The sequence below is a fragment of the Rhodanobacter humi genome, from assembly GCF_041107455.1.
Taxonomy (GTDB): domain Bacteria; phylum Pseudomonadota; class Gammaproteobacteria; order Xanthomonadales; family Rhodanobacteraceae; genus Rhodanobacter_A.
In genome coordinates this window covers 2332796-2448138 of the sequence record NZ_JBGBPY010000001.1, presented here as the reverse complement: position 1 = coordinate 2448138, position 115343 = coordinate 2332796, and the positions used below count along the sequence as shown (strand labels likewise).

General features: G+C 69.6%; 93 protein-coding genes (2 of these 93 running past the window's edge). 44 read left to right on the top strand and 49 right to left on the bottom strand.

Features of this window, described 5'->3' with window-relative positions:
• The 5 genes from ubiE to AB7878_RS10640 all read left to right on the top strand — a co-directional run.
• On the top strand, window positions 1–150 hold the end of the coding sequence (gene ubiE / locus AB7878_RS10660; RefSeq protein WP_369494346.1) for a bifunctional demethylmenaquinone methyltransferase/2-methoxy-6-polyprenyl-1,4-benzoquinol methylase UbiE. The gene continues 603 nt to the left of window position 1, outside the view; only the last 150 of its 753 coding nucleotides appear in the window; the start codon falls outside the window, past its left edge; it ends in the stop codon at window positions 148–150.
• A gap of 10 nt (window positions 151–160) precedes the next feature.
• A complete protein-coding gene (locus tag AB7878_RS10655) occupies window positions 161–799 on the top strand; it encodes a TMEM175 family protein (RefSeq protein ID WP_369494345.1) in 639 nt (212 codons plus the stop codon).
• Between the two features lie 79 nt (window positions 800–878).
• On the top strand, window positions 879–1145 hold the full coding sequence (locus AB7878_RS10650; RefSeq protein WP_369494344.1) for a DUF2249 domain-containing protein: 267 nt from the start codon (window positions 879–881) through the stop codon (window positions 1143–1145).
• Complete coding sequence (locus AB7878_RS10645) at window positions 1145–1759, top strand: hypothetical protein (protein ID WP_369494343.1); 615 nt, start codon at window positions 1145–1147, stop codon at window positions 1757–1759. Before AB7878_RS10650 ends, AB7878_RS10645 begins: the two co-directional genes overlap by 1 nt.
• 133 nt (window positions 1760–1892) lie before the next feature.
• The gene (locus tag AB7878_RS10640) at window positions 1893–2513 is read left to right on the top strand and encodes a hypothetical protein (protein ID WP_369494342.1); all 621 of its coding nucleotides are present in this window, start codon (window positions 1893–1895) and stop codon (window positions 2511–2513) included.
• Between the two features lie 56 nt (window positions 2514–2569).
• On the opposite strand, the gene AB7878_RS10635 is transcribed toward AB7878_RS10640, so the two are convergent.
• From AB7878_RS10635 to AB7878_RS10625, 3 genes are read right to left on the bottom strand one after another with little or no spacing between them, the layout of a single operon-like run.
• A complete protein-coding gene (locus AB7878_RS10635) occupies window positions 2570–3259 on the bottom strand; it encodes a glutathione S-transferase N-terminal domain-containing protein (protein WP_369494341.1) in 690 nt (229 codons plus the stop codon).
• Between the two features lie 26 nt (window positions 3260–3285).
• A complete protein-coding gene (locus AB7878_RS10630; protein ID WP_369494340.1) occupies window positions 3286–3582 on the bottom strand; it encodes a cupin domain-containing protein in 297 nt (98 codons plus the stop codon).
• Complete coding sequence (locus AB7878_RS10625; RefSeq protein WP_369494339.1) at window positions 3579–4505, bottom strand: DMT family transporter; 927 nt, start codon at window positions 4503–4505, stop codon at window positions 3579–3581. The genes AB7878_RS10630 and AB7878_RS10625 overlap by 4 nt, the downstream gene beginning before the upstream one ends.
• A gap of 121 nt (window positions 4506–4626) precedes the next feature.
• Here AB7878_RS10625 and AB7878_RS10620 point away from each other — a divergent pair, with 121 nt between their 5' ends.
• The 5 genes from AB7878_RS10620 (at window position 4627) to AB7878_RS10600 (ending at window position 9846) form a co-directional block, all read left to right on the top strand.
• Window positions 4627–5121 carry an Lrp/AsnC family transcriptional regulator gene (locus AB7878_RS10620; protein ID WP_369494338.1) on the top strand — a complete coding sequence of 165 codons (495 nt, stop codon included), beginning with the start codon at window positions 4627–4629 and terminating at the stop codon, window positions 5119–5121.
• A 163-nt stretch (window positions 5122–5284) separates the two neighbouring features.
• Window positions 5285–6982 (top strand): acid phosphatase, encoded by a 1698-nt coding sequence (gene acpA, locus AB7878_RS10615; protein WP_369494337.1) that lies wholly within the window; start codon window positions 5285–5287, stop codon window positions 6980–6982.
• Between the two features lie 101 nt (window positions 6983–7083).
• A complete protein-coding gene (gene pip, locus AB7878_RS10610; protein ID WP_369494336.1) occupies window positions 7084–8037 on the top strand; it encodes a prolyl aminopeptidase in 954 nt (317 codons plus the stop codon).
• A gap of 43 nt (window positions 8038–8080) precedes the next feature.
• On the top strand, window positions 8081–9373 hold the full coding sequence (locus AB7878_RS10605) for a DoxX-like family protein (protein WP_369494335.1): 1293 nt from the start codon (window positions 8081–8083) through the stop codon (window positions 9371–9373).
• The gene (locus AB7878_RS10600; protein ID WP_369494334.1) at window positions 9370–9846 is read left to right on the top strand and encodes a DUF2269 family protein; all 477 of its coding nucleotides are present in this window, start codon (window positions 9370–9372) and stop codon (window positions 9844–9846) included. The genes AB7878_RS10605 and AB7878_RS10600 overlap by 4 nt, the downstream gene beginning before the upstream one ends.
• 10 nt (window positions 9847–9856) lie before the next feature.
• Here the strand turns inward: AB7878_RS10600 and AB7878_RS10595 are convergent, their stop codons facing one another.
• Window positions 9857–11989: a putative bifunctional diguanylate cyclase/phosphodiesterase gene (locus tag AB7878_RS10595; RefSeq protein WP_369494333.1), complete on the bottom strand. Its 2133-nt coding sequence runs from the start codon at window positions 11987–11989 to the stop codon at window positions 9857–9859.
• Window positions 11990–12195: 206 nt separating this feature from the next.
• On the opposite strand from AB7878_RS10595, the gene AB7878_RS10590 reads away from it, so the two are divergent.
• Both AB7878_RS10590 and AB7878_RS10585 read left to right on the top strand, forming a co-directional pair.
• On the top strand, window positions 12196–14052 hold the full coding sequence (locus AB7878_RS10590) for a M1 family metallopeptidase (RefSeq protein WP_369494332.1): 1857 nt from the start codon (window positions 12196–12198) through the stop codon (window positions 14050–14052).
• 57 nt (window positions 14053–14109) lie between these two features.
• On the top strand, window positions 14110–15096 hold the full coding sequence (locus tag AB7878_RS10585) for an alpha/beta fold hydrolase (RefSeq protein WP_369494331.1): 987 nt from the start codon (window positions 14110–14112) through the stop codon (window positions 15094–15096).
• A 154-nt stretch (window positions 15097–15250) separates the two neighbouring features.
• On the opposite strand, the gene AB7878_RS10580 is transcribed toward AB7878_RS10585, so the two are convergent.
• From AB7878_RS10580 to ttcA, 8 genes are all read right to left on the bottom strand, one after another.
• Complete coding sequence (locus AB7878_RS10580) at window positions 15251–16339, bottom strand: NHL repeat-containing protein (RefSeq protein ID WP_369494330.1); 1089 nt, start codon at window positions 16337–16339, stop codon at window positions 15251–15253.
• 200 nt (window positions 16340–16539) lie between these two features.
• Window positions 16540–16836, bottom strand: coding sequence for a hypothetical protein (locus AB7878_RS10575; RefSeq protein WP_369494329.1), 297 nt, complete (start codon window positions 16834–16836; stop codon window positions 16540–16542).
• 133 nt (window positions 16837–16969) lie between these two features.
• Window positions 16970–17278, bottom strand: coding sequence for a YciI family protein (locus AB7878_RS10570; RefSeq protein WP_369494328.1), 309 nt, complete (start codon window positions 17276–17278; stop codon window positions 16970–16972).
• Between the two features lie 103 nt (window positions 17279–17381).
• A complete protein-coding gene (locus AB7878_RS10565; RefSeq protein ID WP_369494327.1) occupies window positions 17382–17960 on the bottom strand; it encodes a methyltransferase family protein in 579 nt (192 codons plus the stop codon).
• 738 nt (window positions 17961–18698) lie between these two features.
• Complete coding sequence (locus tag AB7878_RS10560) at window positions 18699–19469, bottom strand: M48 family metallopeptidase (protein ID WP_369494326.1); 771 nt, start codon at window positions 19467–19469, stop codon at window positions 18699–18701.
• Window positions 19470–19600: 131 nt separating this feature from the next.
• Window positions 19601–20518, bottom strand: a complete 918-nt coding sequence (locus AB7878_RS10555) for a recombination-associated protein RdgC (protein WP_369494325.1) — start codon at window positions 20516–20518, stop codon at window positions 19601–19603.
• A 177-nt stretch (window positions 20519–20695) separates the two neighbouring features.
• Entirely contained in the window at window positions 20696–21898 is a 1203-nt protein-coding gene (locus tag AB7878_RS10550) for an amino acid aminotransferase (protein ID WP_369494324.1), read from the bottom strand.
• A gap of 63 nt (window positions 21899–21961) precedes the next feature.
• Window positions 21962–22780, bottom strand: a complete 819-nt coding sequence (gene ttcA, locus AB7878_RS10545; RefSeq protein WP_369494323.1) for a tRNA 2-thiocytidine(32) synthetase TtcA — start codon at window positions 22778–22780, stop codon at window positions 21962–21964.
• A 101-nt stretch (window positions 22781–22881) separates the two neighbouring features.
• On the opposite strand from ttcA, the gene AB7878_RS10540 reads away from it, so the two are divergent.
• Both AB7878_RS10540 and AB7878_RS10535 read left to right on the top strand, forming a co-directional pair.
• Entirely contained in the window at window positions 22882–23088 is a 207-nt protein-coding gene (locus AB7878_RS10540; RefSeq protein WP_077483207.1) for a YdcH family protein, read from the top strand.
• 11 nt (window positions 23089–23099) lie between these two features.
• Window positions 23100–23699 carry a GNAT family N-acetyltransferase gene (locus tag AB7878_RS10535; protein ID WP_369494322.1) on the top strand — a complete coding sequence of 200 codons (600 nt, stop codon included), beginning with the start codon at window positions 23100–23102 and terminating at the stop codon, window positions 23697–23699.
• A gap of 138 nt (window positions 23700–23837) precedes the next feature.
• On the opposite strand, the gene AB7878_RS10530 is transcribed toward AB7878_RS10535, so the two are convergent.
• The 3 genes from AB7878_RS10530 to AB7878_RS10520 all read right to left on the bottom strand — a co-directional run bounded on the left by AB7878_RS10530 (window position 23838) and on the right by AB7878_RS10520 (window position 29654).
• Window positions 23838–25085, bottom strand: coding sequence for a TIGR03862 family flavoprotein (locus AB7878_RS10530; RefSeq protein WP_369494321.1), 1248 nt, complete (start codon window positions 25083–25085; stop codon window positions 23838–23840).
• 108 nt (window positions 25086–25193) lie between these two features.
• Window positions 25194–26930 carry a proprotein convertase P-domain-containing protein gene (locus tag AB7878_RS10525; RefSeq protein WP_369494320.1) on the bottom strand — a complete coding sequence of 579 codons (1737 nt, stop codon included), beginning with the start codon at window positions 26928–26930 and terminating at the stop codon, window positions 25194–25196.
• 210 nt (window positions 26931–27140) lie between these two features.
• Window positions 27141–29654: a protease pro-enzyme activation domain-containing protein gene (locus tag AB7878_RS10520; protein WP_369494319.1), complete on the bottom strand. Its 2514-nt coding sequence runs from the start codon at window positions 29652–29654 to the stop codon at window positions 27141–27143.
• A gap of 744 nt (window positions 29655–30398) precedes the next feature.
• Here AB7878_RS10520 and AB7878_RS10515 point away from each other — a divergent pair.
• Window positions 30399–31790, top strand: a complete 1392-nt coding sequence (locus tag AB7878_RS10515; RefSeq protein ID WP_369494318.1) for a M20/M25/M40 family metallo-hydrolase — start codon at window positions 30399–30401, stop codon at window positions 31788–31790.
• A gap of 52 nt (window positions 31791–31842) precedes the next feature.
• On the opposite strand, the gene AB7878_RS10510 is transcribed toward AB7878_RS10515, so the two are convergent.
• The gene (locus AB7878_RS10510) at window positions 31843–32190 is read right to left on the bottom strand and encodes a DUF1161 domain-containing protein (protein ID WP_369494317.1); all 348 of its coding nucleotides are present in this window, start codon (window positions 32188–32190) and stop codon (window positions 31843–31845) included.
• 70 nt (window positions 32191–32260) lie between these two features.
• Complete coding sequence (locus tag AB7878_RS10505; RefSeq protein ID WP_369494316.1) at window positions 32261–33028, bottom strand: ArsR/SmtB family transcription factor; 768 nt, start codon at window positions 33026–33028, stop codon at window positions 32261–32263.
• Window positions 33029–33035: 7 nt separating this feature from the next.
• On the opposite strand from AB7878_RS10505, the gene AB7878_RS10500 reads away from it, so the two are divergent.
• Both AB7878_RS10500 and AB7878_RS10495 read left to right on the top strand, forming a co-directional pair.
• Window positions 33036–33668 (top strand): flavin reductase family protein, encoded by a 633-nt coding sequence (locus AB7878_RS10500; RefSeq protein ID WP_369494315.1) that lies wholly within the window; start codon window positions 33036–33038, stop codon window positions 33666–33668.
• 52 nt (window positions 33669–33720) lie between these two features.
• Window positions 33721–34437, top strand: a complete 717-nt coding sequence (locus AB7878_RS10495) for an SIMPL domain-containing protein (protein ID WP_369494314.1) — start codon at window positions 33721–33723, stop codon at window positions 34435–34437.
• 210 nt (window positions 34438–34647) lie between these two features.
• Here the strand turns inward: AB7878_RS10495 and hrpB are convergent, their stop codons facing one another.
• From hrpB to AB7878_RS10425, 14 genes are all read right to left on the bottom strand, one after another.
• Window positions 34648–37245, bottom strand: coding sequence for an ATP-dependent helicase HrpB (gene hrpB, locus AB7878_RS10490; protein ID WP_369494313.1), 2598 nt, complete (start codon window positions 37243–37245; stop codon window positions 34648–34650).
• A gap of 36 nt (window positions 37246–37281) precedes the next feature.
• Complete coding sequence (gene gspD / locus AB7878_RS10485) at window positions 37282–39705, bottom strand: type II secretion system secretin GspD (RefSeq protein ID WP_369494312.1); 2424 nt, start codon at window positions 39703–39705, stop codon at window positions 37282–37284.
• Between the two features lie 3 nt (window positions 39706–39708).
• Entirely contained in the window at window positions 39709–40425 is a 717-nt protein-coding gene (locus AB7878_RS10480) for a hypothetical protein (protein ID WP_369494311.1), read from the bottom strand.
• A complete protein-coding gene (gene gspM, locus AB7878_RS10475; protein ID WP_369494310.1) occupies window positions 40422–41090 on the bottom strand; it encodes a type II secretion system protein GspM in 669 nt (222 codons plus the stop codon). The genes AB7878_RS10480 and gspM overlap by 4 nt, the downstream gene beginning before the upstream one ends.
• Window positions 41087–42250 carry a PilN domain-containing protein gene (locus AB7878_RS10470; protein ID WP_369494309.1) on the bottom strand — a complete coding sequence of 388 codons (1164 nt, stop codon included), beginning with the start codon at window positions 42248–42250 and terminating at the stop codon, window positions 41087–41089. The genes gspM and AB7878_RS10470 overlap by 4 nt, the downstream gene beginning before the upstream one ends.
• Window positions 42247–43104: a type II secretion system minor pseudopilin gene (locus AB7878_RS10465; protein ID WP_369494308.1), complete on the bottom strand. Its 858-nt coding sequence runs from the start codon at window positions 43102–43104 to the stop codon at window positions 42247–42249. The genes AB7878_RS10470 and AB7878_RS10465 overlap by 4 nt, the downstream gene beginning before the upstream one ends.
• Window positions 43101–43739 carry a hypothetical protein gene (locus AB7878_RS10460; RefSeq protein ID WP_439653787.1) on the bottom strand — a complete coding sequence of 213 codons (639 nt, stop codon included), beginning with the start codon at window positions 43737–43739 and terminating at the stop codon, window positions 43101–43103. The genes AB7878_RS10465 and AB7878_RS10460 overlap by 4 nt, the downstream gene beginning before the upstream one ends.
• A 959-nt stretch (window positions 43740–44698) precedes the next feature.
• The gene (locus tag AB7878_RS10455; RefSeq protein WP_369494307.1) at window positions 44699–45109 is read right to left on the bottom strand and encodes a prepilin-type N-terminal cleavage/methylation domain-containing protein; all 411 of its coding nucleotides are present in this window, start codon (window positions 45107–45109) and stop codon (window positions 44699–44701) included.
• Window positions 45106–45525 (bottom strand): GspH/FimT family pseudopilin, encoded by a 420-nt coding sequence (locus AB7878_RS10450; RefSeq protein WP_439653786.1) that lies wholly within the window; start codon window positions 45523–45525, stop codon window positions 45106–45108. Before AB7878_RS10450 ends, AB7878_RS10455 begins: the two co-directional genes overlap by 4 nt.
• A gap of 94 nt (window positions 45526–45619) precedes the next feature.
• Complete coding sequence (gene gspG / locus AB7878_RS10445; protein WP_369495755.1) at window positions 45620–46048, bottom strand: type II secretion system major pseudopilin GspG; 429 nt, start codon at window positions 46046–46048, stop codon at window positions 45620–45622.
• 108 nt (window positions 46049–46156) lie between these two features.
• Entirely contained in the window at window positions 46157–47374 is a 1218-nt protein-coding gene (gene gspF, locus AB7878_RS10440) for a type II secretion system inner membrane protein GspF (RefSeq protein ID WP_369494305.1), read from the bottom strand.
• Between the two features lie 186 nt (window positions 47375–47560).
• Window positions 47561–49288, bottom strand: coding sequence for a type II secretion system ATPase GspE (gene gspE / locus AB7878_RS10435; RefSeq protein WP_369494304.1), 1728 nt, complete (start codon window positions 49286–49288; stop codon window positions 47561–47563).
• A 227-nt stretch (window positions 49289–49515) separates the two neighbouring features.
• Window positions 49516–51201: a PA domain-containing protein gene (locus tag AB7878_RS10430; RefSeq protein WP_369494303.1), complete on the bottom strand. Its 1686-nt coding sequence runs from the start codon at window positions 51199–51201 to the stop codon at window positions 49516–49518.
• Window positions 51198–51647 carry a post-PEP-CTERM-1 domain-containing protein gene (locus AB7878_RS10425; RefSeq protein WP_369494302.1) on the bottom strand — a complete coding sequence of 150 codons (450 nt, stop codon included), beginning with the start codon at window positions 51645–51647 and terminating at the stop codon, window positions 51198–51200. The genes AB7878_RS10430 and AB7878_RS10425 overlap by 4 nt, the downstream gene beginning before the upstream one ends.
• Before the next feature lie 456 nt (window positions 51648–52103).
• Between AB7878_RS10425 and AB7878_RS10420 the strand changes: the two genes are divergently transcribed.
• Window positions 52104–52901 (top strand): TatD family hydrolase, encoded by a 798-nt coding sequence (locus AB7878_RS10420; protein ID WP_369494301.1) that lies wholly within the window; start codon window positions 52104–52106, stop codon window positions 52899–52901.
• On the opposite strand, the gene AB7878_RS10415 is transcribed toward AB7878_RS10420, so the two are convergent.
• The 5 genes from AB7878_RS10415 to AB7878_RS10395 form a co-directional block, all read right to left on the bottom strand.
• Complete coding sequence (locus AB7878_RS10415; protein WP_369494300.1) at window positions 52898–53644, bottom strand: class I SAM-dependent methyltransferase; 747 nt, start codon at window positions 53642–53644, stop codon at window positions 52898–52900. The genes AB7878_RS10420 and AB7878_RS10415 overlap by 4 nt on opposite strands.
• A 110-nt stretch (window positions 53645–53754) precedes the next feature.
• Window positions 53755–54288, bottom strand: coding sequence for a pseudouridine synthase (locus tag AB7878_RS10410; protein WP_369494299.1), 534 nt, complete (start codon window positions 54286–54288; stop codon window positions 53755–53757).
• Window positions 54289–54306: 18 nt separating this feature from the next.
• A complete protein-coding gene (locus tag AB7878_RS10405; RefSeq protein WP_439653785.1) occupies window positions 54307–55182 on the bottom strand; it encodes a class I SAM-dependent methyltransferase in 876 nt (291 codons plus the stop codon).
• A gap of 60 nt (window positions 55183–55242) precedes the next feature.
• Entirely contained in the window at window positions 55243–55905 is a 663-nt protein-coding gene (locus tag AB7878_RS10400; protein ID WP_077481380.1) for an NYN domain-containing protein, read from the bottom strand.
• An 84-nt stretch (window positions 55906–55989) separates the two neighbouring features.
• Window positions 55990–56910, bottom strand: coding sequence for a LysR substrate-binding domain-containing protein (locus AB7878_RS10395; RefSeq protein ID WP_369494298.1), 921 nt, complete (start codon window positions 56908–56910; stop codon window positions 55990–55992).
• 103 nt (window positions 56911–57013) lie between these two features.
• Between AB7878_RS10395 and AB7878_RS10390 the strand changes: the two genes are divergently transcribed.
• The 4 genes from AB7878_RS10390 (at window position 57014) to AB7878_RS10375 (ending at window position 59000) form a co-directional block, all read left to right on the top strand.
• Window positions 57014–57223: a hypothetical protein gene (locus AB7878_RS10390; RefSeq protein WP_369494297.1), complete on the top strand. Its 210-nt coding sequence runs from the start codon at window positions 57014–57016 to the stop codon at window positions 57221–57223.
• 66 nt (window positions 57224–57289) lie between these two features.
• Window positions 57290–57655: a cupin domain-containing protein gene (locus AB7878_RS10385; protein WP_369494296.1), complete on the top strand. Its 366-nt coding sequence runs from the start codon at window positions 57290–57292 to the stop codon at window positions 57653–57655.
• Window positions 57656–57689: 34 nt separating this feature from the next.
• Window positions 57690–58004, top strand: a complete 315-nt coding sequence (locus tag AB7878_RS10380; RefSeq protein ID WP_369494295.1) for an antibiotic biosynthesis monooxygenase family protein — start codon at window positions 57690–57692, stop codon at window positions 58002–58004.
• 48 nt (window positions 58005–58052) lie between these two features.
• Window positions 58053–59000, top strand: coding sequence for an aldo/keto reductase (locus AB7878_RS10375; RefSeq protein WP_369494294.1), 948 nt, complete (start codon window positions 58053–58055; stop codon window positions 58998–59000).
• Here AB7878_RS10375 and AB7878_RS10370 read toward each other — a convergent pair whose 3' ends face one another.
• A complete protein-coding gene (locus AB7878_RS10370) occupies window positions 59001–60101 on the bottom strand; it encodes a TraB/GumN family protein (RefSeq protein WP_369494293.1) in 1101 nt (366 codons plus the stop codon). It lies immediately after the preceding gene.
• Window positions 60102–60349: 248 nt separating this feature from the next.
• On the opposite strand from AB7878_RS10370, the gene AB7878_RS10365 reads away from it, so the two are divergent.
• On the top strand, window positions 60350–60877 hold the full coding sequence (locus AB7878_RS10365) for a hypothetical protein (protein WP_369494292.1): 528 nt from the start codon (window positions 60350–60352) through the stop codon (window positions 60875–60877).
• Between the two features lie 205 nt (window positions 60878–61082).
• Here AB7878_RS10365 and AB7878_RS10360 read toward each other — a convergent pair whose 3' ends face one another.
• Window positions 61083–63311 carry an NADP-dependent isocitrate dehydrogenase gene (locus tag AB7878_RS10360; RefSeq protein WP_369494291.1) on the bottom strand — a complete coding sequence of 743 codons (2229 nt, stop codon included), beginning with the start codon at window positions 63309–63311 and terminating at the stop codon, window positions 61083–61085.
• 202 nt (window positions 63312–63513) lie between these two features.
• Here AB7878_RS10360 and AB7878_RS10355 point away from each other — a divergent pair, with 202 nt between their 5' ends.
• Window positions 63514–65508 (top strand): bifunctional 2',3'-cyclic-nucleotide 2'-phosphodiesterase/3'-nucleotidase, encoded by a 1995-nt coding sequence (locus tag AB7878_RS10355; RefSeq protein WP_369494290.1) that lies wholly within the window; start codon window positions 63514–63516, stop codon window positions 65506–65508.
• A gap of 6 nt (window positions 65509–65514) precedes the next feature.
• Here the strand turns inward: AB7878_RS10355 and AB7878_RS10350 are convergent, their stop codons facing one another.
• The 3 genes from AB7878_RS10350 to AB7878_RS10340 form a co-directional block, all read right to left on the bottom strand.
• Entirely contained in the window at window positions 65515–65952 is a 438-nt protein-coding gene (locus tag AB7878_RS10350) for a pyrimidine dimer DNA glycosylase/endonuclease V (protein ID WP_369494289.1), read from the bottom strand.
• A gap of 73 nt (window positions 65953–66025) precedes the next feature.
• Window positions 66026–67318 carry a c-type cytochrome gene (locus AB7878_RS10345; RefSeq protein ID WP_369494288.1) on the bottom strand — a complete coding sequence of 431 codons (1293 nt, stop codon included), beginning with the start codon at window positions 67316–67318 and terminating at the stop codon, window positions 66026–66028.
• On the bottom strand, window positions 67315–68049 hold the full coding sequence (locus tag AB7878_RS10340) for a c-type cytochrome (RefSeq protein WP_369494287.1): 735 nt from the start codon (window positions 68047–68049) through the stop codon (window positions 67315–67317). Before AB7878_RS10340 ends, AB7878_RS10345 begins: the two co-directional genes overlap by 4 nt.
• Before the next feature lie 397 nt (window positions 68050–68446).
• On the opposite strand from AB7878_RS10340, the gene AB7878_RS10335 reads away from it, so the two are divergent.
• The 7 genes from AB7878_RS10335 (at window position 68447) to AB7878_RS10305 (ending at window position 79065) form a co-directional block, all read left to right on the top strand.
• Window positions 68447–69598 (top strand): homoserine dehydrogenase family protein, encoded by a 1152-nt coding sequence (locus AB7878_RS10335; protein WP_369494286.1) that lies wholly within the window; start codon window positions 68447–68449, stop codon window positions 69596–69598.
• Window positions 69599–69630: 32 nt separating this feature from the next.
• Window positions 69631–70590 (top strand): homoserine kinase, encoded by a 960-nt coding sequence (locus AB7878_RS10330; protein ID WP_369494285.1) that lies wholly within the window; start codon window positions 69631–69633, stop codon window positions 70588–70590.
• A complete protein-coding gene (gene thrC / locus AB7878_RS10325) occupies window positions 70583–71917 on the top strand; it encodes a threonine synthase (protein ID WP_369494284.1) in 1335 nt (444 codons plus the stop codon). The genes AB7878_RS10330 and thrC overlap by 8 nt, the downstream gene beginning before the upstream one ends.
• 214 nt (window positions 71918–72131) lie before the next feature.
• Window positions 72132–73409, top strand: a complete 1278-nt coding sequence (gene tviB, locus AB7878_RS10320) for a Vi polysaccharide biosynthesis UDP-N-acetylglucosamine C-6 dehydrogenase TviB (protein ID WP_369494283.1) — start codon at window positions 72132–72134, stop codon at window positions 73407–73409.
• Window positions 73409–74461, top strand: a complete 1053-nt coding sequence (locus tag AB7878_RS10315) for an SDR family oxidoreductase (protein WP_369494282.1) — start codon at window positions 73409–73411, stop codon at window positions 74459–74461. The genes tviB and AB7878_RS10315 overlap by 1 nt, the downstream gene beginning before the upstream one ends.
• Window positions 74462–74825: 364 nt before the next feature.
• Window positions 74826–76199: a TIGR03013 family XrtA/PEP-CTERM system glycosyltransferase gene (locus tag AB7878_RS10310; protein WP_369494281.1), complete on the top strand. Its 1374-nt coding sequence runs from the start codon at window positions 74826–74828 to the stop codon at window positions 76197–76199.
• A 55-nt stretch (window positions 76200–76254) separates the two neighbouring features.
• Entirely contained in the window at window positions 76255–79065 is a 2811-nt protein-coding gene (locus AB7878_RS10305) for a hypothetical protein (RefSeq protein WP_369494280.1), read from the top strand.
• A 38-nt stretch (window positions 79066–79103) separates the two neighbouring features.
• Here AB7878_RS10305 and AB7878_RS10300 read toward each other — a convergent pair whose 3' ends face one another.
• A complete protein-coding gene (locus AB7878_RS10300) occupies window positions 79104–80174 on the bottom strand; it encodes a hypothetical protein (protein ID WP_369494279.1) in 1071 nt (356 codons plus the stop codon).
• A 161-nt stretch (window positions 80175–80335) separates the two neighbouring features.
• On the opposite strand from AB7878_RS10300, the gene AB7878_RS10295 reads away from it, so the two are divergent.
• From AB7878_RS10295 to AB7878_RS10235, 13 genes are all read left to right on the top strand, one after another.
• Window positions 80336–81250, top strand: coding sequence for a cupin-like domain-containing protein (locus AB7878_RS10295; protein WP_369494278.1), 915 nt, complete (start codon window positions 80336–80338; stop codon window positions 81248–81250).
• An 88-nt stretch (window positions 81251–81338) separates the two neighbouring features.
• Window positions 81339–88520: a hybrid non-ribosomal peptide synthetase/type I polyketide synthase gene (locus AB7878_RS10290; RefSeq protein WP_369494277.1), complete on the top strand. Its 7182-nt coding sequence runs from the start codon at window positions 81339–81341 to the stop codon at window positions 88518–88520.
• Entirely contained in the window at window positions 88517–94912 is a 6396-nt protein-coding gene (locus AB7878_RS10285) for a non-ribosomal peptide synthetase (RefSeq protein ID WP_369494276.1), read from the top strand. The genes AB7878_RS10290 and AB7878_RS10285 overlap by 4 nt, the downstream gene beginning before the upstream one ends.
• Before the next feature lie 123 nt (window positions 94913–95035).
• Complete coding sequence (locus AB7878_RS10280; RefSeq protein ID WP_369494275.1) at window positions 95036–98245, top strand: non-ribosomal peptide synthetase; 3210 nt, start codon at window positions 95036–95038, stop codon at window positions 98243–98245.
• 28 nt (window positions 98246–98273) lie between these two features.
• Window positions 98274–99356 carry a glycosyltransferase family 2 protein gene (locus tag AB7878_RS10275; RefSeq protein WP_369494274.1) on the top strand — a complete coding sequence of 361 codons (1083 nt, stop codon included), beginning with the start codon at window positions 98274–98276 and terminating at the stop codon, window positions 99354–99356.
• A 76-nt stretch (window positions 99357–99432) separates the two neighbouring features.
• Window positions 99433–100857 (top strand): O-antigen ligase family protein, encoded by a 1425-nt coding sequence (locus AB7878_RS10270; RefSeq protein ID WP_369494273.1) that lies wholly within the window; start codon window positions 99433–99435, stop codon window positions 100855–100857.
• A 10-nt stretch (window positions 100858–100867) separates the two neighbouring features.
• A complete protein-coding gene (locus AB7878_RS10265; protein ID WP_369494272.1) occupies window positions 100868–102418 on the top strand; it encodes an oligosaccharide flippase family protein in 1551 nt (516 codons plus the stop codon).
• Window positions 102415–103773, top strand: coding sequence for a phenylacetate--CoA ligase family protein (locus AB7878_RS10260; RefSeq protein WP_369494271.1), 1359 nt, complete (start codon window positions 102415–102417; stop codon window positions 103771–103773). Before AB7878_RS10265 ends, AB7878_RS10260 begins: the two co-directional genes overlap by 4 nt.
• A gap of 8 nt (window positions 103774–103781) precedes the next feature.
• Window positions 103782–104897 carry a glycosyltransferase gene (locus AB7878_RS10255; RefSeq protein WP_369494270.1) on the top strand — a complete coding sequence of 372 codons (1116 nt, stop codon included), beginning with the start codon at window positions 103782–103784 and terminating at the stop codon, window positions 104895–104897.
• Window positions 104894–106066 (top strand): glycosyltransferase, encoded by a 1173-nt coding sequence (locus tag AB7878_RS10250; RefSeq protein WP_369494269.1) that lies wholly within the window; start codon window positions 104894–104896, stop codon window positions 106064–106066. Before AB7878_RS10255 ends, AB7878_RS10250 begins: the two co-directional genes overlap by 4 nt.
• Complete coding sequence (locus AB7878_RS10245) at window positions 106063–106704, top strand: polysaccharide deacetylase family protein (RefSeq protein WP_369494268.1); 642 nt, start codon at window positions 106063–106065, stop codon at window positions 106702–106704. Before AB7878_RS10250 ends, AB7878_RS10245 begins: the two co-directional genes overlap by 4 nt.
• A complete protein-coding gene (locus AB7878_RS10240) occupies window positions 106701–107870 on the top strand; it encodes a glycosyltransferase family 4 protein (protein WP_369494267.1) in 1170 nt (389 codons plus the stop codon). Before AB7878_RS10245 ends, AB7878_RS10240 begins: the two co-directional genes overlap by 4 nt.
• Window positions 107867–109069 (top strand): hypothetical protein, encoded by a 1203-nt coding sequence (locus AB7878_RS10235; protein ID WP_369494266.1) that lies wholly within the window; start codon window positions 107867–107869, stop codon window positions 109067–109069. The genes AB7878_RS10240 and AB7878_RS10235 overlap by 4 nt, the downstream gene beginning before the upstream one ends.
• 1 nt (window position 109070) lies before the next feature.
• On the opposite strand, the gene AB7878_RS10230 is transcribed toward AB7878_RS10235, so the two are convergent.
• From AB7878_RS10230 to AB7878_RS10200, 7 genes are all read right to left on the bottom strand, one after another.
• The gene (locus AB7878_RS10230) at window positions 109071–109883 is read right to left on the bottom strand and encodes an alpha/beta fold hydrolase (protein WP_369494265.1); all 813 of its coding nucleotides are present in this window, start codon (window positions 109881–109883) and stop codon (window positions 109071–109073) included.
• The gene (locus AB7878_RS10225; RefSeq protein ID WP_369494264.1) at window positions 109880–110653 is read right to left on the bottom strand and encodes a serine aminopeptidase domain-containing protein; all 774 of its coding nucleotides are present in this window, start codon (window positions 110651–110653) and stop codon (window positions 109880–109882) included. The genes AB7878_RS10230 and AB7878_RS10225 overlap by 4 nt, the downstream gene beginning before the upstream one ends.
• Window positions 110650–111960 (bottom strand): outer membrane beta-barrel protein, encoded by a 1311-nt coding sequence (locus tag AB7878_RS10220; RefSeq protein ID WP_369494263.1) that lies wholly within the window; start codon window positions 111958–111960, stop codon window positions 110650–110652. The genes AB7878_RS10225 and AB7878_RS10220 overlap by 4 nt, the downstream gene beginning before the upstream one ends.
• A 76-nt stretch (window positions 111961–112036) precedes the next feature.
• Entirely contained in the window at window positions 112037–112804 is a 768-nt protein-coding gene (locus tag AB7878_RS10215) for a P-loop NTPase family protein (protein WP_369494262.1), read from the bottom strand.
• Window positions 112801–114345 (bottom strand): XrtA system polysaccharide chain length determinant, encoded by a 1545-nt coding sequence (locus tag AB7878_RS10210; protein WP_369494261.1) that lies wholly within the window; start codon window positions 114343–114345, stop codon window positions 112801–112803. The genes AB7878_RS10215 and AB7878_RS10210 overlap by 4 nt, the downstream gene beginning before the upstream one ends.
• Before the next feature lie 41 nt (window positions 114346–114386).
• Window positions 114387–115010, bottom strand: a complete 624-nt coding sequence (locus AB7878_RS10205) for an XrtA/PEP-CTERM system exopolysaccharide export protein (protein WP_369494260.1) — start codon at window positions 115008–115010, stop codon at window positions 114387–114389.
• Between the two features lie 224 nt (window positions 115011–115234).
• Window positions 115235–115343, bottom strand: partial view of a GNAT family N-acetyltransferase gene (locus tag AB7878_RS10200; RefSeq protein ID WP_369494259.1) — the 3' portion only. Its footprint extends 575 nt past the window's final position; the window shows 109 of its 684 coding nt (coding positions 576–684); its start codon lies off the right edge, out of view — the gene reads right to left on this strand; it ends in the stop codon at window positions 115235–115237.

The window sequence follows — 115343 nt, the reverse complement described above, 5'->3', positions numbered from 1 at the left end:
GACAGCTACCAGTACCTGGCCGAATCGATCCGCAAGCACCCGGGCCAGGCCACGCTGAAAGGCATGATGGAACGCGCCGGCTTCGGCAAGGTCGAGGTGCGCAACCTCTCGAACGGCATCGTGGCGATCCACCGGGCGTACAAGTTCTGAAGGACGACACATGAGCCAAGGAACGCAGCAACTGGAACGCCTGAAGGCTTTCTCCGACGCCGTGTTCGCCATCGCGATCACGCTGCTGGTGATCGAGGTGCACGTGCCGCGACTGGACACCCTGGACGATACCGCCTACCTCGCTGCGCTGGCGCACCTGATCCCGAGCTTCATGGGCTTCATGCTGAGCTTTCTCACCATCGGCGCATTGTGGATTGCGCACCACCGGCTGTTCGGCGTGCTGGACGGCTACGAGCCCCGCCTGATGTGGCCGAACATGCTGCTGCTGATGGTGATCGCCTTCATGCCCTTCGCCACCGCGCTGATGAGCTCCAATCCGCTCGCACGCGTGCCAGAGATGTTCTACTCGGCCACCCTGCTCGCCGCCGGGCTGCTGCAGTTGCTGCTGTTCCAGCTCGCGCTCCGGCCCGGGCGGGTGCGCGCCGGGGTACCGCCTGAGGAAGTCAACGCGCTGCGCTGGCGCGCACTGACGCTGCCCACGGCGGCTACCGCCGCGCTGCTGGCGGCGCCGCACATGCCGGGCAACAACAACTTCTTCCTGCTGACGATCCCGCTGCTCGCCCGCGTCTATGCCGCGATCGGCCGCCGCCGCGCCCTGCGGCGCATGAGCGCGGTGGCAGCCGACTGACAACGCGGTTGATCCAGGTCAGTGGTGCGCCGCGGTGCGCGGCATATGGTTGTGCTCCCTTTCCCGCGAGCACACGCCGATGTCCCCCGATACCGTTTTCGACCAGCACACCCACCTCTTCGACGCCCGCGGCGTGGCGCGGCGTTTCCGCCACTCGGCGATCTTCGGCGCGATCGGCGCGCTGCGCTCGGGCGAGACGATGCGCTTCGTCAACGACCACGATCCGATCCCGCTGATCGCCCAGCTGCGCGAACGCCTCGGCGAACACCTCACGGTGACCTACCGCCAGCGCGACGCCGACGCAGTGGTGATCGATTTCGGCATCACCGGCCTGCCGGAAGAGTGATGAAGCACCCCGCCTTTTTCGACGAGGCGCCGCGCATCGTCGTGCGCGATCCGCTGGCCGACCTGCTCGGCGCGGCCGAGGGCGGCCTGCTGGAATACCGCTACCTCGACGCGGTGCGCCTGGCCGGGCACTCCTGCCCCACCGTGGCCGGCGCGTGGCTGACCGCACGCGCGGCGCTGCGCGCGCTGTATCCGGACGAGCCGGCCGAACGCGGCGGCATCACGGTACAGATGCCGGCAGCGGAGGACGAAGGCGTCACCGGCGTGATCGCGCAGGTGCTCACCCTGGTCACCGGCGCCGCCGCAGGGAACGGCTTCCACGGCATAGCCGGCCGATTCGTGCGACAAGGATTGCTGGGCTTCGCGGATGCGCCGGACGGCGAGGCGGTCCGTTTCACCCGCCGCGACAACGACAAGTCGGTGGCGGTGGCGCTGGACCTCTCCAGCGTGCCGCCATCGCCGCAGGCACGCGCCCTGATGGGCGCCGCGATGCAGCCGAACGCCACCGCCGCGCAGCGCGCCGCGTTCGGCGTGGCCTGGCAGGACCGCGTGCGCCGGCTGCTGCTGGAACATGCCGACGATCCGGCCGTGCTGCGGGTCACTCCGCTAGCCTGAGCCGGGTCGTGCCCGCAGTTCGACTGGCGCCTGAACAGGTGCCGGTCGGCGTGTCGTCGGCCCGCTTGGCGCCCCGTTCTCCGCTCCAGACCGCCCGTGCAACGGGCGGCACCACGAGGAGGAGGAGAACACCATGCAGAACCATACGCAGAAGTGGCTGGTTGTCGGCCTGCTGGGCCTGTGCGGGCTGGGCGGCGTGACCGCCGTACAGGCGCAGAGCGCACCGGCCCAGAACGCGGCCAGCGACACCCAGCGCGACGCGAACCAGCAGCAGCGCATCGACCAGGGCCTGAAGTCCGGCCAGCTCAACACGCGCCAGGCGTCCAACCTGGAACAGCGCGAGGCGAACCTGGACCGCACCGAGCAGCGCGACATGCGCAACGGCCCGATGACCAAGGCCGAGAACACACAGATCCAGCGCATGCAGAACCGCGACAGCAAGGCGATCTACAAGGACAAGCACGACGCGATCAAGGGCAACCCGGACTCGGCCTCGTCGCGCCGCCTGCAGGCCGACGTGCAGCGCAACGCGAACCAGGAGCAGCGCCTCGCCAACGGCGTGAAGTCCGGCCAGCTCACCAACCGCGAGGACGCACGCATGCAGGGCCGCCAGGCGCACGTCGACCACATGGAACACGTGGCGGGCACCAACAACGGCCGCGTCGGCCCGCGCGAACAGAAGCGCATCCAGCGCGCCGACAACCGCGACAGCAAGCGCATCCATCGCGTCAAGCACAACCAGGCGAAGCGCTGATCCGCACTGGCGCCGGTCGTCGCGGACACAACCGCGACGACCGGCGCATCGGTGATTCAGGCCGCGCGCAGATCCTGCAGCCAGGTGCCGGCGCGATGCGCCTCGTCCTCGTGTTCCTGATCGCGCCACGTTTCGGCCAGTGCGGCGGCATACCACTCGCGCATCGCGGGCAGGTCGAGCAGATGCCGTGCATAAGCCATCGCGACCTCGCCGAGCTGCAATCCGTAACTCTGGATGCGGAACGCCACCGGCGCGTAGAACGCATCGACCGCACTGAACGCGGCGCCGGCGAGGAAGGGGCCGCCGAAGCGCGCCAACCCCTCGTTCCACAGCTCGTCGATGCGGGCGACGTCCTTGCGCAACGCCGCGCCGGGCGCCTCGATGCGCACGCGGACGCCGCAGTTCATCGTGCAGACGCTGCGCAGCTCGGGAAAACCGGAGTGCATCTCGGCGGCGGCGCAGCGCGCCCACGCGCGCGCCCGCACATCGGCCGGCCACACGCCGGGATCGCGTTCGGCCACATACTCGGTGATCGCCAGCGAATCCCACACCACGGTGTCGCCGTCGCGCAGGCAGGGCACCTTGCCGCTGGGCGAGAACGCGCGGAACTCGTCCCAGTTCGCGCCGACGCCGCCGAGGAACGGCACCAGCTTCTCGTCGAACGCGATGCCGCGCTCGCGCAGCAGCAGCCACGGCCGCAGCGACCACGAGGAGTAGTTCTTGTTGGCGATGTAGAGCTCGTACACGGCAACCTCCAGACCGGTGGAAATCTTCAGGTATCGACGATCAGCAACGTGCCAGTGCTACCCTCCGCCACGGCATGCGGCGTGCCCGCCTGCACCACGTAAAGCTCGCCGCCGCGCACGCTCACTGGCTGTCCGGCCACGGTCAGCCTGAGCACGCCGTCGATCACCAGCAGGACTTCGGTGCAGCCGTGGCTTTCCTCGGCATACGGCGCACCGTCCATGCGCAACAGCTTGAGTCGCGCCGTGCCGATGCCCGCCAATACGACGGAGCGCCATGCCTCGGGCAACTGCGCGGCCAGCGCGGAAAGATCGTGATGGCTCACGCACCCGGCTCGCATGTCGCCGCGCCTGGCGCGGGGCGGGGCTCTGGCGGAGAGCGCCGCGCGTTCGCCAGCACCACGCCGCCGATCACGATCGCACCGCCGACCAGCACCATCGCGCCGGGCACCTCGCCCAGCCATACCCAGCCGATCACGATGGCGATCGGCGGCGACAGGTAGATGAAGCTGGACACCCGCGAGGCGCTGGCGCGGTGCACTGCCACGTTCCACGCGAGGTAGCCGAGGAAACTCGGCGCGATGCCCAGCCACAGCAGCGCGGCAACGTGCGACCACGGCGCCGCCGCCAGTGCCTGCGGCAGGCCGCCCGTGAACGGCAGGCAGCCCAGGGTGCCCGCGAAGAAGGTGAAGGCGGTCACCGCCAGTGTGCTGGAGCGCGCGAACAGCGGTTTCTGCCCCACGAAATAGATCGCCGAGGCCAGCACGCAGACCAGCACCAGCAGCGCCTTGGGGTCCACCTCCACCTTCTGGCCGCTGGCCAGCACCACCAGCACCGTGCCGACCAGCGCCACGCCCAGGCCGACCCAGGTGCGCAGGCTCAAGCGCTCGCGCAGCCACAGCGCCGACAGCGCCGCGGTCGCCGCGGGCACCAGGCAGATGATGATGGAAGCCGTGCCGCTGGCGATGCGCGTTTCCGCCCAGTTGAGGCAGATGTGATAGGTGGTGAGGCCGATCAGGCCCAGCAGCACGAGCTGCGGCCAGTCGCGCCGCGCCGGCAGCGGCACGCGTTTCGCCGCCAGCAGCGCCGCGAAGCACAGCGAGCCGATCGCGAGGCGCGAGAACGCCACTTCGCCCGGCGTGAACGAGGCCAGCGCATAGGCGATCGCGGCATACGCCGACGACCAGGTGAGCAGGGCGATGGCGATGCAGACGAGAGCCCGCGCATCGAGGCGTTCGGTGGAAACCATGGGGCGGATTCTGTGCCGGGGAGTGCGCATCCTAGCCTTGCGGGCGATGCCGCGGAATAATGCATCAACAGGCCGACGGAATGTTTCGCCGTCGATCGAAATGAAACTGGAGCACACTGCCTTGGAATCGAAACCTGATCTGGACGCCAAGGACTGGCACATCCTGGAAGCCCTGCAGCGCGACGCGCGCCTCGGCTACGCCGAGCTGGGCCGCAAGGTGAAGCTCTCCGCGCCCGCTGTGGCCGAGCGCGTGAAGCGGCTGGAGGAAGCCGGCGTGATCACCGGCTATCGCGCGGTGGTGGAGCCGAAGCGGCTGGGCTACCGCATCGAGGCGATGGTGCGGCTGCGCTGCGACGGCGGCATCTGCGCGCGCATCGGCCAGATCGTCGCCGACATCCCCGAGGTGCTGGACTGCCGTCGCCTCGCCGGCGAGGATTCCGCCCTGCTGCGCGTGGTGGCGATGTCCATCGGCCACCTGGAAAGCGTGCTCGACCGCCTGCTGAAGATCCACGCCAGCGTCAGCACCACCACCCTGGTCGTGCTGCAGGCGCCGCACGCGAACCGCGCGCTCACCCGCGCGATGTGGGACGCCGCGCGCAAGCTGCCGCTGGACTGACGGGGGCGTGCATGCAGGCCCGCGTGCGGTCCGTCGATGAACCATGCCTGTCCCGTCGCGCCGACGCCTGTCGGCGTCATGTGAATGCGACACTTCCGTCGGAACATACGCCCACGCGCGGCGTGCATACTCTCCACCTCTCGCTGCTGACGAGTACGCCGCCATGACCGAGAAGCTGCCGCCCGTTCCGCCTGTCGCCACCGGCGACGCACCCGACGATCCCGCGCGCCGCCGGCTGCTGGGCGGCATCGCGCTGGCCGGTGCCGCGCTGGCCATGGGCGGCTGCAAGACCGCCGCGAACAGCCAGGCCGCGTACATCGCCGGCGGCACCGACGGGGCACTGGATGCCGCGCTGCGCAAGCACATCCGCCACGTACTGGTGATCTACGCGGAGAACCGCAGCTTCAACAACCTGTTCGGGGATTTCCCCGGCCTCGCGCAGCCGCTGTCCGCGCTGGCACCGGAGCGCTACCGCCAGCGCGACCGCGACGGCGGCCTGCTCGACAGCTTGCCGCCGATCTGGCACGGCCTGATGCCGCACAAGCAGGTGCTGGACGGCCGCGAGTACCAGATCGCCGAGGACGCGATCCGCGGCCTCGCCAACGCGCCGTTCGCACTCACCACGCCCGACGGCCAGCCGCTGCCGCAGGCGCTGGTCACCCGCGACCTGATCCACAGCTTCTACACCAACCAGTTGCAGATCAACGGCGGCAGGAACGACGGCTTCGTGGCCTGGGGCGACAGCGGCGCGCTGGTGATGGGCCGCTACGGCGACAGCGCGGACAAGCTCGCGCTGTGGCAGCTGGCGAAGCAGTACACACTGTGCGACAACTTCTTCATGGGCGCCTTCGGCGGCTCCTTCCTCAACCACCAGTACCTGGTCGCCGCGCAGCCGCCGTTCTTCCCGCACGCGGACCAGGGGCCGGCGAAATTCCAGATCACCGAACTGGATGGCGACGACCCCACCGGCATCCGTCCGAAGCTGGCCGAGGATTCGCCCGCCAGCGCGATGCAGGGCCGGCCGAAGTTCGCCTCGCGCATGGCGCTCACGCCCGACTTCTGGGCGGTGAACACGATGGGGCCACCTTATGCGCCGGCCTTCACCAAGGACCCGAAGAACCCGCTGCTGGCCGATCCCGCCGACCCCAGCACGCTGCCGCCGCAGGTGCACGCCACCATCGGCGACCGGCTGAGCGCCGCGGGCGTGGATTGGGCCTGGTACGCGGGCGGCTGGCAGCTGGCACTGGACGGCAAGGGCGTGCGCGGCACGCACGACAGCTTCCCCTACGGCCCCAACTTCCAGGAACACCACCAGCCGTTCAACTATTTCGCGGCCTTCGCGCCCGGCAGCGCCGCGCGCGCGCGGCACCTGCGCGACGGCGGCACCGGCAGCGGCGCGGCCAGCAACCGCCTCTTCGCCGACATCAAGCACGGCACCCTGCCCGCGGTGGCGTTCTACAAGCCGCAGGGCGACCTCAACATGCATGCGGGCTATTCCGACGTGGCCGCGGGCGATGCGCACATCGTGCAGATCGTCGAGGCACTGCAGCGGAGTCCGCTGTGGCCGCACACCCTGGTGGTGATCACCGTGGACGAGAACGGCGGCTGGTGGGACCACATGGCACCGCCCAAGGGCGACCGCTGGGGGCCCGGCACGCGCATCCCCGCACTGGTGGTCTCGCCGCACGCGAAGCGCGGCCACGTCGAGCACACCGTCTACGACACCGGCTCGATCCAGCGCTTCCTCAACCGCCGCTTCGGGCTGCAGCCGCTGCCCGGCATCGCGCTGCGCGACCAGGCGATGCGCGACGCGGGCGGCCCGGCGCCGGGGGACCTCACCGAGGCGCTGCAATTCGCCTGAATACAGACCGGTAGGAGCGCACCCTGTGCGCGATTGCCTTGTGTCCCGATCAGGGCAAGAGCATTCGCGCACAGGGTGCGCTCCTACATGAGGAGCATCCCATGCGCGAGCTGTACCCCGAGATCGAACCCTTCCGCACCCGCCGCATCAAAGTGGATGCGCGCCACAGCCTGCACGTGGAGGAATGCGGCACGCCCGACGCGCTGCCGGTGGTGTTCCTGCACGGCGGCCCCGGCGCAGGCATCGCGCCGTACCATCGCCGCTTCTTCGATCCGGCACGCTGGCATGTGGTGCTGTTCGACCAGCGCGGCGCGGGGCAGTCCACGCCGTTCGCCGACCTCGTCGACAACACCACCGCACATCTCGTCGCCGACATCGAGGCGCTGCGCGAGGAACTGGGCATCGAACGCTGGGTGGTGTTCGGCGGTTCGTGGGGTTCCACGCTGGCGCTGGCGTATGCCGAAGCGCACCCCGAGCGCGTGCTGGGCCTGGTACTGCGCGGCATCTTCCTCGCGCGACCGGAGGAGCTGCGCTGGTTCAACGAAACGGACGGCGGCGCGCAGTACATCTTCCCCGAGCGCTGGGCGCGCTTCCGCGACTTCATTCCGGAGGCCGAGCGCGGCGCGATGATCGAGGCCTACTGGAAGCGCCTCGACGGCGACGACGAAGCCATGCGCCTCGCCGCCGCGCAGGCCTGGAGCGCCTATGAGGGCGGCAGCACCACCCTGCTCCACGACCCGGACGCCGGCGGCGATTTCGACGACCCCCACAAGGCGGTGAGCCTCGCGCGCCTCGAAGCGCACTACTTCCGCCACGGCATGTTCCTCGAACCGGACCAGCTGCTGCGCGACGTGCCGAAAATCCGCCGCATACCCGCCACCATCGTGCACGGCCGCTACGACATCATCTGCCCGGTGAAGACCGCACTCGACCTGCACGCGGCCTGGCCCGAGGCCGAGCTGCGCATCGTGCTGGCCGGCCACAGCGCGGCCGATCCGGCCATCGTCGATGCACTGGTGCAGGCCACCGACAAGCTGGCGGATCGCTACGGCTGAGGCCGATGGCATACTCCCCGGCTGTTGCCAGAGAGGTCGAACGATGCGCGTGCTGGTCACCGGAGCCTACGGTTTCATCGGCGCGCATATCGTCGCGACGCTTGTCGCGGCCGGCCATGAGGTGGTTTGCGCAGTGCGCGGCGCACGCGTCGACTCGCGCTTTCCCGGCGTAACGGCCGTCGCCTGCGACATGGCGCGCGACCTGCGCAGCGAGGACTGGTTGCCGCGACTGGACCGCATCGACGCGGTGGTGAACGCCGCCGGCATCCTGCGCGAAAACGGCGCCAGCACGTTTGTCGCCATCCACGAACAGGCGCCGCTCGCACTGTTTCTGGCCTGCCAACAACGCGGCATTCGCAGGGTCATCCAGGTTTCGGCGCTGGGCGACCCTGCCGATGGCGAATTCGTCGCCTCCAAGCATCGCGGCGATGCGGCGCTGGCCGCGCTGGATCTGGACTGGCTGGTGCTTCGCCCGTCGCTGGTCTACAGCGCGCGCGGTTCCTACGGCGGCACTTCGCTATTGCGCGCGCTGTCGGCCCTGCCGGGGGCGGTGCCACTGCCGCAAGGCGGCGGACAGCACGTGCAGCCGGTAGCCGCCGAGGACGTGGGCGCCGCCGTGGCCGCAGCGCTGGAGCGACCGGCGTGCACCCGGCAGATCATCGAACTGGTCGGTCCCGAGGTGATGAGCCTGCGCGATTACCTCGCCGCCTGGCGCCGCTGGCTGGGCTTCGGCCGCCTCCGGGTCTGGTCGGTGCCGCTGGGCTGGGCTCGACTGGTCGCCGCGCTCGGCGATCGGTTCGGCGACGGCCCCCTGTGCCGCACCATGATGCGCATGCTAGAACGCGGCAACACCGGCGCGGCCGATGCATCGACACGCCTGCGCGACGAGCTCGGCGTCGCGCCGCGACCCTTGCTGCGCGCACTCGGCGAAGCGCCCAGCCAGGTACAGGATCGCTGGCACGCGCGCCTGTATTTCGGACTGCCGATGCTGCGCCTGCTGATGGCGCTGTTGTGGATCGCCTCGGGTGTCGTGGGCTGGACGGCAACGACCGACGAGGTGTCGGTGCTGACGATCGACGGCCCGCTCTCCGGCCACGCGGCGCTGGTGCTGGCACGACTCACCGGCGGCACCGATCTGCTGCTTGGCGTGCTGTGCCTGCTGCGCTGGCGTCTCCGGCGGGTGCTGGCGGCGATGCTGGTGATGCTGGCGGGCTACACGCTGGGCATCGGGTTGCTGTGGCCGGCGCAATGGCTGGCACCGTTCGGCGGGCTGGCCAAGAACCTGCCGCTGCTTGCCGCGCTGGCGCTACTGCTGGTCACGGAGGAGCGCCGGTGAATACCTACGTGCTGCTGAAGACCCTGCACATCCTCTCCTCGACCCTGCTGTTCGGCACCGGTCTGGGCACCGCGTTCTTCATGTGGTTCACCCACCGTGGCGGCCAGGTCGCCGCCATCGCCAGCGTGGCGCGGCTGACGGTGCGCGCGGATTTCCTGTTCACCGCGCCGGCGGTGATCGCGCAACCCGTCACCGGGCTGCTGCTGATGCGCGAGATGGGTTTCGGCTTCGGTGCGCCCTGGTTGCAGGCAGCCATTGCGCTGTACCTGCTCGCCGGTGCCTGCTGGCTGCCGGTGGTGTGGTTGCAATGGCGCGCATGCGAACTGGCGCAGGCGGCCTGGTGCGAGGGCACTCCACTGCCCGCCGCGTATTACCGCAGCATGCGCTGGTGGTTCGCGCTGGGCTGGCCGGCATTTCTCGCCGTGCTCGCCACGTTCTGGCTGATGGTGGCCAAGCCGGCGCTGTGGGGTTGAGCGTGGGCGATCAGGCCGGACGCAGCTCGTGTTCGCCCAGCCACCGGCGGAAACCGGCATCGTCCAGCGGGCGGCAGATCAGGTAGCCCTGCAGGCCGTCGCAACCCATCTGCTCCAGGGTCTGGCGCTGGGAAACGGTTTCCACGCCTTCGGCCACCGCGACGATGCCGAGCCGGTGGGCCACGTCGATGATGAAACCCGCCAGCGGCCTGGTGACCTCGGGCGTCAACTCACTGACGAAGGAGCGGTCGATCTTGAGCATGTCCAGCGGCAGCCGCTGCAGGTAGCTCAGCGCGGAGTAGCCCACGCCGAAGTCGTCCAGCGCGAGTTTGAAACCGGCCGCGACGAGTTGCTGCATGGTCGCCAGCGCGCTGTCGAAATCCTGCAGCAGCGCGCTCTCGGTCAGCTCCAGCGTGAGCCGCGCGGGCTCGATGCCCGCCGCGCGCACCTGCGCCTCGAACAGCGCGGCGAGCCGTGGCTGCACCAGTTGCCACGCGCTCACGTTCACCGCCAGGCGCCCGCGAAACGGCACGCCGTCGCGGTCCCATCCTCGGATGCTGGCGCAGGCCGCACCGACCACCCAGTTGCCGAGCGCGTGGATCAGTCCGGTTTCCTCGGCCATCGGGATGAACTCGGCCGGCGGCAGGTCGCCCAGGTGCGGATGGCGCCAGCGCAACAGCGCTTCGGCGCCCAGCAATTCGCCCCGCGGGCTGAGCTGCGGCTGGAAATGCAGGGCGAACTGCGCATCCATGCTGCCCTGCTCCAGTGCCGCGCGCAGACCGCGTTCCAACGTCAGGCGCGTATCGGCTTCCTGCTGCATCGGCGGCAGGAACAGGCGCACCGTGCCGCGACCGGCGGCCTTGGCCCGGTACAGCGCGATGTCGGCCCGGCGCAGCAGATCGGCCACGTCCTGCTCGCCGGCGGGGAATATCGCCACGCCGACGCTGGCACCCACGGCCAGCACGCGACTGCCCACGCTCACCGGCTCCGCCAGGCGCGCGAGCATGTCGGTAGCGACCTGCTGCGCCCGCGCCTGCATGTCGTCCGGCGTGCCCTGCAACCGTTCCAGCAGCAGCACGAACTCGTCGCCACCGAGGCGCGCAAGCACCGCTCCCGTCGGCACCACCGCGAGCAGGCGGTCGGCGATCGCCTGCAGCAGATGGTCGCCGACATGATGGCCCAGGCCGTCGTTGATGGTCTTGAAGTTGTCCAGGTCGATCAGCAGCAGTGCACCGTGCTGCCCACGCGCCAGCGCGTCGGCATGCCACTCGGCGAGGCGGTCCAGCAAGTGGGCGCGGTTGGGCAGGCCGGTCAGGCTGTCGTGGTAGGCGATGTGGCGCAGGCTCAACTCGGCTTCGCGGCGCGTGTGCGCCTCGGCCTCCAGATCCTGCCGCGCGCGCTCCAGCTGCATCGAGCGCTGGCGCAGCTGCGCCGCCAGCGACAGGCTCATCAGCAGCACGAAGGGCAGGAAGGCGAAGGCATCCAGGTACGGCGAGCGCACGCCGAGCCAGTCGATCGCGATGTCGCCCCACAGCAAGGCCGCGAACTGCACGAGCAGGCAGATGCCCAGCAACAGGGCCAGCATCGACTCGCCACGGCGGTACTGCCGCCACGCGCGCCACAGCGCCCACAGGAACATTGCGTAGCTCGCCAGATGGAATGCCCAGCCCCAGACCGAGATCGCACCGGTGACGCCATACAAGTACTCGCCCCAGGGCAGCACGTCGCCCAGTGTCGCCACCAGCTGCGTGTAGAACAGGGTGAACGGCATCACCCAGTTGAGCCAGAGGAACAGCAGCGTCAGCGCGCCCAGCACCAGCTTCGCGCGCCAGGCGATCGCCGTGCCGGTATAGGCGCCGATGAACACCACGAACGGCAGGAAGGACAGCGTCGACATCACTATCATCCAGCGCAGCGCGGTGGTCGCCTCGGCCAGGCCGCCGGCGGTGCGCAACAGCAGGTTGCCCAGCGCCAAGCCGGCGAGGCAGAGGCACAGCATCGCGTAGGAAAGATGGATGGTTTCGCGCCGGCGCCACAGGCCGATCACCACGAACTGCACGCCGGAAGCGAGCGCGATGCCGGTGGTGGCGATCAGCGCGGCGGTGAAGTAGCCGAACCCCATCGGATCCGCGTCGACCAGCATGCTTCCCTCTGCAAACCGTAAGCCACCGGGGCGCGACAGGCGGTGGCGTCCATGCCGGAAGCTTGCACCTTTTTGCCGTCGAGAAACAGCCGTCCCGGCGGCCGCGGGCGGGCCGTGCCGATGCCCGTCCGGGCCTTCCGCCACGGGCGGCCGCCGGCGCGTCGGTGGCATACTCCGCGCTTCCGTTTCCCTGCCGGAGCCGCTGCATGCGCCTGCTTCCCGTCCTCGCCCTCGGCGCCCTCGTGCTGCCGCTGGCCGCCCGCGCCAACGACCCCAACTCCTACGCCCAGCCCGATCAGGTGGTGGTGACCCACCTGGACCTCGATCTCAAGATCGACTTCCCGCACAAGCAGCTGGACGGCGTGGCCACGCTGAGGCTGGACTGGAAGAATCCCAAGGCGCCCGCCCTGGTGCTGGACACCAGCGCGCTGAAGATCGCCTCGGTCGAGGCGGTGGACGCGAACGGCAAGACCCTCGCGCTGAAGTACGCGCTGGCGCCGGCCGACAAGGAGCTGGGCAGCAAGCTCACCATCGAGGCACCCAGACACCCGGCGCAGGTGCGCATCCGCTACGTCACCTCGCCCGGCGCCACCGGCCTGCAGTGGCTGCCGCCCGCGCAGACGGCGGACAAAAAAGCACCCTTCATGTTCTCGCAGTCCGAATCCATCCACGCGCGCTCCTGGGTGCCGCTGCAGGATTCGCCGGCGATCCGCTTCACCTACGACGCCCACGTCAGCGCGCCGAAGAACCTCCGCGTGGTGATGAGCGCGCTGAACGACGCGAAGCATCCTCTTGACGGATTGTTCGATTTTTCCCAACCGCACCCGATTCCCTCCTACCTGCTGGCGATCGCCGCCGGCGACATCGCGGTGAAGGAAACCGGCCCGCGCTCGGCGGTGTATGCCGAGCCTTCGGTGGTGGACGGCGCCGCGCGCGAGTTCTCCGACACCGAGAAGATGATCGCCACCGCCGAGTCGCTGTACGGCCCGTATCGCTGGGGCCGCTACGACCTGCTGGTGCTGCCGCCATCCTTCCCTTACGGCGGCATGGAAAACCCGAACATGACCTTCGCCACGCCGACGATCATCGTGGGCGACAAGAGCCTGGTCAGCGTGATCTCGCACGAGTTGGCGCACTCGTGGAGCGGTAACCTGGTCACCGCCGCTGCCTGGCGTGACATCTGGTTGAACGAGGGCTTCACCACCTACGTGCAGGGCCGCATCACCGAGGCGCTGTACGGCCAGCGCCAGGCCACCGAGGAAGACCTGCTGGCGATCCGCGCACTGCAGAAAGACATCGGCGCGATGCCCGCGAACGCGCAGAAGCTCGCGCCCGACCCCAAGGGCCTCGGCGGCGACGACTCGCTCTCCGACGTGGCCTACAGCAAGGGCTCGTGGTTCCTGCGCACACTGGAGCAGAAGTTCGGCCGCCAGGACTTCGACGCCTGGCTCAAGGGCTACTTCGACCGCCACGCCTGGCACAGCATCATCACCGAACAAATGCTGGCCGACCTCAAGCCCAACCTGATCGACAAATACCCGGGCAAGATGAGCTGGGCCGAGGTGCAGGACTGGGTCTACGGCACCGGCATCCCGAAGGATGCGCCTATCCCCGACTCGCCGCAGTTCGACGCCATCGACAAGGAGCGCACCGCCTTCCTCGCCGGCATGCTGCCGGCCGCGAAGCTCGATGCCAAAGGCTGGAACACGCAGGAGTGGATGTACTTCCTCGACCGCCTGCCCGACGCGCCCAAGCTCGCCGACATGCAGGCCATCGACGCCGCCTGGCACCTCACCGGCACGCACAACGCCGAAATCGGCATGCGCTGGTACGTGCACGCCATCGCCGCCGGCGACAAGGCCGTGTGGCCCGCCGCCGCCGAGCACATGACCCGCATCGGCCGGCTCTACCTCACCCTGCCGGTGTACGGCGCGTTCGCGAAGACACCGGAGGGCCTCGCCTATGCCGAGCAGGTTTACGCCAAGGCAAAGGGCGGCTACCACCCGCTGACCCAGCAGGCGGTGGAGGCCTTTTTTGCCTCGGCAAAAAGGGCGCATAGGTAAACCCTGCTCTTTCCTCCGCATGCGGAGGACCACCCATTTCCGCGAACACTGACGCTCATGCCCAACACCAACCCCTCCACCCGCCCGCTCTGGCAGCGCATGCTGTTTCGCCGCCTGAAATTCCTCGCCATCGTGGTGGTGGCGCTGGTCGTGCTGCTGGGCGGCAGCTACCTGTTCGCGCCGCAGTGGCTGTTCCGCGCGAACATCGCGCGCGAGGCGATGGCCGCGCACCTGGAGAAGCACACGGTGCAGGCCGGCGACACGCGCTGGTCGTATTACGAGGGCGGCGAAGGCCCCACCATCGTGCTGCTGCACGGCTTCGCCGACAGCAAGGAGGTGTGGCTGGAGGTGGCCAAGCAACTCACGCCGCACTTCCACCTGGTCATTCCCGACCTGCCGGGTTGGGGCGAGTCCTCGCGCGACGTGAACGCGAGCTACAACATCGACGCCCAGGCCGCGCGCCTGCAGACCTTCGTGCAGACCCTGGGCCTGGGTCGCTTCCTGCTGGTGGGCCACTCGATGGGCGGCGCGATTGCAGGCGTCTACGCCGCCGAACATCCCGAGCACGTGGGCGAGCTGGCGCTGGTCGACGCGTTCGGGTTGAAGTTCAAGGAGAACGCATTCGCCCGCGAGACGCTGGCCGGCAAGGACCCGTTCGTGTTCTCCGATCGCGCCGGCTTCTGGCATGCCGCCGACCTGGTGTTCGACCAGCGTCCCGATATCCCCGGGCGCTTCGTCGACGTGCTGGTGGCGCGCAACGTGAAGGACCACGCCTTCATCGCCAAGGTGCTGGGCGAACTGCGCGAACCCTCGCAATACCTCGCCGTGCAGAACCGGCTCGACCAGCTGACCATGCCGGTGCTGGGCCTGTGGTGCAAGGACGACAAGGTGATCGACATCTCCGCGCTGGACAGCCTGCGCAACGGCCTGACGCACGCCAGCGCGATCAGCACCAGCACGCTCAACGGCTGCGGCCACATGCCCGAGCTGGAGAAGCCCGAGGAAACCGCGCAGATCCTCACCGCGTTCGCGCTGTCGCACTGAACCGCCGAGATTCGGAAGAGCGCGCCGCGCCCGTCTCCCTCTCCCCCAAGCATCGCTTGGGGGAGAGGGTCGGGGTGAGGGGGCGCTTTTCGCTTGTTAGGCTGGAGACATCGAACAAGCGTCGCGTGTTCCGATGTCGATCCATGCACGCGCCTCAGTAACCAAACGGCGGCGTCAGCCCGGTGAAATCGCCGATCTGCTTGGCGTCATAGGGTCCGTTGAGCTGGTCGTAGCCGCTGCCGGGCAGGTTCAGCGCGCCTTGCGTGAACACGGTCTTGCCCAGCATGTTGACCTCGATCACGCGGTCGTTGAACTGGTCGCTGATCAGGGTGTCGCCGTTGCGCAGCCGCACCGCACGCGTGGGCAGGGGCGTGGGGTTGCTGCCCGCCTCGGTGTTGGTGAAGTACTGCCACACCGGGTGGTCGTTCGCATCCACCTCCACGATACGGTTGTTGTTGGAATCGGTGATCAGCGTGTCGCCGTTCGGCAGGCGGCTGGCGAACGCCGCACCGCTCACTGTGCCCAGCGCGGTGAACTGCTTCACCAGCGCACCGGCCCGGGTGACCTCGATCACGCGGTTGTTGTTCTCGTCGGCGATCAGGACGTGGCCGTTGGCCAGCAGCTCGGCGCTGTTCGGGTTGTTGAGCTGGTTCGGCCCATTGCCGCTGACGCCAGTGGTGCCGTACTGCCACACGACCTGCTTGCGCAGGTTGACCAGGATGATGCGCTGGTTGGCCTGGTCGGCGATCAGCACGTGCGGTCCGTAGTGGCCGGGGAAACTGACCAGGAACAGCGCCTGCACCGGCGTGTTGAGCTGGTCCGGACCGGCGCCCGCCACGCCGGCCTGGCCGTATTGCCAGACGATGTCGCCGTGCGGATCAACCACGATCACGCGATTGTCGGGACAGCCGTTCACCGTGTCGCTGCAGCCGGGCAGCCCCGGCGGCGTGCCGGTGCCGGAGATCAGGGTGAGCGTGCCGAAGCGCTCGGCGTCGTTGGTGCCCACGATGCTGTGCGGACCCGGCAAATCGGAGCCGTTGCCGAACTGCCACACCACCTGGTGCGTCCGGCGATTGATCTCGACGACGCGGTTGTTGAACTGGTCGGCGACGAGGATGTTGCCGCTGTCGCCACCGCGGGCGAACGCCGGCTTCGCCTGCAAGCTGACCGCGGCAACGCCGGCCACGACGAGGGCGGTGGCGAGACGGCGCAGGATCGGCGCGGAAATCGGAATGCGTGACATGGAGGGTTCCTCCGTTCGGGTTGCGTGGCGAGACGAGGCCACGACGTCGCGCGCCAGCGCGCGACGCACGAGCAGGAGGCCTGTACGAGGGCGAGCGCAAACCTGCCGCGAACGCGGTCTCCCGTCCTTGCCGTGCTTGCCCATTCCGCCGTCACCGGACCGGCGGGATGGCAATACCGATCCCAGGGATCGCCCGATCCCTACATGTGTTCATGCCCGTTTCGGCCGTTTTGGTTCAATCGTGGCGCGCCGGCGTTGTCTTCCGTACCGGAACTCAGTGCGGACGGCACCCCTTGCTGCCGCAAGAATGTGCGCATCGCCGGGTCTTCGCACAGGCCGATCGCGCGCTCGCGGGCCGCATCCGCTTCGTCGCGGCGCTGCAGACGCGCGAGCAGGTGCGCGGCCAGCGCCCAACAGGGTTGGTAGTCGCGCACGGCCTCGGCCGGGATCGCCTGCAGTAGCGCCCAGCCGTGTTCCGCATCGCGTGCTTCGGCCACTGCGGCGGCACGGCCCACGAGGGTGCCGATGCGATGCTGTAGTGCATGGCATGGCTCCCGGTGAGGGCGGCGCCACCTCGCATCGCCCACGGCCAAGACGCGCCGCCGCCGGCCGTTTCGACAGCGCATGCCGCTAGTCGCGCGACGGCTCCGGCAACACGGCCTGCATCGGGTGGATCTCGAAGCGGAAGCCGATGCCGGCGCGGATCACCGGATCGTGGTCGATCAGCGCACCGGGCTCCCCGTCGTCCGGCAGTTGCAACACGGCCAGACCCCACGGGCCCGCCGGGTCGAGTACTGGCCCGAACACCACCACCTTGCCCTCGCGCATGCGCTCGCGCCAATAGCCCACATGCTCGTGCATCGCCGCCGCCTCGGCCGGCGTCATGTCGCCGGGGAACGTGGAACGCGGCGCCAGCAACCGACAGCAGTAATGCTTCATGTCCGGCATCGCTCCGACGGCCTGGGAAGAACCGTCCGAGCATGCGCCGCACGCCCTTGCCCGCACAAGTACGGATGGACGTCCATTCGCCTTGGTCGCGATGTCACACGATGCCGGGAATCAGCGCCTTGGTGCGCCGCATATAGTCCACGTAAGCAGCACCGAAACGCTCGCGCATCCAGACTTCCTCGTGGCGCAGCTTGAACCAGAACGCGGCGACAACCAGCGCCAGCGCCAGCAGGCCGCGCCACTCGCCGATCACCAGCGCCGTGCCGAGCAGGCCCAGCAGCATGCCGGTGTAGATCGGATGGCGTACCCAGCGATACGGGCCGACCACGACCAGCTCGTGATCCTGCTTCAGCTGCACCGTGCCGCTCCAGTTGCGCCCCAGCGCCACACGCGCCCAGCAGGCGAAACCCACGCCGAGCAACAGCAGGAACAGGCCCAACCAAGCCCAACCCACCGCGGCCGGCAGGAAGGCTCGCCACAACCATTCCAGTCCCGCCCAAGGGCGGTCCGTGAACAACAGGATGAAACCCAGCAGCAGCGGCACCCGGTACACCAGCATCGTGCCCAGGCTGTCCACCCGCGCGGCCCGCTTGGTGCCGAACGCGCTGACGAACCAGTACAGCAGCCAGGCCAGCCAGATCAGGGAAATGACGATGCCGAAGGGAAAGGACATGGTGGCGGTATCCACGAGAGCGATGCCGTCAGCATGCGCCGGCGCTGCGCCTTGATCGAGTGACGGTTGTCAGGCGACTCGTATACTCAATACCCGTTTTCGACCCAAAGTGGACTCATATTCCAGGGAGGCGAATGGACGGAATGGACGAACTGAAAAGGTGGCAACCATGAAATGCCCGATGCTCATACTTGGAGTTGCACTTCTCTTGCCAAGCCAGTTCGTGCATTCCCAAGATGGTTGGCTACAGCCGGCTTCCATTCGGGACTGGGGTACGGAGTACAGCCGGGTGCCTGCCGCGAACTTCCTCGATTTACGCGGTGATCCACAAGCGCTACGGGAGTTGGAGAGCAACGCATTCGTACTGGATCACAGCACGGCTGGCCCTTCACTTGGCCTTAGTTGTGAAGCGCCAAGCAAGAGATACCTAATTCGATCTCTGTCTCTTGGGAGCGGCGGTTTGGCGGTCTATGAGGGGCCGAATGGCTTGATCGTAAGCGTTGGCGACTTTTCCGACCCGCGCCATCCAACAAGGAGCGCCTTGGCCATTTGCCTTCCCTCAGACCCTCGTGGTGTGCGAGGCAACGTGAGTTTTGCGAAGTAAGTGTGTGGGCCGATGAAACTCGGGATGTCCGCTTCCGACCCATGGCAGACACCCACAGTCCATAGGTCAATTGAATCGCCAGAGCAGAGACGCGGCGCGGCAGTGACGAAAGTCGCTGTCGTCCCGGCGATCCCTCAATCCGCCACATCCGCCACCAGCCGATCCAGCTCGGCTTTCAGCGTGGCGCCATTGCCGCGCAGCCAGTCGCGCTGCTCGCGCCAGTCGGGCAGCAAGCCTTCCACCTGCGCCCAGAAGCGCGGTGCGTGGCTGCGCACCTTGAGGTGGCAGAGTTCATGCACCAGCACGTAGCGCAGCGCGGCGGGCGGCGCGAGCGCCAGCGCGAGGTCGAGGTTGATGCGGTCGCGGGTGTCCAGGCTGCCCCACAGGCTCTTCATCGGCCGCACCTTCAGCGCGGTGGGCGCGAGGCCGAGCTGCGGCACGTAGAACGCGAGCCAGCGCGACACGTCGCGGCGGATCAGCGATTCGAAATGCGAGGCCAGCAGGCCGCGTGCCACCGGCAGGGCGCGGGTGTGCGGGCGCGGGATCACCAGGGTGAGGCCTTCGGCCTGCGTCTCGATCTTCGGATAGGCGCCGTCGGCCCAGTCCAGCGTGGCCAGCTCGCCGCGCAGCGGCAGCGTGGTGGCATGGCCCACGCGCAGCGGCGGCAGCGGCTTGACGATCAGGTTCAGCTCGTCGAGCTTCTGCTCCAGCCAGTCGGCGTGGTGGCGCAGGAAGGCGCTGACCTGGGCGGGATGGGTGCCGTCGGGATAGGTCACGCGCGCGCCCTTGGGCGTGACGGTGAGGCGCAAGCGCCGCGCACGCGGGTGGGCGGCCTTGAGCACGCGGATGGTGTTGCCGCCTGCGGTCGCCAGTTCCAGCCAGTCGCCTTCGAGATGCTGCGCCATGTGCCTGCTGCCTGTACGTCCGGGCGCCGCCGTGGGTCGACGTGCCCGGAGGGACAGTATGTGGGGAGAACCGCGTCCCGGCGCAAGGGTCGGCGGTCACGGCTTGCGGAAAGCCCGTTCTGACGCCAATCTCAACCTTCGCTGGGACGCGGCAAACCGAACCATTCCTCCAGCTTGGCCAGCAGGCGCTCCAGTTCCAGGGTGAGCAGGGCGAAGCTGGCATCGGCCTCGGCCTGGGCGTCCTCGTGGCCGTCGCCCATCTCGTCCAGCACCACGTCGAGGAACTTCAGCTTGCGCACGATCAGGTCCTCGCCCAGCACGAAGCTCATGCGGTCGTCGAACACCAGGCCGAGCTGGAACACCTGCTTGCCGTTGCGCAGGTGCTCCTTCACTTCTTCCGCATCGAGATCCTGACGACGACACTTGGCGATCGCGCCGGTGGCGGTGGCGGGGTCGCGCAGTTCCACTTCGTCGCCGAGCGCGAGGCCGGCGGGCAGCGTGCCGTTGGCGAGCCAGTCGGTCATCAGCACGCGCGGGCCTTCCTCCGGCGCCAGCGGTACCGCGGGGAAGCTGCCCAGCGCCTCGCGAATTTGCGTGAGCGCGTTCTCGGCCGACTTGCGGCTGGAGGTGTCGAGCACCAGCCAGCCGTGCTTCGTGTCCACGTAGGCCGACATCCGCGACGTGCGCACGAAGGCGCGCGGCAGCAGTTCGGTGAGCAGGTCTTCCTTGAGGCGCTTGCGCTCGCGCCCGCCGACCTTGCGGCCTTCCTCTTCGGCGATCTTCTGCACCTTGCGCTGCAGCTCGTCGTTGACCACCGCGGCGGGCAGCAACTTGTCCTCGCCGCCCACGGTGACCATGGTGCAGTGCTTCACCACGTGGGTGAGCGGCGCGTCGTCGCCGCGGCCGACCGGCGGCACGAAGCCCTTGGTGAACATTTCCAGCGGACCGCAGGGGCGCAGGCGGTGCTCGCCCAACGCCTCGTCCAGACGTTTCAGGTCATCCGCGACGGCGGGAGAAAAACGGAACAGGGTGAGGTTGCGGAAGAACATTGGGTATCCATGCAGATGCGAAGGCCGCCTTGCGGCGGCCACATGCCAGACTCGGTGGCGACGTCATTCCCGCGCAAGCGGGAATCCATTTTGCTGCTCGGCGAAGATCGACATGGATGCCCGCATTCGCAGGCATGACGCCACGGATTGTCCAAGCCTCGCCGTATTTGCCAAGGATCAGCGGCACACGGCCGCGACGGCCTTGGTCACGTAGTCGATATTGCCGGTATTGAGCGCGGCCACGCAAATGCGGCCGCTCCCGAGCGCGTAGATCGCGAACTCCTCGCGCAGGCGATCCACTTGCGCCTTGCTCAGGCCCGAGTAGGAGAACATGCCGGCCTGCTTGTTGATGAAGCCGAAGTCCGGCGCGCCCAGCGCGGCGAGCTTGTCCACGAAGGCCGCGCGCATCGTGTGGATGCGGCTGCGCATCGCGCCCAGCTCCTGCTCCCACAGCGCGTGCAGTTCGGCGCTTTCCAGCACGCCCGCCACCAGCTTGCCGCCGTGCGTGGCGGGGCTGGAGTAATTGGCACGCACGGTGGTCTTGATGCGCGACAGCAGGCGCGCGGCCTCGTCGCGGTCGGCGCCCACGAAGCTGAGCGCGCCCACGCGCTCGCCGTACAGCGAGAACGACTTGGAGTAGGAATTCGCCACCACAAAGGCAGGGATACCCGAGTCGGCCAGCAGGCGCACCGCGGTGGCGTCCGCTGTGGCGTTCTTGTCGAAGCCCTGGTAGGCCATGTCGACGAAGGGCAGCAGGCCGCGATCCTTCAAGAGCGCCACCACCTGCGCCCACTGCGTGGCGTCCAGGTCCACGCCGGTGGGGTTGTGGCAGCAGGCGTGCAGCAGCACCACGGTGCCGGGCTCCAGCTTGGCCAGGTCCGCCAGCATGCCGGCGAAATCGAGGCCGTGGCTGGCGTCGTCGTAGTAGCGGTAGTCGATCAGCTGGAAGCCGGCGGTGCGAAACACCACGTGGTGGTTGCCCCAGCTGGGGTTGCTGATCGCCAGCTTCGCGTTCGCGCCCAGCACCTGCTTGAGCAGATCCGCGCCCACGCGCAGCGCGCCGCTGCCGCCGATGGTCTGCGCGGTGGCCACGCGGCCCGCGTCGAGGATGGGCGCGCCCTCGCCGAACAACAGCTTCTGCGTGGCGCGGTTGTACGCTGGCAGACCGTCGATCGGCAGGTAGCTGCGCGGCAGGTTGTCGCGCGCCAGCGCCTGTTCCACCTGGCGCACCGCGTCCAGCACCGGCACCTTGCCCTGCTCGTCCACGTAGATGCCCACGCCCAGGTTCACCTTCTCCTTGCGCGGATCGGCGAGGTAGGTTTCGGTGAGGCCGAGGATGGGATCGCCCGGGGCCATTTCAACGGAAGCAAAGATGGACACGTGATTTCTCGCTTTTCTTCGTATGGAAGTATGGACGTCCAATCGGACGGACACCCGATGATCTCAGATTTCGCCGCCGGCCGCTGACAGCCCCGCGAAATCGAACAGCCCGCGGTCGGCCAGCTGCGACGGCGCCACGTTGCCCAGCGCGCGGAACATCGTCTCGCTGCGGCCGGGATGCTCGCGCTCCCACTCGTCCAGCATGCGCCGCACCTGCTTGCGCTGCAGGTTCTCCTGCGAGCCGCACAGGTTGCAGGGGATGATGGGGAACTCCCGCAGCGCCGCGTATTCGGCGATCTCGCCCTCGCGGCAGTAAGCCAGCGGGCGGATCACCACGTGGCGGCCGTCGTCCGAGCGCAGTTTGGGCGGCATCGCCTTCAGGCTGGCCTGGTGGAACAGGTTGAGGAAGAAGGTGGCGAGGATGTCGTCGCGGTGGTGGCCCAGCGCGATCTTGGTGATGCCGTTCGCCGCCGCCCAGGTGTACAGCGCGCCGCGGCGCAGCCGCGAGCACAGGCTGCACATGGTCTTGCCCTTCGGGATCACCCGGGTCACCGTGCTGTAGGTGTCCTGCTCGATGATGTGGAACGGCACGCCGCGCGACGTCAGGTACTCCGGCAGCACGTGTTCCGGGAAGTCCGGCTGCTTCTGGTCCAGGTTCACCGCGATCAGCTCGAAGCGTACCGGCGCCTTCGCCTGCAGCTGCAGCAGGATGTCCAGCAGGGTGTAGGAATCCTTGCCGCCGGACAGGCACACCATCACCTTGTCGCCGTCCTCGATCATGCGGAAATCCGTGATCGCCTTGCCGACCTGGTGGCGCAGCCGCGTGGCGAGGCGCTCGACCTCGGCGGCGGGCGTGGAAACGATTTCGGGCAGCGCGGACATGGCGAACTTGGGGGCGACGGGACGCCCATTGTACCCGCCCTGCTCCGCCTGCTTCCGGCGGCGTTACACTAGGAATACCGTCCGCAGCGCCGCACACCGCCATGCAGGTACAGGATCACGCCGAAACCGCCCAGCTGCTCGCCGAATTGCGGCTGGAGCATCGCGACCTCGACAGCGCGATCAACCAGCTGGCGAGCGCGATCGGCCGCGACGAACTGCAGCTCACCCGCCTGAAGAAACGCAAGCTGCTGCTGAAGGACCACATCGCGCGGCTGGAAAGCAAACTGATCCCCGACCTCGACGCCTGACGCGCCCAGCTATGCCCTTCGCCGACCCTGTCCTGCTGCGCGACGCGCATGTCGCGCTGGAACCGCTCAGCCTCGATCACGTTCCCGCGCTGGAGGCCGCCGCCGCCGATGGCGAGCTGTGGAAGCTGTGGTTCACCAGCGTCCCTGCCCCCGGCCAGGTCGCGGCCTACGTGGAGAAGGCGCTGGAAGGCCAGCGCGACGGCACGATGCTGCCGTTCGTGGTGCGCGAACCGGGCAGCGGCGAGATCGTGGGCAGTACCCGCTACTACGACCTCACGCCCGAACTGCCGCGGCTGGCGATCGGCTACACCTGGTACGCCAGGCGCTGGCAGAAGAGCCACCTCAACACCGCCTGCAAGCGCCTGCTGCTGGCGCATGCGTTCGACACGCTGGGCTGCGTGGCGGTGCTGTTGCACACCGACCACCGCAACCTCGATTCGCAGCGCGCGATCGAGCGCCTCGGTGCGCACCGTGACGGCGTGCTGCGCGCCGACCGGCGCCGACCCGACGGCAGCCTGCGCGACACCGTGTGCTATTCCATCCTCGACCGCGAATGGGGGGATGTCAGCCAGTGGCTGGAGCTGCGGCTGGCGCGCTTGATCCAGCGCTGATCGTTGATCGAGAGCGACAAGACGGCCCGGCCAAAGCCCCGCGGCAAGCAGAAACATCCATCGCGACCCCCGCGCCTCACCTCGACCCTCCCCGGATGCAAAAGGGAGAAAGCGCGGGAGCGACTCGACTCAAACAGCTCAAATGCCAGCCTGGCGCTGCAGCCATTGCGCCGCGCCGCGCCCGACGAGCAGACCGCTCGCGAAGCAGGCGGTAAGCAGGTAGCCGCCGGTGGGCGCCTCCCAGTCCAGCATCTCGCCGGCGCAGAACGTGCCCGGCCGCGCGCGCAGCATCAGCTGCTCGTCGAGCGCCTCCAGCCGCACGCCGCCGGCCGTGCTGATCGCCTCGGCCAGCGGGCGCGGTGCGCGCAGCCGCAGTGGCAGCGCCTTGATCCGCGCCGCGAGCGCAGACGGATCAGCCAGCGCGGCCTTGTCCGCGCCTTCGAATACCAGCGCGCACTTGGCGGCATCGAGATGCGCGCGGCGGCGCAGCCAGTCGCCCAGGCTGTGCTTGCCGCGCGGGGCGGCGAGTCGCTCGGCGAGCGCGCCCTGCGGCAGGCCCGGCGCCAGATCGAGCCGCAGCAGCGCCTCGCCATCCTGCACTATCCGCTCGCGCAACTCCGCGCCGATCGCGTAGACCAGGCTGCCCTCGATGCCGTATTCGCTGAGCACGCATTCGCCCTGCCGCGCCTGCGCGGCGCCGTGGCGATCGGTCCAGTGCGCCGTCACCGCCTTGAGCGGCGCGCCGGCGAAACGCGTGCGCAGGTGCTCGCTCCAGGCAATCTCGAAACCACAGTTCGCACTCTGCAAGGGGGCGATGTCGATGCCGGCGGCGTGCAACGGCGCCAGCCACGCGCCATCGGAACCGAGCTTCGGCCAACTGGCGCCACCCAGCGCCAACACCACGGCGTCGGCCGCAACGAGGCACTCGCCATCCGGCGTGGCGAAGCGCAACGCGCCGTCGTCCTGCCAGCCCAGCCAGCGATGGTGCATGTGGAAGGCCACGCCGTCGGTGCGCAGCCGGTGCAGCCAGCGGCGCAGCAGCGGCGCCGCCTTCATGTCGGCGGGGAACACCCGGCCCGAGCTGCCGACGAAGGTCTCCACGCCCAGCCCGCGCGCCCAGGCGCGCAAGGCCTCGGCATCGAACGCGCGCAGCCAGCGCGCGATCTCGCCGCGGCGTTCGCCGTAGCGCTCGACGAAGCGCGCGAACGGCTCGCCGTGGGTGAGGTTGAGGCCGCCCTTGCCGGCGAGCAGGAATTTCCTGCCCACCGAGCCCATCGCGTCGTACAGGTCGACTGCAACGCCGGCGGCGCACGCGGCCTCCGCCGCCATCAGGCCGGCCGGGCCGCCGCCGATGATGGCCAGGCGTGGTGTGTCGTTCGTCGTCATCCGTGCATGGTCGCATGCGGGACGAATACGGAGAAAAAAGCCCGGCCGTCACCGGCCGGGCCTGGTTCGAATATCGGCGGCGCGCCTCCCTGCGCACCGCGCCCCCGGTCAGAACTGCAGGCTCCAGCCGTTGAGCGTGCCCGCGTCGCCGCTGTAGTACGGGTCGTTGTCGATCACCTGCAGCTGCCAAGTGCCGTTCGCCTGATCCGCCGAGGCATTCACCGTGTAAGTGGTGTTGATGTTGCCGTCGTTGTTGTAGTCCGGCGACTGCAGCGTGTACGAGGTGCCGTCCGGCGCGATCAGGTCGAGTTCCAGGTCGCCCGACCAGTTGTGGGTGATGTTCACGTTCACCTTCAACGTGGACGGGGCATTCCCCGACTGGCCGCTCACCGCGATGCCGTCCTGGATCGTGGCGTTGTCGGCTATCGTCACCGGCGTGTCGGTGCTGCTGAAGGTGCCGCCGCCACCGCCCGCAGCGGACACGGTCACCGACGCGGTCTTGCTGTTGCTCGCGCCGGTGCTGTCGGTCACCGTCTCGGTGACGTTGTAGCTGCCGGCCGCCGCATAGGTGTGGCTGGGGTTGGCCGTGGTCGCCGCCGCGCTGCCGTCACCGAAGTTCCACGAGTACGAGCTGATCGTGCCGCCCGTGTCGGTGGAGCTGTCGGTGAAGTTCACGGTGAGGCCGTTCGCCGTGTCGGTGAAGTTCGCCACCGGCGTACTGCCGCCGCCACTGCCGCCCACGATCGGATGCGTGATCGCGCAGGCGTTGGTGTCGTTCGACCAACTGGCCTGCTCGGTGAACGTGCCGGTGCTCATGCTCACGTTCGCCGCGCCACCGGGCTGGCCCGCCGCGATCCACGCGCACTCGTCGGAGTTCTCCATGCCGTTGTCGGCCGAACCGCTGACCTGGTTCGTCCAGCCGCCCGCCGGATAGGTGTCCGACATCATCTCGTGCCACTCGTGGCCCAGCGTCATCGTCCAGCCGTCCAGGTCGCCGCCTGGGCTGGCATTGACGAAATCCACGCCGCAGCCCGAGCCCTGATCCATGTTGTACGGCTGGTTGCTGTAGGCGATGTCGCCGTACGACGAGGTCGTGTAGTTGTGCCACGCGCAGTAGCCCTGGGTCGGACTCTGGTAGTTGTCCGGGTCGGTGCCGTGCGGCGACATGATGATGTAGTAGGTGTAGCGGTTCGAGCCGGCCGCAGTATTGCCGAAGTGCGCGGCCGCCGCGATCGCCTCGTTGGCCAGATCGGTCGCGGTCGGTGCGCTGGGTGCCGCGGCCCCATTGTCGTACCAGGAGCCGGCGTACACGCCACCGCTCTGGTACGGCACGAAACTCGCGTTCGACGGGCAGCTGGTGGCGCCGCTGGCCACGTTCGGGCCGTCGCACCACTGGGTCAGGTCGGCCGACCACAGTTCGCCGCCGGTGCCGATGCCCTTGAACATCTCCTCGGCCTGGGCCGCCGCGCCGTAGGAGTCGCCGGAGAACACGTCGTCGCCATTCGCGTTCGTGCTCTGCGAGCCCCACTGGTTGCCGTAGTACACGATGTACACCTTCACGTGGCCGTCCATCACGCCGACGCCGTCGATGCCGCCGGCGTAGCTGAGCGTGTTGGCGCCGGTCGCCGCCGTCATCACGGCGGGCGTGTGCGTTTCCTTGTAATGCTTCATCTTCTCGTGCACCGCCCGGGTGGGAATCACGCCGTGGCGGTAGCTGTGCCCGTGGGCGGGCGAGTAGGGATTGCCCTGCGGGTTCGTGGCCGCGTCGGTCTGGGCGAACGCCGGGCCGGCCATCAGACCCAGCAACACGGATGCCGCGAGTGTCTTCAACACGATGCTTTTCATGTGATCTCCCCAATCAGGAAACAGGTGTTTGCAAACATGCGCCCCCGCACATGCGTTCGGTTTTTTCCAGGGACGGCACAGGCAAAGGCCTGGACGTCACGCCCGCTTTCGCGGGTACGACAACTGCTTTTCTGAGTTCCCTGCGCCGCATGCCCGGCGGGCTTTCAGTCCGGGAAAGAAGCGGCGCGCATCGCTGCGCGCCGCCATGCATCAGAACGTCAGGCTCCAGCTGTTGAGCGTGCCGTAGTCGCCGCTGTACCACGGGTCGTTGTCGATCACGCGCAGCTTCCAGGTGCCGTTGCCCTGCACCGAGGAGGCGTTCACCGTGTACGTGGTGTTGATGTTGCCGTCGTCGTTGTAGTCCGGCGACTGCAGCACCGCGTAGGCGCCGTTCGGCGCGACCAGGTCGATCTCCAGATCGCCCGACCAGTTGTGCGTGATGTTCACGTGCACCTGCAGCGTCGCCGGCGCCGCACCCGGCTCACCGGTCACGCTGATGTTGCTGGTGATGGTGGCGTTGTCGTTGATGGCCTTCCTGGTGTTGTTGCTGAACGTGCCGCCGCTGGGGGCGGTCACCGTCACCGAACCGCTCTTGGTGCTGGTCGCACCGGTGTTGTCGGTCACCTTCAGCGAGACGGTATAGGTGCCCGCCGCGGTGTAGGTGTGGCTCGGGCTGGCGCTGGTGGAAGTGCCGCCGTCGCCGAACGTCCAGGCGTAGCTGCTGATGGTGCCGCCGGTGTCGGTCGAGGTGTTGGTGAAGCTCGCCGTCAGGCCGCTCGTCGTGTCGGTGAAGTTGGCCACCGGCGTGCCGCCGCTTGCCGCATTCACGGTGATGCTCTCAGTGGCCACGTTCGAAGTGCCCGCACTGTCCTTGGCGTCGAAGGTGAACGAGTCGCTGCCGCTGTAACCCGTGGCCGGCGTGTAGGTGAACGCGCCGGTGGCGGCATTGGTGATCGTCACCGTGCCATGGGTGGGCTGGGCCACCACCGCGAACGTCATGCTGGCACCGCCGGCCGAGGCCGACAGCGTGCCGGACACCGCGGTGTTCTGGTTGGTGCTTACCGCGCCGTTGCTGGCGGTCGGCACCGTCACGCTGCCGCCGCTGCCGGCGACGTTGGCCACGAAGTTCGCGATGTTGATCGAGCCGAAGCCGGTGGTGTAGTCCCAGCCCACGGCGGCGGTCTCGCCGCTGTTGTTGCCCGAGGTGACGTCGTGGAAGTCAGTCGAGTAATGCGACGCGGCGTCCGCGTAGATCAGCGGCGCGGCGAAGCCCAGCGAGGGCTTGGCCGCCAGCACGCGCGCCCACACGCCCACGAACAGCGGCGAGGCCAGGCTGGTGCCGCCGATCTGCTGGCTGGCGCCGTCCACGATCACGTTGGCGCCGCTGACCGGGCTGGCGTCGAAGGCCACGTCGGGCAGGCCTCGATAGGAACTGCCGGCGTTCTGGCCCACGCCCTTCTGCCAGCTCGGCTGCGCCTCGAAGGTGCTGGGGCTGCCGCCGGTCGCGCCTTCGTTGGAGCTCAGGTTGTTCCACACCGTCTCGTTGGTCCAGGTGGTGCCCGAGGTGTACAGCTCGGTGCCGCCCACCGCCACCACGTACTGCGAATCGGCCGGCCAGCTCGGCACGATGCCGCCGGTGCCGCACTCGTCCGCGCCGCTGTCGCCGGAGGAGATCGAGAAGGTCTGGCCCTGCGCATCGGCCTGCTCGAAGATGTTGTCGCCGGTGGCCGCGCCGTTCGTCTCCGAGCCGGTTTCGCAACCGCCGATCGAGACGTTGATGATGCGCACCGTGTTGTCGGTGACCGCCTTGTTGAAATCATCCACCAGCGGCTGCGTGTTCAGGCTGGAGGTGGTGTACAGGGTGAGCGACTTCACGCCGCCGGAGATGCCGGCGATGTCCTGGCTGTCCAGGTCCCACTCGCCGTCGCCGCTGGTGTCGCTGCTGCCGCCGTCCACCGTCACCACGTTCATCGGGATGCTGCCGAGGCCCGGGTTCTGGCTGAGGAACGAGCTGAAGTCGCTCTGCACGTTCGTCATGCTGCCTTCGGCGATGATGCCCACCGGGATCGTCGCGCCGGTCGCCGTGCTGCCCGCGTTGTAGATCGCGGCGAAGTCGGCCGGGTTGTGCGCGCCGGCGGTGCCGCCGGCCGCATTGACGTGGACCGGGTTCAGCACATGGAAGGTGTGCACGGTCTGCAGGCCCAGCACCTCGTTCACGATGCCTTGCAACGCAACCGGGATCTTCACGTCGCTGGCGGTGGCATAGGCATTGCGCCCGTCATGCGTGTGCACGCGCACCAGCGAGGTGCGGAACGCGGAGGCCGCCGTGTCGGCGCGGCCGCTGGCGGTCACCAGCTGGCGGTTCGGCTCGATGGTGACGTTGCCGAAGCCGGACTTCCTCAGGAAGTCGGCCACCTGCTGCGCCTGCGCCTGGGTCGGCGCGTACAGCGCGTTGAACTGCGCGGACGTGAGGTTGGGATGGTGCGGGTTGGCGATGAACGCATCCAGCTGCGCCTTGTTGCGCAGATTCAGCGATACCGCGACGTGCATCGATTGCGCGACTTCCAGCGCGCCGACGACGCGGTCGCCGGTGTGCAACTTGGTGGCGTGCCGCACCGTGGCGAACTGTGCAGTGCTGGTGGTGTGGGCCGTACCGGCGCACACCGAAGAGGCCGCGGCCATGGCGATGGCGGCGGCCAGTGCTTTCAAACGAACGTGATGCATGGATAACTCCCCAGTTTTTTTCGGGGCGAACGGACCTGACGCGGTCGCGTGACCCCGTGGCAATGACATGTCGCACCCGCGTGCGACGCCGTTTTCTGCTTGCCAGACGATTCCCGAGCGCCCGCTGCAGCAGCCGTCCCCCTGAGAAATTCCCTCTCTCGGTCGGCCTTGGGCTTCGCTTGACAGGACCCGCCCCCGCAGGTGCCATCCGGAACCATTCGCCGATGCTCCCCATGGCGAATCGTCCGAAACTAAGCAATCGAATTTGCACTCGTCAATATCAGAAAGCGCAAATCCAAACCGGCGACACACTAATCATTTACACGCGCTTCATGTTGAGCAGCGGCGCATGAAACAACGCATTTGAAACGCAATTACGTTCGATTTTCGACGAATCCCGGCGATCGCATGCACGCCCGCAAAGCACGCAATTACGCGGCTTCCCGGCCATCCCCGCACCGAGGCGCATGAATCGACATCGCAACAAGAAACGAATTCTCCAGACGGATCGCCTCGATTCGCATCAAATGGCGTTGCAGCAATTATTTTCGATTATCTCGTTCCAATCGGCACGGCCTCGCATCCATTGCCCAAGTTGCAAGGGTCGGCGTCGGGCATGAAATTGCGATACCGTGGCCGCGATCGAATCGATCAACCGGCCGTACCGCGTATTCCGGGGCGGGCTTGCTGCAACACACCGGCCGCGGATCCTTCGAACCGAATCGTTGCCGGGGAGCTATCGCGATGCGCCGAATCCTGTCCGCGTGGTGCTGGGTCGCCCTGTGCGCCAGCTTGTCCGCCCATGCCGCCGAGTTGCCCGCCGCGCCGCGGGAGCATCCCGGATTGCTGGCCCTGGGCACGGCGCCCAGCGAGGCCGAGCTGCGCGCCACCATCACCGCCCTGGTGGGCTTCGGCACGCGCCACACGCTCTCGGACACGAAATCCGCCACGCGCGGCATCGGCGCCGCGCGGCGCTGGGTGCAGGCGCGCTTCGCGGCGATCTCGCACGACTGCGGCGGTTGCCTCGAAGTGGTCACGCCCGCGCAGACGTTCACCGGCAAACGCATCCCGCAACCCACCGAGGTGGTGGACGTGGTCGCGATCAAGCGCGGCAGCACCGATCCGCAGCGCGTGATCGTGATCACCGGGCACCTGGATTCGCGCGTCAGCGACGTGATGAACGCCCGCAGCGACGCGCCCGGCGCCAACGACGACGCCTCCGGCGTGGCCGCGCTGATCGAGGCGGCGCGGCTGTTGTCGAAGCAGGACAACCGCGCCACCCTGGTGTTTGCCGCGCTGTCCGGCGAGGAGCAGGGCCTGTACGGCGGCAAGCTGCTGGCCGACTACGCGGTCGCGCACGGCTGGCAGGTGGAGGCCGCGCTCAACAACGACATCGTGGGCAACAGCCGCGGCGAGAACGGCGCCATCGACAACACTGTGGTACGGGTATTCTCCGAAGGGACCAAGAGCAACGAGACGCCCGCGCAGGCGGCGTACCGGCGCTACCACGGCGGCGAGGTGGACTCGCCCTCGCGCAACCTCGCGCGCACCATGGCGCAGCTGGCCGACCGCTACCTGCCCGACTTCCGCGTGCGCATGGTCTACCGCACCGACCGCTACGGCCGCGGCGGCGACCAGGTGCCCTTCATCGAAGCCGGCTATCCCGCGGTGCGCGTCACCGAGGCGCACGAGGACTACACGCACCAGCACCAGGACCTGCGCACGCAGGACGGCGTGCGCTACGGCGACACCATTGCCGGCATCGACTTCCGCTACCTCGCCCGCGTCACCGCGCTCAACGCGATCACCATGGCCGCGCTGAGCCGCGCACCGGCGCCGCCCGGCGGCGTGGGCATCCACGGCGCGCTGGCCACCGACACCACGCTGGACTGGCGCAAGGTACCGGGCGCCGCCGGCTACCGCGTGCACTGGCGCGACACCACCGCGCCGCAATGGCAGCACGCGCGAGCGGTGGGCGACATCGACCACGCCGTGCTCAAGGACGTGGTGATCGACGACGGGTTCTTCGGCGTGTCGTCGGTTTCCGCGGACGGCTACGAAAGCCCGGTGGTGTTCCCCGGCGACGCCGGCAGTTTCGAACGTTCGCCGCCGACAGGCGCCGACGACAAACGATGAAACCGCGACGGCACGGCGTGCCGTCGCGGCTCCGCGGGAACTCCGCTGGCGCTCAGCCGCCGCTGGTCGCCGCCGAAGCCGGCTGCGGCTCGTCACTCTTGTCGTGCGCACCGGATGCTGCAGGTTTCGCTGCGGCCGGCTGCGCGGTCTCCGCGGGTTGCGCCGACGCGCTGCCGGACGCACCGCGGGTATAGACAATCTGCTTGTCGCCCTCGCACTGGCCGACCACCTTGCCGTCCCCGGCCGGTTCGTCGTGCGCCACCACGGCCAGCGTGTAGCCTTCCAGTCCCTTGGCCTTGAGCTTCGCGTCGATGCTCGCCTTCACCGCATCACACGAGGCATGGACCAGCATCGGCGCCGCGAGCAGCGCCAACGCGACGAATACACCATGCGATTTCATGGGCAGGTCTCCAAGTACGGGAAGACCCATCAAACCGCGCAGCCAATGAAATCCGTGTCGACAACGTCGCTCAATCCAGCCGCACGCCCAGTTGCGCGAAGCGGCGCAAGCCGTCGGCGCTGGGCAGCAAGGCGCGACTGCGGCTGGTGCGGCGCAACCAGCCGGCATCCAGCATCGCGTCGGTGAGCGCCACGCCCAACGGGCCGCCCAAGTGCAGGCGGCGTTCGGTCCAGTCGATGCAGCCGCGACCGCGCAGGCGCAACAGCTGCCCGGCCGGTTCCGCTTGCCAGCCCGCGCCCACCAGCGCCTCGATCGCGGGTGCCTGCAGCCGCAAACCGTCGCCGGTCGACTGCAGCCAGCCGCGTTCCAGCCACGCCGCACACATCGCCACGCCCAGCTCGCCGGCCAGATGGCGATAGCAGGTGCGCGCGCGACACAGCGCGGGATCGCTGCCCGGCGGACGCGGCGCCTTGGGCGCGCGCGGCAGCGCCATCGCTTCCAGCCACGCCGCCACCTCGTCGTCGGCGAGGCGGTAGTAGCGATGCCGGCCCTGCTCCTGCACGGCGAGCAGGCCGCCATCGAGCAGGCGCTTCAGGTGCGCGCTGGCGGTGGCCGCACCCACGCCAGCGATGCGTGCCAATTCACCGGCGGGGCGTGCGCTGCCGTCCAGCAGCACCAGCAGCATCGCCGCGCGCGCCGGCTCCGCCAGCAGGGCGCCGAACTCGGCCAGCTGATAACGGTTGGGTAGTCCGCTGCGGCTCATGCGCGCAGTGTAGTGCGCGCCCTGTGCGCTCGTTTCGACGCGCAGCGAAACATCGGCGAGGCGAAGCCACGACATTGTCGGCATGGATATGTACTACGCCCCCGACACCTTGCAGATCCGTCCCTCCATCCTCTACTTCGGCACGCCCGTCGTGCTGATCGCCACGCGCAACCCGGACGGCTCGGCCAACATCACCCCCATGTCTTCAGCGTGGGCGCTCGCCGACCGCGTGACGATCGGCCTCGCCGGCGGCGGTCAGGGCCTCGCGAATCTGTTGCGCGAACGCGAATGCGTGCTCAACCTCGCCAGCGAATCGATGCGCGAGGCGGTGGAACGGCTGGCGCCCACCAGCGGCCGCGATCCGGTGCCGGCGTGGAAGCACGGCTATCGCCACGAGCCGGACAAGTTCGCGCTGGCCGGCTGGCATGCGCTGCCTTCCCTGCGGGTGAGCGCGCCGCGCATCGCCGAGGCGCCGCTGCAACTGGAGGCGCGCGTGCTCGAGGCGGTCGAGCGCCCGTTGGAAGCCTGGCGCGGCGATGCTGGCGGCTACGTCACGCTGGAGCTGGAGGTGTGTCAGGTGCATGCGCACGCCGACATCGTGGTGCCCGGCAGCTCGCACATCGATCCGCGCCGCTACCGGCCGCTGTTCTACGTGTTCCGCCATTACTACGGCGTGGGGCCCGCGCTGGGCCGCACGTTCAAGGCCGAGGTGTAGCGCGCACAGCGGCGTGGCAGACTCGGCGCATTGCCCACGCCGGAGACGCGCCATGAAGTGGATCGTCAGCAGCCTGTTGCTCGCCATCGGCCTCGCGCTGGGTGGCTGGTTTACCGGCCACGGTTTCGAGGCCGGGCGCAACGCGCGCATCGTCACCGTGAAGGGGCTGGCCGAGCGCGACGTCAAGGCCGACCTTGCGCTGTGGCAGCTGCGCTTCGTGCGCGCGGGCGACCAGCTCGCCACCGTGCAGGCGGCGATCCAGCAGGACGACACCGCGGTCACCGCGTTTCTCACCAGGCAGGGACTGGGGCCGGAAGCCATCGCGTTCCGCAACCTCGAAGTCACCGACCGCGCCGCGCAGACCTGGGGCGACGGCAAGTATCCCAGCCGCTACATCATCGTGCGCACGGTGATGCTGCGCAGCGCCGACGTGGACAAGGTGGCCGCCGCCTACCAGGCCAGCGGCGCGCTGGTCGACGCGGGCGTGGTGCTGGGCGGCGAGAACCCCGGCAACAACGGCGGCCCCACCTACCTGTTCGACGGCATCAACGCGCTGAAGCCCGCGATGATCGCCGCGGCCACGAAGAACGCGCGCGACGCGGCAGAGCAGTTCGCGCGCGACGCGGGCAGCCGGCTGGGCGGCATCCAGCGCGCCAGCCAGGGCGTGTTCGAGATTCTGCCGCGCGACAAGGCGCCGATGCTGCAGGCGGACAAGCAGATCAACAAGACCGTGCGCGTGGTGGCGACGCTGGAGTATCGGCTGGAGTGAGTCCCCCTTCCCTGCAAGCAGCCTGATCCACACGATTCCCGGAAGCCCACCACCGTTCGCCCTGAGCGCAGGCCCCAAGGGCCGACGCGGGGAGTGGCCACGGATGGCCACGTTCTGAGGAGCGAGGAACTCGAAGGGCTGTCACGGCGGCGCTTCGACTGCGCTTGCTAACGCAAGCTACGCTCAGCGCGAACGGCGCTTTTACTGTACTCAGCTTCCCCGCGGCTTCGCGCGATGCGTGGGCGTGGCGCTCCACGGATCGTCGGGCCAGGGGTGGCGCGGGTAACGCCCCTTCAATTCCTTCTTCACTTCGGGATAGGTGCGCTCCCAGAAGCCTTTCAGATCCTGTGTCACCTGGATCGGCCGGCCCGCGGGCGAAAGCAGGTGCAAGGTCACCGGTACGCGGCCGGCGCCCACGCGGGGAGTGTCCGCGAGGCCGAACAGTTCCTGCAACTTCACCGCCAGCACCGGCGGCGCATCGGGCGCGTATTCCAGCCGGCGCGTCTGGCCGCTGGGCACGGTCAGCGCATCCGGCGCCTGCGCGTCCAGGGCTTGCCGCTGCGCGTGGTCGAGCAATGCCGACAGCGCCTGCGAAAGCTCCTCCGCATCCAGCGCATCGAGTCGGCGCTTGCCGGCGAGATACGGCGCCAGCCAGTCGTCCAGCGTGGCGAGGAGTTGCGCGTCGGAAACATCGGGCAGCCCAAGCTCGGGCATCCAGCCGCGCAAGGCCCGGATGCGCAGGCGCAGGCGACGCGCGTGTTCGCTCCACGGCAGCGCGTCCAACCCCTTGCTGCGGATCGCGGCGAGGAGCGCGGGCAGCGCGTCTTCCGGCTGCACCGGCACGCTGCGGCGTTCCAGCACGATCGCGGCATAGCGGCGTTCCTCGAACGCTTCCACCGCGTCGCGCGCTTCGTTCCAGCGCAGCACGCGCTCGCGCACGAAACGCTGCGGGTAGTCGCGTTCCAGCACGCGCGGATCGAACGGTGCGGCGGCGAGGATCAGGCTGTCGCGCGCCTCGAAACGCAGATCCAGCGCCACCAGCCACGGCTCGCCCAAAAGCGCGGTGTTGTCGTGCAGGCGTGCGCCTCGGCCATTCGCCAGCGTGTAGCGCAACGGGTTTGCTTCGTCGCGGCGCGCGATGCGGTCGGGGAAGGCGTGCAGCAGAAGGTCGCCCACCGCGTGGCTGTCGGGCGTGCCGCTGGCGGCGCTGCGCACGTCCAGGCGCCGACGCCAGCCCTTGCTGGCCTGCTCGATCGCCGCCAGCGCACCGCCATCGGCGCCGTGGCCGCGGCGGTCGCGCCAGGCATGCAGCGCGGCCACGCGCATGCGGAAGTCGTCGCTGCGGCCCTGCTCGCCGCGCAGCGGCGAGCGCGCCTCCATCAGCGCGAGCAGATCGGCGATCAGTGGGCGCAATGGCTCCGACGCGCGCAACGCGGCGGCGCCGAGACGTGGCGTGGCGCCCAGCGCCAGCATGCGCCGGCCCAGCGCGGTGATGCGGCCGTCCGCATCCAGCGCGCCGAGATTCATCAACAGTTCGCGCCCCTGTGCCAGCGCGCCGGGTGGCGGCGCGTCCAGCCACGGCAGCGCGTTGCTGCCCCAGGCTGCGAGTTCCAGCGCAAGACCGGAGAGTTCCACCTGCGCGATCTCCGCCGTACGCGCGGCTTCCAGCCGCTTGCTCTGTGGCCACAGCCGATACGCCGTGCCCTCCGCCACGCGCCCTGCGCGGCCCGCGCGCTGATCGGCCGAAGCCTGCGAGATGGCGACAGTTTCCAGCCGGGTGAAGCCGGAGTTCGGATCGAAGCGCGGCTCGCGCGCGAGGCCGGCATCGATCACCGCGCGGATGCCCGGCAGGGTGACGCTGGATTCGGCCACGTTGGTCGCCAACACGATGCGACGCGTGCCCGGCTCGGCCGGCGCCAACGCATGCTGTTGTTCGGCGAGCGAGAGTTCGCCGTGCAGCGGCACGATCTCGATTTTTTCTTCCCTCTCCCTCTGGGAGAGGGATCGAGGGTGAGGGTTCGGCGAAGTTTGGACAACACGCTCCGCCCGTACCCTCTCCCGGCCTTCGGCCACCCTCTCCCGAAGGGAGAGGGTTTCTTCCAGCACCGCCTGCGCCCGCGCGATCTCGCGCCGCCCCGGCAGGAAGACCAGCACGTCGCCGTCGCTCTCCGCCAGCGCCTGCTTCGCCACACGCGCGAGCTGGTGCTCGATGCTCTCCTGCGCGCGAGCGGACGGGTGCTCGATGCGCACCGGAAAACTGCGGCCGGGACTGGTGATGCGCGGTGCATCCAGCCAGCGCGCGATGCGCTCGCCGTCCAGCGTGGCGGACATCACCACCAGGCGCAGCTCGGGCCGCAGCGTGGCCTGCACGTCCAGCGCCAACGCGGCACCGAGATCGCCGGCGAGATGCCGCTCGTGGAATTCGTCGAACAGGATCGCGCCTATGCCGGTCAGCTCGGGATCGTCCTGGATCAGCCGTGTGAGGATGCCTTCGGTGACCACTTCGACGCGGGTGGTCGCGCCCACCCGCGACTCGAAGCGGATGCGATAGCCCACCGTCTGCCCCACCTCCTCGCCCAACTGCCGTGCCATGAACTGCGCGGCAGCGCGCGCGGCGATGCGGCGCGGTTCCAGCATCACGATCTTCCGGCCATCCAGCCACGGCGCATCGAGCAAGGCCAGCGGCACCTGGGTGGTCTTGCCCGCACCAGGCGGCGCCTCCAGCACCAGCCGCGGCGTCGCTTCGAGCGACGCGCGGATCTCGGGCAGCAGCGGGGTGATCGGGAAGCTGGGAACGGCGGGACTCATGCGCAGCCATGATACCGGCTGCCATGAGGCCGCCCCTCAATGCTGCAGCGGCGCCGTCTGCGCTCCACCCGCCGGTGCCACTGCCGGCGTTGCCATGTTCGCTGCCGGCGCGGCCTGCAACGGCTTCAGCGATTCGAAGCCGTGCTGGTAGTCGTCGGTGATCTGGCGCGCTTCCTCGCTGCTGCGGATCACCCGCGGGGTGATCAGCACGATCAGCTCGGTGCGGTCGCGCTTGCGGTTGGTGGTGCCGAACAGGCGACCGAGGAACGGGATGCGGTTGAGGCCGGGCACGCCGTTGTCGTCGGTGCTCTCGTTCTGCTGGATCAGGCCGCCGAGCAGCACGGTCTGGCCGCTCTGCACCGCCACCTGGGTCTGCATGCTGCGGTCGGCGATGGTGTAGTTGCCGTTCTTGTCCTGGGTGGTGGGGCTGCTCACTTCCTGGCTGACGTCGAGGTAGACCAGGCCGCCGGGGTTCACCCGCGGCACCACCTTGAGGATCACGCCGGTGGTGAGGTACTGCACCTGGCCCAGCGTGCCGATGGTGGTGCCGCCGGTACCCAGGCCAGGCGTGATGTAGCTCTGGTTCACCGGCACGTTGTTGCCCACCTGGATCATCGCCGGCTGGTTGTTCATCACCACCAGCGAGGGCGCGGACAGCGTCTTGGTGTTGCCGCTGTCCTCCATCGCGCGCACCGCCACCTGCATCTTGCTGTTGAGGAAGGAGTAGAAAAGCGGTTCGCCGCCGTAGGCGTTGCCGCCACCACCCAGCGCGATCTGGCGGGGGTTGCCGGGCTGACCGGGCTTGAAGCTGCCATCGGCCGTGCTGCCGGTGCTGCCGGAGAGGCCTTGCAGGTACCACTGCACGCCGAACTGGAACTGGCCGGTGAGGTTCACCTCGAGGATGCGCGTCTCGATCTGCACCTGCAGCGGGATGGTGTCCAGTCGCTTGATCGCCGCCTCGATCTCGGCCCACTGCGAGGGCCGCGCGCGCACCAGCAACTGGTTGTTCGCGTCCACCGAGCCGATGCGGATACTGCCGTCCTGCGAGACGTATTGCTGGTCCTGGCTGGCCGCGTTGGCATTACCGAAGCTGGTGGATGACGCCGCGCCGCCCTGCAGGCCGCCCGTGCCGTTGCCGCCGTTGTTGCCGTAGCCGTTGCTGCCGCCGTTACCGATGCCGCCGATGCCGTTGCCACCACCGAGGCCGCCCAGGCCGCCGCCCGTGGTGTTGCTGCTGCCGAAGCTGCCGGCGGTGCTGCCCATGCCGCTGGCCGAACCGCGCGCGTTCTCGGCGCTGCCCAGCGTGCCGGAACTGAGGCCGGGACCGACTTCGCCACCGGATCCGCCACCGCTGCCGCCGCTGGCGTAGATCTGCGCCAGGTATTTGGCGAGGTCGGAGGCCTTGATGTTGCGCACGTCGTACACGTAGAGCTGCGGCTGGTTGCCGCCGCCCTGGTCGATGCGGGCGATCCAGCTGCCCACCTCGTCCACGTAGTTCGGCTGGGTGCTGATCACCACCAGCGCGTTCGTGCGCTTGATCGGGATGAAGCGCAGCATGCCGGCCAGCGGGGTGTCGCCCTTGGAGCCGAACATCTCGTCCAGCTTGGGCATCAGCTGTTCCACGTCGGCGTGCTGCAGGTTGAACACGCCCACCGACATGCCGCGCAGCCAGTCCACGTCGAAGGTCTGCACGGTGCGCTGGTAGTTCGCCAGCTCCTCCGGGGTGCCGGACATCACGATCACGTTGCGCGCGGGATCGACCAGCAGCACGGCGTCGGGCCGCGCGAACGGCTTGATCAGCTTCTGCATCTCGCTGGCGGCGATGTAGTGCAGCGGGAACAGCCGCGCCTGCAGGCCGCCGGCGGGCGCCGTCGCGCGCAGGCTGGGCACCAGGTTGCCACCCACCGCCTCCTTCGCCGGCAGCACCACGTAGCTGCCGTTGCGCTCGACCAGCGCGTTGTTGGTCCACGACAACAGGGTCTCCAGGATCGGCAGCGCCTGGCTGGCGTCCACCGGCTCGGCGGTGGAGAACGAGATGTTGCCCTGCACGCCGGGCACGATGGTGTAGTTCTTCTTCAGCAGGTCGCCGAGGATCGCCTTCACCACCGCCTGCACCGGCTGGTTCTCGAAGTTGAAGGTGACGCCGTTCGCCCCGGACACCGCCGGGCGCGGCGTGGCCAGCGCGGTGGGCCGTACGAACTGGCCGCTGCCGCGGCTGATCTGCGGCAGCACCGCGGCGTTCGTGGTGGTGGTCTGGCCGTTGTTCAGCGGCAGCGGCGCCGGCACCGGCGCACGGGTGCCGGCCATCGCCTCGCGCTGCAGCGAGGCGTCGTCGGGCTGTGGCGGCAGGTTGGCGCAACCGGCCAGCAGGGCCAGCGCCGCCAGCGCGACGACGCACGGCAGGCCGGATCGAAGGCGGGCAAGCGGCCGCGAACGCGCGAGGGTGTGCTGGCGGGACATGGATCAGTGTGCTCCTTCGTGGTTCGCGGCCTGGCTGGCGGCGCGGCGCTGCAGGATCGCGGCCTTGAGTTTGCGCAGGCGGTCGAGTTGCTGCTGGCTGTATTGCGGGGGGGCCTGGCGCGAAGCGCCTTGACCCAGCGGTACGACCGGCTGCGCAGTGGCGGCACCGGAGGCCTCGGCATCGCCCTGCGGCGCGGCCGCAGGCTCCGCGGCCATCGCGGGCACCGCCTTCGCAGCGTCGATCGGCGCGCCGGCGGGCAGCTTCAGTTCGGTGCGGCCCTGCGCGGAATCGAGGATCACCGAGCGCGGCTTCACCTCGACCAGGCTCAGGCTGCCGTCGGGCAGCGACTGCCCTTCGCGCAGGCGCAGCTCCTTGTTGCCGTTCTTGTCGTGCAGCAGCGCCATGTGCAGCTGCGGGGTGAGGATGATGCCGGTCAGCGCCAGGTCGCCCAGGCTGCTGCCGCCGCTGGCGGCGTGCGCTTCGGGCTTGCGGTCGGGGCTGAACAGCGACTGCTGCCACACCGGCGCGAACTCCGCCAGCGGCTGCGGCGTCGGCAGGCCGGCATGCTTGCCGGACGCGGGCGGCGGCGCGGCGGCGCGCGGCGCGTCCCAATGCACGCCGCGGCCCAAGCCGGCCAGCAACGCCAGCCACAGCGCGCCCAGCAGCAGCGCGAGGATCACCAGGACCGGGGTCAGCCGGCGTTGGCTGGCGGCGTTCATGGCGTCGCTCCCGCTTCATCCGCGGCGTCATCGGGCACGGGCGCCGAGGCCGCCGCCGCGGGCGCGGCGCCACCGGGGCGCACATAGCCGGACAAGGTGAACTGCACTTCCAGCGACGGTCCGCTGCCCTGCCGCGCCACCACCGGGTTGCGGTAGACGTTGAGGTTGTCCACGAACAGGTACGGCGTGCCCTGCTCCAGCGCCTGCAGCACGCCCACCAGCGGCTCGATGTCGCAACTGAGGTTGATGCTCACCGCCGCCTTGCGGTACGGCTCGCCGGAGGTCACTTGCGGGTTGGGCACCGGCATCTTCTGCGTCACCGTGCAGCTGCCGCCCTCGGTGTGCGCGCCCACCGCGTCCACCACGCGCTGCATCAGGTCGGCGGCGGCGGTGTTCGGATCGTCCTCGGGCAGGAACGCGCTGCTGGCGGCCTGGCCGGCGCCCAGCGCGGCGATGCGCTGGCGCAGCTGCGGCTGCTCGGCGATCGCCGCGGCGTAACGGCTCTGGGTGTCGCGCAAGTCGTCCATCTGTGCGGCGATGTCGCGCAACGGCGCCACGAACCACCAGTGCAGCAGCAGGAAGTAGCCGAGCAGCAGCGCCAGCAGCAGCAGGCCGAGCGCCGCGATGCGGCTGTCGCGCGGCGAGAGCTTTGAGAGCCTGTTCATGGCGTGCTCCCGGCGGCGGCCGGCTGGGGAGCGGCGCGCTCCGGCGCCGGCTTGTGCAGCTGCGCCACCATGTAGAAGCGTTCCTTGCCGGTGGACGGATCGGACTGGATGCTGCCCTGGAAGTTCGCGTTGTCGATCAGCGGCGAGCCCTTGAGCAGGTCGAGCAGCTTCGCCGCCTGCGGGCTCTGGCCCTGGAAGCCGATCTGGCCGTTGTCGTCGAGGCTGAAGCGCTCCAGCCACGCGCTGGACGGCAGCCGCTTGGTGAGGTCGAGCAGCACGCCGAGCACGGTAGCGCGCCGTGCCTTGCGCTGCGCGAGGAAACCGGCCGCGCCGGCATCGTCCTGCAGCTGCTTGCGCAGGCCGGCCACCTGCTGCGCCTCGCCGCGCATCGCCTCCACCTGCGCCTGCATCTGCGCCAGCGCGCTCTCGCGGTTGTGCAGCCAGCCGCCCATCGCCAGCAGCAGCAGCAGCACGCAGGCGGCCGCAAGCATCAGGTTCAGGCGCCGCCGCGGCCGCGTGCGATGCGAGGCCTGGTCCGGCGGCAGCAGGTCGACGCCGAGCCGGCCGGCATCGTGCGCCAGGTCCACCGCGTCGACCGTGATGCCGAGCGTGCGCAACCGGGCCAGCAGCGGATCCAGCATGTCACGTCGCACCACCAGCAGCTCCACCGCGCAGCGGCCGGCCACGACCGGCCGCGCCAGCTCGCGCACGGCGTAATACACCTGGGCGGCGCCGAACGGGGTCTGCCGATCCATCTCGTAGCCCGCCACCTGGTGCAGCTTGCCGCGCGCGGCCACGGGCAGCTGCAGCACGCGACGCAGCACCGCGTGCGCGGGCAGCAGCAGGGCCAGCCGGCGATCCTCGGGGTCCGTGCCCTGCCAGGCGACGGCGAGGGCAGCCTGTTGCGCGACCGGGTCGAGCTCGTCGCTCCAGCGCGCCAGCGGCTCGGCCTGGCCGACGCGGCGCAGCCGCCAGTCGCCGTCGACCTGTTGCAGCAGGTGCCAACCGGCACCGTCGGCCAGCGCGGCGCGCCAGCGCGGCGGCAACAGCGTGCCCAACTCGCCGCCCCACCAGGCGAAGAAGCCCGGCAGCGGCGAGCTGCGCCAGCCTTGGCGCAGGCGATCCAGCAGCGCCCGCGACGATGGCGTTGCAGCACTCATTCCCCGTCACCCTCCTGCCAGCGCAGCACCGTGTACGGCTGCGTGCCCATCCCGCCGGGCTGGAGGCGGACCGTGGCGCGGATCACCGCGCGCGTCCCGTCGGCCAGCTCGGCCTGCGAACGGATACTATGCGTGATTCCATTGCCGATGGGTGGCATGCCGGCACCGGCGTTACGCTGCCGTGCGGCTTGCACTGCCTGCAGCTGCTGCGGATCGAGCCCCGGGATCGCCGCCAGCGCCAGCGGCGGCGCGGTGTTCGGGTCCGGCATGGCGCGCCCGGACCAGATCGTGATCGCCGGTTCCAGCATCCGGTACAGCGCTGGCGTCATGCCCAGCACCTGCTGCAATTCCTCCAGGCTGGCGAACGGACCGTGGCGCGGACCGTAGTCCCGCCCTGCCGCGGTGTAGGCGGCGCGGGCGCGATCGGCCTGCCCCGGCACGGTGACGAAGCTGCGCCAATCCACCACGTTGGCGGCGAGCTTGCCGGCCGCCGCCGCGTCCAGTCCCGCGGCACGGAACAGCGCCTGCAACACCTCGGGCGAGGCAGCGTTGAGATCGACCTTGCCACCCTCGTCGGTCATCGTCACCTGCACCCCGACGCCGTCGAACTGGAACGGATAGACGCGGCCGTCGCCGGCCCAGCGCCGCTTCGCGTCCGGGTCCTGCAGGCTGTAGATCGCGCGCATCAGCCCCGCTTCGGCGGCGTAATGGGCGCGTGTCTGCGCGAACTGGTAGCGCGTCTGCAGCGCCGCGGTGCGCGCCAGCACGGCATAGCCGCCGAGCAGGATCGCCAGCAGGGTGCAGGCCCACAGCACCAGCAGCAGGGCCACGCCATGTTGCCGCGAGCGCTTCATCGCGCACCTCCCGGCGGCAGCACGCTGCCGGGCAGCAGGCCGATGCGGCCGACCGTGGCCGCGGGATCGACCCGCAGTGGCACGTCCAGCTCGGGCCAGCCGTAGCCGCCGTGCGGCTGCAGCCGGATGCGCACCAGCTGGGGCAGGCCGCTGCCGTCGGCCCAGTCCGCGCTCCATGGCAGCTCGCGGTTCTGCGCATCGCGGCCGCGATAGCTGAAGCCGCCCTCCTTGATGTGGTCGAGCAGCACCTGCGGTTCGCCCAGCGGCTTCGGCGGCTGGCCGTCCGGCGGCAGCAGCGCCAGCTGCAGTTCCAGCCGCTGGCCGCCCTTGCCGTCGTCGACCAGCTTCAGCACCTGCAGTTGCGGGCCCAGCTTGCCGAGGTAGCCCGGCAGCGGCGCCACGTAGCGCATCTCGTGCGCGCTGCCCGCGAAGTAGATCGGCCGGCCGTTGTCGGTGCGCGCGATCGGCTGCGCCAGTGCCTGCGCCAGCTCGCCGCGCAGGAAGCGCTGGGCCGAACCGATCTGATCCACTCGCGCGATCGCCGCGCTGCCGGAACGCACGCCGTGGATCGCGCTGCGCACGCCGCCGTACACGCCCACCAGCAGCAGCGCCAGCAGGGCCAGTGCGCCCAGCACTTCGAGCAGAGTGAAGCCGGCGGCGCGGTTTGCGCGCCCGCGGTATCGGACTGCATGCGCTCCCTCTCCCCCAACAGTTTGTCCGTTGGGGGAGAGGGTTGGGGTGAGGGGGGCTTCTACGCTCTCGCAAGTTTCAAAGCGGTTTCGGACGCCTGTCGGCACCCGAGTTACTTCTCCTTTGCTTGTCCAAAGGAGAAGTAACCAAGAGGAAACGACACCCCGCGGCGGCGCTTTCCGTGCATCCATGCACGGAAAGTCCGTGAGCCGTGGCCGGGCTTTTCGAGCGGGCTCCTGCCCGCGCGAAAAGGCGTTGCCCTCCATGGCAACGCCCGCTGCACGGCCTTCTCGTCCACGGCTCACCGCCGCCGAGGGGGCCCGGAAGAGCAGGCGCGCATCGTGCGCGCCAGAAGCAAGAGCACGAGCAAAGGCAAAAGCGAAGCGTCGCGAGCTTGCTGGCTGTAGCTCCCTCCCCTGCATGCAGGGGAGGGCTGGGGTGGGGTGCCGTTGCTTCTGCACGCAGGAGCGCGCTGCTCTACCCGGGGCCCCTATGGCGCGGCGGGCGGGTGAAGGAAAGTCCGCAGGATGGCTCGCAGGGATGCGAGCCAGTTTTCCGCCGGCACACGGAGGTGCCGTCGGAAAACCCCGGAACCCGCCCGCGTACCCGGAGCCCATGGATGGGCGCAGGGCGCGCCATCGGGGTGTCGTTTCCTCTTGGTTACTTCTCCTTTGGACAAGCAAAGGAGAAGTAACTCGGGCGCCGGTAGGCGCACGAAACTGCTTTGAAACTTGCCAACAGGCAGAAGCAAAAGCCCCCCTCACCCCAACCCTCTCTCCCAACGATGAAGCTGTTGGGGGAGAGGGAGGAGTCGCATCCCGCAAGTAGGTGAAGGGAGTCGGATACCGACAGGTGTCCGATACCGCCTCGAACCTCGCGCAAATCGGGCAACCGCGATGCGTGTTCATGGCGCACCACCCGCCGGCGCCTGCGGCTGGCCCAGCCGCAGCGTGTCGAAGTGCGCCGTTTGCGGATGCGCGGCGCTGCCCCACTGCACCGCCAGATCCAGCCGGTACAGCTGCAGCGCGCCGCCGCCGCCGGGCGGCGTGCCGGGCACTTGCCACGGCGTGACGTCGAGCGTCCAGCGATAGCGATCATTGAAGCGGCCACTGCGGCTGCCCGGCGCCACCGGCTCCGTGACAAAAGCGCTGTCGAGCAGGCTGCGCGCCCACAGCGCCGCCTCGTCGTGCGCCGCCGCGTTGCGCGACAGCGCGATCGCGCCGCCGGCCACCTTCATCAGCGCGGCGAACGCGATCGCCAGCAGCAGCATCGCGGCGATCACTTCGAGCAGTGAGAAGCCGTGCTGGTGCTTCATCGCGCCACCACCTGGTCCACCACCGCGACCTGTCCGGTGAGCCACGACACGTTGATGCGCCACTGGCGGCGGCCGCTGGCCAAGGTGATGTGGCCGCCGGTGGAACTGCCGTCGGGGAAGAAACGGATGCGCCCGGTGTGCTGGTCCGGGCGATCTTCCAGCGCACTGGTGACGGAGAGTTTCAGGCCCTTGGGCAGGCGCACGTCCTTCCGCTTCGCATCGCTGTACGTGTCGCTGCGGACATTCACGTCGAAATGCTGTTCCTTGCCTTGCACGATCGCCTGCGCGCGGGTGGCGCGCAGCGCCGCGGCGATCTCGCCGCTGGCCGCATTGATGCGCGCGCTGGCCAGCCCCTGGGTCACCGACACCGCGACCGCCGCCGCCGCGATGCCGATCAGCAGGATTACCACCAGCATTTCGAGCAGGGTGAAGCCGCGCCCGCGTCGCCACGCCCCCCTCGCCTGTGTGGCAAGGAATCGGGGCACGCATGGCGAGGCAAGGCGCATGGATTTATTGCCAGTTGCCCACGTCCTTGTCGTAGCCGTCGCCACCGGGCTTGCCGTCGCGGCCGAAGAAGATCAGGTCGAAGCTGCCGTGGTCGCCGGGCGCCTTGTAGCCGAAGGCATGGCCCCAGGGATCCTTCAGTTCGGATTCCTTCGCATACGGGCCTTGCCAGTTCGGCGCGTTCGCGGGCTTGCTGACCAGATCCTCCAGCTGCGGCGGCGGGCTGCCGTTGTCCAGCGCGTAGTTCTCGATCTTCTGGCTCAGGGTCACCAGTTGGGCCTTGCCCGCGCCGTACTTGCCCTTGTCCATGTTCTTGCCGACCTGGGTCACCACCACCGCGCCGATGACGCCGATCAGCACGATCACCGCGAGCATTTCGAGCAGGGTGAAGCCGCTCGCGCCCCTCCTGTCGCGGCGATAGCCGCGACAGGAAATCGGGAATGGGCTCTTGGAGTCGGCAGGTTTTTGCAAGCCATTCGCGCCGACTGTTTCCGGCGACCGGTTTCCGATACTCATCGCTACAGGCATTACGACACTCCCTGATTACTGAATATTGCTTGTCAGACTCAAAAGCGGCAGCAGGATCGCCGCCATGATGAAACCCACCAGCACGGTCATCACCACGGTGAGCGCGGGCACCAGCGCGGCGAGCAGGCGGTCGATGCTGCGACGGCTTTCCAGCTCGAAGGTGTCGGCCACCTTGAGCAGCATGCCGTCCAGTTCGCCGGCCTCCTCGCCCACCTGCACCATCTGCAGCGCGAGGCGCGGGAACAGCTTCGACTGGCCCAGCGCGAAGCCGAGTCCGGAGCCTTCCTTCACCTGCTCGTGCGCCTGCGCCAGCGCCTCGTCCAGCGCGCGGTTCGCGGTGACCTGGCGCGCGATGGCGAGTGCGCCGAGCAGCGGCACGCCATTCTTCAGCAGCGTGCCGAGCGTGCGGGCGATGCGTGCGGTCTGCACCTTGAGCAGCAACGGCCCCACCACGCGCAGTCGCAGCACGCGCGCATCCCAGGCCAGCCGCGTGGCCGGCTCGCGCAGGCGCATGCGGAAGAAGAACGCGCCGCCGATCAGCAGCAGCAGGATCAGCCACCACCACGACTGCAGCGTCTGGCCCAGCGCCAGCACCGCCTCCGTGATCCACGGCAGCGGCACCTGCATGTCCTCGAAGATCGGCACGAACTGCGGCACCACGTAGGCCAACAGCAGCACCAGCGAGCCCAGCACGCCCACCAGCAGGAAGGCCGGGTAGATCAGCGAATTGATGATGCTGCCGCGCAGCTGCTGCGAGCGCTCGAGGTAATCGGCGAGCCGGCGCAGCGTCTCCTCCAGCGAGCCGCCCGCCTCGCCCGCGCGCACCAGCGCGATGTAGAGCTTGGGGAACACGCCGTGTTCCTCGTCCAGCGCCTGCGACAGCGGCATGCCGCCACGCACGCGGTCGCGCACGCGCTCGATCAGCTTCTTCGCGCGCTCGCCCTCGGGCAGGTCGAGCAGGATGCCCAGCGCGCGATCCAGCGGCTGGCCCGCGCCGAGCAGGGTGGCGAGCTGGTGGGTGAACTGCGCCAGCTGGTCGCCGGTGAACGGCCCGCGTTTGAGCAGCGCCGCCAGCCCCGAACCGCCGCCCATCGCATCGGCCGGCTGCGCCTCCAACGGCGTGTGGCCCTGGTCCTGCAACCGCGCCACCACTTCTTCGACGCTGGCGGCTTCCATCTGGCCTTGCAGGACTTCGCCGGCTTCGCTGACAGCCTTGTATTGGAACTGGCTCATGGCGTCGAACTGCACGCTTGAACCCTTCTCCCGCTGGACGCGGAGAAGGGCCACGGATGGCCTTGCTTCGAGGAGCGAGGAAGAGGATTGGGGTGAGGGTTCGGACATGACGCAACGCCACGCTTCGCCCGTACCCTCATCCGCCCTGCGGGCCCCTTCTCCCGGAGGGAGAAGGGAAAGAGCGCATCAGCCCTCCTGCGTGACACGCAGCACCTCCTCCAGCGTGGTGACGCCGGCGAGCGACTTGGCGATGCCGTCCTCGTACATGGTGCGCATGCCTTCGGCGCGCGCCTGCTTCTCGATCTCGCCGGCGTCGGCCTTCTGCATCACCAGGCGACGCAGCGGATCGCTCATCACCAGGAACTCCATGATCGCCTGGCGGCCGCGGTAACCGCTGGGATTCGCCGCGCTGCTGCCCGGCTTCCACAGGCGGATCGGTTTGCCGCCCGTGTATTTCTCCAATTCGAACTGCGCAATCACCTCGGGCGAGGGTTCGTAGGGCACCGCGGTCGCCGGATCGAGCCGGCGCACCAGGCGCTGGGCGAGGATGCCGTTGACGGTGGAGCCGAGCAGGTAGTCCTCCACGCCCATGTCGAGCAGGCGGGTGATCCCGCCGGCCGCGCTGTTGGTATGCAGGGTCGAGAGCACGAGATGGCCGGTGAGCGCGGACTGGATCGCGATGCGGCAGGTCTCCAGGTCGCGCATCTCGCCGATCATGATGACGTCCGGATCCTGGCGCACGATGGAGCGCAGCGCGCCGGCGAAATCCAGCCCGATCTGCGGTTTCACCTGGATCTGGTTGATGCCCTCGATCTGGTATTCGACCGGATCTTCGACCGTGATGATCTTCACGTCCGGCGTGTTGATCTTCGACAGCGCGGTGTACAGCGTGGTGGTCTTGCCCGAGCCGGTGGGGCCGGTGACCAGCAGGATGCCGTGCGGGCGCTCCAGCACTTCGACGAAGCGCGACTGGAAATTGTCGGTGAAACCCAGCGAGGCGAAGTCGAACACCACCGACTCGCGGTCGAGGATGCGCATCACCACCGACTCGCCGAAGCTGGTGGGTACGGTGGAGACGCGCAGGTCCAGCTCCTTGCCTTGCACGCGCAGCTGGATGCGGCCGTCCTGCGGCAGGCGGCGTTCGGCGATGTTGAGCTTGGCCATGATCTTCACGCGCGAGATCACCGCCGCGGTGCTCGATGCCGGCGGCGCCTCCACCTCGTGCAGCACGCCGTCGATGCGGTAGCGCACCTTGAGCCGGTTCTCGAACGGCTCGATGTGCACGTCCGATGCGCGCTGTTCCACTGCGCGCTGCAGGATCAGGTTCACCAGCCGGATCACCGGCGCCTCGCTGGCGAGGTCGCGCAGGTGCTCCACGTCGTCCACTTCGCTGGCGCCGCCGTCGATGTTCTCCACGATGGTGCCCATCGCGGAACGACCCGAGCCGTAATAGCGCTCGATCAGGTCGTCGATCTCCGAGCGCAGGCCGATGCGCAGCGCCACCGGACGCCCCGCCGCCAGCGTCACCGCCTGCAGCGGATACGGGTCGGCCGGATCGGCCATCAGCAGCGCCAGCCCGTGTTCGCCGTCGCTCACCGGCACCACGTGTTGCTGTTTGAGAAAGCGCAGCGACAACTCCACGTCCGCCGGTGGCGACTCCGGTGCATCACGCGCGGCCAGCAACGGCACGCCAAGCAAGGTGGCCCAAGCCTCGGCCAGGCTACGCTCGGACACCAGACCCAGACGACCGAGCAAGGTCGACAGCGTGCTGTCGCCCGCTTCCTCGTGCAAGTGCCGCGCGCGGCCGAGATCGCTGTCTTTCAGCTGCCCACGCGCGACCAGCAGCGCGCACACCTGAGCCTCGCGATCCTCTACCTGCGCCGACTGCGCCGCCGACCCCACCACCGCAGACATCGTCCACCCCGCTTCGATCAAGCCACTGCCGACGCCCTCCAACACCCATCGACCAGGCGCCATTCGTAACACATCCGCCGACCCACACAAAACCGGCGCCCGTCGGCGCCGGCACTGGCGACGGCGCCATGACCGCAGGTTCATGGCAATTCCGACCAGCGAAGAAAAGGATCCCGCCAAACTGGCGGGATCCCTGGGGTCTACTTCAATGCTGCGCCTGGTGGATGTTAGTTCTTGCCGCTGGCGGAATGTCCCGCACCGAGGCCCCAGGCGTTGAACTGATCGCGTGTCTTGGCCGGATTCAGGCAGGCGTCCAGGCGTGTCGCCTGGTGCTTGGTGAGCAGCCCGTTTACGGCCAGTTCATTGGCGTAATTGTGGACGGCCGTGCGGTATTCACCCAGCGAAGCGGCAGCTCCCGCCAGCAGCTTGGCATTGGCCACGACGTTGGCACCGATGATCGGCCCACCAGGCATGAAGGTGGGAATGCCGGTGTCGCAGCGCAACAGTTGTTGATTGCCCTCGTTGAGCTTCCACCCCTCATCCTTGAACAGCGCGGGGGTAAGGTCGAGGGTGAGCTGGCTGATCAGATCCGAGCTGATCGCGTACTCCATCAAGGCGTTCGGCGTCAGCCGGGTGTCGTAGTGCGAGAACGACGAGCCCTGGGCCAACTCGCTCGGTGCATACAACTGCACGTTGCCCGCAGCGTCGGCGCCGGCCAGTGACGAGCCCAGCGCCAAGCCACCGGCAAGCCCGCCGGGATTGGCGCGCAGCGTGTTGCCGTCGACCTGGCTCACCGAAACCACCGGGATATTGACCGGATTGACCGGAGTGCCGCCGGGCACGATCGTGCCGGGCTGGTTGTTGGCGATGATCACGCCGGTGGCGCCGGCGTTCTGCGCGTTTTCCACCTTGTCGGTAAAGGCACAGGTGCCACGCACGACCAGCGCCAGATGGCCGGCCACGGCCGCGGCGTTGTCGAATGGCGTGCAGCCTTCCGCATTGGCGCCGGTCACCGCCGCGACAATGCCGCCGCGGAAGTTGCCGGAGGTTGCTGTCGGACCAAATGCGGCCTGGTTGATCGCATAGTCGCCCGCGGCCGGCGCCGGCGCGCTGATGCGCAACATCAAGGGCGGCGTCAGCCACAGCGGCGCCTCCGCTTTCACGTTGGCGCCGGTGAAGACCAGATGCCCGTCATTCACCGCCGAGGCAACGCGCTCGGCAGGTGTCATCGCATACCAGCCCTTCTGCCGGCTGTTGTCGAAAACGAAGGTGCTGTAAATATCCGGCAAGCCGGACAGTGGCTGACCGGTGGTGAGGCTGCCGAAGCCGGAGAAACCCAGGCCGTGCGCCATCTCGTGCAGCACCACGTTGAGGAAGTCGATCGAGCCGACCGGCTGCTTGCCGTCGAGGCCGAAGTACCACGACGCGCCTTCAAGGCAACCCGTGGAGCCCAGCGCACCGTTGAAACGCGCCCGGATGTCCGCCGCGCCGGGCGCCGCATCCTCACCAGCCAGAGCGTCGAACAACGCCGAGTGATACCAGGTGTTGGACAGCGCACCGGCCGGCGCCGGGTCTTCGAAACCGAAGATGTAAGTGGCACCGGCCGAGCCGAGCGTGCCAGCGGTTGCCGTACAACTGAGCTTGGCGAAGCTGGCACTGACGGTGACCGGCACCTCGCTCTGCAGCACCGCACCCCACAGGTCGGCGGCGAACTGGAACACGATGCGTGCCTGTTCGCCGCGGGTGGTGCCTGGGTTGCCGCCAACCGGGCTGGCCGGCGTCGGGTCATCCAGGCCTTGGCCGGTGCCCACGTCTTGGTTGGCGACCTTGATCTCGGCAGCGGAAACATAGCCTGCCATGCCCAGCAAGCCGACGCCCAACAAGGCGCGGAACAACATGTTGTGGCGGATCATTGGGTCACCTCCGCCGTGGCCTGCGGGCTTTCACCCTGGTGATGGATGTTCAAGCTGCCATCGGCACGACGCTCGGCCACCAGGCTGCTCATCAGCGACTCGGGAACCTCCATGCCCAGCGCCTGGCCACCGCTCTGCAGACGAATCGTGCGCAAGGTTTGCTGCGCCTCCGCTTCATTACGCGGAGTTGCATCCGCGCGTCGCGCGCCACGCGCCGCCGGTGCGGAGGCGGATTGTTCGAGCATGGCGCGAGACAAGGCCGCGCGCTGCTCAGCGGTGGGCGCCACCAATTGCCCGGTGGCCGGATCGATGGCCACCTGCACCCCCTGCACAGTCACCGACGTGTCTTGCGTGGCCGTTTGCGGCTCGGCCGCGCTGACTGCCGCGGCCATGAAAAGCCCGGCTATCGCCAGGCCTGAATTGCGCATTGCCCGTTTCGTGTCCATGCAACTCTCCCGTTGATGATGCCCGCGCCTCGTTCGAGGTACGCAATTAGTCGCGCGTGCTTGTGGTGTGCGTCGTCATGGCGTTTCGGCACGACGTCGATCGCCCGCGCGCATTCCCCCCGTCCCGATCGACAACGACGTCAAAAACTTGACGCCTGCTGGCGAACCTATCGCAAGGTTTTACGACGGGTCAACGCAAATCTTTCCCGGTGTTTGCTGCGCCGCGGGCAAAGACGCTGGCCGCAGGCAAACCCGGCGCCGGCAGCCGGTTGCCACGCGCCGTATGAAGCGAGACGGGTAGTCGAAATCGGCGCCGATCGTCCGTCGACACGCCGCCCGACGACGGTTGCTGCCCTGCAGCGCGACGACGTGTCCGGTCGCTCCGCGGATGCCGGCGAGCCGACGGCGCAGTCGGCAGTTCTGCCAGAATGCCCGATGGTTTTTTCGGGAAATCCCATGTCTCTGATCGACATCGGCGCCAACCTCGGCCACGAATCCTTCCGCCACGACTTCGACGCCGTGCTGCAGCGTGCGCGGGAACATGGCGTGGATCGGATGGTCGTCACCGGCGCCTCGCGCGAGGGCAGCGAACACGCGCTGGCGCTGGCGCATGCGCATCCCGGCGTGCTGTGGGCCACGGCCGGCGTGCATCCGCACCACGCGGTGGACTACGACGACGCCACCGACGCGCGGCTGCGCGTGTTTGCGCAGGATCCTGCGGTACGCGCGGTGGGCGAGACCGGGCTGGACTACAACCGCAACTACTCGCCGCGCGACGTGCAACTGGCGGTGTTCGAGCGGCAGCTGGCCATCGCGGCCGAGCTGGGCAAGCCGCTGTTCCTGCATCAGCGCGACGCGCACGCGGATTTCGTCGCCCTGCTCCGGCGCTGGCGCGACAAGGTGCCGGCCGCGGTGGTGCACTGCTTCACCGACAGCCGCGAAGCGCTCGCCGACTACCTCGCGCTGGACTGCCATATCGGCATCACCGGCTGGATCTGCGACGAGCGCCGCGGCAGCCACCTGCGCGAGCTGGTGCGCGAGATTCCCGCCGACCGCCTGATGATCGAGACCGATGCGCCCTATCTGTTGCCGCGCACCGTGCGCCCGCTACCCTCGCACCGGCGCAACGAACCGATGTATCTCAGGCACATCTGCGCGGAGATCGCGCGCGACCGCGGCGAGCCGGCGGAGGTCACCGCGGCGAACAGCACGGCCACGGCCGCTGCGTTCTTCGGCCTGCCGAAGCAGGGTTAGTCCACGCGTCCCACGCGGGTGAAGAACGGCCAGCGCACGGCGCGCATCTGCTCAGGGTCACCCCATGCTGCAGCCAGTTCCGGCATTGCCGCATGCACTGCATCGCTGCCGGTGCGTTTCGCGTATCGCTGGGTGGCCGACCACGAGCGCAGGTAAGCGAGGAACTGCGCGAGGTTCCAGTCCGCGCGCATCATGAAACTGGGCGCTTCCACCGGCGCGAACGGGAACGGCAGGTCGCGGTAGCCGGCATCCACCAGCGCGCGTTCGGGCGGCCAGTCCGGGCCCAGCGTGTCGGCGTAGAGGCGCCGTTCGACCGCATCGACCCCGCGGCTCACGCTGCAGTTGCCGTAGGCGGAGATCGCCAGCAGCGCGCCGGGTTTCGCCACGCGGCGCACCTCGGCATGGAAGGCGTCGAGGTCGAACCAGTGCAGCGCCTGGGACACGCCGACCAGGTTCGCGCTGCCCGCGGCAAGCGTGCTGCGTTCGGCCGGCTCCACGCGGTAGTCGATGCGCGGATGCGCCGCGGCCTGCGCGATCTGAGTGGCGCTGGGATCGGTGGCGACCACGCGCCCGAAATGCGCGGCGAGGCCGAGGCTGGCCTGGCCGTTGCCGCAGCCGGCATCCCAGGCCAGCGCGCGGTCGGGTGCCTGCTGCGCCAGCCAGTCGAACCAGTCGGCGGGCGGCAACGGGCGCGCGTCGCGGTACAGCGCGGCGTGGCCGGAGAAGTGATCCTTGAATTCCATGCGCGGACTCCGTGGGGACGGGTGCCGCGATTATCGCGTCTCAACGCATGACTTTTGCGATCATCCCTGATCGCAAGGATCAAACGGGCGGCCATCCACGGCCGCACTCTTCAAACGATCACGCGCGTTTCGCCCGGCACCAAGCCATCCAGCGCGTGCTCGCCGATGCGCACGCGGATCAGCCGCAGCGTGGGGAAGCCCACCGCTGCCGTCATCCGCCGCACCTGGCGGTTGCGTCCCTCGCGCAAGGTGAGCGTGAGCCAGCTGGTGGGGATCGCCTTGCGGAAGCGCACCGGCGGGTCGCGCGGCCACAACCAGTCCGGCTCCACGGCATGCTCGACGGGCGCCGGCAAGGTGGGGCCGTCGTTCAGCACCACGCCACGGCGCAGCGCGGCGAGCGCCGCATCGTCGATCGCGCCGTCCACCTGCACCAGGTAGGTCTTGGGCTGCTTGTGGCGCGGGTCGGCCAGCCGCTGCTGCAGCCGGCCGTCGTCGGTGAGCAGCAGCAGGCCTTCGCTGTCGTGGTCCAGCCGGCCCGCCGCGTAGACGCCCTTCTGTTTCACATAGTCGGCCAGCGTGGGCCGGCCGCGCCCGTCGGTGAACTGGCAGAGCACGCCGTAGGGCTTGTTCAGCGCGATGAGCATGGCCGGCGCACGCGGTGTTCAGTGTGCTGGCGCGGCAGCGGCTTCCACCGGCTTCACGAAGCGCAGTGTCATGCGGTCCGATTCGCCGATCGCCAGGTACTTCGCCCGGTCCTTGTCGCCCAGGGTCAGCGTGGGCGGCAAGGTCCACACGCCCTTCGGATGGTCCCTGGTGTCCTTGGGGTTGGCGTTGATCTCGCTCTGGCCGGCGAGCCTGAAGCCGGCGTCGGTGGCGAGCTTGATCACGTAGTCCGTGGGCAGGTAGCCGCCGGATTCCACGGCGGCCAGGCTGGCCCCCGGCGCGGCGCGGTGGTCGGTCACGCCGAGCACGCCGCCGGGGCGGAGCACGGCGAAGAACGCCTTGAACATCGCCGGCGCGGTGCCGGCCTCGGTCCAGTTGTGCACATTGCGGAAAGTCAGCACGCGGTCGGCCGAGCCGGGCGGACCGAACACCGGCGCCTTGGGATCGAACTCGACGATGCGGGCCTTGCCGTAGTCGACCGGATCGGCCGCGAATTTCTTGCGCAGCTTGCTGTCGTCGCGTTTGGCTTCGTCACCGCTCGCCGGCACGGGCTCGGCGGCGATGTAGTGGCCGTGGTCACGCAGCAGCGGCGCAAGCACCTCGCTGTACCAGCCGGCGGACGGGTTGATTTCGACCACCGTCTGGTTCGGCTGGACGCCGAAGAATTGCAGCGTGGCCTTGGGGTGACGGTAGACGTCGCGCGCACGGTTCGCCGGCGAGCGCCAGCCGCCCGCCAGCGCGGCATCGATGCTGCTGGCGCTGCTCGATACCACCGCCGCGCCGGCGGGTGGATGCTTCATCGCCTGCTGCGCGCCTGCCGCTGCGCCGAAAACCATCAGTGCGATGCCTATTCCACGGAGCTGCGAACGTTTCATGGTGACTCCTCGTGCATGCATGCCAAGAATGGAGAAGGGTACAGGCGCATCAGGCGCGCGTCAGAACGGTCGCGGACACACCGATTGCAGGCCGTCGATGTGTTCATGCAGGTCCGAGGCGATGCCCTGCCACATCGGGTCGAGGATGAAGTCGATGCCTTCGCGGCGCGCCAGCTTCGCGGCGGGAATGAAATCCGCGTCGCCGGCCACCAGCACGATCTGGTCCACCAGGTGCTTGTAGGCCAGCGCGGCGATGTCGATGCCGATCTTCATGTCCACCTGGGTCTGGCGCATGTCCGGCTCGTAGTGCTCGTCGCGCAGGTCGTCCCATTTCAGGCTGCCGTCGCGCAGTTGCTGCATGGCCTGGTACTTGAGCTTCCACTCGCCGCGCTCGGCGAGCCGGCCCAGCCGCAGCGCCATCTTGCGCTGGCGGCGCAGCTGCTCATGCAGTTCGCGGCGGAACGCAGCGGCGCCGCTGCGACCGAAGTCCACGCTGTCGCCGCTCACCGGGCGCGCGAAGGTCTTGTCCAGCGGCGGGCAGTCGTAGAAGAAGATGCGGTACAGCGATTCGCGCGGGCGATCCAGCGCCTTCAGGTGTTCCAGCGCCATGCCGAACACGGTCTTGGCCACGGTGCGTGCGTCGTTCGCGTCGCGCTCGCCCCACACCTTGCGGTAGCGGGCGAGGAAGAAGGCGCCGTCGACGAGGATGGCGGTGCGTTGCATAGGGAATCCTCATGGGTATGGCAAAGTCGGATGCTTGCGACCCATACTGGCCGGCCGCGACGATTCTAGGCGATGCGCGGCGCGTCAACCTTCCAGCACGGCCTCATGCGGCTTCGTGGGCAGCCGCCGGCAGTAGTCGTCCGCCTCGGTCAGCAGCCACTCGCGGAAGATCTGCAGGCCGCGATGCTCCTGCGAGCGCGGCGGGTAGACCAGCCAATACGACTCCGGCACCGGCAGGTAGTGGCTGCCAAGCACCACCAGCAGGCCGGCGTCGATCAGCGATTTCGAGGTCACCATGCGACCCAGCCCCACGCCGAGGCCTTCCAGCGCCGCATGCCGCGCCGCGTCGGTGCTGTCGAAGTTCGCCACCCGGCGCGCGGGCAAGGTCCCGCCGAAGCGCTGGAACCAGTCGCGCCAGCGGTCGGCCGGATTCGGGTCGCCCAGCAGCGGCCAGTCGCTGAGGTCGTCGGGGCTGGCGCCCCCCATCCGCGCCACCAGCGCCGGCGCCGCCACCGGAGCCAACCACTCGCCGAACAGCCGCTCGCAATGCAGGCCCGGCCAGTCGCCGCGACCGTAGCGCAGCGCGCAGTCCACCGGCTCGCGCTCGAAATCCACCAGTGTCGAGGTGGACTGCAGGTTGAGCTCCAGATCCGGATGCGCCGCCACCATCCGCGGCAGGCGCGGCATCAGCCAGCTCGACATGATGCCGGGGCTGGCGCTCAGGGTGAGCGCGTCATGGCGGTGGTCGCGGTAGCGCAGCAGCGCATGCTCGATGCCGTCGAAATGCTCGCCCACCGCCTCGAACAGCCGGCAGCCTTCCACGGTGAGGCTGACCCCGCGCGGGCCGCGCTCGAACAGGCGCCGGCCCAGCCGCTCCTCCAGCTGGCGCATCTGGTGGCTGAGCGCGCTCACGGTGAGATTGGCCTGCTCGGCGGCGCGCGACAGCTTGCCGTGGCGGGCGACCAGCACGAACTGCTGCAGCAGGTCCAGCGAGAGCCGCGTCATCTTGAATTTCCCTCAAGGCAGGCTTGCGAAGATATCGCTTTTTCGGCGCGGCGCCACGCCTTACCTTGCACTCGTCCCCACCCCCACTTGCAAGGAATTCACCATGCGCTCGCCCTTCGTCGGCCTGCTGCTGCAGCACGGCCATGTGCATTCCCCCGAACTCGTCCGCGAGCTGGACCGCGCGGACCGGCGCCCGCTGACCCTGCGTGGCGCGTTCCGTCAACTGACTGCGCCGGACGCCGCCGAACGCCGCAACTCGTGGCGCGCCACGGCCGGCGGTGCCCGCCGGCTGTTTCCCATCAACTCGCCCTGAGCTGGCCGACCGGGCATGCCCGCATCGGCATGCCCGGTCGGGGTCGCCCATGAACGGAGTGCGCCCGTGAACCGCCAGGCCATCAACTTCCAGCAGAAGCTCGCCCTCTTCGCCGAGCCATGGCAACCCAGAGTGGTCGCCGAAATGAACGACTACCAGTTCAAGCTCGTGCGGCTGGCGGGCGACTTCGTCTGGCATGCCCACGCGGACACCGACGAAGTCTTCATCGTCCTCGAAGGCCGGTTGCGCATCGACTTCCGCGACGGCGCCGTGGAGCTCGCCGCGGGCGAGATGTTCGTGGTGCCGAAGGGCGTCGAGCACAAGCCGTTTGCCGACGGCGAGGCCAAGGTGTTGCTGGTCGAGCCGCGCGGTGTCGTCAACACCGGGGACGCGGCCAGCGAGCGGACGGCCCGCAACGACGTCTGGGTCTAGGCGTACCCTGATTGACCCGGCACGGGAGAACCCGATGATCTGCCGCATCTGGCACGGCATCACGCCACGCGCCAAGGCCGATGCCTACGCGCGCTTCCTTGAGCAGCGCGCCATTCCGGACTACCGTTCCGTTTCCGGCAACCGCTCGGTCGCCGTGCTTCGGCGCGACGAGGCCGAGGTCACGCACTTCATGACCGTGACGCACTGGGATTCGGAGGAGAGCATACGTGCCTTCGCCGGAGACGCGTTGCTCACGGCCAAGTACTACCCCGAGGACCGGGACTATCTGCTGGAATTCGAACCGCAGGTCCGGCACTACGTCGTGAGTGCTTTCGAAAGTTCCGGCTGAGTCGGCGCTCGTGGTGCCGTCCGGCCGCATCGGCACCAGGAGATTTCCATGCAATACCGTCCGCTCGGCCGCTCGCCGCTCTCCATCGCCCCGCTGGTGTTCGGCGGCAACGTGTTCGGCTGGAGCGTGGACGAGGCGCGCGCGTTCGAGCTGCTCGACGCCTTCGTCGACGGTGGCGGCAACCTCGTCGACACCGCCGACGTCTACCCGGCCTGGGTGCCGGGCAACCGCGGCGGCGAGTCGGAAGCCATCATCGGCAAGTGGCTGCAAAAGAGCGGCAAGCGCGACCGCGTGCTGATCGCCACCAAGGTGGCGAAGTGGGACCAGCACCCCGGCCTGTCGCCGATCAACATCCGCGCGGCGGTGGAGGGTTCGCTCCAGCGCCTCAAGACCGACCGCATCGACCTCTACTTCGCCCACCAGGACGACGCCAGCGTGCCCATGCACGAGACGCTGGGCGAGTTCGCGCGATTGATCGGGGAAGGCAAGCTGCGCGCGATCGGCGCCTCCAACTTCAGCGCCGACCGCACCGTCGAGGCGCTGGCGGTGTCGAAGGCATACGGCCTGCCCCGCTACGAATGCCTGCAGCCGGAATACAACCTCGTCGCGCGCGCCGGCTACGAGACGGAACTCGAACCGCTGGTGCGCGAACAAGAGCTGGGCGTGACCTGCTACTACGCGCTGGCCAGCGGTTTCCTCAGCGGCAAGTACCGCAGCGCGGCGGACTTGGCCAAGAGCAGCGCGCGCGGCGGCGCGGCGAAGCGCTTCCTCAACCCGCACGGCCTGGCGGTGCTCGTCGCGCTGGACGACATCGCCGCCGCGCACAAGGCCACGCCCGCGCAAGTCGCGCTGGCCTGGCTGATCGCGCGTCCATCCGTCACCGCACCGATCGCCAGCGCCACCAGCGTGGCGCAGCTGCAGGAATTGCTGGGCGCGATGCAGCTCAACCTGGGCGGCGAAGAGATCGCCGCGTTGGATCGCGCCAGCGCGAGCTGATCAGCGCGTGACGCTGGTCGCCGTGGCAGGTGCCGTGGCGCTGCCTGCGGCGGTCGGCGCCTCGTCCAGCCCCAGCGGCGCCTCCACCGTGTAGCCGGCGGCCTTCAACTTGCTCACGTAGCCGGTGGGCGACAACAGCTCGCCCATCGGCAGCAGGGCAAAGCCGGTGTCGTCCTTCGCGAGCGCATCGCGCGCCGCGGCCAACCACGCGGCTTCCAGTTGCGCAGGCACGTCGTCGAGACCGAGCTGGTGGGCGAAACCGGCGCTGGTGATCGCGGTGACGCAGGCATCGCGGCGATGGCTGTCGGGCAAGCGGCGCAACTCTTCCAGGTCGCCGGTGGCCCAGGCGTTCGCGCGCGCGGTCATCGCCGGCAGGTCGTGCTCGATGCTGTCCAGCGTGCGGTTGAAGCATTCCAGGTCGCTGGGCGCCGCGGCCTTGAACGCCTTCAGCGCCTCGCGCGGCTGCTTGATCTCCACGCGGTATTCCACCGGCGTCTCCGGCACGCCGTCCTGCTTCGCCATCGCCGCCACGGCACCCGACACGCCGCCGTCGTTGCTTAGCCCATTCGCCTTGAGCGCCTTCCGGTACAACTCCTGCGCCGCGAACAGCGGGCGCCAGCGTTCGATGCCACTGTCGTCGCCGAGATACTTCCGCTTCAGCGCCTGCCAACGCGCGTAGGTCGGCGCATCCATCACCTGGTCCAGCGTCTTGCCATCCGGGTTCTTGCGCGCGCCATAGGCCGTGGGCAGCAGGAAGAGCTTTCCGAAGAAACCGATGTCCGCCTTGAGCTTGATCTTCGGCTCCAGCAGCACCTGCTTGGACTGCGCGAGCACCTGCGCCACCTCGCGCGACTCCCACTGGATATGCCCCGGCAGCGGCGACAGCGTGCCCAGCACCCACAGCACGTGATCGCCCTTGCTCACCTTCCACAGCCCCGGCCCCGGCACCACGCCGCTCACCACCACGGGCGCCAGCAGCGGCACGTCGGCGGGTACCGGCGGCGCTGCCGTCGTGCTTGCCACCGGCGGCGTCTGCAGCGGCGCAGCAAGCGCGGTCGGTGCGGCCAGCGCGAAACACAGCAGCACGGTCCAGGGGCGCATCAGGCTCTTCCTCATCGGTCGTTCTCGGTACCGGAACAGCACGTCGCTGTTCCTGGCATCGGCGCTATGACCGCGCCAGATACGCGATGTTCGCTGGTATGGGGCAACGGCGCTTGAACAAGCGTACCCGGTCAACGCATGCTCCCTTGCCGACGCGAAGTCGCGGCGAGATCAATGAGCGATGATCAGGCTCGCCTTTGACCCTGAGCGAGCAGTTTCGATGCTCGATGTACCAACAAGGAGTGCATATGAAAGCTGGACTGATTGCCTGCGCAGCTCTAGCCCTTGCACTGCCACACGCGGCCAAGGGATGGCCGACTGGTGCAAGCTACCCTATCGCGGTCGAGGCAGGCGGAATCGAAAGGTCTGACCATCACGTCTATTTGGACATGCGTGTATGGAATTGCTCGGACAAGCCGCTGACCATGGATCTGGCGAACCTTCCCTGGGGCGCATCGCTCGGAAGAGGGCTTGTGATTTACCAAGCTTACGCAGGCAAGACACTTCAGCAGGCGTATCCCATCGAAGACTTTCCGGAGCGGCGCTACGACATACCGCCTCATAGAAGCATCGCTGGGCAGATTGCACTTGATCACTACTTCCCCAAGCTTGGAGCAATGAAGGACATACGGGACTTCGTTGTCTTCTGGGTTTACCAGCCACTGGGCGAAAAGGGTGCGCCCGTCGGAAGGAAGTTCGGTGGAATGGTTCCCATGGGTTCGAAGCGCTTCGGCAAGGCCAGCGAGAATCCATGTCGGCTTGGAGCGGATCGATAGTGTTTGAGGGTTCGCCGCGATCCAACACAAACATTGCCAGCAGACGAAGCACCTTCATATCTGAGGCCGATGGACAACCTAACGACCAGTTGATCACAGGCCCCTGGTTCCAGCGATCAGACCCAGCGCCACATTTATCCCGCAGAACGAAACGGGGCGCCAAGGCGCCCCGTTTCGCGTCACGTCACTGGAACGGCAACCAGCCTCACTTCAACTCCGCCAGCGCCGCATTGAACGTGCCGCTGGGCCGCATCGCCTTGCTCACCAGCGCCATGTCGGGGTGGTAGTAGCCCTTGATGTCGACGGGCCTGCCTTGTGCGCCGTTGAGTTCGCCGACGATCTTCGCCTCGTTCTCGGCGAGTTCCTTGGCCAGCGGGGCGAACTTCGCCTTGAGTGCGGCGTCCTCGTCCTGCGCGGCCAGCGCCTGCGCCCAGTACAGGGCGAGGTAGTAGTGGCTGCCGCGGTTGTCGAGCTCGCCCACCTTGCGGGCGGGTGACTTGTTGTTGTCGAGGATCTTGCCGTTGGCCTGATCCAGCGTCTTCGCCAGCACCTTCACGCGTGTGTTGCCGGTCTTGTCGCCCACGAACTCCAGCGACGCCTGCAGGGCCAGGAACTCGCCCAGCGAATCCCAGCGCAGGTAGTCCTCTTCGAGGAACTGCTGCACGTGCTTGGGCGCGCTGCCGCCGGCGCCGGTCTCGAACAGACCGCCGCCGGCCATCAGCGGCACGATGGAAAGCATCTTGGCGCTGGTGCCCAGCTCCATGATCGGGAACAGGTCGGTGAGGTAGTCGCGCAGCACGTTGCCGGTGACCGAGATGGTGTCCTGGCCCTTGCGGATGCGCTCCAGCGAGAACTTCGTGGCCGCCACCGGATCGAGGATGCGGATGTCGAGGCCGCTGGTGTCGTGGTCCTTGAGGTAGCGCTCGACCTTCCGGATGATCTCGCGGTCGTGCGCGCGCTGCGGATCGAGCCAGAACACTGCTGGCGTGTTGCTGAGGCGCGCACGCGACACGGCGAGCTTCACCCAGTCCTGCACCGGCGCGTCCTTGGTCTGGCAGGCGCGCCAGATGTCACCGGCTTCCACCGGCTGTTCCAGCAGCACCTTGCCGGCTTCGTCGATGACCTTGACCACGCCGTCGGCGGCGATCTGGAAGGTCTTGTCGTGCGAGCCGTACTCCTCGGCGGCCTGCGCCATCAGGCCCACATTCGGCACGCTGCCCATGGTGGCCGGGTCGAACGCGCCATGCGCCTTGCAGTCGTCGATGGTGGCGGCGTACACGCCCGCGTAGCTGCGGTCGGGGATGATCGCCTTGCAGTCCTGCGGCTTGCCTTCGGCGTTCCACATCTTGCCGGAGTCGCGGATCATCGCCGGCATCGAGGCGTCGATGATGACGTCGCTGGGCACGTGCAGGTTGGTGATGCCCTTGTCGGAATTCACCATCGCGAGCGCCGGACGCTTCGCGTACTCGGCGGCGATGTCGGCCTTGATCGCCGCCTGCGTCTCCGCCGGCAGGCCACCGAGGCGCGCGTACAGGTCGCCGATGCCGTTGTTCGGATCGAAGCCGGCCTGCTTCAGCGCGGCGGCATGCTTCGCCAGCACGTCCTTGTAGAACTCGTTCACCACCACGCCGAACATGATCGGGTCGGACACCTTCATCATGGTGGCCTTGAGGTGCACCGAGAACAGCACGCCCTGCGCCTTGGCGTCGGCGATCTGCGCATCGATGAAACCGGCCAGCGCCTTGCGGCTCATCACCGATGCGTCGAGGATCTCGCCGGTCTTCAGCGCAACCTTCTCCTTCAGCACCTTGCTGGAGCCGTCCTTGCCGAACCACTCGATCTTCACCGCGGTCGGCGCATCCACCACCACGGACTGCTCGCTGCCGTAGAAGTCGCCGCCGTCCATGTGCGACACGTGGGTCTGCGAATCCGCGCTCCACGCGCCCATCTTGTGCGGGTGCTTGCGCGCGTAGTTCTTCACCGAGAGCGGCGCGCGGCGGTCGGAATTGCCTTCGCGCAGCACCGGGTTCACCGCGCTGCCCTTCACCTTGTCGTAGCGCGCCTTGGCGTCCTTCTCGGCGTCGCTCTGCGGCACATCCGGATAATCCGGCAGCGCGTAGCCCTGCACCTGCAGTTCCTTGATCGCCGCCTTCAGCTGCGGCACCGAGGCGCTGATGTTCGGCAGCTTGATGATGTTCGCATCCGGCGTGGTGGCGAGCTTGCCCAGTTCGGCGAGGTGGTCGCCGATCCTCTGGCCGTCCTTCAGCCGATCCGGGAACTGCGCCAGGATGCGCCCGGCCAGCGAGATGTCGCGCGTCTCCACCGCGATGCCCGCGGTGGCGGTGAACGCCTGCACGATGGGCAGCAGCGAAGCCGTGGCGAGGAACGGGGCTTCGTCGGTGAGGGTGTAGATGATCTTGGGCGTGTCGGACATGGTCGGCGGGGCTCTCTGACGGCGATGGGGAATGGCGCGATGCCAGCGGGCCATTGTCGCGGTTTCCCGCGCGGGCGGCAAAGCGCGGGCCGTACCGGCGCGCATCGCGTCGGTGCGGCGCCAGCCCCGATGCGATGCCGCTTGCCCGACTGCCATGTCGATCTGCTAGCTTGCCGATTCCATGCACTTATGCGATCTCGTCATGTTTCCACGCCGTACCGCGCTTGCCCTGCTCGCCGCCGCCCTGCTCGCCGGCTGCGCCCATCAGCCCTCGCGTGCGCCCGCGCTGCCGGACGGCACGCGCGCCACGGTGGCGATCCTGGAAACCACCGACATCCACTCCAACATCCTCGGCTACGACTACTACAAGCAGAAGGCCGACCTCACGCTGGGTTTCGAGCGCACCGCCACGCTGATCGGCGAGGCGCGCAAGCAGTATCCGAACCACTTCCTGTTCGACAGCGGCGACACCATCCAGGGCACGGTGCTGGCCGACTGGCAGGCGCAGGTGCAGAAGCTGGCCTGCGACCAGGAGCTGGCGATCTACCGCGCGATGGACGCGGTGAGCTACGACGGCGGCACTGCGGGCAACCACGAGTTCAACTACGGGCTGGGCTGGCTCTCGCAGGTCACCGGCACGCCGATGAATGTGGACGGCGGCGAACGGCAGCGTTGCGCCGGCCCGCACTTTCCGCTGGTGCTGGCGAACGTGGACAGCGCGCGCGACGGCCAGCCGATCTTCCAGCCGTGGACCATCGTGACCAAGCCGATCCGCGTGACGCTGCCCGACGGCAAGGCGGAAGACGTGACGTTGCGCGTGGCGATCATCGGCTTCACCCCGCCGCCGATCATGCAATGGGACAAGCAGAACCTGGCCGGCAAAGTCACGGCGGACGGCGTGGTGGAGGCGGCGAAGAAGTACCTGCCGCAGATCGAGGCGCAGCACCCCGACCTGGTGGTCGCGATCGTGCACGGCGGGCTCGACACCGCGCCGTACACGCCCGCGATGGAAAATGCCGGCTGGCACCTGGCCGGCGTGCCCGGCATCGACGTGCTGCTGCTCGGCCACTCGCACACCGAGTTCCCCGGCCCGCGCTTCGCGAAGATGAAGGACGTGGACGACGTGCGCGGCTTCGTGCGCGGCAAGCCCGCGGTGATGGGCGGTTTCTTCGGCAAGGACCTGGGCGTGATAGCGCTGGCGCTGGATCGCGTCGACGGCCGTTGGGCGATCGACAAGCAGGAAACGCACAGCGAGGTACGGCCGATCTGCACGAAACCCGGCGACGCCGCCAGCTGTGTGGCGCCCGATCCCGCCATCGCGCCGCTGGTGGCCGGCGTGCAGGCGGCGGCGGTGGCCTACGTGAACACGACTATCGGCACCAGTCGCGTGCGCATGAGCAGCTATTTCGCCGACGAGGGCGACATGAGCGCGCTCGCCGTGGTCAACGCGGCGCAGCGCGACTACGTGCGCGCCGAGCTGCCGCGCCTGCATCCGGAACTGGCGAATGTGCCGGTGCTCTCCGCCGCCGCCGCGTTCCGTACCGGCTTTGGCGGTCCGGACGACTACACCGACGTGGCGCCCGGCCCACTCACCCTGCGCAGCGCGGCGGACCTCTACTTCTATCCGAACACGCTCGCCGCAGTGAAAACCGATGGTGCCGGCGTGAAGGCGTGGCTGGAGGAATCCGCCAGGCGCTTCAACCGCATCGACCCGGCGAAGGGCACGCCGCAGGAACTCGTCAACACCCGCTTCCCCGGCTTCAACTTCGACCAGCTCCAGGGCGGCATCGCCTACGTCATCGACGTGAGCAGGCCCGCGGGCCAGCGCATCGTGTCGCTGACGTTCGACGGCAAGCCGGTGCGGCCCGACCAGCCCTTCATCGTGGTCACCAACAACTACCGCGCCAGCGGCGGCGGCCGTTTCCCGGGGCTGGACGGCAGGAACATCGTGCTGGCCGCACCCGACGGCACGCGCGAGATCGTGGCGCGCTGGCTGCAGCAGCACCGCGAGATCACCGCACGCGAGCTGCCCGCCCGCTCCTGGCGTTTCGCCCCGCTCAAGACGGCCGGCCCGGTGCTGTTCACCAGCGCCAGCGGCAAGGCCGCCATCGCGCACGCCGACGGGCTCGCCCCCATCCGCGAAGTGAAGGACCACGGCGACGGCACGGCGACCTACGCGATCGACCTGTCGCGCTGACGGGCGCTAACCGCCGGCACGCTCCCACGCGGCCACCGGCCCCGGCTGCAGGCGGAACAGCGGATGGCAGTCCGGGCGGGCCTGTCCGCACCAACGCGCATGCAACGCCGGGTCACGCACTTCGAGCTTGGCCAGCAGGTGCCGCCATTCGAGGTCGAGCTGGCCTTCGTTCAGGGGGAGTGCCGCCACCTCGCCGCGCACCGGCCCGAAACGGCTGCGGTCGAAGCGGTAGCCGCGCGCCTGCGACTCGGCGTGCACTGCGGCGAGATACGCGTTGATCGCCAGCCGCGGCGCGGGATGTTCGCGGAAGCGGTCAAGCTGGGGATGCCGGCGATAGCCGCGCGTGGCGCCGCGCAGCACGGCGCGCGCCAGCAGCGCCTCGCGCCACAGAGCCACCAGGCCTTTCGCATCCAGGTAACGCGGGTGCAGCGACCACAGGCGCATGACGGACCCCCGCAGCCCGGAAACGACGGGCCGGCGACGGTGCAGGATGCCACGCGCAACCCGACGCTGCGATTCAATCCACCGGCGTGTGGCGCAGGCGACCCACTTCGGCGGGCCACACCGCGCTGGCGCGGTTCGACCAGGACTGGCGGATGTAGTTGACCACCGCGGCCACCTCGTCGTCGCTCAACTGCTGTGCGAACGGCGGCATCGAATACGGCCGCGGATTGCCGGCGGTGGCCGGCGCGAAACCGCCCAGCAGCACGCTGCGCACCGCATTGGTGGCCGTGGGCCCGGTCACCGAGCTGTTGCCGTCCAGCGGCGGATAGACGCCAGGCACGCCCTCGCCCTGCTTGCCGTGGCAGGCGGCACACTGCCGCGCGTAGAGCTCGCCGCCCTGCGCGTGGCTGGCGACCTGCGCGAATGCGGCGGGCGCGGGCGCAGCCGCGCGCGCGGGCAGCGCCTGCAGGTAGACCGCGACCGCCTGCCGGTCGGCGTCGCTCATGTGCTGGGTGCTGTTGCGCACCACGTCGGCCATCGGACCGAAGGCGACGCCCCTGGCCGACTGGCCGGTCTTGAGCAGGTCCACGATGTCCTGGCCGCTCCAGCCCGCCAGGCCGCCGCCCGGCTGCGTGCCGAGATCGGGCGCATACCAGTCCTGCACGGGAATGGTGCCGCCGGCGAGATGACGATCCGGCTCCAAGCCGCCCCAGGCGTTGCGCGTGGTATGGCACTCGTTGCAATGGCCCAGGCCCTGCACGAGATAGGCACCGCGGTTCCATTCCGGCGACCGGGCCGGGTCGGGCCGGTACACGCCTGGCTTGAAGTACAGCGCACGCCACGCCAGCAGGCTGCTGCGCACGCTGTAGGGGAAGGCCAGGCCCGGCTCGCGATCGGGCTGGTGCACCGGCGGCAGCGATTTCAGCCAGGCGAAGATCGCCAGCGCGTCGTCGCGGGTGACCTTGGTGAACGAGGTGTAGGAGAACACCGGATACAAGAGCTCGCCGCCGCGGCCCTTGCCCTCGTGCAAGGCGCGCCAGAAGTCCTCGAAGCTCCACTGGCCGATGCCGGTCTCCGGATCGGGCGTGATGTTCGGCGCGGGCACGTCGCCGAACGGCGTGGCCAGCACGCGGCCGCCGGCATAACGCTGACCGCCGCGCTCGGTGTGGCAGGCGGCGCAGTCGCCCACGGCGGCGAGGTATTCGCCGCGTGCGATCAGCGCGGGGTCGCGCAGTTTCGCGGCCTCGGCCTCGCGTTGCGCCGCCGGCACCTGCTGCACGCGGCCGGGCGCGAACAGCCACCAGCCGAGCAGCGCGATCCCGAGCAGCAGGAAGACCAGGATGCCGCGTCGCCACCAGCGTTTCATGGGTTCACCCCGCCGTTGCCCAGCACGCACCAGCCCGGCAGCGGCTCGCGCTGCGCACTGGCCGGCACGGGATGCATGTCGGCCGGCGGCGGCTGGCTGGCCAGCCACGCGGCCACCGCGGCGACATCGCCGCCAGTCATGCGGTTGGCCACCACGACCATGCAGCCGGGGCCGTCGGCGACGCGCTGGTGCGTGCGCCACGCATCGAGCTGTGCATGGATGTAGGCATAGGACAGGCCTGCCAGGCCCGGCATCATCGGTTCCACGCCGGTCAGCGTGTCGCCGTGGCAGCTCGCGCAGGACGGCACGCCGCGGCTGGGGTCGCCGTGGCGCACCAGCTGCTCGCCGCGCTGCATCGCGGCGGCGGACACCGCCGGCGCCGTCTGCCTGCGATACGGCACCTGCTGGGCCGCGAAGTATTCGGCGATCTGGCGCAGGTAGTCCGGGCTCAGTTGGCGCACCACGTATTCCATCGCCGCATGATGGCGCCGACCGCTCTGGAAGGATGCGAGCTGCTGCTGCAGGTACGCGGCCGGCTTGCCGGCCAGGCGCGGCACCTTCGCATCGCCGGGCAGGCCTTCGCCGTGGGCGCCGTGGCAGCTGGCGCAGGCGGCCACGCGCTGTTGCATGGGGTCCGGGACATCCGTTGCGGCGGCGGCCGCACCGGCGCCGGACGCAAGCAGCGCGACGCCGGCACGCAACAGCCAGCGCAAGGGGAAAGAGGGATTCATCGCCGCCATTGTAGTGATGCGGGTCCGCGCCGGACGGCCGAAACGGGCCATCGCGACAACCTGCCGCGGCCGGCCGCCATCATCGGCAGCGGCAAAACGGTTGCAAATGCATCTGTTGACTGCAGTGCAACATCGGACTTAGTGTCAGCACCATGTCGCCGTATTCCGCCCTCGTCCGCATGCACTTCGCCCCGGCTTCCGCCGGCCGCATGCCGTCGCGCGCGGGCGACATCGCCAGCATCATTACCACCACGATTACCACCGGCACCGGTACCACGCGTCCCGGGCGGAGCATCGTGCGTAGCTGAGTTTTCCCACGCAACGGCCCGCCCTCGACGAGGCGGGCCGGCACGCGCCGACACGCCAGACGGGACGGGCCTCCAACGGAGAGGCCGCCGTGATTACCTGTGCACCCGAACAAGTCCTGCTGCACCCCCTGCCGCCATTGGCGATGCCGCGCATCGGCACCACCGGCCGGCGCACGCTGGCGGTGGGCGTGATCGGCCCCGGCCGGGTCGGCGGTGCGTTGCTGGACCAGTTGCGCGCGGCGCAACCGCGGCTGGCGCGCGACCACGCACTGGACCTGAAACTCTGCGGCGTGGTGGCCAGCAAGCGCATGTGGCTGGACTGCGACGACGCCGAGCTCAACGGCCGCCACGGCGGCGCGCAGACCTGGCGACCGAACGACCTCGACGCGTTCGCCGCCCACGTACGCGGCGACGGCGACCGCCACGCGCTGCTGATCGACTGCAGCGCCAGCGAGGCGGTGACCGCGCACTACCCGTACTGGCTGGCCGCCGGCCTGCACGTGGTGACGCCGAACAAGCTGGCCGGCAGCGGCCCGCTGGAGCGCTGGCAGGCGATCCGCGCCGCCTGCGCCGGCGGTGCGCGCTTTCGCTACGAGGCCACCGTCTGCGCCGGCCTGCCGGTGGTGCAGACCCTGCGCGATCTGCTCGACACCGGCGACGAACTGCTAGGCATCGAGGGCATGTTCTCCGGCACGCTGGCGTGGCTGTGCAACCGCCACGACGGCAGCCAGCCGTTCTCCGCGCTGCTGCGCGAGGCGCATGCGCTGGGCTATACCGAACCCGACCCGCGCGCCGACCTGTCCGGCCTCGACGTGGCGCGCAAGCTGGTGATCCTCGCCCGCGAGGCCGGCTGGCCGCTGTCGCTGGAACAGGTGGACGTGGAGAGCCTGGTACCGCCCGGACTGGCGGCGGTATCGCTCGACGAGTTCATGCAGCGCCTGGCCGAACTCGACGCGCCGCTGGCTGCGAAACTGGCCGCCGCGCGCGCCGCAGGCGGCGTGCTGCGGCATGTCGCCAGCCTCGACCACCATGGCCGCGCCAGCGTGCGCCTCGCGGTGCTGCCGACCGCGCATGCCTTCGCGCACAGTCGGCTCACCGACAACGTGGTGCAGTTCACCACCCGCCGCTACTGCGATAATCCGCTGCAGGTGCAAGGCCCCGGCGCGGGGCCGGAAGTCACCGCGGCCGGCGTGTTCGCCGACCTGCTGCGCATCGCCGAGTCGCTGGGGGTGCAGGCATGAACGCCCTCGCCGACGCCCCGCTGCAGGAACCCATGAGCACACGATCGCCCCGCCTGGACCACGCCGCCGCCTTCGCGCCCGCCTGCGTGGGCAACGTGGGCGTGGGCTTCGACATCCTCGGCCACAGCATGGCCGGCGCCGGCGACCGCGCCGAAGTGCGCCGCATCGCCGAGCCGACCGTACGCATCGCGGCGATCCACGGCGTGACCCGCGAGCTGCCCCTGGAAGCGCAGCACAACACCGCCGGCGCCGCCCTGCTCGCGCTGCGCAAGGCGCTGGGCCTGCACCACGGTTTCGAACTCGTGCTGCACAAGGGCATCGCGCTGGGCTCGGGCATGGCCGGCTCGGCGGCCTCCTGCGTGGCCGCGCTGGTGGCCGCGAACGCGCTGCTGGAACGGCCGTTGCCGCGCGAGGCGCTGTACGGCTTCGCGATGGACGGCGAGGCGGTGGCCAGCGGCGGCCGCCACGGCGACAACGTGGGCCCGCAACTGCTGGGCGGACTCACGCTGGCCACGCACGAGCGCGTGCTGCGCATCCCGGTGCCCGCCGACTGGCACTGCGCGCTGGTGCATCCGCACTACGTGCTGGAGACGCGCAAGTCGCGCGCCGCGCTGGCCGGGCATTACGCGCTGGGCGAGTTCGTGGCGCAGAGCGCGAACCTGTCGCTGCTGCTGGCCGGTTGCTTCCGCGGCGACGCCGCGCTGGTGCGCGAGGGCCTGAAGGACGTGCTGGTGGAGCCGCGCCGCGCGCCACTGGTGCCGAACTTCGCGCGCGTGAAGCAGGCCGCGCTGGATCATCGCGCGCTGGGGGCGAGTATTTCCGGCGGCGGGCCCAGCGTGTTCGGCTGGTTCGAGCATCGCGCCGAGGCGGAGGCGGCTGCCGTCGCGATGCGGGCGGCGTTCGCCGAAGCCGGGTTGGGCAGCGACGCCTTCGTGGCGCCGATCGATGGGCCGGCGGCGGTGCTGGTCGATGACGGGATGGAGCATGAGTGACACGCCGCGCTACCTAAGCACACGCGGCCGCGCACCGGCCGCCACATTGGGCGAAGCGATCGCCGCGGGGCTGGCGCCGGATGGCGGCTTGTATGTGCCGGAGCGGTTACCCGCGCTCGATCCCACGGACTTCGATGCACAGGGAACGCTGGCGAATACCGCGGCGACGTTGCTGGCGCCGTTCTTCGCGGGTGACCCGCTCGCCTCCGAACTGCCGGCGATCTGTGCGGAGGCGCTGGATTTCCCGGTGCCGTTGCGCACGCTGCCGTATCGCGATGCGCAGGTGCTGGAGTTGTTCCACGGGCCGACGGCGGCGTTCAAGGACGTGGGTGCGCGCTTTCTCGCCGCCTGCCTGCGCCGGCTGCCGCGGGCGGATGCGCGGCCGCTGACCATCCTGGTCGCCACCTCGGGCGATACCGGCGCGGCGGTGGGCGCGGCGTTCCATCGCCAGCCGGGCGTGCCGGATTCAAATGTGCGCGTGGTGATCCTGTATCCCGACGGCCTGGTCTCGCCGCGGCAGGCGCACCAGCTCGGCTGCTTCGGCGACAACGTGCAGGCGCTGCGCGTGGCCGGCCGCTTCGACGACTGCCAACGCATGGTGAAGGCCGCGCTCAACGACGCGGAACTGCAACGCGACGTGCCGCTCAGCTCCGCCAACAGCATCAGCCTTGGCCGGCTTCTGCCGCAGATGAGCTACTACGCGCATGCCGCGCTGGCGTTCTGGCGCGAACGCGGTGCAGCGCTCAACTTCATCGTGCCCACCGGCAACCTCGGCAACGCGCTGGCCTGCCTGTGGGTGCGCGCGCTGGGCCTGCCGGTGGGCGAGGTACGGCTGGCCTGCAACGCCAACGCCACCTTGCCAGAGTTCTTCGCCGGCCGCGATTACGCGCCGCGCGAAGCGATCGCCACGCTGGCCAACGCGATGGACGTGGGCGCGCCCAGCAACTTCGAGCGCCTGCGCTGGACTTTCGGGAGCGACGACGTGGCGCTGCGCCACGCCCTGCACGCCGAAAGCGTGGACGACGCCGGCATCCGTCACACGCTTGCCGCACACGCGCGCGAGCATGGCGAAGTGTTCTGCCCGCATACGGCGACCGCCGTGCACCTGCTCGATCGCCTCCGCGCCAGCGGCGACACGCAGCCGTGGGCCGTGGTCGCCACCGCGCATCCGGCGAAGTTCGAGCAGGTGGTCGAGCCGCTGCTCGGCCATCCCGTCGACGTGCCGTCCGCGTTGGCGGCGATGCTGCAACGCTCAGCCAGCGCCGAGCCGCTGGCAGCGGCGGATGCGGCGCTGGAGCGCTGGCTGCGCGAGCAGGCTACGGCCTGAACGCAGCCACGCCGGCGACCGCACGTGCTATGCGACAGGACTGGGCAGCCGCTACGATAGGTCGAGCGGGAGCGCCTGCGTCACGGATCGCGCATGCGATCCCGCGCCTGCGGCACGCGGCTCCGTCCGCGACCGCGGCGGCGCGACCGCCGCCATCCGTCGCGGCCGCCCAGAGGCAGCCGCGTGCCAGCCAGCAGATCCCAAGGACGCTCGCATGCGGAATCCGCAAGACAGCAAGATCGCCATCATCGGCCTGGGCTACGTCGGCCTGCCGCTCGCGGTGGAATTCGGCAAGCACTACGACACGCTCGGCTTCGACATCAACCAGACGCGCATCGCCGAACTGCGCGCCGGCGAGGACAAGACGCTGGAAGTGGATGCCGACGAACTGGCCGCCGCGACGCGGCTGACGTTCTCCGCCACGCTGGATGATTTGCGTGCCTGCAACGTCTACATCGTCACCGTGCCCACGCCGATCGACGCCGCCAAGCGGCCCGACCTCACGCCGCTGGTGAAGGCCAGCCAGATGCTGGGCCAGGTGCTGAAGCCCGGCGACATCGTGGTGTACGAGTCCACGGTCTATCCCGGTTGCACCGAGGAAGTGTGCGTGCCGCTGCTGGAACAGGGCTCCGGGCTGGAGTTCAACCGCGACTTCTTCGCCGGCTACAGCCCCGAGCGGATCAACCCCGGCGACAAGCAGCACCGCGTCACCGGCATCCTCAAGGTCACCTCCGGCTCCACGCCGGAAGTCGCCGATTTCGTGAACCGCCTGTACGGCTCCATCATCACCGCCGGCACGCACCGGGCCAGCTCGATCAAGGTGGCCGAGGCGGCCAAGGTGATCGAGAACACCCAGCGCGACCTCAACATCGCGCTGGTCAACGACCTCGCGATCCTGTTCAACAAGCTGGGCATCGACACGCTGGAAGTGCTGCAGGCGGCCGGCACCAAGTGGAATTTCCTGCCGTTCCGGCCCGGCCTGGTCGGCGGCCACTGCATCAGCGTCGACCCCTACTACCTCACCCACAAGGCGCAGGAGGTGGGCCACCACCCCGACGTGATCCTGGCCGGTCGGCGCACCAACGACGGCATGGGTCCGTACATCGCCAACGAGGTGATCCGGCTGATGGTGCGCAAGGGCATCAACCCGGTGCATGCAAAGGTGCTGATCCTGGGCCTGGCGTTCAAGGAGAACTGCCCGGACCTGCGCAACACCCGCGTGGTCGACATCGTGCAGGCGCTGCGCGGCTACAACGCGCAGGTCGACGTGCACGATCCGTGGGTGAACGCCGCCGAGGCCGAGCACGAATACGGCCTCGTGCCGCTGGCCGAGCCGCCGGCCGGCGCCTACGACGCGGTGATCGTGGCGGTGGGCCACCGGCAGTTCGTGGCGCTGGGCGCGGATGGCGTGCGTGCCTACGGCAAGCCGGCATCCGTGGTCTATGACGTGAAATACGTGCTGCCGCGCGAGGCAGTGGACGGGAGGTTGTGATGACGACGCTCGACACCTTGCTGCCGGCCGATCTGCAGGCGCGCGTGCGCGCCGGCTCAGGCACCTGGCTGGTCACCGGCGCGGCCGGCTTCATCGGCTCCAACCTGGTCGAGGCGCTGCTGGGCCTGGGCCAGACCGTGGTCGGCCTGGACAACTTCGCCACCGGCCACCGGCGCAACCTCGACGAGGTGGAGAAGCTGGTCGGCGCCGAGGCCTGGTCGCGCTTCCGCTTCGTCGAGGGTGACATCCGCGAGATCGACGACTGCCGCACCGCCTGCGCCGGCGTGCGCCACGTGCTGCACCAGGCCGCGCTGGGCTCGGTGCCGCGCTCGATCGAGGACCCGCTGGCCACCCATGCGGCGAACGCCACCGGCTTCATCAATATGCTGGTAGCCGCGCGCGACGCCGGCGTGGCCAGCTTCACCTACGCCGCCTCCAGCTCCACCTACGGCGACGAGCCCAGCCTGCCCAAGGTCGAGGACCGCATCGGTCGCGCGCTGTCGCCCTATGCGGCGACCAAGCTGTTCGACGAGATCTACGCCGAGGTGTTCGCGCGCTGCTACGACTTCAAGTCCATCGGCCTGCGCTACTTCAACGTGTTCGGCCGCCGGCAGGATCCGGAAGGCGCCTACGCCGCGGTGATCCCGCAGTGGATCGCCACCATGATCCGCGGCGAGGAAGTGTTCATCAACGGCGACGGCGAGACCACGCGCGACTTCTGCCACGTGGCCAACGCGGTGCAGGCGAACCTGCTCGCGGCGCTGGCCGCCGACGAGCACCGCGACCTGGTCTACAACGTGGCGGTGGGCCAGCGCACCAGCCTCAACCAGCTGTTCGACGGCCTGGTGCAGCAACTCGCGGCCGAGCGCGTGCGTTACGGCCAGCCCCCGGTGCACCGCGAATTCCGCGCGGGCGACGTGCGCCATTCGCTGGCCGACATCAGCCGCGCCGCCACGCGGCTGGGCTACGCGCCCACCCACACCCTGGTCCAGGGTCTGGGCGAGGCGATGCCATGGTACCTGGGCTTCATCGCGCAGCAGACCACCGCCTGAGCCGGCGGCAACCGACGCCTGCCCGGCATCCCGCCGGGGCGGGCCCGGCACCGGCGCGGCCGGCAGGCTCCGCGCACCAACCCTGCCCCCCTCCGTCGAAGCCGGCAAGTCGGGCGTTTCGTCGTGCCCGCCCGCCATGTGCCCGCCCATGCAGCACCCCGGCGCCGGGGTCCATTCGCGGCAAGCGGGTTCCGGCGGGATGGCTCATCCGGTGAGGGTAATTTCATGTTTTGTGATCTGTTTCGCAAAACACATATTGCGAAACGGTCACGTAAATGTTATGGACACCGGCTCGCCGCATTGCTACTCTTCCAATCCCACCGGCACCGGATGCCGGGGAAGGGGGAGAGGGATGTTGCGCTTCATGCACCGACAGTCCACGCGCTGGCTGATTCTGCTGGCCGTGGCCGAAATGCTTCTGCTTTGCGCGTCGTTGAGCATCGCCATCTGGGTGCGCTTCGGCAGCATCGACGAACTGAGCCACCTGCCCGCGCGTTCGCTGATGTTCGCCGGAGTGCTGGTGCTCGGCCTGGCGGCGATGGGCCAGTATCAGGCGCACATGCGCGCGACCTGGTTCGGCCTGCTGGCGCGCCAGGCGGTCGGTTTCGCGCTCGGCGGACTGGGTCTGGTCGTGGCCTATTACGTGCTGCCGAAGGCCTACGTGGGCCGCGGCGTGCTGGGCATCGCGCTGGCGCTCGGCTTCGTGGCGGTCACCGCGTTCCGCGCGGCGTTCCTGCAGCTGGTCGAGGTGGAGGCGTTCAAGCGGCGCATCCTGATCCTCGGCGGCGGCACGCGCGCGTCGCAGATCCACAGCCGCATGCGCCGCCGCTCCGACCGGCGCGGCTTCGTGGTGGTCGGTTTCGTGCCCCGCCCGGGCGAGGCCGTCGACGTGCCCGTGGAACTGCTGGTCACGCCCGATGCGCCGCTGGACGTCTGGGCCGAACGACACGGCATCGACGAGATCGTGGTCGGCGTCGACGATCGCCGCGGCAGCCTGATGATGGACGAGTTGCTCGAATGCCGGCAGCTGGGCATCGAGGTGACCGACCTCACCACCTTCTTCGAGCGCGAATCCGGCCGTGTGCAGCTGGCGTTGACGTATCCCTCCTGGCTGGTCTACTCGGGCGGCTTCTACGCCTCGCCGATGCGCCGGCTCAGCAAGCGCTGTTTCGACCTCGCCGCGGCGCTGCTGGTGCTGGCGCTGACCTGGCCGCTGATGCTGCTGACGGCATTGGCCATTCATCTCGAATCCGGCCCGGGCCAGCCCATCCTGTACCGCCAGGAACGCGTGGGCGTGCGCGGCCGCACCTTCTGGCTGATCAAGTTCCGCAGCATGCGCACGGACGCCGAATGCGACGGCGTGGCGCGCTGGGCGGCCAAGAACGACGACCGCGTGACCCGCGTCGGCTGCTTCATCCGCAAGGTGCGGCTGGACGAGCTGCCGCAGCTGTGGAACGTGCTGAAGGGCGAGATGAGCTTCATCGGCCCACGGCCCGAGCGGCCGCAGTTCGTCGCCGATCTCGCGCAGAAAATCAGCTACTACAACCTGCGCCACTGCCTCAAGCCGGGCTTGGCCGGCTGGGCGCAGCTGCGCTACCCCTACGGCGCGTCGGAGGACGACGCCGCCGAGAAACTCAAGTACGACCTCTATTACGTCAAGAACAACAACCTGCTGTTCGACCTGCTGATACTGATCCAGACGGTCGAGGTGGTGTTGTTCCGTCGCGGTGCACGCTGACCGGAAGCCCCCGTCGGGAACGGCCTGGCGGACCCATCTGATCCGAGGATTCGCCATGCCGAGCCGAAGCTTGCCGGGTCACCCGGACACTTCTGTCCAGCGCCGCCGTCGCCACTGGCGCTGGCGCGCGATGCTGGCCGCAGTCGCGGCCCTGCTGGCAGCTGTGGTGATGGCACAAGCGATCGTGCGCATCCGCAACGAACGCGTGGCGCCGCTGCCGGCCAGCCCGACGACGACAGCCGCCGCGGTCCGGACAGCGGAACCAGACGTCTCCCCCGCACCGACTCCCGTCGCAGAGGCGCCCGAGCAGCCCGCACCCGCCGCGCCGGTGATGCAAGCGGCGCGAGCCACGCCGGATGTCGCCGCCGCCGTGCAGCTGTCCTCGGAGAGCCTGGCGTGGATGCACCAGGACCTGCCTTGCGAAGCCGGCGTCGCCCCCTGCAAGCCCGCGCACGTGCTGGCCTTGGTGGATGCCCGGGTGACGCCGCCTGCGCACGGCGCACCCGCTTCCACGCCCACGCCGGCCGCCTTCGGGGTGCGGGCGCTGGCCGCCGTGACGCTGGCGCCGCATCCGCGCCTGATCCTGGACGGCACCACGCTGGCCGCGCTGCGCCAGCGGGCCACCTCCTCCAATCCGCAATGGACGGCGCTGAAGGCCAAGTGCGACTCCTACATCGGCGGCACGGTCGAATATCCCTCGGGCAACGCTTACCCGAACCTGCCCAACCTCGGCCAGGGCTACCAAGGCAGCGACTACGTGCCCGCGCTGCTGGCCGAGGGCATGTGCTACCAGGTGCTCAAGACCAGCAACGCCTCGGCGGCCGCCAGCTATGGCGCCAAGGCCGTGGACATCCTGATGAAGATGTCCGCCTCCGGCAGCCAGGGCCAGCCGCCCTGCACCGACAGCGGCTACGGCATGCGCTTCTACGGCGTCGGCATGGGCCTGGGCTACGACTGGGTCTGGGACCTGCTCACGCCGACCCAGCGCACGCAGGTCTACACCACCGCGAACGCCTGGATCACCGCCTGGGAGGCGCCGAACGGCTGCGCCGATTTCGAGTACGCGCATCCGCAGAGCAACTACTACGCGGGCTACTTCCACGCCAAGGCCGCCATCGCGCTGGCCACCTACGACGAGAACCCCTCGGGGCCGGCGGAATGGGACGACTGGCTGAACAACCAGTTCGCCAAGCGCGTGCAGCCGTACTACCAGCTGCACCTGCTGGGCGGCGGCTGGCCGGAGGGTTACGCCAACTACGCGCCGCTGGGCATCCTCAACATGACCCTGCCCATGCGCGAGGTGAAAACCGCCACCGGCCAGGACCTGGTGCACGCCAGCGCACCGTACAGCTATCCGACGGACAGCGCCGAGTACGCGATGCACTTCACCTGGCCCTCTCGTACCTATTTCGATGACCGCGACACCAACCATTCGAACTCCGACAGCCAGCCGCCGGGCACGACCCAGGTGGGCCTGTTCCAGCAACTGCTCGGCGCGCTCGGCTACTGGGGCTCGCCGCACACCGCGATCTTCCGCCAGTACCTGGCCGACGTGGACGCGGCCACCAGCGGCTACGGTTACGCGGACGAGTGGCTGCGCTTCCTTTCGCTGGACCCGGCCGGCACGACGGCGCCGGTGAGCGGCTTGCCGCTGTCGTATTTCGCGCCGGGCCTGGGCGCGGTCGCGGCGCGCTCGGACTGGGGCAACAGTGCCGCCTGGATGTCCTTCCGCGCCGCGCCCTACGCGAACAACCCCGGGCAGGGCGAGGAATACTTCGACCAGGGCAGCCTGGCCCTGGTGCGCGGCGGCACGCCGCTGCTGCTCAACGCCACCGGCTGGCTGGTGCACAACCCCAACGGCACCGCCGACGAGAACCTGGTCTACAACGACAACTACGGCAGCTTCAGCAGCGGCAACGTCTACTCGGGCAACCGCCAGATCTACAACATCTTCTACGTGCGCAACCTGAGCAACGGCGCGCCGGCCGAGCAGTACGGCCAGTTCGCCAGCACCACCGAAAGCAACCAGGCCAGCACCAAAGTCGCCGCGTTCGAGGACGGCAGCAGCTACGTCTACGTGCTGGCGACCGGTCTGCAGGACATGTACCGCCGCTTCGCCGCCGGGCCGGCCGTGACCAACTGGTCGCGCGAGATCGTGTACGTGCGGCCCAACCGCTTCGTGGTCTACGACCGCACCACGGCGGGCAGCGCGAGCTACGACCAGTACCTGGCCTGGCATTTCCCGGCGAATCCGGCCTCCAGCACCACCAGTACCGGCGGTAACCGCCTCGACATCACCTATGGCGGCAGCTACGCCGGCGCGATGACCACCGTGCTGCCGCAGAACGCCACGCTGTCCACCACGGCGATGTACCCGTCCAGCAACCCGACCAAGGCATGGCAGGTGCAGGTGCGCTCGCCGGTCGCGGGCGCCAGCCAGCAATGGCTGACCGTGTTCGACCTGTCCACCGCGTCATCCACGGTGGCCGGCGCGAAGCCGGTGATCGTCGCCCAGGGCGGCATCCTCGGCGTGCAGCTGGCGGCATCGGACGGCAGTGCGGTGGTGGTCAGCAGCACGGGTGCGGCCGGCACGCCGCTGAGCGGCACGATCGGCTACACCGTCGACAACCTTGCCGCGCTGCACGTGATCACCGACCTGGCGCCGTCGACCGGCTACACCGTGAACGTCGCGACCAACGGCAACCAGCAGACCATCACGGTGACTCCGGGCGGCTCCACCATGAGCAGCGTGCACGGCGTACTCAGCTTCACGGTGAGCGGCGGCAGCGTGCAGCAGCCGACACTGCGGCCGCCACCGGTGTCCAACCGGCCGGTATCCGGCTATCCCAGGCCGTATACGGGATGAGTGCAGCGGTGGAGATGCCGGCCGTGTGCAAGCGCCCTTCAACCATCCTGCTCGATGTCGGTGATGTGCAGGCCGATGCCGACGTCACCGTCGCGGCGTGCGTCCATGCCGTGCACGAAGAACGGTTGCCGGCCGCGCGTGACGAAACCCTCGGCGTGCCACGCATCGAGCACGGGCCGGGCGGCCGTCAGGCGCAGCTCGATCGCGTCGTAGCCGGCCGCGTAGCCCATCCGGCACAGCTCGCGGATCGCACGGCGGTCGGCCGTGCGCACGCCGCCGGCGAACCAGGCGTCGGTCACGGTCATGAGCCCGGGTGCGCGCACGTTGGTCTCGCAGGCGAACCACGCCAGCAACGGCGCGCCCGACGCCGGGGCGACCAGCAGGAAGCGGCGGCGTACCGCGGGCAGGCCGAGGAAGCGCCACTCGAGTATCTGCGTGCTGCGCACCGTGCACAGGCCCTCGCCATGCTCGGACTGCTCCCACAACACCTGCATGCGGGGATCGACGGCATCCGTCCAGGCCACGTGCAGGGCGGCGCGGCGCCCCGGCAGAGGCAGGTGCCGGCTGGCAGCGAGCGCAGCGTCCAGCAGCGCGCCGCCGGCGCGACCGAGCGGACCGGGCAGCACACGCGTCATGTACTCGCGATAGCGCAGCACGCGCACGTGCCGGGACAGCTGCGCGGGCACCGCGAAACCCGCACGCTTGCAGACCGCGCCGCCGCGGGCGTTGGTCATGGCGTAGCCGAACGCGAAATGCTCCAGGCAGATGGCGGCCATGGCCCGCGCCAGCAGGGTCGCGGGCTTGAGCGAGCGATGCGCCGGCAGCACCACGAAATGGCTGGCGACGCCGGCCAGCCGTTCGCGTCCCTGCCACAGCATGGGTCGCGGACCCACGCCGACGGTGCCCACGATCTCGCCGCTGGCGCGATGACGCAGCAGTTGCAACCGCGGTTGCCTGAACGGACAGCCCAGGTAGAACACGTCATACATCCGGTCGAGCTGGTCCCGCCAGCCGATCTGGCCGCGCCAGAGGCCGATCACGGTGTCGCGATCCCGTTCGAGGTGGCCCTCGACCGTCTCGTAGCGATCGTCGAATACGACGTCGTGCATTTCCATGGGCTCCGGATTTCCGAGCGCGGCGCCAGCGGATTCTGTGCGACGCCTGCTTTGCATACAAGACGAAACCGTCAAGACGAAACCGTCGCGACAGGGACCGCAGGCAGCACGCGCGCGCGCGACCACAGCGGCAACGGCACGGCGGGGATACGGGCATGAGCCAGCGACCGAATTGCATGGACATCGATTGGGACGCGTTCGATCCGTGGCATGTCCAAGCGGTGCGACACCGATTGATGGAGCACCCGTTGCTACAGCCAGCCCGGCTAGTGGAATTCGGTCGCCGCCTTGAGCGCGCGGCACAGCTCTACTCGTTCAGCAACGATGTCACCGCCGGCACCAATTTCAGCGAAGCGGGAAACACGAATCCGAACCGCAAGTCTGCGCAGGAGACTCTTCAGGACATCGCCCATGCCAAGGCATGGATGTTGCTTCGTCATGTGCAGGGCGATCCGGCTTACCGCGGGCTTGTCGATTCCGTGCTCGATGAAATCAAACCGCAGGTCGAACAAAAGGACCCCGGCATGTGCTACCGGGCCGGCTGGATTTTCGTGTCCTCGCCGCACACGGTCACGCCGTTCCACATCGACCGCAACCACGGCATTCTGCTGCAGGTGCGCGGCAGCAAGACCGTCTATGTATGGGATCCCGACGACACCACGGTGGTGAGCGACCGCGCGCGCGACTGGTTCCACGGCCATCGCGAGCTTGCCTTGGTCGAGTGGCACGAGGAATTCCGCGCCCGCGCACATGTATTCCACCTGCAGCCCGGCATGGGCGTGTACATGCCGCTGACCAGCCCGCACATGGTCGAGACCAGCGACGAGCCGTCGACGACGCTGAGCCTCAGTTACAACACCGAGGCATCGCGTCGCAATGTGTTGCTGCACGTCGTGCACGACCGGATGCACGGCCTGGGGATCGACTTGCCTCCGGTCGGTCGGCGTCCCCGCTTCGATGCGTGGCTGCATGTCGCAGCGCATGCCGCGGATGGCGCGCGCAGGTACGCGCGCCATCGGCTGGGCCGGCCTGTCCGTTTCGATGGAGCGCCCTACGCCTCAGACGATTGAGCCGGCAGGCTGGCCGCCTCGATCGCCGGCAGGCGCACAGGGCAAGTTCAATGAGTATGCAGTTATGACGCTGGGCGATACGCAAAACATGGATTTGCTCGACGTGCTGCCTGGCCAGGCCGATGGCGCGGATGACGCATGGCGGCACCGGCAGTATCCGCTCGGTCCCGCGCTCGCCGCCGCGCTGGGCGATGCCATGCGCCGGAGGCCGACCACTCCCGCGCAACTGCTGGGCGCGACCTTGGCGCTGGTCGAATCGCGCCTGACCGGGGCGGACGCCGTGCTTGCCACGGTGTCGGGGGCAAGCGGCGTCGCCCAGGGTTCCATCGAGGTACCGCGCACGGGATCGCGCGACGCCTGGCTCGAAACCTGCGCGCACACGTTCCGCGCACCGGCGGATGCCCCAGCGGCCAGCGCATGGCTCGCCCACGACGGCGAGGCGGCGGCCGCCTGCGGCGACGTATCTGTGCAGCTGGCGTGGCGACTGCGCCTGGCGGGCGACGCGCAATTGCAAGTCGATTTTCGCGGCTCGCCGGATGCGGCAACGGTCGACCTGCTTGCAGGCTGCGTGGCACGCGCGCTCGCGGCATGCGCATCGGCAACCGACTGCGCACTGGAATCGATCGACATTCTCGATCCGGCCGAGCGTCGCCGGCTGCTGGTCGAATGGAATGCGACGGACGTGCCGCGCCATGCCGCCGACACGGTAGACGGCCTGTTCGCCGCCACCGCCAGGGAGCATGCGGACCGGATCGCGGTCATCGACGACCAGCGCAACCTGACCTACGCGCAACTGGACCGGCTGGCGACGGCGCTGGCGTTGCGCCTGCGCGATGCCGGCGTCGCGCAGGGCACGATCGTGGGCGTGATGCTGGATCGCTCCGTCGACGCGGTGGTCGCCATCCTCGGCGTACTGAAAGCGGGCGCCGCCTACCTGCCGCTCGACATGGCCTACCCGGCAGAGCGTGTGGCTTTCATGCTCGACGATGCCGAAGTACGCATCGTGGTGACCCCGCGCATCGCGCGGGCGCTGCCGCTCGCCGATGCGATCGTGCGCGTTTCCGTCGCCGCCGGGGAACAGCCCGGCGATCCCGGCGCCATCGCACCCGACCCCATCCGGCTCGACGGCGAAGCACTGGCCTACGTGATGTACACCTCGGGATCGACTGGCACGCCGAAGGGCGTCGAGATCCGGCACCGTTCCATCATCCGCCTGGTACGTGACGTCGAATACATCGATCTGGGGCTCGACACACGGCTGTTGCACGCAGCGCCGCTGGGCTTCGATGCCTCCACGCTGGAGATCTGGGGCGCCCTGCTCAATGGCGGTTGCGTCATCGTGCACGACGAAGCAGTACCAACCGGCAGCGGCCTCGCCCGCAGTATCACGCGGCACAACGTCAGCACGGCCTTCCTCACCACGGCGCTGTTCAATGCCATCGTGGATGTCGACCCCCGGCACCTGACCGGGCTGCGTGAACTGTTCACCGGCGGCGAGAAGGTCTCCGTACGGCACGTGCGCCGGGCGCTGGATGCGCTGCCCGGCACGACCATCGTCCATCCGTACGGCCCGACCGAATGCACGACATTCACCACCACCCATCGCATACCGCGCGACCTAGCAGCCGACGCGCGCACGATTCCGATCGGGCGGCCCATCGCTGACACGCGGCTCTATGTGCTGAACCGGCGCATGGAGCTGCTGCCTACCGGCGTCGTCGGCGAATTGTTCGTGGGCGGGGCCGGCGTCGCGCGCGGCTACCTGCGGCGTCCCGAACTGAGCGCCGAACGTTTCGTGCCCGATCCATTCGGCGCCGCGGGCGAACGCCTGTATCGCACCGGCGATCTGGTGCGCTACCTGCCGGACGGCGCCATCGAATTCGTCGGCCGCATCGATGGCCAGGTCAAGATACGCGGCTACCGCATCGAGACTGGCGAGATCGAGGCAGTGCTGGCGCGTCATCGCGCGATCGGCGCCTGCGCCGTGCAGGCGCGTGAAGACCAGCCCGGCCGCAAGCGCCTGGTCGCCTATTACGTAGGCAACGGCGTCGAGACCACTGCGCAGGCGCTGCGCGGCTACCTCGGCACCAGCCTGCCCGAGTTCATGGTGCCGGCATGCTATGTGCAGCTCGATGCGCTGCCGCTGACCACCAACGGCAAGCTCGACCGTCGCGCGCTGCCCGCGCCGGATTCCCGCCGGCCCGAACTTGCCGTGCCGTACGTGGAACCCGTCGGCCCCCTGGAGCAGCAGGCATGCGCCGTGTTCGGCGAACTGCTCGGACTGGACCGCGTGGGCCGCGACGACAACTTCTTCGAGTTGGGCGGCGATTCGCTGTCCGCCGTGCGCGCGGTCACCCGGCTCGGTGAGCTGGCGCCGCGCGAACTGACCATACCGATGTTCTTCCAGAACCCCACGCCGGCGGCGCTGGCGCAGGCGATGGCAGGAAACACGCGGACCGCGCCCACCGCGTCCGGCCTGCCGCACGGCGGGCACGGCGTCGATGCCGAGCCGATCGCGATCATCGCGATGGCCGGACGCTTCCCCGGCGCGGACAACGTCGAGGCGTTCTGGCGCAACCTGTGCGAAGGCCAGGAATCGATCACCTTCTTCGGCGCCGACGAACTCGACCCGGGCATCGCGCGCGCGGAGCGCGACGACCCGTCCTATGTGGCCGCGCGCGGCATCGTCGACGGCGTGGAGAACTTCGACGCCGCGTTCTTCGGCATCCCGCCGCGCGAGGCGGAGCTGATGGACCCGCAGCAGCGGATCTTCCTCGAACTGTGCTGGGAATGCCTGGAGCGCGCGGGCCATGCGCCGGGAACGCACACGGGACCGGTCGGCGTGTTCGGCGGCATGTACCACGCCACTTATTTCCAGCGTCATCTCAGTGCGCGGCCGGACCTGGTCGACAAGCTCGGCGCGTTCCAGGTGATGCTGGCCAACGAAAAGGACTTCCTGGCCACCCGCGTCGCGCACAAACTCGACCTGACCGGCCCGGCGGTCAGCGTGAACACCGCTTGCTCGACGTCGCTGGTGGCGATCTGCCAGGCCTTCGACGCCTTGCGCGCCGGTCGTTGCACGATGGCGCTGGCCGGCGGCGCGTCGATCACCTGCCCGCCGCGCAGCGGCTATCTCGCCCAGGAAGGCACCATGCTTTCGCCGGACGGGCACACGCGCAGTTTCGACGCGGACGCGCGGGGCACGGTGTTCAGCGACGGCGCCGCGGTGGTCCTGCTCAAGCGGCTGTCCGATGCGATCGCCGACGGCGATCCGGTCTATGCGCTGATCCGCGGCAGCGCGGTGAACAACGACGGCGGCGGCAAAGCCAGCTTCATGGCGCCGAGCAGCGCGGGGCAGGCCGCGGTGATCGCCATGGCGCAGGCGGACGCCGGCGTCGACGCGCGCAGCATCAGTTACGTGGAAGCCCACGGCACGGCCACTCCGATCGGCGATCCGATCGAGATCGAGGGGCTGGTCAGTGCGTTCCGGCGCAATACGAACGACATCGGCTTTTGCCACGTCGGCTCGCTCAAGAGCAATGTCGGCCACATGGTGATCGCCGCCGGCGTGGCGGGCGTGATCAAGACGGCGTTCGCGCTGGCCGAGCAACGGATCCCGCCGACCCTGCATTTCCGCGCGCCCAACCCGAGTATCGATTTCGCCAGCTCGCCGTTCATGGTCAACCCGCGCCTGCTGGAATGGCACTCTGACAACGGGCCGTTGCGCGCGGGCGTCAGCTCGTTCGGCGTCGGCGGCACCAACGCACACGTAGTGATGGAGCAGGCCCCCGCACAAGAACCCTCCGATGCTGCCGACGGGCCGCAGTTGCTGCTGTTGTCGGCGCGCACGCCGACGGCGCTCGCCGCGACGGCGGAACGCCTGGCCGCACACCTGGGCACGCAACCCGGCGAGAACCTCGCCGACGTGGCCTGGACGCTGGCAGTCGGCCGCAAGGCCTTCGCCCATCGCGCCGCAGTAGTGGCCGGCGACGCGGCCGAGGCGGCCTTGCGCCTCGCCGAAGTTGCCGCCGCCAGCGTGCGCAGCCACCCCAGCCAGCCGGCCGACGTGGTGTTCCTGTTCCCTGGGCAGGGCTCGCCCTACCCTGGCATGGGCCGCGCGCTGCATGTCGCCGAGTCGGCATTCCGCGAGGCTTTCGACGCCTGCGTGGCGCATGCCGGCGAGGTGGTGGACTTCGACCTGCGCGAACGCATGTGGAGCGACGATCCCGCGGCGCTGCTGCCCACCGCGGTGATGCAGCCGGCGATCTTCACGATGGAATACGCGCTGGCGCAATGGTGGATGAGCCTGGGCGTGCAACCGGCGGCGATGCTCGGCCATAGCGTCGGCGAGTTCGTCGCGGCGACCCTGGCCGGCGTGTTCGAGCTGCGCGACGCGATGCGTCTCGTCGTCCGCCGCGGCGCGCTGATGCAGGCGCAGCCGGAAGGCGCAATGCTGTCGGTGCGGCTACCGCGCGAGGATGTGCTCGCGCGCCTGTCGGCGACGCTGTCGCTGGCCGTGGAAAACGCACCGGCCGCCTGCGTGGTGGCCGGACCGCACGCGGATGTCGCCGCGCTGCAGGCGGCACTGGAGAAGGACGGTGTCGCCTGCCGCCCGCTGCGCACCTCGCACGCCTTCCACTCGGCGATGATGGAACCGGTGCTGGCGCCGTTCCGTGCCGAAGTGGAGCGCGTGTCACGACAGGCGCCGCGCATCCCGCTGGTGTCGACCGCGACCGGCAACTGGTTGGGCGACGATGCGGCGCAGTCGATCGACTACTGGACGCGCCACCTGCGCGAACCGGTGCGCTTCTCCACCGCGCTCGAACGCGTGCTCGACAGACCTGCCCGCGTGCTGCTGGAAGTGGGTCCGCGCGCCACGCTGTGTTCGCTGGCGCGCCAGCAGCCGCTGCTGCGCCAGCAGCGCATCGCCGCCCTGCCCTCGCTCGGCGACGCGCCTCAGCTGGAACCGATGCAATTGCGCCAGGCCGTCGGCGAGCTGTGGCGCCAGGGTGCGGCCATCGACGCCGCACGGCTGGACCGACGCGCGCGGCGCCGGCGCGTATGCCTGCCCAGCTATCCGTTCGAACGCCAACGCCATTGGATCGACGCGCCCGCGGTATCGGGCGTCCACGCATCGTTGCCACCCGCCACAACGTCCGAGTACCACGAAGGAACGCCCATCATGTCCGCGCCAACCGTGTCGTCCGTGGATCGCCAACCGCGCCTGATCGGCCAGCTCAAGGCCACCTTCGAGGATGTCGCCGGCATCGACCTGGCCGACGCCGATCCCGCCAGCCACTTCATCGAGCTGGGTCTGGACAGCCTGATGCTGACCCAGGTGGCGCTGCAGGTTTCCAAGACCTTCGCGGTGCCGGTGAGCTTCCGTCAGCTGATGGGCGATTGCTCCAGCTTCGCGCAACTGGCCGCGCTGCTCGACGCGCAGCTTCCGCCTGAGGCGCCCGCCGTGGCAGCGGCACCCGCCCCGCTGCAACCGACGCCGTTGGCGATGCCGTCGCTGCCGGCCATGGCCGGCGCGGCGCCACACAGCTACGTGCAGCAGGTGATCGCGCAGCAGATGCAACTGATGGCCCAGCAACTGGCCCTGCTCGGCGTCGCGGCGCCGGCTGCCGTGCCGTCGCCCGTGGCCGCCGCGCCAGCACCCGCCGCAACCGCCGCAACCGCGGCTCCGGTCGTGGATGAAGAGGCCGCGCTGGCCCATACCCGCTACGACGTCAAGAAGGCCTTCGGCGCGATCGCGCGCATCGACACCGGCAAGTTCGAGCTCACGCCGCGCCAGCAAGGCCGGCTGGACCGCTTCGTCGAACGCTACGTGGCGCGCACGCGCAAATCGAAGGAGTACACCCAGGCGCATCGCCCGCACATGGCCGACCCGCGCGTGGTCAACGGCTTCCGTCCCCTGCTTAAGGAAATCGTCTACCAGACCGTCATCGAGCGCTCCAAGGGCGCCCACCTGTGGGACCTGGACGGCAACGAATACGTCGACGCGCTGAACGGCTTCGGCATGAGCCTGTTCGGCTGGCAGCCAGATTTCGTGCTGGATGCCGTGCGCAGGCAGCTCGATCTCGGCTACGAGATCGGCCCGCAGCATCCGCTGGCCGGCGAAGTGGCAAAGCTGGTCTGCGAAGTCACCGGGCATGAGCGCGCGGCACTGTGCAACACCGGCTCGGAGGCGGTGCTGGGCGCGCTGCGCATCGCGCGCACGGTGACCGGGCGCGAGACCGTGGTGCTGTTCACCGGTGCCTACCACGGCATCGTGGACGAAGTGATCGTGCGCGGCACCAAGAAGCTGCGCGCGGTACCGGCCGCGCCGGGCATCCTGCGCAACACCGCCGAACACGTGCTGGTGCTCGACTACGGCACGCCGGAGTCGCTGGAAATCATCCGCGAACGCGCGCACGAACTGGCCGCCGTGCTGATCGAGCCGGTGCAGAGCCGGCGGCCGGATTTCCGCCCGGTCGAATTCCTGCGCGAGGTGCGTGCGATCACCGCGGCCACCGGCACCTTGTGCATCTTCGATGAGATCGTCACCGGCTTCCGCAGCCATCCCGGCGGCACCCAAGCGCTGTTCGATATCCGCGCCGACCTCGCCACCTACGGCAAGGTCGTGGGCGGCGGCTATCCGATCGGGGTGATCGCAGGCAAACGCGAATACATGGATGCGCTGGACGGCGGCCAATGGCAGTACGGCGACGACTCGATCCCCACCGTGGGCGTCACTTATTTCGCCGGCACCTTCGTGCGCCACCCGCTGGCGCTGGCCGCGGCGAAGGCGGTGCTCGAGCACGTGCGCGAGGCCGGGGGCGCGCTGCAGGAACGGCTCAATGCGCGCACCGCGGCAATGGCCGACGAGCTCAACGGCTTCTTCGTGGAAGTGGGCGCGCCGATCGCGGTCAAGCAGTTCGCGTCGCTGTGGAAGACCCAGTTCCTGGAGGAGCATCCGCTGCAGGATCTGCTGTTCGCGATGATGCGCAGCCGCGGCGTGCACATCCTCGACAACTTCCCCTGCTTCTTCACCACCGCGCACAGCGAGGCGGATTTCCAGAAGATCACCCAGGCCTACAAGGATTCGGTGGCCGAGTTGCAGGAAGCCGGTTTCCTGCCGCGCAACGTTCCCCCGGCGCAGACTGTGATGGATGCGGGCAAGCCGCCCGTGCCCGGCGCGCGGCTCGGCCGCGAACCCGACGGGCGGCCGTGCTGGTTCGTGCCCAACCCCGCGCAACCGGGCAAGTACATGAAGGTCGAGTCATGAACACGCCCATGGACGCGCATGCCGGCCTCTCGGCCGTCGACTACGATCCGTTCGCCAGTCCCGCGCTCGAACGCGTGGTGCCCAGCACCGAGGCGCAGCGCGAAATCTGGCTGGCTGCCAAACTGGGTGAGGACGCTTCGCTGGCCTACAACGAAGCGGTCGCGCTGCACCTGCACGGCGCGCTGGACCGCACGGCCATGCTCGACGCGCTGCAAGCGCTGGTTGATCGCCACGATGCGCTGCGCGCCAGTTTCGGCCCGGACGGCGAAACCTTCTGCGTGGCCGGCGGCGTCGCGCTCGACGTGCGCCAGACCGACCTGGGCGCGCTCGATGCATCCACGCGCATTGCCGCGCTGGAGGAGCGCCGCGCGCAAGTCGTGCTGCTGCCGTTCGACCTGGAAACCGGACCGCTGTTCCGCGCCGAACTGCTGCGCCTGGGCGAGGGCGAGCACGTGCTGCTGCTCAGCGCGCACCACCTGGTCTGCGACGGCTGGTCGTGGTGGGTGGTCCTGCGCGAACTGGGCACGCTGTACGCGTTGCGCAGCGGCGCCGGCAACGCAAACCTGCCGCCAGCCCCCTCCTTCGCCGACTACGCCTTGCAATGCGCCGGACAGGCGGACCGCCACGCCCGCGCCGCCGACGAGGCCTGGTGGGTAGCGCATCACGCCCATCGTCCACCGGCGCTGGACCTGCCGGGCGACCGCCCGCGACCGCCACGGCGCAGCTTCGCTGCCGGCCGCGAGGATCATGTGCTCGGCGCCGACCTGGTCGGCGCCTTGCGCCACCTGGGCGCGCGTCACGGCGCAAGCCTGTTCGCCACCTTGCTGGGCAGTTTCGCCGGCTTGCTCGGCCGGCTGGCCGGGCAGGACGAAGTCGTGCTCGGCATCCCCGCCGCAGCGCAGGCGAACGAAGGTCTGGGCGACCTGGTCGGCCACGGCGTCAATCTGCTGCCGCTGCGCTGCACGGCCGATCCGGCGCTGCCGTTCACGCAGCTGCTTGGCGCGGCGGGCGGCGAGCTGCTCGATGCGTTGGAGCACCAGCGCTGCACCTTCGGCAGCCTGCTGCAGCAGTTGGACATCGCGCGCGATCCCGCTCGCCTGCCGCTGGTCAGCGTGCTGTTCAACATCGACCAGGCGCTGGAGCAGGAAGGCGAAGCCTTCCCTGGGCTGCGACTGGACTTCGCCAGCGTGCCTCGCCGCTACGAGAACTTCGAACTGTTCATCAACGCGGTGCAGGAACATGGTGGCCTGCGCCTGGAATGCCAGTACAACAGCGGCCTGTTCGATGCCGCCACCGTGCGTCGCTGGCTGCGCGCCTACGAGGCCTTGCTGCGCGCCGCCGTGACGCAGCCCGACCATCCGCTCGGCGCCTTGCCGCTGGTCGACGCAGCGGCGCAGCGCGAGCTGGCCGGACTGCAGCCGCCCGCGCGTCATTGGAGCGGCCCGTCGACCATGCACGGCGCGTTCGAACGCCAGGCGTCTGCTTCACCGGAGCGCCCCGCACTGCGCTGCGGCGACGAGACACTGAGCTACCGCGCGCTGGACGAGCAGGCCAACCGCATCGCCCATGGCCTGATCGCGCACGGCGTCCACCCCGGCGACCTCGTCGGCATCGCGCTCGAACGCGGCCCCGCCATGCTCGCCGCTCTGCTCGGCACGCTCAAGGCCGGCGCCGGCTACGTCCCGCTCGATCCCGCCTTCCCCGCCGAGCGGCTGGCCTACATGGTCGCCGACGCCAAGCTGGCGGTGCTGCTCACCCAGGCGTCGCTGGCCGCACGCTTCGATCGGCCGGACCGCCCGCCGATCGCGCTGGATGCACCGCCCGCCGGCTGGGACGCGCTGCCCGTCACGCCGCCCGCGCTGTCCGTCGATCCCGCGGCTACCGCCTACGTGATCTATACCTCCGGCTCCACCGGTCGGCCCAAGGGCGTGGCGATCCCGCATCGCGCCGTGGCGAACTTCCTCGCCAGCATGGCCGAGCGTCCCGGCCTACGCGCCGACGACCGCCTGCTCGCCGTCACCACGCTGTCCTTCGACATCGCGGTGCTGGAACTGCTCGGGCCGCTGGGCGTGGGCGGCTGCGTGGTGCTGGCCACGCGCGAGCAGGCGATGGACGGCGACGCACTGAAGACGCTGCTGGCCGGCCACCGCATCACGCTGATGCAGGCCACGCCGGCCAGCTGGCGCATGCTGCTGCAGGCCGGCTGGCAAGGCGGCCCGGACTTCCGCGCGCTGTGCGGCGGCGAGGCGCTGGCGCCGGATCTGGCCACCGCGCTGCGGGCACGCTGCGGCGCGCTGTGGAACATGTACGGCCCCACCGAGACCACGGTGTGGTCGACCTGTGCCCAGGTGGCGCCGGATCAGCCGATCACCATCGGCACGCCGATCGCGAACACCACGGTGTGGGTGCTGGACGAACGGCGCCAGCCCTGTCCGCTGGGCGTGCCGGGCGAGCTGTGGATCGGCGGCGCGGGCGTGGCGCTCGGCTACCTGCACCGGCCGGAGCTCACCGCCGAGCGCTTCGTCGCCGATCCGTTCTCCGCCGAACCCGGTGCACGGCTCTACCGCACCGGCGACCGCGGCCGCTGGCGCGCCGACGGCACCCTCGAACACCTTGGCCGCGCCGACTTCCAGATCAAGCTTCGCGGCTTCCGCATCGAACCCGGCGAGATCGAGACGCAGCTGGCCGGCCATCCGCCGGTGACGCAAGCCCTGGTGATGGTGCGCGAGGATCGTCCGGGCGACGCACGCCTGGTTGCCTATCTGGCGAGCGAAGCGCCGGTGGACGAGGCCGCCTTGCGCAGCCGCCTGCGCGAACGCCTGCCCGAATACATGCTGCCGCAGCACTTCGTGGTGCTGGCTGCGCTGCCACTGCTACCCAATGGCAAGATCGACCGCGCCCGGCTGCCGGCGCCGCTCGCCGCCGCGCCGGCCGTCGCGCGCGCTGCGCCGCGCGACGAACTGGAGCGCCAGATCGCGCAGGCGATGGCGGCCGTGCTGGGTGGACTGGAGCCGGGCCTGGACGACGACTTCTTCGAGCACGGCGGGCACTCTCTGCTCGCCGCGCAACTCACCGCGCGCCTCAATCGCGAGCTGGGTCTGGCGCTGTCGCTGCGTACCCTGTTCGAAGCGCCAACCGTGGCGCGGCTGGCGGCAGCGATACGCGCGGCAGGTGCAGCCGGCAAACAGGAGCCGCGCCAGATCGCGCGCCTGGCTGACCGCGAACGCGCGCCGCTGTCGCTGATGCAGCAACGCGTGTGGTACCTCGAACAGCTCAGGCCCGGCGGCGTGGCGTTTCACACGCCGTCGGCGCATCGCCTGAGCGGATCGCTGGATCTCGCCGCCTTCGAGCAGGCGCTGCGCACCATGGTCCGCCGCCAGCCGGTGCTGCGCACCTCGATCGAGCCGGACGCGACGGGCGCGATGCAGCGCATCCACGCCGAACTGGAGGTGGAGCTGCCGCTCGAGGATCTCTCCGGCATGCCGGCAGACGAACGCGATGCCTGGCTGCGGCGCCGGCTGGACGCGTTGATCGCCGAACCGTTCGACCTGGCCACGCCGCCGCTGTTCCGCGCCCGGCTGTTCCGGCTGGGCGAGCAGGAACACGTGTTCTTCTTCATGACCCACCACATCGTCTGGGACGGCTGGTCGTTCGACCTGCTGTACCGGGAGCTGAGCGCACTCTACGAGGCCTTCCGCACCGGCCAGCCCGATCCGCTGCCGCCGCTGGCGGTCGAGTACGGCGACTTCGCCGCGTGGCAGCGGCAGTGGATGCAGGGCGAGGAACTGCAGCGCCAGCTCGACCACTGGCTGTCCCGCCTCAAGGGCCGCATCGAACCGCTGGAGCTGCCCGCCGACCGCGTGCGACCGACACGCATGTCCGGGGCCGGCGCCACCGAGTGGATCGTGCTGCCATCCGAACGGCTGATCGCCGTGCACGCGCTGGCGCAGCAGGCCGGCACCACGCCGTTCATCGTGCTGCTCGCGGCCTACTTCGCACTGCTGCACCGGCTCGGCGGCCAGCGCGACCTGGTGGTGAGCACGCCGGTGCGCGGCCGCGACGCGGTTGAGCTGGAACCGATGATGGGCTTCTTCGTCAACGCGCTGCCGCTGCGCCTGGCGATCGATCCACAGGCCAGTTTCCTCGACACTTTGCGTGCGGTGCGCACGATGGTGCTCGACGCCTTCGCGTGCCCGGACGTGCCGTTCGAGCACCTGGTCAAGGCGCTGCGCCTGCCGCGCGACGAGAGCCGGCCGCCGCTGGCGCAGGCGATGTTCTCTTTCCAGGACGTGCGCGGCCGCGCCACCACCTGGGGCGGCCTGCAGCACGAACACCTGCCGGTGTTCCAGCGCGGCAGCACCGAGGATCTGGGCCTGTGGTTCATCGAGCAGGAGCAGCGCCTGCTCGGCGGCATGGGCTTCAATGCCGACATCTTCGACCCGTCCACCGCCGCACGTTTCCGCCGCAGCTACGAGACCCTGCTGGAAGGCGCGCTGGCCGATCCGCGTCAATCGATCGCGCAACTTCCGCTGCTGCCGGCCGACGAGCTGGCGCGGCTGCACGCCTGGAACGCCACCAACGCGGCGATTCCCGTGCCGACCATGCACGGCGCGTTCGAACGCCAGGCGTCTGCTTCACCGGAGCGCCCCGCACTGCGCTGCGGCGACGAGACACTGAGCTACCGCGCGCTGGACGAGCAGGCCAACCGCATCGCCCATGGCCTGATCGCGCACGGCGTCCACCCCGGCGACCTCGTCGGCATCGCGCTCGAACGCGGCCCCGCCATGCTCGCCGCTCTGCTCGGCACGCTCAAGGCCGGCGCCGGCTACGTCCCGCTCGATCCCGCCTTCCCCGCCGAGCGGCTGGCCTACATGGTCGCCGACGCCAAGCTGGCGGTGCTGCTCACCCAGGCGTCGCTGGCCGCACGCTTCGATCGGCCGGACCGCCCGCCGATCGCGCTGGATGCACCGCCCGCCGGCTGGGACGCGCTGCCCGTCACGCCGCCCGCGCTGTCCGTCGATCCCGCGGCTACCGCCTACGTGATCTATACCTCCGGCTCCACCGGTCGGCCCAAGGGCGTGGCGATCCCGCATCGCGCCGTGGCGAACTTCCTCGCCAGCATGGCCGAGCGTCCCGGCCTACGCGCCGACGACCGCCTGCTCGCCGTCACCACGCTGTCCTTCGACATCGCGGTGCTGGAACTGCTCGGGCCGCTGGGCGTGGGCGGCTGCGTGGTGCTGGCCACGCGCGAGCAGGCGATGGACGGCGACGCACTGAAGACGCTGCTGGCCGGCCACCGCATCACGCTGATGCAGGCCACGCCGGCCAGCTGGCGCATGCTGCTGCAGGCCGGCTGGCAAGGCGGCCCGGACTTCCGCGCGCTGTGCGGCGGCGAGGCGCTGGCGCCGGATCTGGCCACCGCGCTGCGGGCACGCTGCGGCGCGCTGTGGAACATGTACGGCCCCACCGAGACCACGGTGTGGTCGACCTGTGCCCAGGTGGCGCCGGATCAGCCGATCACCATCGGCACGCCGATCGCGAACACCACGGTGTGGGTGCTGGACGAACGGCGCCAGCCCTGTCCGCTGGGCGTGCCGGGCGAGCTGTGGATCGGCGGCGCGGGCGTGGCGCTCGGCTACCTGCACCGGCCGGAGCTCACCGCCGAGCGCTTCGTCGCCGATCCGTTCTCCGCCGAACCCGGTGCACGGCTCTACCGCACCGGCGACCGCGGCCGCTGGCGCGCCGACGGCACCCTCGAACACCTTGGCCGCGCCGACTTCCAGATCAAGCTTCGCGGCTTCCGCATCGAACCCGGCGAGATCGAGACGATCGCCCGCGAGGACGCCGCGGTGAACGACGCCGCGGCCGTGGTGTGCGAATTGTCCGCCAGCGACCAGCGCCTGGTGCTCTACGTTGCCGCCACCGAGGCGGAGGCCACGCTGCTGCCGCGCCTGCGCGGCATGCTGGAATCACAGCTGCCCGGCTACATGCGGCCGCAGCACATCGTGCGACTGGAAGCGTTCCCGCAGACGCCGAACGGCAAGCTCGACCGCAAGGCACTGCCGCTGCCCGCGACGACGAGCGGGGACGAGCCCGCACCGCGCAGTGCGGACGACGATCCGCGCCGCCGCTACCTGGGCGCGGTGTGGTGCGAGCTGATCGGCGTGGGCGAGGTGGCGTCGCAGGACAACTTCTTCGACGTGGGCGGGCACTCGCTGCTGGCGGTGGAGCTGGCCACGCGCGTGCAGCGCGAGACCGGCGTGCGGTTGAACCTGCTGGATATCGCCAGCAGCACCCTCGCCGCGCTGGCCGGGCAGTTGCCCGAACCCGCCGCGGCCGGGCCGCACGTTCCGTTCGGCCATCGCCTGCGGCGACTGCTGGGCCTGCGCTGATGCGGAACGCGCGTGCGGCAACATCGATCCACCCATCGCCATACCGAAGTGCCATGGCCATAATGACGACACCGTTTCGACCGATGCATGTTGGACAGGGGATTGTTCGAAACAGGGGACAGCATGAATGACCGTCTTGATGGCCGATACGCGGAACCGATGACCGGCTCCGCCTTTCCGCTGGGTGAAATCCGCACGGAGAAATGGCTGGCCGGCCAGTACGGCGACGGTGCCGCGCTGGCGCTCGCCCACCTCACCGTGCTGCGGCTGGATGGCCCGTTGCAGGCCGCCGTGCTGGAACAGGCCGCCGCCCGGCTGTGGCGGCGGCACGCTGGCCTGCGCATCCAGCCGTCCGCCGACGGCCATACGCTGCACGTGCATGACGACCTGCCGCTGCCATGGGCGCGGCACGATTTCTCGTCCGCTGGCGACGCCGCGGAAGCGCGCCTGGCCGCGCACGTCCAGGCGCGTCTGCGCGCGCCGTTCGACCCGTGCGTGCCGCCGCTGCTGCGCCTGGAACTGCTGCGTCTGGGCGAGGATCGGCATGCCCTGCTGCTGCACGCCCACGAACTGGTGCTCGACCGCCGCGCCACCGGCCGCCTGCTGGCGGAGCTGGCGCAAACCTATGGCGAGCTGCTCGCGGGACAGGAACCGGCATCCGCGCCGGTGCCCCTGCCGCCGTTCGACGACGCGGTGCCCGCCGAAGCGCTCGCCTGGTGGCGCGCACGCCTGGGCCACCTGCCCGATCCGCTGAACCTGCCCACCGACCGCTCGGCGCCGGTGCGGCCGCGATTCGACGCCGTCGGCGCCCGCCACGTGCTGCCGGCGGCGACGGTCGCCGGCCTGCGACGGTTGGCGCAGGACTGCGGCCTGTCGCTGCGCGACGTGCTGCTCGGCGGCTATGCGGCCTTCCTGATGCGCATGAGCGGGCAGCACGACTTCGCCCTCGGCGTGCCGGTCGGCATGCACGGTGAGCCGCTGCACTTCCTGCCGCTGCGCCTGCGCGTGGAACCCGGGCAAAGCGTCGCGGACCTGCTCGCGCGTACTGCCGCCGCGCTGCATGAGGTCCATGCGCACGGCCAGGTCACCCTGATGGGCCTGCTGCGCGCACTCGGCCTGCACCGCGGCGGTGCGGAAGCGGCCCTCGGCACAGTCTCGTTCGAGTTCGATCCGGGCATGCCCGGGTTTGCCTTTGCCGGCCTGCACCACCGCGTGATCGACGGCGGCCGCGCGGCACTGCTGGGCGAGCTGCACGCACGCACGGCACTGGAAGGCGATGCGCTCGGCATCGACCTGCACGGCGCGGCCGCGCGCTACGACGTGGCCACGCTGCAGCGCTGGCTGGGCCACTACGCCACCTTGCTGGAAACGCTCGCCGGCACGACCGCGCCCGCTGCGTCGACGATCGCCGAGTTGCCCATGCTCGATGCCGCCGGACGCTTCCAGGTGCTGCAGGCGTGGAACGACACCGCGCGCGACTACGACCTCGGCACGGGGCTGCCGGCGCTGATCGCGGCGCAGGCGCGGCGCACGCCGGAAAACATCGCCGCCGAATGCGCCGGCGAAGCGCTGGATTACGCCACGCTCGAACGGCGCACCAGCGCCCTTGCATTGGCGCTGGCGCGTCGTGGCATCGGCCGCGGCGACCTGGTCGGCGTGTATGTGCCGCGCAGCCTGGACATGCTGGTCGCCGTGCTGGGCACCCTGAAGAGCGGCGCCGCCTATGTGCCGCTGGACCCGGAATTTCCGCAGGAGCGGCTCGGCTACATGGCCGGGCATGCCGACCTGCGTTACCTGCTGGTCACGCCCGTCCTGCATCCTCCTCCCGAATTGACGGAGGGGCGCAGCTGCCTGGTGGTCGACGAACTGGCGGCCGAGCCGGCGGACGGACAACCGCTGCCGCCCGTGCACGGCGACGACCTGGCCTACGTGCTGTTCACCTCCGGCTCCACCGGCCAGCCCAAGGGCGTGCGCATCCTGCACCGCAACCTGGTCAACTTCCTGCTGGCCATGCGCGAGCAGCCGGGCTACGGCGCCGGCGACACGCTGTGCGCCGTCACCACGCTGTCGTTCGACATCGCCGGGCTGGAGCTGTACCTGCCGCTGATCGTCGGCGGCCGCATGGTGATCGCCACCGAGGCCGAGCACCGCGATCCGCCGGCGCTGTGCGAGCTGATGGCGAACAGCGGCTGCACGGTGCTGCAGACCACGCCCTCGCTGCTGCGCCTGCTGCAAGGCATCGGCCGCGAGGACGTGGTGCGCGGACTGCGCCTGTTCGTGGGCGGCGAGGCGATGCCGCTGGCGCTGGCGCGCTCGCTGGCCGGGCGCTGCCGCGAACTGTGGAACCTGTACGGCCCCACCGAGACCACGATCTGGTCCTCGCTGGTGCGCATCTGGCCAGGCATGGAACCGATCCCGCTCGGCCAGCCGATCGCCAACACCCGCATCTACGTGCTGGACGAGCGCGGCCAGCCGCAGCCGCCGGGCGTCGTCGGCGAGATCTGGATCGCCGGCGATGGCGTGGCCGACGGCTACCTCAACCGCCCCGACCTCACCGCCGAGCGTTTCGTGGACGACCCCTTCGCCGGCGGCCGCATGTACCGCACCGGCGACCGCGGCGGCTGGCGCGACGGCCAGCTTTACTTCAATGGCCGCGCGGACGACCAGATCAAGATCCGCGGCTACCGCATCGAGCCGGGCGACATCGAGGCGGCGGCCGCGGCCGAGCCGGGCGTGCGCGAGTGCGTGGCGGTGGCGCGCAGCTTCGGCGACAACGACCTGCGCCTCGTGCTGCACGTGGCTGCGGCGGCAGACGACGAACTGGCCGAGCGCCTGCGCGCCCGCCTGCACCGGCAACTGCCCGCCTACATGCAGCCGCAGCACATCGAGCGGCTGGACGCGCTGCCGAAGACACCGAACGGCAAGATCGACCGCAAGGCCCTGCCGCCACCGTCCGCGGCCGCGCGGCGCGGCGTGCGAACGCAGGCAGGTGGACTGGCCGATCCGCGCCAGGCCTACCTCGCCACGATCTGGCGCGAACTGATCGGCGTGGAACAGGTGGGCGCCAACGACAGCTTCTTCGACCTGGGCGGCCACTCGCTGCTGGCGGTGGAATTCGTGGCGCGCGTGCAGCGGGAGACCGCGGTGCGGCTGCAGCTGCTCGACGTGGCCTCCGGCACGCTGGCGATGCTGGCCCGCGAACTGCCCGAGAGGGCGAAAGACGCGCCGCGATTGCCGCTGCTGCTGCGTTTGCATCGCTGGTTCGGGATGGGCCTGTGGTTCGTCATGGACAAAACATGGTGGGGGGATGGCCTTGATTGGCTTTGCCAGTGAAGTCTTTGCGATATCGGCGCTTGCCCTCGTGCACGTCTTCGCCGGCTATCCGCTGTGGGTCGCCGCGCTGGCGCGCTGGCGGCCGCGCCCGGTGCAACGGCGCGCGTGGACGCCGCGCGTCACCGCGGTACTCGCCGTGCACGACGGCGCCGCGCACGTGCGCGCCAAGCTCGAAGGCCTGCTCGCCCTGGACTATCCGGCGGAACGGCTCGACATCGTGGTGGCCTGCGATGGCTGCCGCGACGACACCGCGGCGTGCGCCCGCGCGCTCGGCGATGCGCGCATCCGCGTGCTGGAGTTTGCCGAGCGGCGCGGCAAGGCCGCCTGCCTCAACGACGCGGTGGCCGAGGCGCGCGGCGAGGTGCTGCTGATGACCGACGTGCGCCAGCGGCTGGAGCCGGACGCGCTGCGCCAGCTGGTCGCGAACCTGGGCGATGCGCAGGTGGGCGCGGTCGGCGGGCAGCTGCGCCTGTTCGACGCGCACACCGGTTTCGCCCGCGGCATCGATGCGTACTGGCGCTACGAGACGCTGATCCGCGCCGGCGAAAGCCGCTCCGGTTCGGTGATCGGCGTCAGCGGCGCGCTGTACGCGATGCGCCGCGCGCTGTTCCGGCCGCTGCCGGCGGGCACCGTGCTGGACGACGTGCTGGTGCCGATGCAGGTGGCCGCGGCCGGGCTGCGCGTGGTGTACGAGCCGGCTGCGGTGGCCTGGGACGGCAGCTCGCAGCAGCCGCGCGAGGAGCAGCGCCGCAAGATCCGCACGCTGGCCGGCAACTACCAGCTGGTGCAGCTGGCGCCATGGCTGCTGCTGCCGTGGCGCAACCCGCTGTGGTTCCGCTTCGTCAGCCACAAGCTGCTGCGCCTGCTGGCGCCGTGGCTGCTGCTGGCGCTGGCGCTCTCGGCGACGCTGCTGGCGACGCGGCATGCGCTGTTCGCGGCGACCGCGCTGGGGCTGCTCGCCGCACTCGCCGCGGTGGTGGCCGGACGCCTGCTGCCGACGCTGGGCGGGCGCCAGCCCGTGCGGCTGCTGACCGCGTTCTGCTATCTCAATCTGTTCGCCGCGCAGGCGCTGCTGGCGTTCGCGCGCAACCGGAGGCTGCACCTGTGGTGATCCGGTGGCCCGTTCGATGCACCCCTTCGGCGGCATGCAACGGTGCGCCTGCGGGCGCCTGCGGGGAGTGGTGCGCATGTTCCTGCTGATCCTCGTCTACCTCGCTTTCGCGATCGTCCGCCCGCAGGACTTCCTGCCCGGCATGGCGGGCCTGCCGGTGATGTCGCTGACCCTGCTGCTGGCTTTCGTCGGCTGGCTGCTGCGCGGCGCGCGCACGCCCGGCGCACCACAGTTCCTGCTGCTGCCGCTGTTCGTGCTGATCGCGATGGCCTCGATGGTGGTCAATGGCTGGTCCGGCGGCATGGAATACGTGCTCGAACAGATGGGGCCGTCGCTGATCGTGTTCTTCGTGCTGGCGAGCGCCATCGACGATCCGCGCCGCACCGCCACCACCTTCGCGGTGATCGGGCTGTGCGCGATGGTGCTGGCCCTGCACAGCGTGGAGCAGGCCAGCCAGGGCGTAGGCTGGACCGGCATGACCCTGGGCGAGGACGGGCGCATCCGCTACGTGGGCATCTTCAACGATCCCAACGACCTCGGCCTGCTGTTCGTGATGGCGCTGCCGATGCTGTTCTGCGTGGCCGCGCGCGCCGGCTTCCTCGGCCGCTGGTTCTGGCGCGCCGGCATCGTGCTGCTGCTGGCCGGCATCTACCTGACCAAGTCGCGCGGCACCCAGCTGGCGGTGCTGATGATGGGCGCGATCTGGCTGTGGCAGAAGCGCGGGCCGCTCACCGCCGGCTCGCTGAGCTTCGCCGGCCTGGTCGGGCTGATGCTGCTGCCGTCCACGCGCATGAACGACCTCGACCCGGACGAAGAGTCCGCCTTCGGCCGCGTGGACGCGTGGTACGAAGGCTTCGACATGTTCAAGACGCACCCGCTGTTCGGCGTGGGCTTCGGCAACTTCACCGACTACAACACGCTGACCGCACACAACTCCTTCGTGCTGGTGCTGGCCGAGACCGGCTTCCTGGGCTTCGTGACCTGGCTGGCCTTCGTCGGCTACGGCTTCTGGATGATGTGGCGCCTGCTGCGCCTGCAGGCGGGGCTGGCGCAAGCGGCGCAGGTCGCCGCCGCGCACGTGGTGGCGGCACGCCCGCAGACACGCCTGGCGCTGGTGCGGGCGCTGCCCGCCGGCGCCGGCGTGGAGCAGCGCCGGGTCGCCGTCGCGCGCGGGCCGGCCGTCGCGGCAACTGGTGCGGGGACCACCGCGGGCACGACGGCGGAAGAGCGCCAGGACCGTGCCGAACAGGCGCTGTCGCTGACCCTGTTCTGCGCGCTGTGCGGCTTCTTCACGGCCGCGTTCTTCCTCAGCCGCAGCTACAACATCATGCTCTACACGCTGGCCGCGATCGTGGTGGGCCACTACGCCACTCTGCGCAAGCGCCACGACACGCTGCCGCGTTTCACCCTCTCGGCCAGCGGCTGGCGCTGGCTGCCGATCTCGCTGATGGTCATCGCGGCGCTCTACGTGCTGGTGGCCGTGCTGCTGCGCATGCCATGACCCCACACTCATGACCCCACGCTCGCTCACCCTGCGCAACACGCTGTTCTCCTCGCTGGGGATCTACGTCGAGTATTTCCTCGGCATGGTCTGCGCGGTGCTGATCGCGCGCCATCTGGGGCCACGCCACTACGGCATCTACGGCCTGTTCATCTGGTTCGCGGCGATCGGCATCGTGGTGACCAATTCAGGCATCACCACCGGCGTGATCAAGTTCGTGGCGGAGCTGCGCGGCAGCCGGCAACCCGAGTTGATCCGGCCGATGCTCGCCTACATGCGCAAGGTGCAGCGCTGGCACCTGCTGGTGGTGCTCGGCCTGGGCCTGGGCCTGTACCTGCTGCTCGGACGGCGCTACGCCGCCGAGCTGGACCTGCTGGAATTCGTGCTGCTTGCGGCCGCGGTGGGCATGCGCGCGCCGTACATGTTCAACGTGGCGATCGCGAAGGGCTTCGAGGCCTTCGACGCCACCGCCCGGATCACCCTGGTGGCGGCGCCGACCAACCTGGCGCTGGTGGTCACCGCGATGCTGCTGCACGGCGACATCCTGTGGTTCGTGGTGATGTATGCGATCTCCAGCGCGATGTTCCTGTTCGCCTCGCAGTACCAGGTGCGTCGCCTGCTGGCGCCGCTGCCGCGCCTCGGCGATCTGCCGGGCGAACTGCTGCGGCGCATCCGCCGGCACCTGCGCATCGTCTCGCTGACCATCATCGTGAGCTTCCTGATCGCCAGCGACGTGGAGATCCTGTTCCTCAACCTGTTCGCCAGCGCCACCGCGGCGGGCTACTTCAAGGTGGCCTTCCAGCTGGCCAGCGGCATCATGTTGCTGGTGCCGGGCGTGTTCAGCGCGGTGCTGCTGCCGATGATGGCGAAGGCGCTGAGCGAGGGCCGCACCGTGGGCGGCCAACGCTTCGTGACGGCGACCTCGTACCTGGCCATGCTCGGCGCGCCGATGGTGGCGTTCGGCGCCTGCTTCGCCGGCGCGGTGATCGGGCTGCTGTACGGCGCCGCCTACGCCGCCGCCGCGCCGGTGTTCGCGCTGTGCATGCTGGCCAGCGCGCTGAACACCTCGGCGCAGGGTGCGACCAGCCTGCTGGTGAGCGCCGACCGCCAGCACGTGATCCTCACGCTCACCCTGCTGTTCGGCGTGTTCAAGATCGGCGTGGATGTGACCCTGGTCCGGCATTTCGGGCTGCACGGCGCGATGGCGGCGATCGTGATCGCCGCGGTGGTCAGCTCCTCGGCCTACGTGCTGCTGGGCATGCGCGTCGGCGGCCTGCCGCTGGAATGGCGCCGGCTCGGACGCATCCTGCTGGCCGCCGCGCTGGCCGGCGCCGTCGCCTCGCTGGTGCTGCCGCTGCGCCTGCCGCCGCTGTTCACGCTGCTGCTGGGCGGCCCGGTGCTGGTCGCGGCGTACCTGCCGCTCACGCTGTGGCTGCGCTGCTGGACGGGCGCGGACATCGAGCAGCTGAAAAGCCTGCACCAGCGCTTCGCGGCGGGCCGGCCGCTGCTGCTGGGGCGCCTGCTGGCGTGGTCCGGCGTGCGCGCGGGGCAGCACCCATGAGCGTCTACGAACACCTGTTTCGCCGGGTGCTCTACCCGGCCTACGAATCGGGCCTGCGCCGGCGCCGCACGCTGGATTGGCTCGCCGGCTACGAGCGCGACCAGTGGCTGGCGCCCGAACAGCTCCGCGCCCTGCAGCTGGAACGCCTGCTGCGCCTGCTGCGGCACTGCGAGCAGCACGTGCCCTGGTATCGCCGGCGCTGGCGCGAGCTCGGCATCGCGGCGGCGGACATCCGCAGCCTGGACGACTACGCGCGCCTGCCGGTGCTGGACAAGGACGAGATCCGCGCGCACTTCGACGAGTTCAAGGCCGACGGCTGGCATGAGCGCCTGCTGTACAAGGCCACCGGCGGCTCCACCGGCCAGCCGATGCGCTTCGGCTATACCCGCGAGAGCAACGAGCGGCGCACCGCGGTGATGTGGCGTGGCTACGGTTGGGCCGGCGCGCGCATGGGCCGGCGCACGCTGTACGTGTGGGGCGGTGCGGTGGGCGAGCCGCGGCGCCTGCACCAGTTCAAGGATCGGCTGTACCACGCGGCGTTCGCGCGACGCATGCTCAACAGCTTCCACATGACCGACGCCAACCTCGGCGAATACGCCGACGCCATCGACGCCTATCGGCCCGAGGTGATCGTGGGCTACGTGGGCCCACTGGTACGGCTGGCCCAGTGGCTGCTGGACAACCGCCGCACGCTGGCGCGGCCGCCGGCCGCGGTGCTCGGCGCGGCCGAGGCGCTGCACGATTTCCAGCGCGAGCTGATCGAGCGGGCGTTCGGTTGCCCGGCCTACAACACCTACGGCTGCCGCGAGGTGATGCTGATCGCGTCCGAGTGCGAACAGCGGCACGGCCTGCACGTCAACGCCGACCACCTGGTGGTGGAACTGCACGGCGCGGCAACGAGCGGCGCCAGTGGCGAGGTGCTGCTCACCGACCTCTCCAACTACGGCATGCCGCTGCTGCGCTATGCCAACGGCGACCTGGCCACGGCCGGCACGGAAACCTGCCCGTGCGGACGCGGCCTGCCGCTGCTGGCGCACGTGGACGGCCGCAAGCTGGATGCGATCCGCACGCCCGACGGCCACCTGCTGCCCGGCGAGTTCTTCCCGCACATGCTCAAGGACGTGCCGGGCCTGCGTCGCTTCCAGCTGGTGCAGCGCCGGCTCGACCGCCTCGAGCTGGCGCTGGTCTGCGACAACCGCTTCGACGACGCCTCGATGGCGTACATCCGCCGCGAGCTGGCGAAGGTGGTCGGCGACAGCGTCGCGCTCGAGTGCCGGATCGTCGACGAACTTCCCCTGACGCCCAGCGGCAAGCTGCGCGTCACCGTCTCCGCCCTTCCACCTTCCTCCTCCTGAATGCGCCAATGAACATCACCCACGTCGTGGAAAATCTGAACCGCGGAGGACTGGAACGCGTCGTGCTCGACCTGGTCAAGCTGCAGCAGCAGCAAGGCCACCACTGCCAGGTGATATGCCTGTTCGAACGCGGCACGCTGGCGCACGAGCTGGATGTCGCGGGCATCCCGGTGCATGCCTGCGGCAAGCGCAGGGGCTTCGACCTCAAGGCGCTGTCGCGCGTGCGCCGGCTGATCCGCGCCCACCACACCGACGTGTTGCACAGCCACAACGCGGTGGCGCATTACCTGGCGGTGCTGGCCAGTCTCGGCCTGGGTGTGGCCAAGCTCATCAACACCCGCCACGGCATGGGCGGCATGCAGCGCTGGAACCGCGCGGAAATGCTCTATCGCGCCAGCCTGGCGCGCACCGACGCGGTGGCGATGGTCTGCGAGGCGGCGTGCAACGGCGCGATCGAGCACGGCCTGGTGCCGCGCCGCAAGTTGCGCGTGGTGCCGAACGGTCTGCGCGTGCAGGAGTTCGCCATTGCCTCGCCGGCCGCGCGCGAGCGCTTGCGCCAGGCGCTAGCGCTGTCGCCGCAGACGCGCCTGGTCGGCACGGTGGGGCGGCTCAACTGGGCGAAGGACCAAGCCAACCTGATCCGCGCGTTTCGCCGCGTGCACGACCAGCAGGCGGACAGCGCGCTGCTGCTGGTCGGCGACGGCCTGCTGCGGCCCGAGCTGGAAGCCTGCGCGCGCGACGAGGGCCTCGCCGACGCGGTGCATTTCCTCGGCGACCGCAGCGACGTGCGCGAGCTGCTGCAGGGGCTGGACGTGTTCGTGCTCTCCTCGGTGAGCGAGGGCTACTCGATGGCGCTGCTGGAAGCCTCCGCCACCGCGCTGCCGATCGTGGCCACCGACGTCGGCGGCAACCGCGAGATCGTGCAACACGGCGTCACCGGCCGCATCGTGCCGGCGCGCGACGCCGATGCGCTGGCGCAGGCGATCCTCGACCTGCTGCGCGATCCGCAGCGCGCCGCGAGTTGCGGCGCAGCCGCCCGCGCGATGATGGAGACGCGCGGCTCGCTCGAGGCGATGGCGGCGCGCTACGCCGCGCTGTACGAGTCGCGGGAGCCGGCCGCATGAAGCTGCTGGTGCTGACCAACCTGTTCCCGACGCCCTGGGATCCGCTGCGCGGCATGTTCAACCGCCAGCAGTTCGAACGCCTGGGCCGGCGCCACGAGTTGCACGTGCTCACCGCGGTGGATTTCCGCGATCGCCTGCGCAAGCGGCGCGGCAGCGTCGAGGTGCCTGGCCTGCGCACCGATCATTTCGTGTTCGTCTACCCGCCGCGCTTCGGCCGCGCGCTGCACGCGGCCTGCTGGCTGCTGTCGCTGCTGCTGCAGCGCGGCTGGCGGCTGCGCACGGCCGGTTACGACGGCATCCTCGCAAGCTGGGCCTATCCCGATGCGGTGGCCGCCGGCTGGCTGGCGCGCCTGCTCGGCATTCCATACGTGGTGAAGGTGCACGGCAGCGACCTCAACGTACAGGCCACGCACGCGCTGCGCCGGCCGCAGATCGCCGCGAGCCTGCGTGGCGCCGCCGCGGTGGTGGCGGTGAGCCGCGCGCTGGCCGGCAAGGCGGTGGCGCTGGGCGCGGACCCCGCGCGCGTGCACGCGATCTACAACGGCGTCGACGCTGCGCGCTTCGCCCCCGGAGACAAGGCGGATGCACGCAAGCGGCTCGGCCTGGACATCGCGGCCGACCCATTGCTGCTCTACGTCGGCAACCTGAAGGAGAGCAAGGGCTGCCTCGATCTGCTGGAAGCCTTCGCGACGATGGCGGCCTCGTGTCCGCAGGCGCAGTTGGTGTACGTAGGCGAGGGCACCTGCCGCGCCGCGCTGGCCGCGCGTGCGCAAACACTTGGCCTGGCTGCACGCGTGCACCTGGCCGGCGCGATGCCCCACGCGGCGCTGCCCGACTGGTTCCGCGCCGCCGACCTGCTGTGCCTGCCCAGTCACAACGAAGGCGTGCCCAACGTGGTGCTGGAGGCGATGGCCTGCGGCACGCCGGTGGTGGCCACGCGGGTGGGCGGCATTCCCGAGGTGGTGCCTGCACACGCCGGCCGGCTCGTGGAGCTGGGCGACCGCGCCGCGCTCGCCGATGCGCTGGCGCAAGCGGCGGCGCAGGCCTGGGACCACGCCGCCATCGCGGAGCACGCGCGCGGCTTCAGCTGGGACAGCAACATCGACCAGCTGGATGCGATCATGCGGCAGGCGGCGCGCAACGAGGCCGTGGCGGAGGTGCTGCGGTGAGGATCCGGCCCACGCGACAGCAAGTGCTTGGCCTGCTGCCCGAACGCCTGGTGCTGGTGCGCGGCCCGCGCGAGCCGGGCGCGCTCTACCTCAGCTTCGACGACGGCCCGCATCCGGAGCACACGCCCCGCCTGCTGGACCTGCTGGCCCGGCACGGCGCGCGGGCGAGCTTCTTCCTGGTCGGCCGGCGCATCGAGCAGCACCCCGCGCTGGTCGAACGCATCGTGGCGGAGGGTCACACCCTGGGCAATCACTCGTACAGCCATCCGCTGTTCCACCGACTCAGCCTGCGCGAGCAGCTGGACGAGGTGGAGCGCACCGACCGCCTGCTGGCGGACTTCGACCGTTCCGGCCCGCACCGCTTCCGGCCACCGCGCGGCGTGGTGTCGCTGCGGCTGCTGCTGGCCTTCGCGCGGCGCGGACGCAATCTGGCCTACTGGTCCTACGACAGCCTGGATTACCAGCCGCAACCGCCCGATGAGTTGGCCGCACGGCTGCTGCAGCGACCGCCGGCCGACGGCGACGTGCTGCTGATGCACGACGACAGCGACTGCGCGGCGCAGATCCTCGCGCACCTGCTGCCAGCCTGGCACACCGCCGGCCGCAGCCTGCGCGCGCTGCCGGCGGTGGCCGCATGAGGATCCTCTACCACCACCGCACCCGCGGGCGCGACGTCGAGGGCGTGCACATCCGCGGCGTGGTCGGCGCGCTGCGTGCACTCGGTCACGAAGTCAGCGTGCTGTCCTTCCCCGGCGCGGACCCGGAGCAGGAGCCGGCTGCCGGCGCCGCGCGGACGAAGCAGCGCGGCGGACTCGGCACCATCGTTTCGCGCATGCCGGGCGTGCTGTTCGAGGCGCTGGAGCTGGGCTACAACCTGGTCACCCTCGTGCGCATGCGAAGCGCATTCGCGCGGCTCCGGCCGCAGCTCGTCTACGAGCGCTATTCGCTGTTCCTGTTCGCCACGGTGTGGCTGGCACGGCGGCGCGGCATGCCCGTGATCCTGGAGATCAACGACTCGGCACTGGTCGAGCGGGTACGCCCGCTGTGGCTGAAATCGCTGGCGCGGCGCATCGAGCGCTGGTGCCTGCGCGAGGCGACCGGACTGGTGTTCATCTCCAGCTGGTTCCAGCAGCAGGCCGTGGCCGCCTACGGCGACATCGCGCCCTCGGTGGTCTCGCCGAACGCGGCTGACCTCGCCCGCTTCGATCCCGGGCGCCACGACCGCGAACGCCTGCGCGCCGAGCGCGGCGTGGCGGGACGCGTGGTGTGCGGCTACGTCGGCGCGTTCGTGCACTGGCACGGCGTCAACGGCTTCGTCGAGGCGGTCGCCGCACGGCTGGCCGAGGCGCCGGAGCTGGTGCTGCTGCTGGTCGGCGACGGCCGCAGCCTGCCCGAGGTGCGCGCGCTGGTGCAGGCGCGCGGCCTGGCCGACCGCATCCTGCTGCCCGGTCGCGTGCCGCACGCCGAGATACCCTCCTGGATCGCCTGCATGGACTACGCGGTGCTGCCCGACTCCAACCATTACGGCTCGCCGGTAAAGCTGTTCGAGTTCATGGCGATGGGCGTGGCGATGGTCGCGCCCGACTACGCGCCGGTGGCCGAGGTGGTCGGCGACGGCCGCACCGGCTGGTTGTTTCCGCAACGTCAGTTGCAGGCCTGCGTGCAGCGCGTGCTGGAACTGGCCATGCAGCCCGAGGAGCGCCGCCGCGTCGGCGCGGCCGCGCGCGAGTACATCGTGCGCGAGCGCCAGTGGCGCAACAACGCCGAGCAGTTGCTCGGCCTGCTGCCGGAGGTGCAGCCATGACCGTCGCACTCGTCGTTCTTGCCGTGCTGGTGCTGCTGGCCGCTGCGGTCGTGGTGCTGGCGATCCGCGCGCGCCACATGCAGATCTGGCTGGGCAGCTACCTGCGCCGGCGCCTGCCGCCGCGCCCGGCCAGCGGGCCGGTGCACGTGATGTTCGCGTTCGTCGACCACTTCGAGCCGAACTGGGGCCGCGTCGACCTCGCCACCCAGCGCGCCCGCGTCGACCGCTGGTGCCGCGACTACCGCGCGCTGGCCGATCGCCACCGCGATGCCGACGGTCGACCGCCGCAGCACAGCTTCTTCTACCCGGAGGAGGAATACGTCGAGGAGCACCTGGACAAGCTCGCCGCGCTCTGCGCCGACGGCTACGGCGAGATCGAGATCCACCTGCACCACGACAACGACACTCCGGAAAACTTCACCGCCACCATCAATCGTTTCAACAAGCTGCTGCACGAACGCCACGGCGCGCTGCCGCGCGACCCGGCCACCGGCCAGCTGCGCTTCGGTTTCATCCACGGCAACTGGTGCCTGGACAACTCGCGCGCGGACGGCCGTTGGTGCGGGATCAACAACGAGCTGATCCTGCTGCGCGAGCTGGGCTGCTACGCCGACTTCACCCTGCCCTCCGCACCCAGCGAGACGCAGACGAGTACGGTCAACAGCATCTACTACGCCACCGACGATCCCGCACGCCCGAAGTCGCACGACACCGGCGTGCCGGTGCGCGTGGGCGGCGCGCCTTCGGGCGACCTGATGATCGTGCAGGGCCCGCTGGGCCTGAACTGGCGCGAACGCCGGCTGGGCCTGGTGCCGCGCATCGAGAACGCCGACGTGCGCCGCGGCTGCCCACCCACCCCGGCGCGCGTGGACCACTGGGTGCGTACCGGCATCCACGTCGAAGGCCGGCCCGAGTGGATCTTCGTCAAGGTGCATACCCACGGCACCCAGGAGCGCGACATGGACACCTTGCTGGGCGAGGCGGCCGAGCGCATGCACGCGCACCTGGAGCGCGCGTACAACGACGGCACCAACCACGTGCTGCATTACGTCACCGCGCGCGAGATGTACAACATCATCAAGGCCGCCGAGGCCGGCAAGACCGGCAATCCGGGCGACTGGCGCGACTACGAGCTGCCGCCACCGCCGCATCGCACGCGTGCCGGGACGGCATCCGCCGCCCGCGAGGTGGCGGAATAGTTCAGCCTGTCGGCGGGAACTGCTCCAGCAGCCAGCCTTCGACGTGGCCGAACAGACGCTCGCGGTCGCAGAGCAGGGTGTAGGTGTGGTCGGTGCCGTCGAGCAGATCCATGCGCAGCGCCGGATGGTCGGCCACGCGGCGCCCGTAGCATTCGCGGAACTGGCGCGGATGGTTGAGCTGCTCGCCGATGCCGCCGCTGTAGACGAAGCAGAACCGCAGCCCGCGCGCCAGCATGTCGGCGAGTTCGCCGCGCACCTGCGCCCGGGGTGGATAGACGCTGCCGAAGGTGACTTCTTCAGGCTCCACCACCTGGCGCAGCTTGCGCGCGAGGAAACCGCGCCAGCGCGCGGGGCTGAGCAGCCGCGGCAGGTAGTGACGCAGCTTGAAGCCGAAGGTGCGGTAGATGTAGCCGTCCAGGAAGACCGCGCCCGCCACGCCGGCCTCGCTGCAGGCGATGTGCGCGCTCTGCGCGCCGCGGCACAGGCCGACCAGCACGAAACGCGTGCAGCCGGCGTGGCCCGTGAGCAGCGCGGCGGCATCGCGCACGTCGGCGCGAACCTGTTCCTCGCGCGAGCCCGCTTCCGCGCTGGCGCCGCTGTCGCCCATGGTGGACAAGTCGAAGCGCAGGGTGGGATAGCCGAGCGCATTGAGCCGGCGGGTCAGGTCCACGTGCAGGCGGAACGGGCCGACGCGATGCATCAGGCCGGTATTGAGCACGATCACGCCGACCGTACCGCGCGCGATGGGCGGCAGGCCGGCGATGCCGACCAGGTGCCGGGCGCGGCCGAAGCGGAAGGCACGCTCCGCCATCATGCGGCCGGCTCCAGCGCCGCGCCCACCATGCGCAGCAGGTCGGGGGCGAGGATCGCGTGCTCCAGCCGGTGCAGGTCGCTCCAGTCCGTGCTCGCCGGCATGGCGAGCACGCGCGCGCCGGCCTCGGCCAGCGGCGACCAGCCCCCGGCCACCGGTTCGGGACGCGAATCGAGGATCAGGGTGGGCACCCGCGCGGGCTCGGCACGCCAGTCGGCCAGCTGCGCGCGCCACTGCGCGCTGACCGGGAAGCCCAGCCATTGTCCGGCCGCCTCCTCCACGCCGCGTGGCCGGACGTAGTGCTGCGGATCGTTGCGCAGCGCTTCCTGCCCGGCGTCGAGCTCGGCCACGTGACGGGCACCGTCCAGCACCGGGTCCCACAGGATCAGCCGCGCGAAGCCCGCCGTCGCCGCTGCCGCCAATGCGAGGCTGCCGCCCAGCTGCGCGCCGAAGCCGACCATCGTGGCGCAACCGCTGCGCACGCGCAGTTCGGCCGCCGCGCTGCGGATGTCGGCCAGGCAGTGCTGCCAGTCCAGTGCGAGGCTGTCGCCGGCCGAGTCGCCGGTGCCGTGGTAGTCGAAACGCAGCACGCCGATGCCGCGCGCGGCCAGCCCGCTGGCCAGCTGGCGATAGACGCGATGGGTGCGCAGCAGCATCTGGCCCAGCGGCGGGCACAGCAGCATGCCCACCGGCGCATGGCCGGCCACGCCGTGGTACATCCCGATCAGCGCTCCATCGCGTCCGAACTGGCAGGGTTCCGATGCCGGCGTCATCGCTGGTAGACGACTCCCAAATAGACTTCCTTCGCACGGTAGCCGCTGTTCGGCGCGGTGCTGGTGCGGTGGCGATCGAGCAACGACACGCGCCAGCTCCAGTGGCGGTTGACAAGCTGACGCAGCGCGACGCCGATGTTGGTCGTGGTGTCGCGGCGCGCCAGCGCGGTGTAGTTCTCCCGCTCGTAGTTCGCGTAGCCCGAGAGCGTCAGCCGCGCGCTGAGGCGGTAGTCCACGCCGACATCGCCGCCGCGGCCGGTCTGGTCCGGTTGGACGCCTTCCACGTAATGCAGCTTGCGGTACCACGGCGACACGCTGAAGGTGAAGCGCTCGCCGCTGTAGTCGTAGTGGGCGTCCAGGCGCCGTTCGAGGTAGATCCCGCTGCCGATCACCGCACCACCGGTCTGGATGCTCAGCGGCGCGGAGACCCGCGTGCCGGTCTCCGCCGGCTCGACCAGATTGATCAGGTCCTGCGCGGCATCCGAATAGCTGCGCGTGAAGGAAACCCCGAACGTGTTGCGGGCGCTCGCATGCCAGCGGAGGCCGGCGCGCGCCAGCGGATCGGAGGCCGAACCCAGGCCGCCGTTCAGGCGGATCCGCGACCAGCCCGCGGCCACGTCGAGGTCCAGGTGTGCGAGCTTGCGCACGTAGCGTACGAACGCCTCGTCACGGCGGTAGTTGACCTCGCCGCTGTCGTCGAAATTGACTTTCTGCGACTCCAGGTTGAGCGAGAGCTGGCTGGTCGGCGAGATGTCGCGCATCAGCCGCAGCGCCGCCTCGCCACGCGAGGAATTGAACTCGGTGGTGCGCGAGGCGCGGCTGTTGATGTAGCGCAGCTCCGCCTGGCCGCGCAGCGCGCTGCCCAGGTCGAAATGCAGGGTCGGGCCCACCGTGAGCACGTTGGTCTGCTGCTGGTTGCCCGGCGCGTCGCTGGACAGCGTGGAAACCGGCTGCACGCTGGCGTAGTCCTGCGCCGTGAAATCCAGCCGTTCCGGCAGCACGGTCCAGTTCGCCAGGCCGGCGAGTTCGCCGAGCTTCTGGTTCGCGTAGGGGCCGCCCATGTAGTCGCGGTATTCCGCTGCGCCGGTCACGTGGGCCTGCAGCGTGGCGCCCTGTTGCGCGTAGTCGAAGCCGAAGCCGGGGATCAGCACCCACTGGCTCACCGGCGCCGTGGCGCTGAGGTTGATGTTGTCGCTGTGTTCGACGCCGCCGTAGAACGAGTAGTTGAACTGGCCGGCGAGCGCCGGAGTGGCGACGATCGCCAGCGCCAGCGAGATGGCGCGGGCAAGCCGGGTGGATGAGGACATGGATGCCTCCTGCGATGGGTGACGCGGTGACGACTTCCGCCTGCGGCCTTGCCGGGGCGGCGGCCCACCGCCGGCCTCAAGGCGCCTGGTTGAACACCACGCCGGCCAGCTTCTCCGGCTCGAAATGGGCGATCGCCTGGCTGATCGCGGCGGGGGTGTCGCGGCCGTAGCCGGCCACCACCACCACGAAGTCGGCGAGATCGGAAAGGATGCGCGCGTCGGGCGAGCCCTTGATGGTGGGGCCGTCCAGGAACAGGTAGCGATCCGGGTAGCGATGGCGCATCGAGTCGAGCAGCGCGTGCATGCGGAACGAGGAGAAGTACTCGCCGCTGGCTTCGCGCGCGTCGCCCACCGGGATCAGCCGCAGGCGCGGCATGCCGGTGGCGTAGATCTTCGACGCGATGCCCTGCGCAGGGTGCTCGAGGAAGTCGATCAGGCCGCCGTTGGTCGGATCGACGCCGAGCGCGTGATGCTGCTCCGGGTAGCGCAAGTTGCAATCGATCAGCAGGCTGGTCCGCGCCTCGTCGAAGGCGAATGCGGCGGCCAGGTTGCGCGCCACGAAACTGGCCCCCGACCGCGGACTGACCGCCACCACCAGGGTGATGAAGTTGCCGGTGCCGCCCATGCCGAGCAGGCGCGTGCGCAGTTCGCGGAAGGTATCCGACTGCTCCCGCGAGGAGGCCTCGCGGTGGATCAGCCGGCGCTCCTCCAGCTGCCGCGGGGCCAGCGCGCGCGGCTCGGCCATCAGCGCGATGGCATGCGCGGACGCTGCTTGCGGCAAGCGGTCGACATCCCCCGCCTCGGCCCGCAGCACGGTGCCGGAAGTCGATTCGTCGGGCTTCATGCCGCCCCCTTGAGCTTGAACACCAACATCGCGAGGTAGGACAGCGCCACCGCCGCCAGGATCAGCGCCAGCGCCAGGTTGCGCAGCCGCGCGCGCCGCCGGTCCTGTGGCGTGGCGTAGTAAGGCACGCTGACCAGCACGGGCAGGCCGGTGAGCCGTTCCAGCTGCTCGGCCGAGCGCACGCGCGGATCGAAGCGAGCGATGCCGAACAGCAGGCCGAACGGCAGCGCCAGGCTCAGCGCGAAACCGGCCACGGCGAAGTGCATGAAGCGCAGGCCGGTGGGGATCAGCGGCATCATCGCCGGGTTCTGCACGGCGAAGGTCAGGCCCTGCTGGGTGGCGTCCAGGTCCATCGACACGCGTGCGTTCTCGCGGCGCTTCAGCAGGTCCTGGTAGACGTCGCGGTTGACGTCGTAGTCGCGGGTCAGCTCGGCGGTGGCGTTCTCCGAGCCGGCGATGCGCTTGCTGCGTTCGAGCTCGGACTGCAGCATCGCCTGGCTGGCGTTCATCCGCGCGGTGGTCGCGGCGATCTGGCCGCGCAGATCGGTCAGCTGGCTCCTGATCTGCTGGTACAGCGGATTGAACTGCGCATTGCCGCCCAGCGACGCCGGCCTGCCGCTCGGGTTCTGCCGCCGCTGCTCGGCCTGCGCCAGCTGCTGCTGCAGATCCTGCATCTGGTGGCGCACGCGCACCACGTCGGGATAGTCGTCGGTGTAGGTGAGCAGCAGCTTGTCCAGCTGCGCCTGCAGGTCGGCCAGCTGGGCCTGGTACAGGCCTGCCGTGGTCTGCACCGCGGAGACTTCCGACTCGCCGGACAGCTGCGCCGCCAGCGAGGCTTCCTGCGAGCGCTTCTCCATCAGGTCCATGCGCGCGTTTTCCACCTGGGCGCGCAGGTCGTTGATGCGCGCGGCGGTGGCGGCCTCGCTGCCCGTGCGCGCATCGACATTGCTCTCGCGATAGGCCTTGAGCTTGTCCTCGGCGCCGGTGAGCTTGCGCTTGTAGGCCTCGACCTGGCCATTGATGAAGTCGAACGCGTCGCGGCTCTCGCGCTGCTTGGAGGCCAGGCTCTCGCTGATGAACAGCTGACCGAACAGGCGCGTGACCTTGTAGGTGCGGGCGGGATCGGAATCGAAGTAGCTGATGGTCAGCAGGTTGTCGCGCGAGAACTTCACCGTGGTGCGCGACTTGATGCCGTTGGTGATGCGGTCCAGCTCGACCGGGCTGGGATGGTCGGCCAGCCAGCCGCCTTGGGCGAGCACCTGGTCCAGCACCCTGTGGCTGAGTATCACCGCGCGCGCGATGTCGGCGCGGTTGGCGGTGCCGGTGGGCGTGGCGGCGCCCTTCATCAACGGCGCGATGATGTTGCTTTCCTGCACGAGGATGGTGGTGGAGGCCTCGTACTTCTTCGGCCACAGCATGCCGATGGCCAGTGCCGCCAGCATGACCGCGGCGAAGACCAGCCCCAGCGCGACGCGCCGGCGGCGGCCTTCCTCCAGCAACACGGGCAGCAGGGTCTGCAGTGAAATCGATTGTTCGTTCATGGCGTTCGACTCTCCTCCCTGAGCCCCCTCGGACATCTGCTTCAGAAGCTGCGCTGCGGCACCGTGATCACGTCGCCGGGCTGCAGCGGGTAGTTGGTGGCCAGGTCGCCGTCGTTGAGGATCTTGCCCAGGCGCACGGCATAGGCCTGGTTGTCCCCCTGCCCGGCGTGGCGATAGAGCTCGGTGCGGTCCGGCGAGGCGAACTCGGTGACCCCGCCGGCGGCAAGCACCACGTCGAGCACGGTCATGCCCGGGCGGTAAGGCAGCGAGACGGGCGTGCGCACGGCGCCGGTGACGCGCACGCGGGCCAGGTATTCATGGCTGCGCAGCTGCGTCAGGATCACCGCGACCTGCGGGTCGCGCACGTAGGCCTTGAGCTTGTCGCGGATGACCACGGCCACTTCCTCCGGCGTCTGCCCGCCGGCCTGCACGTCGCCGATCAGCGGCACGGTGATCTTGCCGTCCGGACGCACCGGCACCGACACGCTGAGGTCGGGGTTGTGCCATACGGACACCTGCAGCTGGTCGTCCACGCCGATGCGGTAGTTGCTGACCGCCATGGCGTCGGCATTGGCTTTCGGTGGCTGGGTCGACGGTGTCACCGCCGCGCAGCCACTTACTACAAGAGCGAGCAGCAACACAACGAGCACGGTAAGGTGCTTCATGGTCATCCCCCTGAATCTGTGACCTTGACGTTAGCATATTGTGAACCGGCAAGACGTAAAGCGGCGTGAAGCCGCCTGACGCCGACAACTTTAGTCGGCGCAGGCCGACAGCCCGCTGCGGCCAGGACGGCTGGCGCGGCCGGAAAGACCGGGTGCAAGGACGACAGCGGCCGAACGACAGGATCCGGCCCGACAGGCACTGCGTCCGCCGGGCCCGGACTCAGTCAGCCGGGTATCGCATCCAGCACGGCCACGTTCACCTCGCAGCGCAGCCGGAAGCCCAACGATTCGTACAGACGGATCGCCGCCGCGTTGGTTTTCCACGCATGCAGG

Coding starts and splice junctions, on each gene's coding strand:
- AB7878_RS10655 (WP_369494345.1), top strand. CDS start 161: ATGAGCCAAGGAACGCAGCAACTGGAACGCCTGAAGGCTTTCTCCGAC.
- AB7878_RS10650 (WP_369494344.1), top strand. CDS start 879: ATGTCCCCCGATACCGTTTTCGACCAGCACACCCACCTCTTCGACGCC.
- AB7878_RS10645 (WP_369494343.1), top strand. CDS start 1,145: ATGAAGCACCCCGCCTTTTTCGACGAGGCGCCGCGCATCGTCGTGCGC.
- AB7878_RS10640 (WP_369494342.1), top strand. CDS start 1,893: ATGCAGAACCATACGCAGAAGTGGCTGGTTGTCGGCCTGCTGGGCCTG.
- AB7878_RS10625 (WP_369494339.1), bottom strand. CDS start 4,505: ATGGTTTCCACCGAACGCCTCGATGCGCGGGCTCTCGTCTGCATCGCC.
- acpA (WP_369494337.1), top strand. CDS start 5,285: ATGACCGAGAAGCTGCCGCCCGTTCCGCCTGTCGCCACCGGCGACGCA.
- pip (WP_369494336.1), top strand. CDS start 7,084: ATGCGCGAGCTGTACCCCGAGATCGAACCCTTCCGCACCCGCCGCATC.
- AB7878_RS10605 (WP_369494335.1), top strand. CDS start 8,081: ATGCGCGTGCTGGTCACCGGAGCCTACGGTTTCATCGGCGCGCATATC.
- AB7878_RS10595 (WP_369494333.1), bottom strand. CDS start 11,989: ATGCTGGTCGACGCGGATCCGATGGGGTTCGGCTACTTCACCGCCGCG.
- AB7878_RS10590 (WP_369494332.1), top strand. CDS start 12,196: ATGCGCCTGCTTCCCGTCCTCGCCCTCGGCGCCCTCGTGCTGCCGCTG.
- AB7878_RS10585 (WP_369494331.1), top strand. CDS start 14,110: ATGCCCAACACCAACCCCTCCACCCGCCCGCTCTGGCAGCGCATGCTG.
- AB7878_RS10580 (WP_369494330.1), bottom strand. CDS start 16,339: ATGTCACGCATTCCGATTTCCGCGCCGATCCTGCGCCGTCTCGCCACC.
- AB7878_RS10570 (WP_369494328.1), bottom strand. CDS start 17,278: ATGAAGCATTACTGCTGTCGGTTGCTGGCGCCGCGTTCCACGTTCCCC.
- AB7878_RS10565 (WP_369494327.1), bottom strand. CDS start 17,960: ATGTCCTTTCCCTTCGGCATCGTCATTTCCCTGATCTGGCTGGCCTGG.
- AB7878_RS10560 (WP_369494326.1), bottom strand. CDS start 19,469: ATGGCGCAGCATCTCGAAGGCGACTGGCTGGAACTGGCGACCGCAGGC.
- AB7878_RS10555 (WP_369494325.1), bottom strand. CDS start 20,518: ATGTTCTTCCGCAACCTCACCCTGTTCCGTTTTTCTCCCGCCGTCGCG.
- ttcA (WP_369494323.1), bottom strand. CDS start 22,780: ATGTCCGCGCTGCCCGAAATCGTTTCCACGCCCGCCGCCGAGGTCGAG.
- AB7878_RS10540 (WP_077483207.1), top strand. CDS start 22,882: ATGCAGGTACAGGATCACGCCGAAACCGCCCAGCTGCTCGCCGAATTG.
- AB7878_RS10535 (WP_369494322.1), top strand. CDS start 23,100: ATGCCCTTCGCCGACCCTGTCCTGCTGCGCGACGCGCATGTCGCGCTG.
- AB7878_RS10530 (WP_369494321.1), bottom strand. CDS start 25,085: ATGACGACGAACGACACACCACGCCTGGCCATCATCGGCGGCGGCCCG.
- AB7878_RS10525 (WP_369494320.1), bottom strand. CDS start 26,930: ATGAAAAGCATCGTGTTGAAGACACTCGCGGCATCCGTGTTGCTGGGT.
- AB7878_RS10520 (WP_369494319.1), bottom strand. CDS start 29,654: ATGCATCACGTTCGTTTGAAAGCACTGGCCGCCGCCATCGCCATGGCC.
- AB7878_RS10515 (WP_369494318.1), top strand. CDS start 30,399: ATGCGCCGAATCCTGTCCGCGTGGTGCTGGGTCGCCCTGTGCGCCAGC.
- AB7878_RS10510 (WP_369494317.1), bottom strand. CDS start 32,190: ATGAAATCGCATGGTGTATTCGTCGCGTTGGCGCTGCTCGCGGCGCCG.
- AB7878_RS10505 (WP_369494316.1), bottom strand. CDS start 33,028: ATGTCGTGGCTTCGCCTCGCCGATGTTTCGCTGCGCGTCGAAACGAGC.
- AB7878_RS10500 (WP_369494315.1), top strand. CDS start 33,036: ATGGATATGTACTACGCCCCCGACACCTTGCAGATCCGTCCCTCCATC.
- AB7878_RS10495 (WP_369494314.1), top strand. CDS start 33,721: ATGAAGTGGATCGTCAGCAGCCTGTTGCTCGCCATCGGCCTCGCGCTG.
- hrpB (WP_369494313.1), bottom strand. CDS start 37,245: ATGAGTCCCGCCGTTCCCAGCTTCCCGATCACCCCGCTGCTGCCCGAG.
- gspD (WP_369494312.1), bottom strand. CDS start 39,705: ATGTCCCGCCAGCACACCCTCGCGCGTTCGCGGCCGCTTGCCCGCCTT.
- AB7878_RS10480 (WP_369494311.1), bottom strand. CDS start 40,425: ATGAACGCCGCCAGCCAACGCCGGCTGACCCCGGTCCTGGTGATCCTC.
- gspM (WP_369494310.1), bottom strand. CDS start 41,090: ATGAACAGGCTCTCAAAGCTCTCGCCGCGCGACAGCCGCATCGCGGCG.
- AB7878_RS10470 (WP_369494309.1), bottom strand. CDS start 42,250: ATGAGTGCTGCAACGCCATCGTCGCGGGCGCTGCTGGATCGCCTGCGC.
- AB7878_RS10465 (WP_369494308.1), bottom strand. CDS start 43,104: ATGAAGCGCTCGCGGCAACATGGCGTGGCCCTGCTGCTGGTGCTGTGG.
- AB7878_RS10455 (WP_369494307.1), bottom strand. CDS start 45,109: ATGAAGCACCAGCACGGCTTCTCACTGCTCGAAGTGATCGCCGCGATG.
- AB7878_RS10450 (WP_439653786.1), bottom strand. CDS start 45,525: ATGCTGGTGGTAATCCTGCTGATCGGCATCGCGGCGGCGGCGGTCGCG.
- gspF (WP_369494305.1), bottom strand. CDS start 47,374: ATGAGCCAGTTCCAATACAAGGCTGTCAGCGAAGCCGGCGAAGTCCTG.
- gspE (WP_369494304.1), bottom strand. CDS start 49,288: ATGTCTGCGGTGGTGGGGTCGGCGGCGCAGTCGGCGCAGGTAGAGGAT.
- AB7878_RS10430 (WP_369494303.1), bottom strand. CDS start 51,201: ATGATCCGCCACAACATGTTGTTCCGCGCCTTGTTGGGCGTCGGCTTG.
- AB7878_RS10425 (WP_369494302.1), bottom strand. CDS start 51,647: ATGGACACGAAACGGGCAATGCGCAATTCAGGCCTGGCGATAGCCGGG.
- AB7878_RS10420 (WP_369494301.1), top strand. CDS start 52,104: ATGTCTCTGATCGACATCGGCGCCAACCTCGGCCACGAATCCTTCCGC.
- AB7878_RS10415 (WP_369494300.1), bottom strand. CDS start 53,644: ATGGAATTCAAGGATCACTTCTCCGGCCACGCCGCGCTGTACCGCGAC.
- AB7878_RS10410 (WP_369494299.1), bottom strand. CDS start 54,288: ATGCTCATCGCGCTGAACAAGCCCTACGGCGTGCTCTGCCAGTTCACC.
- AB7878_RS10405 (WP_439653785.1), bottom strand. CDS start 55,182: ATGAAACGTTCGCAGCTCCGTGGAATAGGCATCGCACTGATGGTTTTC.
- AB7878_RS10400 (WP_077481380.1), bottom strand. CDS start 55,905: ATGCAACGCACCGCCATCCTCGTCGACGGCGCCTTCTTCCTCGCCCGC.
- AB7878_RS10395 (WP_369494298.1), bottom strand. CDS start 56,910: ATGACGCGGCTCTCGCTGGACCTGCTGCAGCAGTTCGTGCTGGTCGCC.
- AB7878_RS10390 (WP_369494297.1), top strand. CDS start 57,014: ATGCGCTCGCCCTTCGTCGGCCTGCTGCTGCAGCACGGCCATGTGCAT.
- AB7878_RS10380 (WP_369494295.1), top strand. CDS start 57,690: ATGATCTGCCGCATCTGGCACGGCATCACGCCACGCGCCAAGGCCGAT.
- AB7878_RS10375 (WP_369494294.1), top strand. CDS start 58,053: ATGCAATACCGTCCGCTCGGCCGCTCGCCGCTCTCCATCGCCCCGCTG.
- AB7878_RS10370 (WP_369494293.1), bottom strand. CDS start 60,101: ATGCGCCCCTGGACCGTGCTGCTGTGTTTCGCGCTGGCCGCACCGACC.
- AB7878_RS10365 (WP_369494292.1), top strand. CDS start 60,350: ATGAAAGCTGGACTGATTGCCTGCGCAGCTCTAGCCCTTGCACTGCCA.
- AB7878_RS10360 (WP_369494291.1), bottom strand. CDS start 63,311: ATGTCCGACACGCCCAAGATCATCTACACCCTCACCGACGAAGCCCCG.
- AB7878_RS10355 (WP_369494290.1), top strand. CDS start 63,514: ATGTTTCCACGCCGTACCGCGCTTGCCCTGCTCGCCGCCGCCCTGCTC.
- AB7878_RS10350 (WP_369494289.1), bottom strand. CDS start 65,952: ATGCGCCTGTGGTCGCTGCACCCGCGTTACCTGGATGCGAAAGGCCTG.
- AB7878_RS10345 (WP_369494288.1), bottom strand. CDS start 67,318: ATGAAACGCTGGTGGCGACGCGGCATCCTGGTCTTCCTGCTGCTCGGG.
- AB7878_RS10340 (WP_369494287.1), bottom strand. CDS start 68,049: ATGAATCCCTCTTTCCCCTTGCGCTGGCTGTTGCGTGCCGGCGTCGCG.
- AB7878_RS10330 (WP_369494285.1), top strand. CDS start 69,631: ATGAGCACACGATCGCCCCGCCTGGACCACGCCGCCGCCTTCGCGCCC.
- thrC (WP_369494284.1), top strand. CDS start 70,583: ATGAGTGACACGCCGCGCTACCTAAGCACACGCGGCCGCGCACCGGCC.
- tviB (WP_369494283.1), top strand. CDS start 72,132: ATGCGGAATCCGCAAGACAGCAAGATCGCCATCATCGGCCTGGGCTAC.
- AB7878_RS10315 (WP_369494282.1), top strand. CDS start 73,409: ATGACGACGCTCGACACCTTGCTGCCGGCCGATCTGCAGGCGCGCGTG.
- AB7878_RS10310 (WP_369494281.1), top strand. CDS start 74,826: ATGCACCGACAGTCCACGCGCTGGCTGATTCTGCTGGCCGTGGCCGAA.
- AB7878_RS10305 (WP_369494280.1), top strand. CDS start 76,255: ATGCCGAGCCGAAGCTTGCCGGGTCACCCGGACACTTCTGTCCAGCGC.
- AB7878_RS10300 (WP_369494279.1), bottom strand. CDS start 80,174: ATGCACGACGTCGTATTCGACGATCGCTACGAGACGGTCGAGGGCCAC.
- AB7878_RS10295 (WP_369494278.1), top strand. CDS start 80,336: ATGAGCCAGCGACCGAATTGCATGGACATCGATTGGGACGCGTTCGAT.
- AB7878_RS10290 (WP_369494277.1), top strand. CDS start 81,339: ATGGATTTGCTCGACGTGCTGCCTGGCCAGGCCGATGGCGCGGATGAC.
- AB7878_RS10285 (WP_369494276.1), top strand. CDS start 88,517: ATGAACACGCCCATGGACGCGCATGCCGGCCTCTCGGCCGTCGACTAC.
- AB7878_RS10280 (WP_369494275.1), top strand. CDS start 95,036: ATGAATGACCGTCTTGATGGCCGATACGCGGAACCGATGACCGGCTCC.
- AB7878_RS10270 (WP_369494273.1), top strand. CDS start 99,433: ATGTTCCTGCTGATCCTCGTCTACCTCGCTTTCGCGATCGTCCGCCCG.
- AB7878_RS10265 (WP_369494272.1), top strand. CDS start 100,868: ATGACCCCACGCTCGCTCACCCTGCGCAACACGCTGTTCTCCTCGCTG.
- AB7878_RS10260 (WP_369494271.1), top strand. CDS start 102,415: ATGAGCGTCTACGAACACCTGTTTCGCCGGGTGCTCTACCCGGCCTAC.
- AB7878_RS10255 (WP_369494270.1), top strand. CDS start 103,782: ATGAACATCACCCACGTCGTGGAAAATCTGAACCGCGGAGGACTGGAA.
- AB7878_RS10250 (WP_369494269.1), top strand. CDS start 104,894: ATGAAGCTGCTGGTGCTGACCAACCTGTTCCCGACGCCCTGGGATCCG.
- AB7878_RS10240 (WP_369494267.1), top strand. CDS start 106,701: ATGAGGATCCTCTACCACCACCGCACCCGCGGGCGCGACGTCGAGGGC.
- AB7878_RS10235 (WP_369494266.1), top strand. CDS start 107,867: ATGACCGTCGCACTCGTCGTTCTTGCCGTGCTGGTGCTGCTGGCCGCT.
- AB7878_RS10230 (WP_369494265.1), bottom strand. CDS start 109,883: ATGATGGCGGAGCGTGCCTTCCGCTTCGGCCGCGCCCGGCACCTGGTC.
- AB7878_RS10225 (WP_369494264.1), bottom strand. CDS start 110,653: ATGACGCCGGCATCGGAACCCTGCCAGTTCGGACGCGATGGAGCGCTG.
- AB7878_RS10220 (WP_369494263.1), bottom strand. CDS start 111,960: ATGTCCTCATCCACCCGGCTTGCCCGCGCCATCTCGCTGGCGCTGGCG.
- AB7878_RS10215 (WP_369494262.1), bottom strand. CDS start 112,804: ATGAAGCCCGACGAATCGACTTCCGGCACCGTGCTGCGGGCCGAGGCG.
- AB7878_RS10210 (WP_369494261.1), bottom strand. CDS start 114,345: ATGAACGAACAATCGATTTCACTGCAGACCCTGCTGCCCGTGTTGCTG.
- AB7878_RS10205 (WP_369494260.1), bottom strand. CDS start 115,010: ATGAAGCACCTTACCGTGCTCGTTGTGTTGCTGCTCGCTCTTGTAGTA.